A 115,343-nucleotide genomic window follows, 5' to 3' on the forward strand; every position below is an offset into this window, starting at 1 on the left:
AGGTGGAGAGCAGCAAATGGTTGCGATGGGACGAGCATTAATGGCTAGGCCGCGTCTATTACTGTTAGATGAGCCATCCATGGGTCTTGCTCCCCTGTTAGTAAAAACCATTTTCAAAATAATCGAGGAAATCAATAAAACAGGCACAACGATTCTATTAGTTGAGCAAAACGCCAATATGGCGCTCTCCATTGCCGACCGTGCCTATGTTATAGAGACAGGAAAAATTGTCGCCTCTGGTACAGCAGCCGAGCTTAACTCAAGCGACCAAATCAGAAATGCATATCTTGGCGGGCACTAGTTCGCATCGAAAGGAGTTGAGGATGCCCCTCAACTCCTTTCCTATTATATCTCGATTTTCCTCTTTTCAGGATCAAGCCGGAATTGCTGACGGCGATGCGGCTGTAATAGATGTCTAATTTTGTGCGCATAATCCTCAACCAGCTGTTCGAGTCCGACTAGTGTAAGGGAGAAAATGTTGGCATAATTCTTTTGAACCTCCCACTTTAACTCGTTCTTTCCACAAATACTATATTTATTTAACATCTCAATTTCCTCGCGAATCTTCACTAATTCTGCTCCCTGCTGCTCTTTTGGCAATGAGAGAACATAATCAATTTTATCAATATAATCAATCGATTTTTCAATCTTCCCATTAATTTCCTTATAGCCTTCTTCATTAATTAGCCCATATTTTAATTTAAATTGATTTAAGAGTTTAGCAGATTCATAGGTTGAATTTACAATATCATCACGCGTCATATCGTTTGTTTCATAGCTAAGCATATGCTTCCAAGAAGGCTGAGTGATCGCCGTGCGGTGGTCCTCAAGGGTATGGCATAACTTTTTATAACCGTGCAGCTCGGGTTGTTCAAAGGCTGGACTCGCAGGATCAAGGAACGGTGCAAGCGGTGCAACAAAATAGAAAATCCGTTTGTCTTGCTGACAGGCCAGATGGATCTGTTCGCAGAAATCAATGTTTGCTATGGCACTCTCATACGTCTGACCCGGAATTCCCACCATAAAGAATAAATCAATTTTTTTACAGCCATGCTTTAACGCAAAGTTTAGCGTATCGATTACCTTTGTGTTCGTACAACTAAATTTCCCGTTATACCGTCTGATTTTTTCATCATGGGTTTCAAGTGTAATTTCAATACTATATTTTGGAACACTATCATTGATCTGTTTAAAGAACGCTTCGTCTGCATACTTGAATAATTCAAATACCACTTCATTTTTGAGATTCAGTTCTTTCAGCCGGCTAAAAAATTCTGTTACATAGTCAAGTCCGCCCTGACGCAGGTCATGAAGGATGAAAATCGGGGCCCGGCTAAAGCGAGAGATAAATTTAATATCCTCGACGAGTTTTTCTGGCGACCGTAAAGCAAGGGAGCTGCGGTTACAGATTTGATCATATGCAAACTTTGAACCGCCGCAGATAAGGCAGTTTTGTGAGCAGCCTCGTGCTGTCAGTAAGGCGGTATTAGGATATTGAAGCCATCCGCTGTATGGAAGCGGGTCAAGGAAATTCCGATATTTGAATACGGACCGTATCGCATAGCGATATCCTGGGACATCTAAATCATCCAAATCCTTTGGAACATAGGTAAGCGGATTGCAGCCGATGTCGCCTCCCTTCTTCCACGTTAAGTTGGGGATGTCAGCATAGTGGGTATTTCCTTGTTCAATTTTATTCATTAACAATAGCATCAATTTTTCAGTGGAATCACCACGCATCACAAAATCAATCCAAGGATAATCAATCAGTTCTTTATGATAATAGGTTGATGACAGTCCGCCAAAGATGACTGGAGTATGAGGATGAAGCTTTTTAACTACTTTCGCTAACTCGATACTGCCGTGTGCATGCGGCAGCCAGTGTAAGTCAATTCCGAACGCCTTGGTTTGGATGTTCCTTAGTTTTGCTTCGACATCAAATTTTTCGCTCATCAGCATCCGATTGGCAATATTGATGATTTTAACGCGCAAACCGTACCTTTCCAGATACTCTGCGATACTGGTTATTCCAATCGGGTACATCTCAAATACTGGGGATGACGGAACTACATCACTAATGGGGCCGGCCAGCAGTAAGTTTTTGCGAAAGTCAAAGACACTTGGTGCATGCAAAAGGACTAAATCATAATTCATTGATTCCACCTCAAGTAGATTAGTTTAGATATAAAGTGTGAAATATTTCACATAAACGTTTTTTTAATAGTGATAATGGAGATATTATCTTTTTTGGTAATATCAGTAATTTATTATGGTTAAATTTAGTGTACTATAATAATGGTTTAATAGAGTGGCAAACGAGTGACAGATTTTCGGTGATTTTGTGTAATTTCCGCTCATTTAGTATGCTGATACTAGATAAAAGTCATGAAGTCAGGGAGGGAACGTAAAGTGGCACAAAGTAAAACCAATGCAATGCGAATTCTGGATGCGAAAAAGGTTCGCTATGACATGCTAACCTACGATAATAAAGATGGGAAAATCGACGGAGTTTCTGTTGCCGAGAAAATAGGCAAGGACCCTAAGGAAGTTTATAAAACACTGGTTGCACAGGGCGCGAGCAAGAATGCCTATGTCTTTGTCATTCCTGTTGCGGATGAATTGGATTTGAAAAAGGCAGCGAAAGCAGCTGGTGAAAAGAACATTGAAATGCTTCCGGTAAAAGATATTCAGAAATGGACTGGATATATCCGCGGTGGCTGTTCGCCTATTGGCATGAAAAGGGAATATAAGACGTTTATTGATGAACACGCGAAACAGCTGGAGACGATCATTGTCAGCGGCGGGAAAATTGGCGTCCAAATGGTGTTGGACCCTGTTCAGTTGACAGAGGTCACAAAAGCTGACATTGTCCCGCTCATTAAGTAAGATTTTTTTCCTAGGCACTCACCTATGGGCGACAATCGCATAAGATAGGGTGAAATTACTATTACTTTGCAATTGTCACGAAAAAGCGGAAGCGCCTGTTAGGTAAAGTCCACTAGACGCTAGCGCTGATAGATAAAGGGGAGTGTTGATGGGTGGCAGGAAAAATTAAAAACTACTTTGCTGGTGGTAATACAGCTAGAGGTTTTCATAATTTATATGATTCCAATCTTCAAGGTCTCGACCGGTTATTTATTTTAAAAGGCGGACCGGGGACAGGTAAATCCTCTCTAATGAAAAAAATCGGCAATGAGTGGCTTGAAAAGGGTTATGATATTGAATTCTTACATTGTTCCTCAGATAACAATTCGATCGATGGCGTGTTGATCCCCGCGTTAAAAGTGGGAATTGTCGATGGTACTGCCCCGCATGTGATTGAACCAAAAGCGCCAGGTGCGGTTGACGAGTATATTAACCTGGGTGAAGCCTGGAATGCCCGTGCATTGGCCATTCATAAAAATACAATTCTAAAGTTAACCAATCAAATCAGCCAGTCCTTTCATAAGGCCTATGATACGTATAAAGAAGCACTGGACATCCATGATGATTGGGAAAAGATCTATATTAACAGTATGGATTTTAAGAAAGCCGATCAATTAACGAACAAATTAGTTGATACCTTCTTTGGAAAAATGAAACTCAGTAAAAAATCTGATATCCGCCATCGCTTTTTAGGGGCAGCAACGCCTATAGGAGCAGTAGATTTTGTCCCGAATTTAACAGAAGAGATTCCGAAGCGTTACTTCATTAAAGGGCGCCCAGGCTCTGGAAAGTCAACAATGCTGAAAAAATTGGCGGCGGCCGCTGAAGCCCGAGGGGTGGATGTAGAGGTGTACCATTGTGGCTTTGACCCACACAGCCTCGATATGGTTATTTTTAGAGAGCTCGGCATTGCCATCTTTGATAGTACCGCACCACATGAGTATTTCCCAAGCAGGGATGGGGATGAAATCATTGATATGTATGAATTACTCATCGCTCCTGGGACTGATGAAATTTTTGAAGAAATCCTTACCAAAATCGCGACGAATTATAAAAATAAAATGATTGAGGCTACTTCCTATTTGGCCAAGGCAAAGGCACTCCATGATGAGTTAGAGGAAATCTATATTGCCGCGATGGACTTTTCGGTTGTCGAAGGAATCCAAAACAAAATAGCGGAAGAAATCAGGGAGCTAGCTGCAAGTAAAGTAGAATAACCAATCTTTTGAATATCATAGCTTTTTCACCAAATTAGGCGTGGCGCATACATTAGAGGGAATATAAATAGAAGGGGATAAAAGCCTTGGATAATTTCAATTACCCTCAGGGTCATGGTAGTATGCCTAATTTTCCTTATGATAACAACGTGCGGCAGTCACCCCAGTACGGAGGAGGACACCAACCGCCGCCACACGGAGGAGGATACCAACCGCCGCCGCACGGAGGAGGACACCAACCACCGCCGCACGGAGGAGGACATCAACCGCCGCCGCACGGAGGAGGACACCAACCGCCGCCGCACGGAGGAGGACATCAACCGCCGCCGCACGGAGGAGGACATCATCCACCATATGGAGGTGGCTCACATTATGATGGTCCTCCGACTGCACCGCCACCCACCTACATTCCGCATGAATCAGCTGGCTTATATGCAGTTGACCCAGGAGGAATAAGGCACTGTCTGTACCGTTATACCTATGTTTGGTTGAATAATGGAAGAAGCTTCTGGTATTATCCAACCTATGTAGGCAGGACATCGATTGCAGGGTATCGTTGGCGTGGATACCACTGGGAATATTACGGAATGGATTTAAACAGAATCCGCTCATTTAGTTGTCAATAAATAAGAAAGAACTGTCCTGATATGGGGGCAGTTCTTTCTTATGGTGAAATGGGGTCCTCAAGATTCAAAATTTAAAGTGGATTCATGCATTCCAAAATGAAATGAAAAATATAGGTAACAAAGAGGTCATTGGGGCAAGATATCACTATACTTTGAAATGAAAGGAGATAGAATAATGGTAAAAGACACAAATTCAGCAAACGAAACGGTTGAAGCGAACATTAAGATTAACGAACAACTTGAAGATGGGAAGGTCCACGCATCTACAGAGAGAAGTTCTGAAGCAGAAAGTGCAAACCTCCAAATGCAAGATCAATTTAGAGGTGAGAGTGAACAGTTGTCTGAAGGTATTTCGGGGGCATTTATTTATAACCCATCAATAAAATTAAATCAGGAAAATAAAAAGTAAAAAATCGACTTTCAATTTTAAAAGTCGATTTTTTATTATTAAGAATTTGGATTCGTTTTGCTTTTCTTCCCTCTGTTGTGTTTATTCCCTTTGCTGTTATCGCCGCTGACAAACTCGCTCGCGAATTCAGTTTGAGATTGTCCGGCTTGCGGGGAATTTTGATTCTTGCTGCCTTTGTTATATTTCTTCGTCATCATTGATCCCTCCTTGTCTGCTAATGGTTAGTTTGGCATCAACAAGGTTGTTTATTCGAAAAAAATAAAGGAGATATTGGAAGAAGGAAAAATTATTTGATAGCTAGTGGGAAGTTTTTGTGAGAGGAAGATTGGATGCCATCCACGATAGATTTGTTAACGCAACTATTTGAAGAAAATCGCAATGAAGCAAATGCCGGACCAATGAAGAAATATATGAAAGATCATTTTCCTTTTCTTGGAATCAAGAAACCAGAGCGCAGTGTGTTGGAGAAGCAGTTTTTTCAAGCAACAGGGATATTAAAGGAGCCATTTAACCAAGAATTTATTCGCGCGCTTTGGGCGAAGGATGAACGCGAATACCAGTATACGGCACTGGTTTATATGGAAAAGACTCTGAATAAACTCGAGAAAACGGATTTACCCTTCATGGAGGAGTTGATTGAAACGAAGTCATGGTGGGATACGGTGGATGCGATTGCACCTAAGCCAGTTGGAAAAATGGCTGAAAAGTTCCCGGAAGTTGTGGCAGAGACAATTGATGGCTGGGCGACGCATGATTACCTCTGGCTGCGGAGAGCGGCGCTGCTTTTTCAATTAAAATATAAAGTGAACACAAATGAAGACCTCCTTTATCAATACATACGTCTTAATGCAGACAGCAAGGAATTTTTTATCCAAAAGGCAATTGGCTGGGCATTACGGGAATATTCAAAGACGAATCCTGCTTCCGTGCAGAAGTTTCTTGAAGACACAAAGTTAGCACCGTTAAGTGTTCGGGAAGGAAGTAAGTATTTAGCTTGAGCATCTGGGAGATAATGTTTTTGATATTCTGTTAAAATGGCAATAATGAATAGGGATTGAGGGTGGGACTAACATGATTAAATGCATTGCAACAGATATGGATGGAACATTATTGAATTCAGTTCAACAAATCAGCACAGCGAATAAGGAAGCCATTTTAAAAGCGCAGGCTCAGGGAGTAGAAGTCGTTGTTGCGACAGGCAGGTCTTATCAGGAAGCAACCTATGTGTTAGATGAGGCCGGTTTAACCTGCCCGGTTATTTGTGTGAATGGTGCAGAAATTCGTTCCAAAGAGGGGGATGTCCTTTCAGCTACGCCAATCGGTAAACAACTAGCTAGAGAGGCAGCATCAAGGCTCGCTAAAGAGGAAGTATATTTCGAAGTATATACAAATCAGGGAGCCTTCACCATTGATCCCGACAAGGCCGTGTCGATTCTCGTTGATATTGTTATGAGTGCTAACCCCGAAGCGGATCAAGAGGAAATTATCGAAGCAGCAGGGGCAAGAATCCGTGATGGATTAGTCCATAAAATCGAAGATTATGAACTGCTTTTTGCCAATAAAGACTATCAAATTTATAAATTACTGGCCTTCTCGTTTGATGCAGACAGACTTGAAGCAGCCAACCAAGCATTAGCAGACTTAGAAGAACTTGCGATTGCGTCTTCCGGTCATGAAAACCTGGAGATCACGCACCACGATGCCCAAAAGGGGATTGCGCTTGAGTCATTTGTGAATGCAAACGGGATGGATTTAGCGGAGACGATGGCGATTGGCGATAATTATAATGATGTTTCGATGTTTAAAAAAGCTGGCAGAGCGGTGGCAATGGGCAATGCCGGTGATGAGATCAAGTCTCTTTGTGATGCTATTACAGACACCAACGAAGAAAGCGGCGTAGCGAAGGCAATTCTTGAAGTTATTTAAGGAAAGGTAGGAGTCAATGAAGAGGCTTTGTTCGATTTTACTAATAATGGTTGTCGTGTTGTCGGGCTGTTCGCTATTTGAAAAAAATGACAAGGGAATTCAAGGGAATGAGGTTGTTGTTCCCCAGCCAAATGTCGAAGTGGTGGCTGAACGATTGCATGTCCCTTGGTCTATTGATAAGGTGAATCAAGCATATTACATCAGTGAACGAACCGGAACCATCGTGAAGATTGAAAATGGTAAAACAGAACGTCAGCCCGTCCGTTTAGCGATGCCGCTGGCCAAGGCGGCCGAAGCGGGGCTGCTAGGCTTTGTTCTTGACCCTCAGTTTCTAGAAAATCATCAAGCGTACGCCTATTATACCTATAGTAATGACCAGAAGGGACAATTTAATCGAGTGGTTGTTCTAAGGACGAATGGTTCGGTCTGGGCCGAAGAGAAAATCCTGCTCGACCGGATTCCAAGTGCTGCCTATCATCATGGCGGCAGGCTCAAAATCGGTCCCGATGAATTGCTTTATATCACGACAGGTGATGCAACCACTCCGGAAACGGCTCAGGATGTAAAGAGCCTGAATGGGAAGATATTGCGGATGAAACTAGATGGAGCGATTCCAGCTGACAATCCGTTCCCAAACTCGTATGTCTACAGCTATGGCCATCGCAATCCACAGGGCCTAGTGTGGGTAGGGACGACCCTGTATGCAAGTGAGCACGGCCAATCGGCACATGATGAAATCAACCGGATTACGCCGGGAGCGAATTTTGGCTGGCCGGTGATTCAAGGGGCGGAGCAGAAAGCTGGGATGGTTACGCCTTTATATCAGTCAGGTGATGAAACATGGGCACCATCCGGCCTGGCAGCAGCCAATGGGAAGCTTTATGCCGCAGCATTAAGAGGCAACGCCGTTCGTAAATTTCGCTTGGATCAGAAGCAAACAAGCCCTGTCGTTACTGGACTAGGAAGAATCCGTGACCTCTACGTCGATGGCGCCTACCTCTACTTCGTCAGCAACAACACCGACGGCCGTGGAAACCCAGATGAGAATGACGATAAACTATATCGGGTGCTAATACGAGATTTGTGAACGGAAAGGGTGTCAGGCACCATGTGAAGAATTCACATGGTGCCTGACACCCTTCTTTTTGATCTCTGACAAAAAAACGGATGATTTTGCTAACGATGCAGAAGAGTGGAATAAGGAATGGGATGCAATGGGACACTATTGGAATAAGAAAAAGGAAACCTTCCTTGCTATAGGTTGGTTGAAGTTTATACGAATGGTATCAGGCAAAACGTTATTAAACTCATTTAAGCATACTTTATACTGATGTTAAGAAGTGATAATTTACAGGGGGATTATATGGAACTATCTCTATTATTAGAGTATGGCTGGGTTTTACTTATTTTGATTCTTTTAGAAGGGTTATTATCTGCTGATAATGCTTTAGTTTTAGCTATTATGGCAAAGCATTTACCAGAAGATCAGCAGAAAAAAGCGATTAATATTGGATTGCTATTAGCGTTTATCTTTAGGATTGGTGCCATCTTTATTATTTCGTATCTTTTCCACGTTTGGCAGGTTCAAGCCATTGGGGCAGCTTATTTAATTTTCATCGCATTAAAACATTTACTAAAAAAGGACCACGGAGAAAAAGAGAAAAAAGGGAAAAGCTTTCGTATGACGGTTGCGCAAATTTCATTAGCAGATATCGCATTCGCTGTTGACTCTATTTTAGCTGCCGTAGCTCTTGTCATTGCCTTGCCAGATACACCAATGGGGGATATCGGAGGTATGGATGGGGCTCAATTTATTGTTATTTTATTAGGAGCGGTTGCAGGATTAATTGTTATTCGTTTTGCAGCCGGGTACTTCGTTAAGCTATTGACAGAACGTCCTAGTCTTGAAACAGCAGCTATGTTACTTGTCGGTTGGGTAGGGGTTAAGTTATTAATGCATACTCTTGCGCATCCAGCACTGCACATTATTCCTCACGAGTTTGTTGAGGGACCCATTTGGAATACAATCTTTTGGTCAGTTATGCTTCTTATTGCTATAGGTGGATGGTTTTTATCGAAAGGGAAAACAGAAAAAACCAGTGAGGCAAAGTAAAATTTCGGTAGGAATCCGGCAAAAATGATAAAAAAACTGGATGAAAAAGTGGAAACTTGAGCCCATCTAGTCAAAAAACGAAAGAGATTGGAATGTCCAATCTCTTTTTGACGTGCTAATCCCTTAGAGGATCTCAATTTTCAATGAATTCACCTGGGAAACAAGGAGTTCTTCGTAGTCTTTTTGGGCTTGGTAGTAGATTTCTTGGTCGCCGGCTTTTGGATTTTCCTTTTTGGCTTTGTCAATTAAGTCCTTTTGAACCTTCTGGGACATGACAATCAAATGATACTGCTTCTTTTCCATTGCCCAGAACTTCTCTTCGCCATACTCGTTAATCAGTTTTTTAGAAGACTCAAATTGATAATATTGCTCGCGTGCTTTGAGGAGGGCTGTATCCACTTCGGTCTCTGCTGCTTTGTGACCCTTTTCATCAGCCAGTAAGGCCATCGCACGGAGACGAATAATTTGCGTTAATAATTGATTTTTATCCTCGAGTGTTTTCTCCTGGCTGTCTAAATAAGCCAGTTCTTCTTCTAACTGTTTGCCCGAGTATTTTTCCTCTGCGCTCTCGCGGTTGATCGCCAGTTGTAATTGGTTAATAAACTTATAAAAGCTGACATCCTCAGTAGTAACCCAGTCACCGTTCACCTTGGCAACGCCTTTTGGCTTGGTGACGTTAAGTTCTATTACCTTCTCTGCCTTTTTACCGTCTTTTTCTAACGTAAACGCTGCCTCATATTTCCCGCCCATCGGCAGATTCACTTTACCAGAATAAGTGCCATTTTTCCCTTCAACAAGCTTTACATCATTGCTGCCATGATCCATTTCTGTCATCGCTAAATGGGCGGACACATCGAGTCCCTTCACAGCCTTTTTGTTCTCGATTATGTTTATTTCAAATGGCATCGCCGTGTCCTTAACGAAATATAGGTCCTTCGTGACTGTCACCTTATAATTTGGTTCTGAACTGCACCCTGTTACGATCGCAACCAGAAGAAGGATGGCAAACATTAGCCGTATCTTCATCAGCTGATCCCTCCTAAATGATGAGTGTGTAAAAACTCTGCTACTGTATATTTTTCCATTTTTCCATCAGCTAAATAAGCTACATGGGTACATATCTGCTTAATTTCATCCAGATGGTGCGAGGAGAGTAGAATGGTTTTATCCTGAAGGGAACCGAGCACCTCTAAGATCTCTTTTCTGCCATGCGGGTCGATGCCGCTCGTCGGTTCATCCAGAATGAGCAGGCTTGAATCTTGATAAAGGGTAATCGCTAAACCAAGGCGCTGCAGCATCCCTTTGGAATACTTTTTCACTTGTTCATGGCGGTCGTCCCACAAGCCGACCGAGCGAAGCACCTGCTCAATCCGTTCCTGGTTAGCGGTCTTTGATACTGCTTCGGCAAAGAACGTCATATTTTCAAGGCCGGTCAGCATCGGATAAAGCATGAATTTTTCTGGGAGATAAGCGATTATTCTTTTCCATTCCTCATTTTTCTTGTGGACCGCAATCCCATTGATTAAAATCTCCCCGTTCTTAACCGGCAATAACCCAAGCAGACTACTAATAAACGTTGATTTCCCGGCCCCATTGCGGCCAACCAATGCACAGATTTCGTTCGGATAAATGTCGAGATTGATTGAATCTAAGACTGTCTTTTTTCCGAAAGATTGCTGTAAGTTTGTCACTTTGATCATTCGTACCCCTCCTTACGATTGAAAACAATCGCTGTGAAAAATGAAGCGATGAGCCAGAACAAGAGATTTCCGAGTAGGAAGAATACAGGCTTCGTCCACATAAACGCTTGTAAAAGTCTCGACATATGGCCAAAGGAATATACACCTGTTCCTGTTTCTAGGAACATTCGAACAGCCTGAAGCGGATTTAAAAAGTAGACGGAAGAAAATAGTTTCACATTTTCATGCGTTACATCAGGTAAGAACGACAGCAAGATAAAATCATGTAAGAAGAAGAAGTAGAACCAGACAAAAATCGTATAGCCGATAATCTGCATCCGTGAACGGCTAAAAGAGCCGATTGCCGCGCCAATTTGCAGGAATACGAGGCTCATGCAAACGATCGCCGCGACAAATATAAAATAACTTTTCATATCGAGTTGAAAATTAAATTTAAGCAATAACAAATAAATGAAAAACCATGTTAACAACGGAATCAGCACAACGGCATAGAGCCCGAGGCTTTTTTTTATGAGAAAACTTCCGAAATGGTCTGTCTTGGTTAATAGCATAATCAAGGTCTTTTGTTCTTTCTCTTGGAAAATCGAGAACGCCCCGATAAACAAGCAGAGAATCGGGATAAAATAGATGATCGTATCAAACAAATTGATTAAGAGCACATAATAGCCTTTATCAAATGAAAGGACAGAGGATCGAAATAAAATCGCGATTGAAATCAGAACAATAATGCTTAAGCTAAGCCACAGTCCTTTTCCCCTTAAATTTTCCTTCCATTCCTTCCAAATATAATGCATAGTCGTTGTCTCCCCTTTAGTAAAATCGCCACAATTAGTAGGCCGGCAATCAGAAAAATCGCTTTCGCATAGGTTCCTTTTGCAGCTGTGAGAGGGTGCGGGTCATGAAACATGACTGCTTCGGTTGTGAGTACAGAGTTCATTTTTTCGTAAATCTTCAGAGCGGGACTTTTTAAAAATAAATAGGATAATTCTTGGTCTTCGATTAATTGGTATAAAGAAGATTGATAGGTTATTGGAAAATCCCCAATGCTGTCTTGGTCTAGATCGGTGATGGGGAACGTGCCGCCCCAATCATTCCCTTTGCCATCTTTGCTCCAGGAATTATGGTCACTAGTGCCACCAAGGGTTACAGCAGGAATCGTATTTTCGGTAATTTGGTTTAACGTGAAAACTTGTTCATTGGAACTCGCCCACAATTCAATACCGATCTGATTTTGTACGATTTTGTTGTGGCGAAATTCGTTTCGCGTCGCTTGATCGATATACATACCGCGTTGATTCATGTAAAAAGTATTATTGGCAATATCATTGTCATTGGCTTGGAGCAGCAATAATCCAAAGGACTTGTTGCCGTAGTTTACGACGAATTGATTATCTTCGAGCTGCAAATGGTTCGAGTTCATAATTGCAGCGCCGCCGGTATTCATCGTGAAGGTATTTTTCTTAAAAATGTTTTCATCAGAATACATGTAATGTAATCCATATCTAGTATGGCTGATTGTATTTTCATAGCTGTGATTGTGATTGGCGTATTCAAAGAACATCCCGTCCCGGGTGCCTTCGATCGTATTCTTTTCTAGCAAATTATCATTGGCATAGTAAACATGAATCCCATTCCCCTGGGAGGCAATTTCACCTCTCCCCAGACCTTTAATATCGTTGGCACGAATGGTATTCTCGTGCGCCTGGCTTAAATAAATGCCGTGAAAGGAGTCTCGGATGCTGATGTGTTCGACAAGATTCTTGTTTGTGTAAATCTTGATGGCCGCATATTCCTCTGCTGAGTTTCGGTTCATACTGCCATGTGTGACTGTCAGGTGGCTCAGCGTCACATGCGGGGCCTTAATCGAAATGACATTCCCCGTTCCATCTCCCTTGATCACGGTATGATTTGAGCCAATAATCGTCATCGGTTTGTCGATGACAATATTGCCCTGGTACGTTTTATTTTCAAGATTCAGGACCGCCCCTGCTTTCAGGCTGTCGATCGTTGCTTGTAAATTTTCGGCGGCCAGCTTTTTCTCAGGACTCATAATTAGCAATAGAGAAAAAATGAAAGAGAAGAGCGCAAGTTTTTTCATTTATTTTCGATCCTTCCATAACGGAATGAGTAGTAGGATAAACGCTGCCATCACCAAATACGTACCGATGCCAAGAAGGCTGGTCGTTTGAAAGTTTGCAACGGTGTTATGTCCTATAATAGGTGGAACAAATGGATCCATTTTGATCGGTGCTTCAGGACTTAAATTCGTGCCAAACTTCTTCAGGGCATGATGGAGGTCATAGATTCCAAGCCCGCCGCCAATGACAAAAAGGCTGATTAATCCGTACAGGACTGATTTTTTTCGAAGCAGGGCGGTTATAAGCGTAAGGGCAGCCAATCCACTAACCAGGTAAGGTAAATACGATAATTCAGGAAAGTTCTTTTCACTGAAGTTCGCCATCCCGATATAGTGATTTAGCCCATTAACGATATCTATTTGCCCATCAAGCTTATTCGGGTACACGATGATATTTAACCCTTCAGGATATTGGGGGGCCACGAAGACCATTTTCCACCACGGAAAAAACAATGAGATGACAATTAAAATAGTTGAAGTAACTAGTAATAAGGAAGAAACTACTGATAATTTTTTCGTTTTACCCTTCATATTAACATCGCCTTTATTAAGAAGTGGAGGCGCCTTGACGAGCCCTAACAAGCATAAGGCGAGCCCTTCAAGAAGGCGTTTTTTGCCTTCTTAAGAGAGTGACTTAGACGAAGAGGGGCTAGGCGCTGCAACTAGATTTTATAGATAATAAGAGTTGTAAACACAGATGGGTATCAATCGATTTCATTGATACCCATCAGCAACGGATTATTTAGCAGGTTTTACAAGGAAGTATCCGGTCATTTCCTGGTGAAGTGCAGAACAGAAGTTTGTGCAATAAAGTGGGTAGGTTCCGGCTTTATTGGCGACAAATTCCATGGTGTTGGTTTGTCCAGGCTGAACTTCCATGTTTAAGTTATAGCTGTTGATGGCAAATCCGTGGGTGATATCCTCATCAAAATCAATATTTGTCAGATGAATCGTGACATGATCTCCTTCATTTACTTCAATCACATCAGGGCGCTTTGCTTTGGCATCAAAGATGAATTTTGAACGCATCGCGATTCCGTATACATCGACTTTGTTGCCATTGCGGACGATTTTCGTATCGCTCTGCTTATAAACGGCTTCCTTATTCTTTTCATCTTTCGGATAGACTTCAATCGTTTTGATCTTATCGGCTTTAATAATTTGTGCATAGTGCGGTTCTGGGTTGACTGGTGCGGATTGGACTACCTTCATTTTGCCGCTGATATCAATGAGCTGCATCGATTCTGGATGAGAAGGTCCGACCGACAAGTAGCTGTCTTTGGCAATCTTGTTTAAAGCAATGATCCATTTTCCATCTGGTGCCACGGTGTCACCTTCGGCGGCAACAGAGTGTCCTGGAGAATATTGAACAGGAACACGGTCTAACGTTTCCCCTGTTTTTGGATCCCATTTCACAATCTCAGAAGAAATGAACATTGTTGTATAGGCCATACCTTTGTCATCGAATTGTGTGTGTAATGGTCCTAAGGCATTTTCAGGGTTAACTTCTCTTTCCATAACGGATTTATAATTTAGGACTGGAATCCCATTCCGTTCCCCAGCGAAGTCTTTGTTTGCAACGGCTTTAAATGCTTTTTCAAACGAGAAGACAGTCATTGTTGGTGCTAATTTTCCGGAAGCAATAAAGTGCTTGCCATCTGGTGTAACGTCGACTCCATGTGGCGATTTTGCGACTGGAATTAAATAGATGCCGCCTTTTTGCTTTTCAGGGAAAATCATCTTCTGTCCGCCTACATTTTCGTACTTGCCTTCCTTGACCATTTTTTCGAGCTCTTTCCAGTTAAACAGAACAATATAGTCACGGTCTGCTTGTGAAGCGTTTATTTCAAGGTTCGTGGTAGCTTCTTCGGTATTATAAGTCGTCATAACCGCCCAATCAGCTGATTCTTTTTTACCCGCATCGGAAAGGTCATAGGACCATGGTGGAAGCGCAACTTGGTAGCCAATATTTAGCTTTTCTTTGCTTTGGTCAAACGTTACTGCAGACATCACGCCGCGGTATTTTGTGCTGTAGTCATCTAGCGATTCGTATTTGTGTTCAAGCGGTACGGCGAAACGTGTCGGCAGGAACATATACTCAGTGTTTTCAGTAACGAAGGCAGCACAGTGCGGGCCGCTTGTATTTGGAACCTTAATGATGTCTTTCACGGTGAAGGTTTTTAGATCCATGGCGGCGGCACGGCTGTTACCAACATCGGTCGCAAACATATATTTACCGTCATAGTCACCTTTAGTCTCAGAGAAGGCTGGGTGATGGAGGTCGCCCCATGTGTACCCGCCCATTAACTTCTTCGAGTGTTCATCAAAGCCATACCCTGTTGCTGAATCCTGTGAAAACACTGGAACCGTTCGAATATGACGCATCGACGGAACCCCATAAATAAACATTTGACCTGAGTGGCCGCCAGACGCAAAGAGGTAATAATCATCTTTTTGGCCGAATGGTACGTACACCTTTTCTGCATCGCTCTTTGTAGTTGAGGCTGCTTCCGTATTCGTCTTTGTTGAGAAATCGGCAAACGAGATCGTTGCGGCGACAAACCCGGCAAGCAGACCCGATGCAATCGGAATCCATTTTTTCATTTCAGTACACCACCTTTATTTTTCAGAAGCTTGTTTAAGTAGTTCTAATACTTGCTTACGTTCTTCATCTGATAATGGACTTTTGCCAATGACGCCTGACATGACGGCTGAAGTTGGCGCTTTTAAGAATTCTTCAATCGGCTTGCCGTGTTTCCCTTCAACGTTGGCATACGCCTGTGATAGGTCTGGCCCTACGGCACCGCCTTTAATATTTAGAGCTTCAACACTGTGACAGCCAAGGCAGCCTTTTTTGTTTAGGATGTTATCCTCATTGGCAGAAACCGTAGTGGTTTCTTTTGAATCTGTTGTCGCTTCCTCTTTGGCAGCTGCTGTTTCTGTTGCTTCAGTTTTTTCTGTTTGTGCCACTTGAGGCTGTTTTTCGGAATCCCCCATGATCACGCCAAACACTAAGTAGCCTAATCCAAAGCCTAGTAATGCACAGATAACAAAACTAATAATGGCTTTATTCATTTTTTTCCCTCCTTTTTTATATAAAATGAACACCTTCATCCTAAACGCTTACAATCGAGAAATTTGTGACCTGACGCACACTTTTTTAGTAGTTTTTGAACGTTTTGTGAAACACCGTTATTTCAAGCAATTTGGAAAAATGAACGTTTTGTGAATTTCGTCACTACATCAGGAGACGGTGTTTTTTACAATAGGAAGTAATCAATACGGAGATGAGAGAAATAGGTGGTGAGAAGAATGAGTCGAATTGATTGTGTAAAAGATCCACATTTAGCCATTTATCAGGAAGTTGCCCATACGGCGTTACTTCGAAAAATTGTTATTTTTAAGGAGTTATCACAAAAATCGCTGTCGATTATTGAAAAAAGGATTCAAACGCTGAAGTTGAAAAAAGGGGAACAGATTATTTCTGAGGCTGAGGCGGCCAAGGGGGTGTACTTTATTCATTCCGGCGCGGTTAAGCTGACGAAGAAGGACGAAAACGGTAATGAAATGATCGTCTGTGTGAAGCAGCAGGGGGATGTGTTTGCAGAAGCCAGTTTGTTTACAAAGAGGACTGAAACCTATCCAGCAACCGCCACTATGCTTCAGGATGGGTTGATTTTATTCTTGGATAAGCTGGAACTTGAGCGCGATTTATACAACCAACCGGAGTTATCGATGCAAATGATTAGCTATATGAGCGATGCCTTACGAGAAATGACTGCACAATTAAGAGATGTTGCCCTGCTTGATGTCTATGCGAAGACCGTTAAGACGTTAGAGCGTCTGGGAAATAAATTTAATAATGGTTTAAATAGATGGGATATTGAGATTCCCTTAACGATTCAGGAGTTTGCTACTGTCGTGGGAACCTCGAGGGAAAGTGTGAGCCGAGTTTTCTCAAAGTTGAAAAAAGACGGTATCATCGATATGAAGTCGCGGAAGATTATTATCCTTGATTGGTGTACGCTTTGTACATTGCTGCATCGGGAATATTAATAGGAAAACTGATTTTGGAAAGTTTAAGGACCCATTGATTAGTGATATTTAAAACAAAAAAACTACGAGTGGGAATCAAATGACTTATTGGTTACTGTTTGGTCTGAAAAAATGATGGATTGGTCATCATAAGGTCTCTATGGTTACCGTTAGGCTTGAAAAAATGATGGAACGGTCATCATACGGTTTCTATGGTTACCGTTAGGCTTGAAAAAATGATGGAATGGTAACCATACAATCTCTATGGTTACCGTTAGGCTTGAAAAAATGATGGAACGGTCATCATACGATCTCTATGGTTACCGTTAGGCTTGAAAAAATGATGGAATGGTCATCATAAGGTCTCTATGGTTACCGTTAGGCTTGAAAAAATGATGGAACGGTCATCATAAGGTCTCTATGGTTACCGTTAAGCTTGAAAAAATGATGGAACGGTCATCATAAGGTCTCTATGGTTACCGTAATGCCTGAAAAAATGATGGAACGGTCATCATAATTTCTCTATAGTTACCGTTACAACTGAAATCCTATGGAATAGGCATCATCCACTATGATGATAATCGCAATGAGAGGTAGCTTAATTTTTAACCCTCTAATAATTCACGAAAACATCTGCTAAAAATGAAAAAAGCCCTTCGCTGCGAGGGGCTTTTCGTTTACTTATCAAATTTATACGTCCAAAACCGTTCATTATTAATCCACTTCATCACTTGCGGGTCTTGGTTTTTTAATTTTTCTTCCACACCGCTGAACATTTGCTCCGTTTGGGAACGGTGGGCTTGGATAGCGGCCAGTTTTGTTTCAGCCACCGGACTAATATTATTGAGGATGTCTGGTTCCCCCAGTTCATCTACACAATTATTCGAGAAAGCGACACAGTGTAAGGTTGGCCGCGCGGCTGCAGGCATTTTTTCAACGGCACGAACGACCGCCGCACCAGTGGCATCATGGTCTGGATGAACGGAGTAGCCTGGATAAAAAGTAATGATAAGGGAAGGGTTGACTTCCTTGATCAAAGCTAACATCTGATTGGCTAGCTTCTCTTCATCTTCAAATTCAATCGTTTTATCGCGGAATCCGAGCATACGCAGGTCTTGAATGCCCAATACTCGAGCAGCTTCCTTCAATTCTTCTTTTCTAATTTTCGGCAGGTTTTCACGATTGGTAAATGGGGGATTTCCCATGTTGCGTCCCATTTCACCTAAAGTTAAACAGGCATAGGTGACAGGAGTGCCGTTCTGCACATGGGTCGCAATGGTCCCGGACACACCGAATGCCTCATCATCAGGGTGAGGGAAAACGACCAAAACGCGGCGTTCTTTTTCCATAAATCATTCTCCTTTCGGGCATTGCCTTATTATTCAAAAGGGGTGCTGGAAATCTCCAAGGCAACCGCTAGTTTTCCATTATGGTCGTGACCGGCTAATAATAAGTGATTCTCTTCATCTATTTCGTAATGGGTGATACCTTCTGCGTAAATCCAGCCAAGGTTGATCTTTAAACCAACCCGAAACGGGCCATTCCCTGTTATCTTTCCTAATTCATAACGGACAAGTGCATTGCGGATAAATGCTCCAGCCGAAAAGAATGATTGATCGTTATGTGATGCATAGGCACCGTTTGTCGTTTCAAGGTGAATATAAACATCTTTATTCGCAAAGCTGTTGATGGCAGCCTGTGCTCCTTTTACATCAATAGGTTCCAAAGTGCAACCTCCTTTCCCTTCATTTATAAAATGATTATGTCTATTGTCTATTGTAATTAATAATGTAACTATCATACTAAAATTAGGTAAAAAATGCGAAATCCATGCTTATAACGGTGCCTGACACCATAAAAAAAGAAGAGTCGATCCTTTTGATCGGCTCTTCTTGTCAGTCGATAGGCGCTTTAAGGGTCCTATCACCATTCTTATTCGACACAGTCCTCACAGTATTCAGTCGTAGCTTTTGCCGCACTGCGGTAGGCCCCATGCCAGGTAGGACCGACATATTCGTTAAGCCGGAAGCCTTGCTGGATGGCTGCGGTGATAAATTCTTTTGCCACATCGACCGCATCATAAACGGATTTTCCTTTAGCTAATTCAGCGGTAATCGCCGATGAATACGTACAGCCTGCCCCATGTGTATAGGTGGTTTCAAATTTTTCTGACTCGTAGAGCATAAAGTCCTTCCCGTCATAAAGGAGGTCGACTGCTTTTTCTTCGGATTGGAGCTTGCTGCCTCCTTTAATCAACACGAATTTTGCACCTTGTTCATGGATTTTTTCGGCTGCTTCCTTCATTTCAACAACCGTACGCGGTGTCTTCATGCCGGCCAGTTGTCCTGCTTCAAATAGATTTGGAGTAACCACTAATGAACGTGGCAGCAAAAACTCACGCATCGCATCGGTTGTTTCTGGGCTTAAAACCTCATCTTCCCCTTTACAAACCATAACAGGGTCAATAACGACACGCTCCAGTTTGTTTTCATCGATTATACGGGCGGCTAATTGGATAATTTCTACTGTACCAAGCATCCCTGTTTTCATCGCATCAATCCCAATGGAAAGAATGGTTTCCAACTGCGTCTCAAGCGTATCAACCGCAATCGGGAAAACACTATGGTGCCAGTGGTTTTTCGGATCCATCGTAACAATGGATGTTACTGCCGTCATTCCGTAGACACCAAGCTCCTGAAATGTTTTTAAGTCTGCTTGCAGGCCCGCCCCGCCGCTTGTATCAGAACCAGCTATGGTCATTACTTTTTTAATCGTCATATGTACTCCTCCTTTGGTTCATTAGTTCTTTCTTATTATAGAACATTTTAATTAATTTAACAGAAATTGCCGCAGAACATGTCTCGAAAATTTACCCGGGCGCAGGCTGCCCTGCTTGTGGTGAACCTGTTCGCTTAGCTACTCTTGAAGAGGATGGCAAGAAAGTCATCCATTGCACGCGCTGCCTCGCACAATGGAATGCCAAACGCCTCGAATGTGCGCACTGCGGGAATGATGACCATAAAACCATCCTGTTCCTCACGATAGACGGCGATGCGGTTTCCCAAATTCAAGTTTGCGAAGTTTGTCATGGCTATATTAAAATTATGGATACACGTCAATATATTGAAAAACCATCCGCTGCCTTACTGGATGTACACTCCATCCACTTGGATTATGTTGCACAGGACAATGGCTATCTGGCAGCGGCCGAGAAAAATGATCTACATTAAGAGGGTGCTCGAGTCATGAAGGCTGCGGCCATTATTTTATCAGGTGGAAAATCAAGCAGGATGGGCACCAATAAAGCCCTTCTAAAAATAAACGAGAAAACGAATATTGAGAGAATCACAGATACATTAAAGGTGTCGTTTAGCGATATAATTCTTGTAACCAATCATCCTCGAGAATATCAATTTTTACGACAGAAGATGGTCTCGGATCATTTTCCAGGTAAGGGGCCGTTAGCAGGAGTTCATGCCGGTTTGCTCGCTTCGCCCTTTGAGACGAACTTCGTTGTCGCATGTGACATGCCATTTGTTTCAGTTGACCTTGCGGAACTGCTTGTAAAAAAATGCGGCGAATACGATGCCGTCATCCCTGTTATCAATGGAATCCAACACCCATTATTTGCTGTCTTCCAAAAGAGGGTGACCGAGGCGGTTGCACAACGTATTGAAACGGGACAACTTCGAATGAAACACCTGCTAGATACATTGAATGTTCTGTATGTAACAGAAAAAGACCTTCAAGCATACAGCAGCATCGATGTAGAACGAGTCTTTTTTAATATGAATTACCCAAATGAATATGAAGACGCCAAAAAGTGGGCTGGAGCGAAGGATTTGTAAGAGCGAAAAAACCTCCACTTATTTAAAGTTTCACGATCTAGGGGGGAAAAGAGGAACCATGCAAATTTGCTTGACCCCGGTACAAAGGAATACAATATCTTATATGTAAACAAACTATTAGCCGGTCAAGATGTGATGCTCTATCCATTTTTAAAAAGAAAACAAGGCTGGATTCTGCCAAAAGGCAATCCCCTTGGAATTGAGTCAGCCCGAGACCTAGTTCGCGTCAATGCGAATTTCATCAACCGCCAAAAAGGAGCGGGGACCCGGATCCTTTTTGATCTCTTATTGGAGGAAGGGTGCCTGACACCAGACGATATTAACGGGTATGACCGCGAAATGTTTTCGCATTTAGCAGTGGCAGAAGTAAAAGGGGACTCTCACGGGGCTGGTCTTGGGATCTATCCGGCCGCAAAGGCGATGGACCTCGACTTTGTTCCTGTCGCAGATGAGGAATATGATTTGCTGATGACAAGAAGTTTTTATGAAAGTGAAAGCGGCCAACTGCTGCTAGCGATAATCCAATCAACCGACTTCAAAGAGCAGGTTAAAAAAATTGGCGGATACCAAGTGGTCGAAAATGCAGAGCCTAAGTGCTTGGATGTAGAGGTGTAATCAGGATGATGTATGAAATCTCAAAGGAACCGATCGATATTCAAACGGTAATTGATAAGGTTGTAAAGCGCAATGCTGGTGCGATTACAACGTTTATTGGCACGGTTCGGGAATTAACAAAGGGTAAAAAAACATTGTATTTAATCTATGAAGCGTACGAAGCGATGGCGGTCAAGAAACTGGCGCAAATCGGCCAGGAAATCGAACAGCGCTGGGAGGGTTCATGCGTAGCCATTACCCACCGAGTGGGTCGTTTAGATATCACCGATGTGGCCGTTGTGATTGCTGTTTCGACGCCGCACCGTGCGGATGCCTATGATGCCAACCGTTATGCAATTGAACGGATTAAAGAAATTGTCCCGATTTGGAAGAAAGAGCACTGGGAAGAAGGCGAAGCGTGGATAGGCAATCAGCGCGAAACAGTAGCCTATCCGAGCGGCAAACCGGAGGAGGGTGACCTAAATGAATAAAGTGTTGTTTTTTGCCCATTTACGTGACGCGGTCGGCGAAGAGTTTCTTTCTGTCGAGGCGAGTGGAAAAACGGTGGCAGAATTAAAAGCGGAATTAGCAGCTAAATACAACCTGCCCAACATGGACACCGTAATGACGGCCGTCAATGAAGAGTTTGCTGCGAACGATGAAGTGATCCAGTCTAGTGATGAAATCGCCTTTATTCCGCCAGTAAGCGGGGGCTGATTGTCCTAATTGGCGGAGGAATCCTTGTATCCGCAAGTAAAACAATGAATCCTCAAATAAAAAGAATCGATTCGCAATAAAACCAATGAGTCCGCAAATGAAATGGGAAAATTCGCAAATAGCTCGCCGTTTGGCGAGTTTTCTTTTAGAAAGGGGATAAGGTATGAACGAACGTTATTCACGGCAGGTCCTCTTTTCAGGGGTCGGCACAGATGGACAAGCAAAGATTGGCAGCAAGCATGTCCTGATTATCGGCGCGGGGGCGTTAGGGTCAGGAAGTGCAGAGGTGCTGGCCCGAGCCGGTGTCGGCAAGATTACGATTATTGACCGAGATTATGTAGAGGCCAGCAACCTGCAGCGCCAGCAGCTCTATACAGAAGAGGATGTCGCCGAGAAACTTCCAAAGGCAGCAGCGGCCGAAAAACGGTTGCGTACGATTAACTCGGCTGTGGAAGTGGTTTCGATCATTGGCGACGCCACGCCAGCATTGCTGGAGGAATTAGTTCCTGGCGTCGATGTGATGATGGATGCGACAGATAACTTCGAAACCCGGATGGCGATGAATGATGTCTCACAAAAGTACCAGGTTCCGTGGATTTATGGGGCCTGTGTCGGCAGTTTTGGGATGACGTTTTCGATCATTCCTGGGAAAACCCCATGTCTGAATTGCCTGTTGCGCTCAATCCCACTCCAAGGGATGACCTGCGATACAGGCGGGATTATTTCACCAGCCGTCCAAATGGTAATTGCCCATCAAACTGCGGAGGCACTCAAGATGTTGGTCGAGGATTGGGACGCGGTCCGTACTTCTTTTGTCAGCTTTGATCTTTGGAGAAACCAGTATACTAGTTTAAAAATGACAAAAGCAAAGTTCGCCGGCTGCTTGTCGTGCGGCGAGGAGCGCACCTATCCGTATCTCGATCAGGAAAATAGGACGAAAACGACAGTGTTGTGCGGCCGCGACACTGTGCAAATCCGCCCATCGTCTCCTGGTGAGATTTCGTTAGAACGCCTCGCAAGTCAGCTTAGCTCACTCGGATATGCGGTAAAGGGCAACCCATATCTAGTGTCTGTCGAGATGGGCGCAGAGCGGATGGTTATTTTCCAAGACGGCCGTGCTCTCATTCACGGCACCAAGGATTTAACCCATGCAAAGGCTGTTTACCAGCGTATTCTAGGATAGTTTAAGCCGGTACCGTAAATGGTGCGGTTTTTTTGCCAAGGCTATTTTCGCATAGATTGTTGTTTTTCGTTTCATTTCGTCGACCCGTATAAGTAGATGCTTCGTGGCATTTTTATAAGAATAGTTGCGAAAATTGCCTAGAAACATAGTAAATGACCCTCATTAAGATCCAATAGCAATAAAGTTTACGAAAAGAGCCTTTGCCAATAATCGACGTGTTTCACGTGAAACAATGGAAATCCTGTCGAAGTGTTTGCCACTCGAAAAAAGGGTCATACTCATGTAGAATAGAAACGAGACTGAAATTAGAGGTGCTTGACAAGTGAATATATCTGTCCAAAAACTATTAGCGAAAATAGAAGAGGAATTGAAGTTGGCAAAAAGCAGCGCAAAGGAAGAAAGTTTGCGGGAAAAGGTATACTCTATTAAAATATTGTGCGAGCTTCTGCTAGACGAAAAGCCCGCACTGAAAAACGAGGTTCCAGTCACACCCATGCCTGCCGTTCAGCCTGCTATCTCGTACCAGGCCTTTCAACAGCCTGTGATGAACCAACCGCTGATCCAACAACCAGCAGCACAACTGCAGCAACCGAAAAAACTTGACATGGAAGACGAAGCGAATGGGGATTCCTTATTTGATTTTTAATAAAAGGCTATGTTAATGCTCATAGATGATTCAACCACTATGTTGAATGGAGCGGAAATCAACAGACTAGTTTAAAGTGCACAATAAAAAAAGGGGGATATTTTTACATGAAAACTTTTATCATCGTAGGTGCCATCAATGCCTTTATGGCGGTTGCACTTGGGGCCTTTGGTGCCCATGGATTAAAAGATAAACTAGATGCACATTATTTGGATATTTGGAAAACGGGTGTTACCTATCAAATGTTCCACGCAATCGGGATTTTGGTAGTGGGTCTCCTAATTGACAAGGTTGCAGCTGCCAGCCCGCAATTCACCTGGTCCGGATGGCTTATGCTGGCGGGAATTATTTTATTCAGTGGCAGTCTGTATGTGCTTAGCTTAACTAAGATAGGCATTCTAGGAGCAATCACTCCGATTGGCGGGGTCTGTTTCTTAGCCGCATGGATCCTGATGATAGTTGGAGCGGTGAAACATCTGTAATCGAAAGGAAGGCATTGGGGGGGCGCTCCCAATGTCTTTTTTATACATCTAAAAAATAAACACCAATTGATGGTCAATTGGTGTTTTCTTTAAATCGTTTATCTTGGCGGGTAAGTAGCTGGCGGGGCACTGCCATATGGATATTCATACTCGATTTCCTCTGGAAATTGAATGTAATCGACAGCAACCATTGGGATAAGCCAACGGGTCCCGGCTTGTGGGTCGCTTAAGATCACATGGTCTCTTCCTGCCGCTTCAATAATCCCTTTAAATTCTTTCGCATTCCATTGATTATTGCCCTCAAAGGTGGCAAACACACTGGCCATTTTTCCTTTATTTAAGCGTAAAATATTTTCGATGTAGGACTGCTCAATTGGCAGCTGGCCCGGAGCCATCCCTGCAGGCGCGCCTGCTGCTGACCCGGAAAAGGCTGGTGGGGATTGTGGGAATCCTTGTGCTCCAGGTGCTGGATAAAAACTTTGCCCGGCCCCAGGCATCCCTTGGGTTCGCTGCTGTTGCCCTGCGTCTCCGGAATAAGGCTGAAATCCCTGTGGATTGTAGTATTGATTCATCTTTTTCCCTCCTCAAAAGTGAATAAAACGAGTGGCCCAACAAACTATTCATACTCCCTTCATCCCAAATATGTTCCAATGGTGGAAAATAAACTGTTTTGCTTTTGGGAGTAGTGGAGTTTTTTCTAAGACTCGCTGTTTAAATAGTATGAGCACAAGGGGCGGAATATGACTAGCTAATAAGGGAGAATTAGCAAAAAAGTCCCCAGCCGAAGCTGGAGACTTTTTGAATGTTAAAGTTGATCTACGTTCCAGGCGCTTGACTCCTGCGGGAAAAGCGCGTCAAGGAAGACCCCGCAGGTGCTAGATCCAAGGAGGCTCCCGGACCGCGGGAGCGTCTGGAACCGAAATCAACTGCCCAAGTTTAACAATTACACATGAAGGAAACTAGCCACACGTTCTTCCTCTAAGATGTTACCAACAAAGAACGAACCGAATTCTCCGTATCTAGCACTAACTTCATCAAAACGCATTTCATAAACAAGCTTTTTAAACTGAAGGACTTCGTCGGCAAACAGGGTTACGCCCCATTCATAATCGTCAAAGCCAACAGAACCAGTGATGATTTGCTTTACTTTTCCAGCATATGTACGACCAATCATTCCGTGGCTGCGCATTAAATTTTTACGTTCTTCCATCGGCAACATATACCAGTTATCGTTACCCTCTCGTTTCTTATCCATTGGATAGAAGCAGACATGCTTTGCTTTCGGCAATGTTGGATATAAACGGGCTAAAATTTGTGGATTTTGGTATGGGTCCTCACCCGCAGGTAAGTAGTTACTTAGCTCCACAACCGACACGTAAGAATGGGCAGGCACTGTGAATTCAGCTAATCTTGTTTTATTGAATTCGGTTTCAATTTGGTTCAGTTCTTCCATCGTTGGACGCAGAATCATCATCATAAAATCTGCTTTTTGACCAACAATTGTATATAAAGCATGGCTGCCTTCTTTACGTTCCTGTGTGGCATTCCACTTCTCAACTAGACTTAAAAACTCATGGATGGCGGCTTGGCGCTCATCACTAGGGAGCATTTTCCAAGTTGTCCAATCAACGGTACGGAAATCATGGAGGCAATACCAGCCATCAAGCGTTACTGCTGCTTCACTCATTATAATCACTCCTAAATAATCATTCTTCTTATTGACAATCTTTACTATAACATAGTTTGACCCAGTGGCGCGCGAATAAACCTTCCTAAACAAACCAATGGATATTTTTAATGAAAAAAGTAAATAGTAAAACCTAGAGTGCAATTTTTTGAAAACATAAACTTTTTTATGAAAACGTTTATCTGTGAGTGTTATCATTGAAATTTAAAAAAGGTTAAGTATGCTAATGAAGTAGGTTTATTAAGGGAGGATTTAGTTGTGAGTGATTTATTTGAAGGATTAAAGCAAAAAATTTCTGGTCGTGATTTGCGAATTGTTTTTCCAGAAGGATTAGACGAGCGGATTGTCAGAGCTTGTAGCCGTTTGGCAACGGAAAAATTAATGACACCGATTTTGATTGGCAATATCGAGCAAGTGCAGGCGAAAGCAGCAGAGCTTGGTGTTTCCTTAGATGATGCAGAAATTTATGATCCTGCTAGCTATGCGGGCATGGACGAGCTTGTGTCTGCCTTTGTTGACCGCCGCAAAGGGAAAGTATCCGAAGAGGATGCACGCAAAATTTTGCTTGATGGAAACTACTTTGGCACGATGCTTGTTTATTTAAATAAAGCACACGGCCTTGTCAGCGGTGCAGCTCACTCCACTGCGGATACAGTGCGCCCTGCCTTGCAGATCATTAAGACAAAAGAAGGCGTGAAGAAAACGTCGGGTGTATTCATCATGGTTCGTGAGGATGAAAAGTATGTGTTCGCCGATTGTGCGATTAATATTGCACCAGACAGCAATGATTTAGCCGAAATTGCCATTGAAAGTGCGAAAACAGCTCATATGTTTGATATGGAACCGCGCATTGCGATGCTCAGCTTTTCGACGAAGGGTTCGGCAAAGTCGCCCGAAACAGAGCGTGTGGCTGAGGCAGTGGCAGAAGCGAAGCGTCGTGAACCATCCCTTGTTTTAGATGGAGAATTCCAGTTTGATGCAGCCTTTGTTCCATCTGTGGCAAAAAGTAAGGCACCAGACTCACCGCTTCAAGGTGATGCCAACGTCTTTATTTTTCCTAGCCTTGAAGCAGGCAACATCGGCTACAAAATTGCACAGCGTTTAGGCAACTTTGAAGCCGTTGGACCGATCCTGCAAGGCTTAAATGCGCCGGTAAATGATTTATCACGCGGCTGTAATGAAGAAGACGTCTACAAGCTGGCGTTAATTACGGCAGCACAAGGAATATAAGAGTTTGGGAGGGCCGGTCCATTGTTGTGGTGGACTGGCCTATTTTGGTTTAATTTTTCAAAAACACATTATTATACTAGCGTTTTGCAAAATTATCATGATTTTCGTAAATAAAGTATTATACTTTGTATAATAACCACCGAAATCTGTATAATTTCTAGTGAAAATCCTATCAATTCAGTAAGGAGCCACCCAAATGGAAGGATTACTGCGTCAGCCGCAATGGCGAATCATTGATCAATCAGCAGCGGGCATTCATTTTCAAGCGTTGCAATCGTTTGGAACCGATGATACCCTCTGTGCCTCAGTCGGGTCGGGTCAAGCACCTGCCACAGCGAGAACATGGGTTCACCATAATACTATCGTCCTCGGCATCCAGGATACCAAATTGCCATTTTTACAAGCAGGGATTGACTTCCTGCAGGCGCAAGGCTATCAGACAATTGTCAGAAACTCCGGCGGTCTCGCTGTCGTCCTCGATGAAGGGGTCCTCAATATTTCATTAATTTTTCCTGAAGCGGAAAAAGGGATCGATATTAATCGTGGCTATGAGGCGATGTGGCAGCTCATACAGAATATGTTTGCTGATTTTCCGCACGAGATTGAGGCGCGAGAAATTGTCGGTTCTTATTGCCCGGGAAGTTACGACCTGAGCATTGCAGGGAAAAAGTTTGCCGGTATCTCCCAACGCCGCCTAAAAAGAGGAGTTGCTGTCCAGATTTATCTATGTGTGAATGGCAGTGGCGCGCAACGGGCCGAGCTAGTTAAGGAATTTTACAAACTAGCAAAACAAGATGAAGAGACCAAATTTGCTTATCCGGAAATTGTCCCCGAAGTCATGGCCTCGCTCGCGGAAATGCTCGGGACGGAGCTCACCATCTCCGACGTGATGCTTCGTCTATTAAACCAGTTAAAGGAGAGTAGCGAGCTATTATATGCCGGCCCATTAAACGAGTACGAACTGGAGCTGTTTCCAGGTTATTATCAGCGGGTGATTGATCGCAATGAAAGAATCGCCGCCATGTAAAAAGCCGCAAATCCCATTGGAGTGGATTTACGGCTTTTTTTTCAAAGAGATGTTGCGCTTATGCTCTTCTCCCATGCTTTCAATAAGTTTACTGTCTAGCTACAGCACCTAGGGGCTCGGGGTCATAGCCCAATCCGTCATGAAGGTTAAAAAAACAACCTTCATGACGGCTCGTTTTATGCCTGTCGCCCCTAAGCAAGGCGCTTCCGCTTTCTTTTACTCAGCTACTTTCTCTAAATTCCCATTTCGGTCCATTTTGAATTTAGTAGCTGGTCTTTCTTCTTCTTCAAATAAAACAAGCTTTCGGGCACGGTTCATGATCTTCATTAAGGTCTCGTAATCTTCTTGAATGGTCTCAGTGTTTTGCTCTAGACCTTCAATTTTCGCAGCCATTTCTTCATTTTGTCGTCTTAATTCTGCCATTTCTCTTTTTAATCTTTCATTCTCACTTTTTAATGCTTCATTTTGCAGATTGGAATGATGAAAGTTTTGCAAGTAAGTAATGACGGAATCAAGTGAAAGTCCTCCGGTATTTGCTGGGCGGTACGTTTGGACTGGTCTTTGAACCTGTGCCTGTGCTTGAACCTGTGCCTGTGCTTGAACGGGCGCTTGTGATTGTAACGATGCAGCAGGATTTACATATGTTTCCTCCGCTATCTCTGCCGTCATATCTGGCATGTCAAAAGTCGTTTCTAGCGGCATCTCCACTTGTAATGGATCAAACTCCGCCGGAGATGCGAGCGGTGGACTATATAGCAGCTTTTTCTTGCCGCCTTGCTCTTTTCCTAACACTCTTTGTCTTTGTTTTCGTTGCTTTTTCGCTAATTGCAATGCTTTTTCGTAGCGGTGGCGGACGACGGCATTCCATCTGAACCCACACGCCGCAGAAGTACGATTTAGTTTATCGCCTACCTCTTCAAATGCATTTAGCTGCGTGCTTCCTTCTCTTACATGCCTTAGAACAGTTTCGGCTAAAAGTAAATCATTTTCATCTGTCCATGCATCTTGACGAACTTTCATATGTTCAACTCCCTTGTCTCGTTTTTGGATGAACCCGCCATTGCTTCTTGACGAGTTTTTAAAAGTTCTAGTCTTAGGATGGACAAGTTTAAGAACCTTTATACCAAAATGGTTGCAAGGATAGTAGATTTTTTTAACGAGTTTAGTAAAGATTGCAACTTGCATTCGAAAGCAAGAAAATGTAAAATACCAGAGGAGTTAATCGGATGTTTTAAGCTATCCAAGCTGGATAAAATATAGATATAGATTGTAACCAAAGAAAGGGTTGTCTTACATGTCCAATGAATTTCGCGTTTGCGATGATTGTCAGGCCGTGAATTTAAAGACATTGATCCCTCGGTTGAAAGAACTCGATCCGGCTGCCGAAGTTAAAATTGGCTGCCAATCCTATTGCGGGCCTGGCCGGAAAAAGACCTTCGCCTTCGTTAATAACCGCCCCGTCGCGGCATTAACAGAAGAGGAATTAATGGAAAAAGTGAATAAGAAGATAAAATAGTCACCTCGGTCCCATGAACTCAGGTGATTTATTTTTCCCGTTCATGTCGAAAAATCGTGTAGAATTTTGCTGAAAATAGGGTGGTTTTTGGGATATAATAGAAATTATCAATACAACGGGCATGAAGCTCTTAAGCGCCAGGAGCAAGTTTACGAGGAAGAGGGAAGTCTATGACATATTCGACGGAAAAACTTAGTGAAGAAAAAGTGTTTAAAGACCCCGTCCATCGCTACGTCCACGTACGTGACCTGGCCATCTGGGATTTAATCGGCACAAAAGAGTTTCAGCGCTTGCGCCGCATCAAACAGCTCGGAACGACATTTTTAACCTTTCATGGTGCAGAACACAGCCGTTTCAACCATTCTCTAGGTGTCTATGAAATTGTCCGCCGTATCATTGATGATGTGTTTGCGGGGAGACCGGAGTGGAATGATGACGATCGCTTGCTAACCCTATGTGCGGCCTTGCTTCACGACCTTGGCCATGGTCCATTCTCCCATTCTTTTGAAAAAGTATTTGATTTCGATCATGAGGAGTTTACTCGGAAGATCATTTTGGGAAACACAGAGGTAAATAAGGTTCTCTTGCGGGTAGGTCCTGATTTTCCTGCAAAAGTAGCCGAAGTGATTGCAAAAACATCGGAGAAAAAGCTCGTCGTCAGTATGATTTCCAGTCAAATTGATGCCGACCGGATGGATTATTTGCAGCGCGATGCCTATTTTACCGGCGTCAGCTACGGTCAGTTTGATATGGAACGCATCCTTAGGGTAATGCGGCCGCGTGAAGATCAGGTGGTCATTAAGAAGAGCGGCATGCATGCGGTTGAAGATTATATTATGAGCCGCTACCAGATGTATTGGCAGGTTTATTTCCATCCAGTGTCGCGCAGTGCAGAGGTTATCTTGACAAAAATCCTCCACCGCGCCAAGCAGTTGTTTGAGGAAAACTATTCTTTTAAGTATGAACCGATCCACTTTACCTCCATTTTCACTGAAAAAGTAACCTTAGAAGACTATTTAAAATTAGATGAATCAGTGATTTTATATTATTTTCAAATTTGGCAGGAAGAAACAGACCCTGTTTTAAGCGATCTCTGCCGGCGGTTTGTCAATCGCAATCTATTCAAGTTTGCTGAATTTGACCCAGCGAAAGAATACAAGAAGCTCGCTGAACTAGGTTCATTATTTAAAAAGGCAGGGTTGGATCCTGAATACTATTTGGTGGTCGATTCCTCGTCAGATTTGCCGTATGATTTCTATCGTCCCGGTGAAGAGGAGGAGCGGCTCCCGATTCATTTGCTGATGAGTAATGGGGAATTGAAGGAACTTTCTCGAGAATCTGAGATTGTGGATGCGATTTCGGGGAAAAGAAGGACGGACCACAAGCTCTATTACCCCGCTGATTTTCTTCTTGATGACTCGGTTAAAAAGAATGTGAAGAGGCAAATCCGTGCTCTTTTAGAGTTATAGCACGATTGGTGCCTGACACCCAATAATGATCTGTTGAGATGGAGTAGGAGATGACGAACGTTGTTAAATGATCATGCGAAGCTGATGCAGGCGGTTATGGTTTCCGGTGAGATTATCGGACGGAAGAAGCTGCAAAAGATGATATATATTGCGAAAAAGGTGGCATTTCCCTTTCAGGAGCGGTTCCAGTTTCATTTTTATGGCCCCTACTCAGAGGAATTGACATTACGGGTTGAGGAGCTCTGCAATATGGGATTTCTCAATGAGGTGAAGGAGAAAAAGGGCGGGTATTACCAATACCGCTACACTCTAACGGAGCCAGGGAAAGAGTTTTTGAGTTTAAATGAGGTTGAGATGCCGTTTTTACAGGATTGCCTGGTTGACATGAATGAGCAGAATGCTAGATTCTTGGAGTTGGTTTCGACGGTTTTATATTTTGATAATCTTTCAAAAGAAGAAGTGACCAACAAGGTCTTTACGTTAAAGGCAAGCCAGCGCTATACGGAGTCGGAAATTGACGAGGCCTATCAATATATCGAATCGTTAAAGGCGAAAATACAATAATGGATTTGAAAACACCGTTTGGACCGCTGCGTGCGCAGGGCTGGGCGGTGTTTTTTGTTGTGTTCTTCAGAGGTTGTCGGGTTCCGAAAGACACTTTTCCAGTTAGTATGAGGAGTTTGTCCATCGGAGGAGGTTCGAAAGACATTTTTCCGGTAAGCATGAGGATTTTTATCCATCGGTGGGGATCCGAAAGACATATCAACTGGTTCCAAGTGAAAGTTTGTCATTGAAGTTACTAAATTTTCAGATAAATTAATACTCTTTTGGTTAGTGATTTGTTATGATTTGGGTAATGAGGTAAAAATGATCATACTCGAGGAGGGCGCTCGCAATGACAGGAACGATTGCAGTCATAATGGTATTTGGAATTCCGATTACCGCCATCATCACCGGCCATTTTCAAAAGCAGTCAAAAATCAAGGCCAAGATGCTGAAGGATGAGCTGGAGCTCGAAAAACTCAAACACATCAATTACTTAGCAGAAACCGAAAAAATGAAACTCGAACTCGAAAAACTAAAACTCGGCAACTCCAAAGACGAGATCAAATTTTTGTCATAAAAAAGGTGTCAGGCACCATGTGAATTTTTCACATGGTGCCTGACACCACTATCACTATCACTTCTACTACCACTACCTTTATTGATCGCTTTTTCGTACCCCTGCGATTCCAAGGTGGTTTTTGCTCATTTCTTCGATCATGACGTGGATGGCTTCTTTTGGAGCCCCTGTTGTTTCGCTGACTGCTTCGGTTACTTTTGTGACAAGGTCACGCTTTTGTTCGTCTGTTCTGCCTTCAAGCATTTTTACGGTAACGTAGGGCATGTTTTTTTCCTCCTATATATCACTTCGGCTTTTCTCTGATAGTGTTCCATAATTTGACGAAAAGTGCAATAACCGATGACACTTTTGATTTTCTTTTTTGAAACGATTTCATGTATACTAAAAGGAATATAGATAGATGACAACGGAGTCTGTGTGCAGCCAAAGTGTGCCATCCGTTGGAGATGGAAGGAGATATGGTGTTGGAAAATTTCAGTTTTCTTGCCTATCCGTTAAGTATGATTCCTTATCTGGCGATTACCCTGATGATTGCCTTTACGTTTCATGAGTTTGCCCACGCCTTTGTTGCCTATAAATTCGGTGACATGACCGCGAAAAACCAAGGTCGGTTGACGTTAAATCCGATTAAACACCTAGATCCGATTGGAACGATTTTAATTTTTATCGCCGGCTTCGGCTGGGCCCGTCCGGTACCGGTTAATCGCTTTTTCTTTAAAAAGCCCCGTCTCGCAGGCATTCTCGTTTCTGTTGCCGGGCCGCTTAGCAACCTAATCTTAGCTTCACTCGGCTTTATTGTTGCGTTTGGGCTAAACCGTTTCGGTGCCGCAGCGCCCGAAAGTTTTTACACTTTTCTTGAAATCTTTATCCGGCTTAATATTGTACTGTTTATCTTTAATCTGCTGCCATTCCCACCGCTTGATGGATACCGGATTATTGAGGATTTAGCGCCGACGCATATTCGTGCGAAAATGACCCAATATGAACAGTATGGTGGATTAATCTTTTTAATTTTAGTTTTTACCCCGCTCGATAACTATACGATTGAACCGATTTTTGCGGTGGTCATTCCGTGGGTATGGGATGGGTTAAGTCAATTCTTCAGTATGTTGGTTTATTAGGAGGTTTCGTTTCAATGGAGGAAAATAAGAAGAAACTTGGTTTTAATATCATCAAAAGTGATCCAACTGATGGTCATAAAGGTTATGGAAAAGGAGCCTTAAGTCTTGATAATGTTTCGCCTGTCATCATTGATGTCGATGCCGGGGAAGCAGAGATTGATGTCGGCGCCATGCATGCTCGCAGCGCCGTTGAAAAAGGGATTAAATTTTTGAAAAATCAAGAAGAGGTTCCGAATGGGAAACCGTATTGGCTTGTGTGGGTTACGATTGACCGCAAGCAAGAAGGACCGTACTATGCGGGCGTTACGGCCTGCTTCATGACCGTCGACCGGGAAATCCGGCGCGGCTTCAAATCCTTGCCTGAGCACGTTAACCGCATGGATAAGTCGCTGAAGCGTCATATCATTGTCGACGATATGGATGAGAATTCGAAAAAGGTCTTAGCAGAATTCTTACGCAATCATAATGAAGTTTTGTGGAACAACTCAACGGATGAACTCAAACGAGGTTTACTTGCTCAGTAAAATAAATGCTTGTAATTTTTTTGAAAATTATAGTATCATATTCTTTGTTAAAACAATGTAAAACTAGGACAAGAAAAGCTCCGGAGATTTTTCCGGAGCTTTTCTATTTCAATAAAACACTTATATCTGTCTAGCTCCAGCGCCTAGGGGCTCGAAGGTCTACAGCCCCTTGGTCAAGGCGCTTCCGCTTTTCTGTCTAACTCCATGGCATTATTTTCTTATACCAAGGAAGTTTTTTGTCGCCCTTATGTTTTTCAGGTACAGATTCATGATTTTTTAGGTGTTCAGTGCAATATTCGGTTGGTTCGGTGCCAGTCACGAAATAGGTGAAGCGGCGCACCGGGCAATCCTTTGTCGCCAGTTTGCCATTTGTTGGATCAACATAGACCCCAGTAACCCCTTCCTTCGGCGCCTTAAACGCCTTGACGGGCTTGCCTTTTAAGGCCTCTTCCATGAAATTTGCCCAGATATTCTTCGCGTACGTTTTTTCCGCAACGAGTTCAATAGGTTTTCCCATATCATATCCTGCCCAGACGGCGGTCACCAGCTGCGGGGAGTAGCCAATCATCCAGCTGTCGGTTTCAGTCGAGCCAGATTTCCCTGCATATGGCCGGGTAATATCGTTGATGACCGTGCTGCCTGTTACCTTCGCATAGCCGTTTAGCTTTGGATCGAAAATCCCCGTCATCATTTGCGTCATCACATACGCCTTAGCTGGGTCTAACACCTTCTCGTTTTCCTCTTGTTTTTCATAGATCACGTTGCCGTTGTAATCTTCTACTCTCGTAATTAAGGTGGGACTAACTTTTTTCCCGCCATTAGCCAACAGACTGTAGGCATTCGCCATTTCAATGACGCGGACACCGGAAGTCCCCAATGCCAGGGACGGGACATGCGCCATTTTGGATGAAAGCCCGAATTTCTTCGCCGTTTCAATTAATGTATCTTCTCCTAAAAATAAATGCGTTTTGACGGCATAAATATTATCTGAAACAGCGAGCGCCTGGGCGAGAGTGATTTCACCGTCCGCATACTTATTGTTAAAGTTATGCGGTGTATAGTCAGGCTGGCCATCATCAAAATGGAAGGTCGTAAATTCACTGCGCATCGTTGAGGATGGCGTAAAGCCTTGCTCGAGTGCCGCGTAGTAAAGGAGCGGCTTGATGGTCGAACCAGGCTGCCTAATCGCCTGTACAGCACGGTTAAACGGACTTTTTTCATAGTCGCGGCCGCCGACCATCGCTTTAACATAGCCGTTTTTCGGGTCCATAGCGACAAGGCCGACTTGAATTTCCGATAAATTCGCTACATATTTATGAACCTGGCTTTCCGCCGCCTCCTGCTGTTTGCGGTTAAGAGTGGTATAGACTTTTAAACCGCCAAGGGCAATCGTGCGGTCATCTAAATGTAATTGATTTTTTAAGGCATTTCTGACCGCATCCTGAAAATAGGGAGCAACCTTCACCTTTTGCTTATTGTGACTGCCCACAATGGTCACAGGCCGCATGGCGGCATCGATGGCTTCCTTTTTCGTGATGTAATGATTGGTCACCATGCTTTTTAGAATAATCGCTTGGCGGCTTTTGGCATGCTCCATTGAGGCAAGCGGGGAGTATATGCCCGGTCCTTTTGGAATTCCTGCCAGCATACTTGCTTCGGCAAGAGTTAAATCCGCTGCTTTTTTTCCAAAATAATATTGGCTGGCTGCCTCCACACCATAGGCACCGTTGCCATAATAAATAGTATTTAAATAGCCTTCAAGAATTTCTTTCTTGGAATAATTCATCTCGATGCGGATCGTATAAAAAGCCTCGTGCAGTTTCCGCGTCCAGGTTTTGTCATGTTCGAGAAATAGATTTCGCGCATACTGCTGCGTGATGGTGCTCGCGCCCTGGACCTTCGCAAAGGCTTGAACATCCGCCAACACAGCCCCGGCAATCCGCTTAAAATCAAAGCCATGGTGCTCGTAAAAGTTTTTATCTTCAATCGAGATGGTCGCATCGACCAGCTCTGGAGAAATATCTTTTAAACGGCTCCAATACCGTTTTTGGCCACTATTACTCTCGCCAATCAATGTCCCGTCATCTGCGAATAATAGGGTCGATTGCGGAACAGCGAGCGGTGGTGCCCCCAAAATTTTTGCATAGGCAAGAATTCCAAGGAAGAGAATAAGCATACAAACCATGCCTATCAAACTGATGATAATAACTGCGCGCAAATATTTAATCGTCTTCCTAAACCCTTGATCAGTCATGATTTCCATGATGTTCACCACCCCTTTTGAAAAGCGGAGGCGCCTTCGGACCAAGCACAGCTTGTTCCTGCGATGACCATTCTAAGGAGCTTTCCTTAGTGGTCAGCCCCGGGAAGCGCTGGAGAGCCTGGCGGTGAAGTCGTTCTTTGACTTCATCGAAAGGATCGAAGCGACCTCGAGGGGCTAGGCGCTGCAGCTAGCCTCGTTTTTCCAGTTTTTAAAAAAATAGATAGTAATAGTATTGAAAAAATAGAGCCATTTTAAACATTTATTGGTTTATTTATTTAAATTTTGCTAGACTTTTTCTTGTGTTTGTAATTCAATGGTTTGGGTACTATAAAAAGAAAAGCGGAAGTTCCTGTGCGTTGGGCACTGGGGCGGGACAGTTTTTTTGAAAATGAGAGTTGAAAGGAAGATGTAAGCATGTCAATTTGGTTTACCGAAAAGCAAACCGAAAATTTTGGAATCACGATGAAAGTAAATAAAACCTTACATACAGAGCAAACAGAGTTCCAAAAGTTAGATATGATTGAAACAGAAGAGTGGGGCAACATGCTTCTTTTAGACGACATGGTCATGACATCTGTCCGCGATGAGTTTGTTTACCACGAAATGGTGGCGCACGTTCCGTTATTTACGCACCCAAATCCTGAGAATGTCCTAGTTGTTGGCGGCGGCGATGGCGGCGTAATTCGCGAGGTTTTAAAGCATCCAAGCGTGAAAAAAGCAACGCTTGTTGATATTGATGGCAAAGTAATCGAGTATTCAAAGAAATTTCTTCCAGAGATTGCAGGCATGCTGGATGACCCGCGTGTCGATGTCCAAGTGGACGACGGCTTTATGCATATCGCAAACAGCGACAATGAGTATGACGTGATTATGGTTGATTCCACTGAGCCAGTCGGACCTGCTGTAAACCTCTTTACCAAAGGGTTCTACGCAGGGATTTCAAAAGCGTTGAAGGAAGATGGCATTTTTGTGGCGCAGTCCGATAATCCATGGTTCAAAGCGGATTTAATTCGTAACGTCCAACGCGATGTTCGCGAAATCTTCCCAATTACTCGTTTGTATGTTGCGAATATCCCGACCTATCCAAGCGGCTTGTGGGCATTCACGATCGGTTCCAAGAAGTACGATCCACTAACTGTAAGCGAAGACCGCTTCCATGAGATCGAAACAAAATACTACACAAAAGAGATTCACAAAGCAGCATTCGTCTTACCAAAATTTGTTGGGGATTTAGTGAAGTAAGAATATTTGTAAATAAAGTAGGTCTATGTGACCGAACTTGGGAAAAAAGAGCGGGCTCGGTAACATAGAGCGTTTCTAAGTGACTGAAGTCGAGAAAAAAGAGAGGGTTCGGTAACATAGAGAGGTTTTATGTGACCGAACTAGAGGAAAAAGAGAGGGTTCGGTAACGTAGGGAGGTTCTAAGTGACCGAAGTCGAGGAAAAAGAGAGGGTTCGGTAACATAAAGCGGTTTTATGTGACCGAACTTGGGAAAAAAGAGCTGGTTCAGTAACGTAGGGAGTTCTAAGTGACCGAGGTCGAGGAAAAAGAGAGGGTTCGGTAACATAGAGAGGTTTTATGTGACCGAAGTCGAGGAAAAAGAGAGGGTTCGGTAACATAGAGAGATTTTATGTGACCGAACATGGGAAAAAAGAGCTGGTTCGGTAACGTAGGGAGGTTCTAAGTGACCGAACTTGGGAAAAAAGAGCTGGTTCGGTAACGTAGGGAGTTCTATGTGACCGAAGTCGAGGAAAAAGAGCTGGTTCGGTAACATAGAGAGGTTCTAAGTGACCGAACTCGGGAAAAAAGAGAGGGTTCGGTAACATAGAGAGGTTCTAAGTGACCGAGGTCGAGGAAAAAGAGAGGGTTCGGTAACATAGAGAGGTTCTAAGTGACCGAAGTCGAGGAAAAAGAACGAATTCGGTAGCATAGAGCGATTTTATGTGACTGAAGTCGAGGAAAAAGAGAGGGTTCGGTAACATAGAGAGGTTCTAAGTGACCGAAGTCGAGGAAAAAAGAGAGGGCCCGGTAACATAGAGAGGTTCTAAATAACCGAACACTAGGAAAAGGGGCTTGGCGGTCGCCAATAGCTCCCTTTATAAGCGTTATTACATAGAGAGTGAGGGATACATAGATGCGTTTTGATGAGGCGTATTCAGGGAATGTGTTTATTAAGAGTCATCCGAATTTTGAGGAGAGTCAGGTTGTTTTGTACGGGATGCCGATGGATTGGACGGTTAGTTACCGCCCGGGTTCGCGATTTGGTCCGGCCCGCATCCGCGAGGTGTCGATCGGTTTAGAAGAATACAGCGCCTACCTTGACCGCGAGCTGGAAGAGGTTAAATACTTCGATGCCGGTGATATTCCGCTTCCATTCGGAAACCCGCAAAAGAGTATTGACATAATTGAAGACTTTGTCGATCAAGTCCTTGCAGCTGGCAAGTTCCCGCTTGGGATGGGCGGCGAGCATCTTGTTTCGTGGCCAGTGATGAAGGCTGTTTATAAAAAGTACCCGGATTTAGCAATTATCCATTTTGATGCGCACACTGATTTACGTGAGCAATATGAAGGCGAACCGTTATCGCACTCGACCCCGATCCGCAAGATTGCGGAACATATCGGGCCAAGTAACGTCTATTCGTTTGGGATACGTTCTGGAATGAAGGAAGAGTTCGAATGGGCGAAACAAAACGGGATGCATATTTCGAAGTTTGAAGTCCTCGAGCCGTTAAAAGAAATCCTGCCGACACTTGCTGGCCGTCCGGTCTATGTCACAATCGACATTGATGTTCTTGATCCAGCACATGCACCGGGCACAGGTACGGTGGATTGCGGCGGTATCACTTCTAAAGAATTACTTGCTTCCATTCATGAGATTGCCCGCTCCGAAGTGAAGGTAGTCGGCGGAGACCTTGTAGAGGTGGCGCCAATTTATGACCCATCAGAGCAAACGGCCAATACTGCAAGTAAGTTAATTCGTGAAATGCTGCTTGGCTGGGTGAAATAGATAGAAAAGCGGAAGCGCCTTGCCCAGGGGCGACAGGCATAAGACGAGGCGGCCAGAAGGTTGCTCTTTAATCTTCTTGACGGATTGGGTTATGACCCGAGCCCCTAGGCGTTGAAGCTAGACAATTCTCAAATAGTTGCCTGACCCATTAGGGCAGGCATTTTTTGATTTGTGGCCGAGCAATGTTTATAATAGAAAAAGTATGCATTAGAACAGAAACGTCAATTACTAGGACTAGAACCATTCCAAAGAGTGAAACTGAGTTCCTTTTTAAAAAAGAAAAAAGGGAAGTGCCATTAGGTTTGTCTACGACTGAAATTCCGATGAAAATTAATGTGAAAACGACAATTCATCAGCATGGGGGCAAGGAAGTCTATGAGTTGTCCCTGTTTGGCCGCTATCTTGAAAAAGATGGTGCTGTGTTTCTTAAGTATGAAGAGGTGCAGGATGAGGGCAATGTCCGGACAATTGTGAAGGTGGCTGGAGATGAGGCGCTGATTTTGCGCGGTGGTGCGGTGAAGATGCGCTTGCCGTTTCGCTTGCATAAAAAGCTGCGCGGCAGTTATGAAATGCCGTTTGGGTCTTTTGAGACGGTGACGCTGGCCAAGCGGATCGAGCATTCAGATGGCCTGATTGACATTCTTTATGATTTTTCGATGCAGGGGACGCCTGCCGGTACATACCATTTGGAAATTACCTTTCAGGAGGATAACAATGAACATAGTTGAACAAGTGCAAAGTAAGTTAAAAGAAGAGATTCGTGCGGCGGTGCTGAAAGCGGAACTGGCGTCGGAGGAGCAGATTCCGGATGTGATTTTAGAAACACCAAAGGAGAAGGCGCACGGCGATTATTCGACGAATATGGCGATGCAGCTGGCACGGGTCGCGAAGAAGGCACCGCGTGTGATTGCGGAGGCGTTAGTTGCAAATATCGACCGCTCGAAGGCATCGATTGAAAAAATTGAAATTGCAGGGCCAGGATTTATCAATTTTTATATGAATAATAGTTATTTAACCGAACTGATCCCAACGGTCCTAAATGCCGGGGAGAAGTACGGTGAGACGACGGTGGGCGGCCGTCAAAAGATTCAGGTCGAGTTTGTGTCGGCCAATCCAACAGGTGACTTGCACCTTGGGCATGCCCGCGGTGCGGCGGTTGGTGACTCGCTTTGTAATATTTTAGCGAAGGCCGGCTATGATGTTTCGCGTGAGTACTATATTAATGATGCTGGTAATCAGATTAATAATCTCGCATTGTCGGTGGAGGCGCGTTATTTCCAAGCACTTGGTTTGGATAAAGACATGCCGGAGGGTGGCTACCATGGCGCTGATATTATTGGTATTGGGAAAACCTTGGCTGAGGAATTTGGCGACAAGTATGTGCATGTTTCCGAGGAAGAGCGTCAGGAATTTTTCCGTGAGTACGGTTTAAAGTATGAAATGGCGAAGCTGAAGCAGGATCTTGAGGATTTCCGCGTTGGTTTTGATGTGTGGTACTCAGAGACGTCTCTTTATAAAAATGGAAAAATTGATGAGGCACTTGAGGCGCTTCGTGCGAGCGGTTATGTGTACGAGGAAGATGGTGCGACATGGCTTCGTTCAATGGATTTCGGCGATGATAAAAACCGCGTGTTGATTAAGCAGGATGGCTCTTACACGTATTTGACGCCGGATATTGCGTATCACAAGGACAAGCTGGATCGCGGTTTTGAAAAGTTGATTAACATTTGGGGTGCGGATCACCACGGCTATATTCCACGGATGAAGGCAGCGCTTCAGGCGTTAGGTTATGACCGTGATACCCTTGAGGTGGAAATCATTCAACTCGTTCATCTTTATAAGAACGGGGAAAAGATGAAGATGAGTAAGCGGACTGGTAAAGCGGTGACGATGCGTGATTTGGTTGATGAGGTCGGTCTCGATGCGACGCGTTATTTCTTTGCGATGCGCAGTTCGGATACGCATATGGATTTTGATTTGGATTTAGCGGTGTCGGAGTCGAATGAAAATCCGGTTTATTATGCTCATTATGCTCATGCACGGATTTCTAGTATCCTGCGTTCTGGAGAGGAGCAGGGTGTTCAGGTGACGGCTGATGCTGATTTTTCATTGGTGTCGTCGGAAAAGGAAATGGATTTATTGAAGAAGATTGGGGAGTTCCCGGCAGCTGTAGGGGAGGCCGCAGTAAAGCGCGTCCCTCACCGGATAACAAACTATATCTTTGATTTAGCGTCGACGTTCCACAGTTTTTATAATGCGGAAAAGGTGCTTGATCCTGATAATGTAGAGCGCACTAAGGCGCGCCTCGCGTTGGTGCGGGCGGTGCAAATTACCCTTCGCAATGCGCTTGCGTTGATTGGGGTTTCAGCTCCAGAAAAAATGTAGTGATGTTTGGGCTCTCTTACTTAGGTAAGGGGGCCTTTTTGGAGGTCGTTGTTGTGTGAATAGTATAAATTGTATAGGTTGGACAGTAAATTTTTTAAAGTTGACAATACATGGTCCAAGTGGACAGCAAGCTCATCAAAGCTGACGGTAAACCTCACAATTGGACAGTAAACCAAAAAAAGTCGACAGTAAATCTCAAATCTCGACAGTAACCAATTCCCCTCGCAAAATTTTCTCCTTTCCCTGCCTGTAAAAGTGCTCTATTTAGCTAACCTTGTCCATATAGATGAATATTAACAATGAAATGGCAAATACTAGTAGGGACTTTAACCAAGGGAGTGGATGAAACGAAATGAATGTGGGACGAGCCAAGGAAATTGTGGAATCTGCCGAGATGATTTATGTTACCTACGAGGGGACGCCAGTAATCATTCAACATGTCGATGAAGCGACACAGGTGGCGAGAATTTACTCAAGGAATGACCCGGATAATGAGCGTGACGTTCCGGTTTTACAGTTAATAGAGGAATAAAGAAGAGTCTTCGAGCTGATTCGAAGACTTTTTTCTATATCGTCAGGCGATATGCTTAAGAGTTTTCGAGCTGATTCGAAGACTCTTTTCCATATCGTCAGGCGATATGCTTAAGAGTTTTCGAGCTGATTCGAAGACTCTTTTCTATATCGTCAGGCGATATGCTTGTTTATTTCACCTCAACCGCCCCGCCGCTGATCCGTTTAAAGCCGCGGAGCCGACTTAGGTCCTCGATTAATTTCAGTGCTGCTTGATCCTTTGCTTTCGCCTCAATCATGAAATCAACATCCGCCCCGATTTCGCGCAGCATTTTTAAAAAAGGCGTGATAAATTCTGGGTCGACAAAGTCAGCATGGGAGCGGAATTCCTTCTCATTTTTAGGAGAGGAAATATGGACCTTCGGGATGTGGTGAGCATGGTCCCAAGTCCGGAAAATCCGTGGCAGCAGCTCCTCGAGAGAAGTCTCGGACAGATTGGCCATATGGTGATGGTAGTCGAACACAAACGGGATCGATTCCGTTTCACAGGCTGCTAACGTTTCTTCGGCATTGTACGTCTTATCGTCATTCTCTAAAGTCATTACCTGTTTAATCGGTGCAGGCAGTGCTGTTAAGTTTTGATGGAATCGCGGTAAGGTTTGCTGTTTATCACCATAGGCCCCGCCAATATGAATATTAATCAGTCCAACTTGCTCAAGGCCCATCGCTTCAAACATGCGATAATGGTAACGCATGTCGACCACGGCGTTTTCGGTAATCTTCGTTTGCGGCGAGGTAAACAGTGTGAACTGATTGGGATGGAAGCTGACGCGCAGGTTCTTCCGTTTTACGAGTTTGCCAATCTCCAGCCATTCTGAGCGAAAAGGGGTCACAAAGTCCCAGTTCACCTCTGGATGTGTCGCAAGCGGCACAATCGAACTCGATAAACGGTACAATTCGAGTTCATGAGCAATGTTGTAGTAGAGCATCCGCAGTGTATGATTTAAATTTTGCTTCGTCACTTTCAGCAATTTTTCCTCGCGCTCGGCGGGGCTTAGCCCCTGATAACGTGTAAACGTCAGTGTCTTGGCTGGAGAGGCGTCCCATAAGCTTATCGCGTGAGATACATAACCAAACCGAATCTTCATAAAAATAACTCCTTTTATAAAAGGCTTTGTTAAGACTCATTGTTGATTGGAGCGGGAAGACGCGAGACTCCGGCGGGAAAAGTGGGTCAAAGGAGACCACACAGCCACAGGAGTGCCGAGGAGGCTCTCGGACCGCCCGCGGAAAGCGACAAGCCAGATGAACAGAGCCTTATAAAAAATAGGAAACAAGCCCAGCGATGCCTTCTTTAAATGAGCGAATCAGGTTCGGTCTGTTAAGGACCGCTAATGTCAGTGGAGCAGAGTCCCTAATGTCTTTCTCGAGAATCTCCTTCAGGCGGTGAATAAAGGCCTTGTCATAAATATAGCAGTTGATTTCTTTGTTTAAATACATGCTTCTTTTATCAAAATTGGCGGTGCCGATATCACAGATTTTGTCATCAATCATGAGTGTTTTGGCGTGATAGAACCCTTTTTTATATTGATAAACGTTTGCACCCGCCTGAATCAACTTACGTAAGTAGCGGAACGACCCTTCTTGGACAAGCAAATGGTCAGCAGCATAGGGGACGATTACCGAGATATGCACGCCGCGCTTTAAGGCAGCCAGTAACGCCGCTAATATTTTTTGACAAGGGATAAAATAGGGCGTGCCAATGATCATCGATTCGTCTGCTTGTTGAATCAGCTTCAAATAATTATCCTCTAACTGCTGGGCTTCTGTCGGAACAAAACGGTGTCGGATCTGACCGTCAGCCAAGACCGGAAAATAGGACGGATCTTCGAAAAGGTCCTCGCCGCCATACTCGTGCCAGTCTGTCAAAAACTCCGTTTGCAAATAGTTAACGCTACGGCCGGTGATTTTCAGATGGTAATCGCGCCAAATCCCTAAAGAAGGCTCTTCATCGATATATTCCTTTCCGACGTTAAATCCGCCGAGATAGCCAATTTCCCCGTCAATAATCGAAATCTTGCGATGATTTCGAATCTGTGCAGAGTAAAATAGGTAGGGAAGCCTAATGGTATTACTAAAAGCAAAGCGAACGCCCGCCTCGCGCAACGTCTGGATGGCCTCTTTCTTCACCTTTAAACTTCCAAGCCGGTCCACGAGAAGGCGAACTTCCAACCCGGTACGGGCCTTTTCTTTTAATATAGTGAAAAATTCCTGACTAATCGCATCATCTTTGACAATATAAAAGAGCACATGAATATGCTTTTTCGCGTTTCTGAGTTCCTGAAAATAGTCGGCGAACAACTTTTTTCCGTGTGTGAAGATATCCAAATCACCATGAATAATGGCTGTTTCCCTTCTACTGACAATGGAAAGATGCTTCTTTCTACCTAAATTAAAATCTAAAACAAGCCATATAATGATGAGAAAAAATAGTCCGCTCAAAATGAGTGCCAAATTCATCAGAAATCTTTCCTCCAATCAGTATTATTAGTTTTTCCGAAAGCACCCTTAAATATTAGTTAACCTAACTTTTCAAAAAATCATTTGACTGAACGCTCACTCATAATATAATAGAGTTAAGTATAGATTCAGAAAATTAATTATTTTCTAGTAGTTGTTAAGGGGAAAACAAAGAAAGGGGCAATACAATGAATGGGTTATTATGGGTTAACTTGATTGCGTTTCTTGCTGTAACCGCTTACGCGATTAGTTTATTCGTGTATGTGGTCAAGACCCGGATACAATTTATCAAACTCGGGAAAAAAGTTGAATTTGATGACAAAGTCAAAGAGCGGCTCCAAAAAATTTGGGTCAATGTATTTGGCCAAAAGAAATTGTTGAAGGATAAAAAAAGCGGGATCATGCACGTCATGTTCTTCTACGGCTTTATCCTCGTCCAATTTGGCGCGATTGATTTTATTATCAAAGGGATTAAACCGGGAGCCCATCTTCCGCTTGGTCCGCTATATGCAGGGTTCACTTTCTTTCAAGAATTAGTCACGTTGATGATCTTAGTGGCGGTGATTTGGGCTTTTTATCGCCGTTATGTTGAAAAATTAGTCCGCTTGAAGCGGAACTTTAAATCAGGTCTTGTTCTTATTTTTATCGGGGGCTTGATGCTTTCTGTTCTGCTTGGCAATGGGATGGGGATCATCTGGCACGGCGAAGAGGCTTCCTGGACGGAACCAGTTGCTTCGGCGATTTCGGTTATTTTTTCAGGGATAAATGAAACTGCTTCCATTGTGATTTTCTACATTGCCTGGTGGGTTCACTTATTGTTCTTGTTAACCTTCTTAGTGTACGTTCCTCAGTCCAAACATGCCCACTTAATTGCGGGACCTGCGAATGTGTATTTTAACCGCTTGGATAAGCCGGGGAAACTAACAAAAGTTGATTTTGAAGATGAATCCCAAGAATCATTTGGGGTTGGAAAAATAGAAGATTTCACGCAGCATCAAATGATTGACTTTTATGCCTGCGTCGAATGCGGCCGCTGTACGAATATGTGTCCGGCAACTGGGACAGGGAAAATGCTGTCACCGATGGACTTAATCGTGAAACTGCGTGATCATTTAACCAATCATGGGGCTGTCGTTACCTCGAAGCAGCCGTGGGTGCCAACATTTGCGTTTGGCAATACAACGGGGAATCAACTGGCGCTTGCATCAGCCGGTCAAGGAGCTCAGGAGTCGGCTGCAGCTGGTGTGTACAGTCCAAGCTTGATTGGCGATGTCATTACGGAAGAAGAAATTTGGGCGTGTACGACATGCCGAAACTGTGAAGATCAATGTCCCGTTATGAATGAGCACGTCGATAAAATTATCGACCTGCGCCGTTATCTAGTGTTAACCGAAGGGAAAATGGATGCCGATGCGCAGCGCGCGATGACCAATATCGAACGCCAAGGCAATCCGTGGGGCTTGAACAGAAAAGAACGGGAGAATTGGCGTGAAGCCCGCGAAGATGTTCATGTACCAACCGTGAAGGAAATGAATAAGGCCGGCGAAGAATTTGAATACCTCTTCTGGGTTGGCGCGATGGGTTCTTACGATAACCGCAGTCAAAAGATTGCTTTATCGTTTGCGAAATTGCTCAATGAAGCTGGCGTGAAATTTGCCATCCTCGGCAACAAAGAGAAAAACTCTGGTGATACACCGCGCCGTCTCGGCAATGAGTTCTTGTTCCAGGACTTGGCGACAAAAAATATTGAGGAATTTGAAAAGGCTGAGGTCAAGAAGATCGTCACGATTGACCCGCATGCCTATAACATTTTCAAAAATGAATACCCTGATTTCGGCTTAACAGATATCGAAGTGCTCCATCATACCGAGCTTCTTTACGAGTTGGTCCGTGATGGCAGACTGGTGCCGAAACATCTTGTTGATGAAACGATTACCTTCCACGATTCCTGTTATTTAGGGCGTTACAATGATGTCTATGATGCGCCTCGTGAGATACTTAAAGCAATTCCGGGCGTGAAGCTCCTAGAAATGGAGCGGAACCGAGAGAAAGCGATGTGCTGTGGTGCCGGCGGCGGGATGATGTGGATGGAAGAAGAAACCGGACACCGCATCAACGTGGCTAGAACCGAGCAGGCTCTTGCGGTTAACCCATCGGTGATCAGTTCTGGCTGTCCATACTGTTTAACGATGCTGTCCGATGGGACGAAGGCAAAAGAAGTCGAAGAAAAGGTCTCGACTTACGATGTAGCCGAACTGCTTGAAAAAGCGGTTTGCGGGGAAGTGGCGTAGATTTTTAATGAAGTGCGGAAGTTGATTTGTTGACATATTCATAAAATTTTAAAAATTTTGTGTAAAACATTTCAACTTCTGCACTTTTTTATGTAGAATATAATGTATAGAAAAACGCTTACATTTCCATTTTTTCAAAGCTCTTTTCGTAAACTTTGGTGATTTTGGAGCTTAATAAGGGTCATTTACTAAGGTCACAAGGGCATTTTTGCCAAGGTTCTTAACGAAAAGATGCCACGATGCTTCTAGGATTATGGGTTGATTAACTTATTCGAAATACAACAATCTATGTGAAAACAGACTTTTTAAAAAGCAGCTGGCTGCGTTTCTTTTTTGGATTGAGTCTGAGCGAGCGTTCAGTCGCCTGCGGCTATTTTTTACGAAGGTTTATCTGAATATTATGAACAGGGGAGTGTGTGTAAGATGGGGAGAACAGTCATTTTAAGCGGAGTTAGAACACCTTTTGGAAAATTAGGGGGCGCCTTAAGCAGCTTTACCGCATCACAACTAGGTGGAATTGCTGTAAAAGAGGCATTAGTTCGTGCGGGCGTGAAGCCGGAAGATGTTGAGGAAGTCATTCTTGGGTCGGTCCTACAAGGGGGCCAGGGGCAGATTCCATCACGTCAGGCGGCTCAGCACGCGGGACTGCCATGGGAAGTAAAAACCGAAACGATTAATAAGGTTTGTGCGTCTGGTATGCGCAGTGTCACGCTGGCCGATCAAATTATCCGCGCCGGTGATGAGGAAGTGATTGTTGCAGGCGGGATGGAATCAATGAGCAACGCGCCATATGTTCTTCCAAAAGCACGCTGGGGTTTCCGGATGGGTGACGCGCAGGTTAAGGATCTAATGATTCATGACGGCTTAACATGCAGTTTCACAGGTGTTCACATGGGCACCTACGGCAATGAGGCCGCTCGTGATATGGAAATTAGCCGCGAGGCACAGGATGAGTGGGCACTCAGAAGCCATGTCCGCGCGATTGCGGCGATTGAGAGCGGAAAATTTGGGGAAGAAATCGTTGCCGTTGAGGTTCCGCAGCGCAAAGGAGCGCCGGTTGTGGTTGCGACGGACGAATCTCCGCGAAAGGATACGTCGCTAGCGCGCTTGTCTAAATTAGCACCGGTTTTTAATGCAACGGGAACAATTACGGCAGGAAATGCGCCAGGGGTCAATGACGGTGCGGCAGCCCTCGTGTTAATGAGTGAAGAGCGCGCACTTCGTGAAGGCAAGCAGGTGGAAGCTGTGATTATCGGTCATGCGGCGGTCGCGGTGGAAGCAAAGGACTTCCCAAAAACGCCAGGCCTGGTAATTAATGAGCTTTTACGAAAAACAGGCAAAACAGTGGATGAAGTCGATTTATTTGAAATCAACGAAGCCTTTGCGGCAGTGGCTTTAGTGAGCGAGAAAATTGCTGGTTTAGATCCAGAAAAGGTCAATGTCAATGGCGGTGCGGTCGCCTTAGGCCATCCGATTGGGGCCAGCGGTGCGCGCATTATTCTTACACTAATGCATGAATTAAAGCGACGTGGCGGCGGTATTGGGATTGCGGCCATTTGCAGCGGCGGCGGCCAGGGCGATGCAGTGATGATTGAGGTTCCGCGTGGTTAATTAGTTGATAGTTTTTAAGTTAAATAGATGGTGTTGATTTCCATATATTGTCTAATTGCACAAAACACTTGGATTTTCGCACAAAACCATCTGAAAATGGCACAAAATTCATGAGAAATGGCACAAGTCATATTGGAAATCGCACAAAACACCAAAAAGCTTTTTTAGAAAAAAACACTAGAAAACTTATGAAGATACCAAATAAAAAAATCTAGGTCGGAATGCTTTCCGGCCTTCTTCGGAGGGTAAAGAATGAAGATTTCAAAGTTGATGGTCATTGGTGCAGGACAAATGGGCTCCGGGATTGCGCAAGTTTGTGCCCAAGCAGGGTATCAAGTCATCTTAAATGATTTAAAGCCCGAGTTTGTGGAACGCGGCCTAGCTGGAATCAATAAAATACTTACACGGAATGTTGACAAAGGACGCCTTACGGAAGAGCAAAAACAAGCCATTCTCGGAAACATTACTGCGTCCACCGACTTAAACGATGCCCATGACGTCGACCTTGTCATCGAAGCCGCCATTGAAAACATGAACATCAAAACAAACATCTTTACCCAGCTCGATGAAATTACCCCAGCTCACGCGATACTCGCGAGCAATACCTCATCATTGCCGATCACGGAAATTGCGGCAGCCACGAAGCGTCCGGAGAAAGTGATCGGTATGCACTTCATGAACCCGGTTCCGGTTATGAAGCTCGTCGAGATCATTCGCGGCCTCGCTACAACAGATGAAGTGTACCAAGTGATTGAAGATATGACAAAAACCTTAAGCAAGGTACCGGTTGAAGTGAACGACTTCCCAGGGTTTGTCTCCAATCGCATTCTGATGCCAATGATCAACGAAGCGATTTATACCCTATATGAGGGCGTGGCTACGAAGGAAGCGATCGATGAAGTGATGAAACTAGGTATGAATCACCCGATGGGGCCGTTAACCTTGGCTGATTTTATCGGCTTGGATACATGTTTGTATATTATGGAAACGCTTCACCAAGGCTTTGGCGACGACAAATACCGTCCATGCCCGCTTCTCCGTAAATATGTAAAAGCAGGCTGGCTTGGCAAGAAGACAGGACGCGGTTTTTATACGTACGAATAACCACAGCATTTCTTCATAAAGGGGTCGTGATGATGAATACCACAATAGTACATTCCTCAAAAGGGGAGACCACCATGAATCTTTCATTCACCGAAGAGCAAAAAATGATGCGAATAATGGTGCGCGATTTTGCTAACAGCGAAATTGTGCCATTCATTGAAAATATGGAAAGGGGAGAATTTCCGCGTGAAATCCTCCGCAAAATGGGTGCGCTTGGCTTAATGGGGATTCCTGTCCCGGAAAAATACGGCGGTGCAGCAATGGATTTCACCTCCTATATTTTAGCAATCCATGAGCTTTCCAAGGTCAGTGCAACAATCGGGGTTATTCTTTCAGTCCATACCTCAGTCTGCACGAACCCGATCCTTTATTTTGGAACCGAGCAGCAGAAACAGAAATACGTGCCGAAATTGGCGTCAGGGGAGTACCTCGGTGCATTTTGCTTAACAGAGCCAAGTTCCGGTTCGGATGCGGCCAGCTTAAAGTCCCGTGCTGTCAAGAAGGGCGATCAATATGTGATCAACGGCTCAAAGGTATTCATTACGAACGGCGGCGAGGCCGATGTCTATATTGTGTTTGCAAAAACGAATCCTGAACTGGGCAGCAAGGGAATTTCTGCATTTATCGTTGAAAAAAATACCCCTGGCTTTATTGTCGGCAAGGATGAGAAGAAAATGGGCTTGCACGGTTCCAGAACCGTCCAACTCACTTTCGAAGACATGCACGTCCCTGTAGAAAACATGCTTGGCGCCGAGGGCGAAGGCTTTAAAATTGCGATGGCGAACCTTGATGTCGGCCGCATCGGGATTGCGACCCAGGCACTTGGGATTGCCGAGGCCGCACTGTCAGCTGCAACGACCTATGCCGGGGACCGTCAGCAATTTGGCAAGCCAATCGCTGCCCAACAGGGAATTGGCTTTAAGCTAGCCGACATGGCAACCAGCGTCGAAGCGGCGAAACTATTAGTCTATCGCGCTGCTTATTTACGAACGCACGGATTGAAATGTACGTTGGAGGCGTCGATGGCGAAATTGTTCGCCACCAAAACAGCGGTCGAAGTCACAACCGAAGCGATTCAAGTATTCGGCGGCTACGGCTATACGGAAGATTATCCAGTCGAGCGCTATTTCCGTGATGCAAAAATCACCGAAATTTATGAAGGCACAAGCGAAATTCAACGAATTGTAATCAGTAAGCACTTGTAAATATATCCACTAGGAGGTCTTAAAATGAACTTTAAACTATCTGAAGAACATGAAATGATTCGGAAAATGGTGCGTGATTTTGCAAGGAATGAAGTGGCGCCAACGGCAGCGGAACGCGATGAGGAAGAACGCTTTGACCGGGAAATTTTTGACAAAATGGCGGAGCTGGGTTTAACGGGAATCCCGTGGCCGGAAGAGTACGGCGGAATTGGCAGTGATTACCTGGCTTATTGTATTGCGGTAGAGGAACTGTCCCGTGTTGACGCGTCAACGGGTGTTCTGCTGTCCGCACATACATCGTTAGCGGGCTGGCCGATTTTTAAATTCGGCAGTGAAGAGCAAAAGCAAACGTATCTGCGAGCCTTAGCAGAAGGGACGAAAATTGGTGCGTATGGCTTAACAGAGCCTGGCAGCGGTTCAGATGCCGGTGGAATGAGAACCACTGCCCGCCTTGAAGGTGATCATTATGTCCTCAATGGCTCGAAAATCTTCATTACCAACGGCGGTGTAGCCGACATTTATGTGGTGTTTGCATTAACGGACCCTGAAAGCAAACAACGGGGAACGACGGCGTTTATTATCGAGAGCGACTTCCCAGGCTTCTCGGTTGGAAAAAAAGAAAAGAAACTCGGGATCCGTTCGTCACCGACAACAGAAATTATTTTTGAAGATTGCAAGGTTCCAGTTGCGAATCGACTTGGGGCTGAAGGTGAAGGCTTTAAAATTGCGATGATGACTCTTGATGGAGGCCGCAACGGCATTGCCGCTCAAGCGGTTGGGATTGCCCAAGGTGCGCTTGATGCTGCAACGGACTATGCGAAGGAACGCCACCAATTCGGAAAACCAATCGTAGCGAATCAAGGGATTGCCTTTAAACTGGCCGATATGGCAACCGGGATTGAGGCCTCACGACTATTAACATATCAAGCGGCATGGCTGGAGTCACAAGGTTTGCCGTACGGTAAAGAATCGGCGATGTCGAAGCTTCTTGCTGGCGATACAGCGATGAAGGTGACCACTGAGGCCGTGCAGGTCTTTGGCGGGTATGGCTATACAAAGGATTATCCAGTTGAGCGATTCATGCGCGATGCGAAAATTACGCAAATCTATGAAGGCACACAAGAAATTCAACGACTTGTGATCTCGCGGATGATCACGAAGTAAGGCGGTTAGAGGATGGAAAAAAAACGGGATGTACTGGCTTCTGTAAAGGATGAACGCCTTGTCCAGAAACGGCGTGACCAAATGATTAAAGGGGCAGTCAGTCTTTTTAAGGAAAAGGGCTTTCACCGGACAACGACGCGGGAAATCGCCAAAGCGGCTGGTTTCAGTATTGGGACACTTTATGAATACATCCGCTCTAAGGAAGATGTTCTTTATCTTGTGTGCGACAGCATTTATGAGCATGTGAGCGAACGCCTCGCGCAGGACCTCGAGCAGAAAAATGGCACGCTTTCTAGTCTGAAGTTAGGTGTCGGGCATTATTTCCGAGTCGTCGATGAGATGCAGGATGAAGTGCTTGTCATGTATCAAGAAGCGAAATCGCTGACGAAGGATGCCCTTCCCTATGTCCTGAAAAAAGAAATCGAAATGGCCGCGATGTTTGAAAGTCTGATCGTCCGCTGTGTTGAAAATGGCGAGCTGCAGTTATCAAAAAAACAGATTGAATTAATCTCCCATAACATTATTGTCGAGGGACAAATGTGGGCGTTCCGCCGCTGGGCATTGCAAAAATTATATACACTTGATGAGTATATTGAACTGCAAACGGAGCAATTGTTCCAAGGGATTCATTCGTCGACAAAAGCACGGTTGTAATGCTGGCCAAGTTGCGAATAGTGAATGGAGTTCATTTTTATAAAAGGTTTACAAAAGGAGGAGAACGATGGGGAATTATCAGCCAAAGCATCATATTCGCTTTGTCACGGCTTCGAGTTTGTTTGACGGGCATGATGCTTCCATCAATATTATGAGGCGGATTATGCAGGCGAGCGGGGCGGAGGTGATCCACCTTGGTCATAATCGCTCGGTTGAGGAGGTTGTGAACGCGGCGATTCAGGAGGATGTGCAGGGGATTGCGATTTCTTCGTATCAAGGCGGGCACGTGGAGTACTTCAAGTATATGTACGATTTGTTGAAGGAGAAGGGTGCGCCGAATATCCGCATTTTTGGCGGTGGCGGCGGCGTTATTATTCCGCGTGAGATTAAGGAGCTTCATGATCACGGGATTGCGTGGATTTTCTCGCCAGAGGATGGCCGTAAGCTGGGGCTGCAGGGCATGATTGACCGGATGCTGGAGGAGTGCGATTTTGCGACGGTTCCGCATGATGTGGCCGAGAAAATCGAAAAACTGCCGAGCGGGGATGTTAATGCAGTGGCGAAGTTAATTACGGTAGCTGAACTTCATGTTGATGATAAGAATGAGGCAGCGGCTACGGCTGAGCGAGTGCTCGATCAAGTGAAGTCAATGGAGAAGCAGATTCCTGTCGTTGGAATCACAGGGACGGGCGGTGCTGGAAAAAGTTCATTGACGGATGAATTAATCCGCCGTTTTATTAATGAATTGCCGGATAAAAAGGTCGCGATTCTATCAGTCGACCCGACGAAGCAAAAGACGGGTGGTGCTCTGTTAGGGGACCGAATCCGTATGAATGCAATCTTTTCACCGAATGTGTATATGCGCTCTTTGGCGACTAGACATTCGAAAAGTGAATTGTCACTAGCGATTAAGGATGCAGTTGCGGTGACGAAAGCAGCGGGCTTTGACCTCGTAATTGTTGAGACGAGCGGGATTGGCCAGGGCGATGCGGGCATCACGGAGATTTGCGATGTTTCCTTATATGTGATGACGAGTGAGTTTGGGGCGCCGTCACAGCTGGAAAAGATTGATATGATTGATTTTGCGGACCTGATTGTGATCAATAAGTTCGAGCGCAAGGGCTCAGAGGATGCAAAGCGCCAGGTCCAAAAGCAGTATCAGCGCAGTCATATGCTGTTTGAAAAAGACATTGATGATATGCCGGTTTATGGGACGATTGCGAGCCAATTTAATGACCCGGGCACGAATGGGTTGTTTGCCGCTTTGATTGAAAGAATTAACGACAAGATGGGTACGGGCTGGGTGACTTCTTTTAGCAAAAATGCTCTTGTTGAAAAACAAAATGTGATTATCCCAACCGACCGCCGTTATTATTTACGGGAAATTTCTGAAACGGTCCGCGGCTATCATCGGAAAGCGGAAGAACAGGCTGAGATTGCCCGGAAGTTGTTCCAGTTAGAAGGGGCGATTGGAGCGGTTAGCGATGCGGGCGTGATTGCTGCTTTGGAAGCGATCAAGCAAGAGACCGAGGTGAAGTTGACACCGGAATCTCGGAAGATTCTCGATTCTTGGGCAGAGACAAAGGCAGCCTATTCTAAAGATAAGTTCGTAACGAGGATTCGCGATAAAGAGATTATTACGGTGCTAAAATCGAAAAGCTTATCCGGTCTCGACATTCCGAAAGTGGCGCTGCCGAAGTATAAGGATTACGGGGAAATCCTTCGCTGGGTTTACCAGGAAAATGTACCGGGTGCGTTCCCGTATACTGCTGGTGTGTTTCCATTCAAGCGGGAAGGGGAAGACCCGAAACGTCAGTTTGCCGGGGAAGGGACACCGGAGCGTACGAACCGCCGCTTCCATTATTTATCGAAGGATGATACGGCTAAACGCTTAAGTACGGCGTTTGACTCGGTGACGTTGTACGGTGAAGATCCGGATTACCGTCCGGATATTTTCGGGAAGATTGGCGAAAGCGGCGTCAGCGTTTGTACATTAGATGATATGAAAAAGTTATATGATGGCTTTGATTTGTGCCATCCGTCGACATCGGTGTCGATGACGATCAATGGACCAGCGCCAATTATTTTAGCAATGTTTATGAATACGGCAATTGACCAGCAGGTGCAGCGGAAAGAAACGGAACTTGGCCGTGTGTTAACGGTGGAGGAATTCGCGGAAGTGCGTGCGTATACACTGCGAACGGTGCGCGGTACGGTCCAGGCCGATATTTTAAAAGAAGATCAAGGCCAAAATACATGTATATTCTCGACTGAATTCGCGCTGAGGATGATGGGTGATATTCAACAATACTTTATCGACCAACAGGTGCGCAACTATTATTCGGTCTCCATTTCGGGCTATCATATTGCCGAAGCGGGCGCGAATCCGATATCGCAACTGGCGTTTACGCTCTCGAATGGGTTCACGTATGTGGAGTATTATTTGAGCCGCGGCATGAAGATCGATGACTTTGCACCGAATTTATCGTTCTTCTTCTCGAATGGCCTGGATCCTGAATATACGGTGATCGGCCGGGTTGCCCGCCGAATTTGGGCTACGGTGATGCGCGATAAATATGGCGCAAACGAGCGGAGTCAAAAATTGAAATACCACGTTCAGACGTCGGGTCGTTCGCTCCATGCGCAGGAGATTGACTTTAATGATATCCGGACGACGCTACAGGCGTTAATGGCCCTGCAGGATAACTGTAATTCCCTTCATACCAACGCGTATGATGAGGCAATTACGACGCCAACGGAGGAATCGGTGCGACGCGCGATGGCGATTCAGATGATTATTACCAAAGAGCATGGCTTGTCGAAAAATGAAAATCCGCTCCAAGGTTCGTTTATTGCGGAGGAGCTAACGGATCTTGTCGAGGAAGCGGTTTTACAAGAGTTTGAGCGCTTGAATGACCGCGGCGGTGTGCTTGGGGCGATGGAAACCCAGTACCAGCGCGGTAAAATTCAGGATGAATCGATGTACTATGAAATGAAAAAGCATACTGGTGAATTACCGATTATCGGCGTGAATACGTATTTGAACCCAAATCCTCCGTCTGAGGAAGAGGTCAATAATATGGAATTAGCCCGCGCTTCGTATGAAGAGAAGGAATTACAAATCCATAATTTACGGGCCTTCCAAGAACATCATGCGGCGGAAACGGGGAAAGCCCTGCAGCGCTTAAAAGAGGCCGCCGTTACCAACGGCAACATCTTTGCCGCGCTCATGGAAACCGTCCAAGTCGCCAGCCTCGGCCAAATCACACGAGCCCTCTACGAAGTCGGCGGACAGTATCGCCGGAATATGTAGGGCAGGGTGTTAATTTAGGAGTAGTGTAAAATATAGGGTGTCAGGCACCATGTGAATTTTTCACATGGTGCCTGACACCAATTTTTATTGGCTGTGAGCCAGTTTTTGTAAAAAAATTTTTTTTATGAGATATTATTATCTGCGGTTATCTTATATAATCGATGTAGCGTACATACTTCGAGGGATTTGGGCAGGTGGAGCAAATGAAGATGGGTTATATTTTGATGGTTTTAATTGTGTTTGCCTGGCCATTAAATTATCTCTATCAACGCCAGTTAGGCGCAATCTCATTCTTGCTGCTAGCAATCTTCTTTCTAGTGATATCGATTAAAGAAATGAAAAAGCATAAGCACGCAAAGAAAAATGATAGTGAAAAAGCTCGTCCGCAAAAATTCAAGTGAAACAACGGCAAGTACTAGCATAAACCGGAAGAATTTGTTTATAATGAAGAATATGCGATTTTAAAGCCGAAGCGACCGTTTTGCGACGTACATTTGTCGCGGGGTGCTAAAGCTGGATTGGACAGTTCTCGAAATAAACGAATATATCAATTTTTTTCGATAGTCCGTTATTCACTCATTTTAGAGTGTTAAATAGAGAAAGGAAGTGCCTATATTGAGTTTAGCGCAGTACTCAAAAGAGGAATTAAAAGAGTTTTCCCTTATGGAAATGGCTTATGAATACTTGAAAAATAGCAAGCAGCCAATTTCCTTTCATGAATTAGTGGAAGTAATCAAACAAGCAGCAGGGATTTCTGATGACGAAGTTCGTACCCGACTTGCTCAATTTTACACCGACATCAATGTGGATGGCCGTTTCCTTTCATTAGGAAGCAACCGCTGGGGACTTCGTGTCTGGTATCCAGTCGATACAGCTGAAGAAGAAGTGGTTGCCGTCGTCAAACCTAAGAAGAAGAAAGCGAAGAAGGTTGTCGATGAAGACGATCTTGAAGATTTCGATGAAATTGATGATGTCGAAGATGAATTTGATGACTTTGACGATGAAGATGATCTTTTGGATGATGAAGAAGATCTTGATCTTGACGAAGTTGATGAGTTCGATGAGGACGATGATGAAGTCATCGAGGATGATCTTGACATTGAATTGGATGAAGATGACGAGCTTGAAGATGATCTTGAGGAAGAAGAAGAATTTGAAGATGAGGAAGAAGTCGAAGAAGATTAATCAACTTGACTTTTTTCCCTTGCCCTTGTATTATCTTTTTTGGGCTCCTTAAAAAGGACGATACATTATTTACTTATAATACGCTCCCTACCATAAAGTAGGCGGGCGTTTTTTATTGTTCAAAAAACTCTTGTATCGCGGAGTTTTTTCATTTTTTCGGGCGTAAGGAAAATATTTTTTTACAAAAACCCTTAAACAAACTGAATAATGTACAAACTGTATAAGAGGGGGAAATATTTATGACAAAATATATTTTTGTAACTGGTGGTGTAGTGTCATCACTAGGAAAAGGAATTACCGCAGCATCTTTAGGACGCTTATTGAAAAATCGAGGCGTAAATGTGACGATCCAAAAATTCGATCCGTACATTAACGTCGACCCGGGAACAATGAGCCCGTACCAGCACGGTGAAGTATTCGTAACAGGTGATGGCGCGGAAACGGATTTAGACTTAGGTCACTACGAGCGTTTTATCGACATCAACTTAAACAAGTACAGCAACGTAACAACAGGAAAAATTTATTCAACTGTTTTACGTAAAGAGCGTCGCGGTGATTATTTGGGTGCAACCGTACAGGTTATTCCGCATATCACCAATGAAATTAAAGAGCGCTGCTTCCGTGCCGGAAAAGAAACGAATGCAGATGTCGTAATTACAGAGATTGGCGGAACGGTAGGGGACATTGAATCCCTTCCATTCCTTGAGGCGATTCGCCAAATTAAGAGTGATATCGGTTCGGATAATGTAATGTACATTCACTGTACTTTGATTCCTTATATCAAAGCGGCAGGTGAAATGAAAACAAAGCCAACCCAGCACAGCGTAAAAGAATTGCGCAGTCTTGGGATTCAGCCAAACATTATTGTCGTGCGTACCGAAATGCCTGTTTCACAGGACATGAAGGATAAAATTGCCTTGTTCTGTGACATTGACTCGAAGGCGGTTATTGAATGTATGGACGCAGATACGCTGTATTCCATTCCACTTGCCCTTCAAGAGCAAAACATGGACCAAATCGTTTGTGACCATTTGAAATTGTCGGTAAAAGAAGCGGATATGACCGAGTGGAAGGCATTAGTAGACCGCGTAATCAACCTTTCCAATAAGACACGAATTGGTCTTGTCGGAAAATATGTGGAACTTCAAGATGCCTATATTTCTGTAGTTGAGGCAATGAAGCATGCTGGTTATGCGTTTGATGCGGATGTCGAAATCAAATGGATTAATTCCGAAGATGTTACACGTGAGAATGTCGCTGAGCTTCTTGGTGATGTTGATGGTGTCCTTGTTCCAGGCGGCTTTGGTGACCGCGGGATTGAAGGGAAGATTGAAGCGACTCGTTATGCTCGTGAGCAGAAGAAGCCGTTCCTTGGTATTTGTCTAGGTATGCAGCTGGCAACGATTGAATATGCCCGAAATGTACTTGGCTTTAAAGGAGCGCATTCCGCAGAGTTTGTGCCTGATACAGCTTATCCAATTATTGATTTGCTACCTGAGCAGAAAGATGTAGAGGATTTGGGCGGCACATTGCGTTTGGGTCTGTATCCAGCGCGTCTTGTTGAGGGTACGAAGGCGTTCGAAGCATATGAGGAAGAGGTTGTTTATGAACGCCATCGTCATCGCTATGAGTTTAACAATCAGTATCGTCAAGAGATGGAAGCGGCAGGCTTTATTTTCTCTGGGACTAGCCCAGACGGCCGCTTAGTGGAGATCGTCGAGTTGAAAGATCACCCGTGGTTCGTGGCGTCCCAGTTCCATCCGGAGTTTGTCTCAAGACCAACACGTCCACAGCCATTGTTCCGTGACTTTATTAAGGCATCTTTACAGAAATAAGGTAGTAGACAGGGCCAGTTTTCTGGTCCTGTTTTTTTATGGTGGTCAGACACCCGGGGAGTTTCGTTTCCATATATTGTCTAATTGTACAAAACTACTCCAAATTGGCACAAAACCTGTTGGGAATGGCACAAAAGTATCATAAATTCGCACAAAACCCTTGGAAATCCGCACAAAACCACTCTGAAATGGCATCCTAAACTAGAAATAGACATAAACAAGAACCCATTAAACACAAATACCCCCCGGGAAATAACGCAGAGCAATAAAAAAACGGGTCGATATACGATACCCGCTTTACTCTTCCTCTTCATATTCTGCCATAATTTCCTCAATGGTAAATTTCAAGCCGTAATAAACGAACAATGCTGCCATTGGAGCTGGATACCCATAGCGATTTCCTTCATCGTCAGGAAGCAATCCTTTCGTCAGCCGCAAATCCATCACGAGATCTGCTAAATCGTGTAATTCCTCACCTTCAGGAACGACCGTGGCCACCGCTACAAACGGAATCCCTTTTTTATGAAGCTGTCTTGCAATCTCCAGAACGGTTTCATCACTGGAATAACGCGAGAAGATCAGGGCACGATCTGATTCCGTTACTTCATCAATGGCCTTAAATATCTTCACGCCTTTAAATGGCTCTGCCCCGTGCAATGCTTCGAACTCGACCGCCTTCATTTCGTTTGCAGCAAAAATATATATAGACCCATCGCCAACCGATGCCTGGGCAAGCAAGCGTGCTCCGTCTTCAAACGAATATTCTTCTTTTTCCTCGATCCGTTTAAACAAACCAGTTAATTGGGTTGTAAACATTTTTAACATAAAAACCCTCCTTTTCACCCTCTTATTATAAGCGTTTTTTTGATATAGCAAAAATATTAACAAAATCTTAAAATAATAGCAGGAGATTATTTTCTAAATAGAGAAATATAACAAGTAATAACTAATGGGATAATAAAACGAATGAAGTAAACAAGGAAGAGGTGGAGTTATGAAAGAGAAAATTTTAATCGTTGATGATCAATTTGGCATTAGAATTTTACTAAATGAAGTGTTTCAAAAAGAGGGGTATCAAACATATCAGGCAGCCAATGGCATACAGGCCCTTGAAATTGTGACAAAACATGACCCTGACCTTGTCCTATTGGATATGAAAATCCCTGGAATGGATGGAATCGAAATTTTAAAACGGATGAAGGTAATTGATCCAGATATCCGTGTGATTATTATGACGGCATATGGCGAACTGGATATGATTCAAGAAGCAAAGGACCTTGGTGCAATCACGCATTTTGCCAAGCCATTTGACATTGATGATATACGAGCGGCTGTTCGTAAACACATCCCTCAAAAAATGAATTAATGGCGATTTTTTTATAAAAAACATAAGAAATATGAAGATAGGAAAATGGACGCGCTTTCATTATGACAGTTTAGAAAACTACGTCATTTTAATGGCATTTCACCCCCTGGTTTGATATGATACATATGAACTTTTTACTGGTTTCTTATCTTTTTAAAGTTATACATAATCCGGAAAATTGAGGGAAAACCTTAATATGGAAGGCCGTTTTGAAAAGATAGCAACCTAATTTAAGGAGGAATAGAAATGCCATTAGTTTCCATGAAAGAAATGCTCATTAAAGCAAAAGCTGAAGGCTATGCGGTTGGGCAATTTAACTTAAATAACTTAGAATTTACACAAGCGATTCTTCAAGCTGCACAAGCGGAGAACTCACCTGTAATTCTTGGTGTTTCTGAAGGGGCAGCTCGTTACATGTCCGGCTTCAAAACTGTTGTAAAAATGGTTGAAGGCTTAATGGAAGATTTGAATATTACTGTTCCTGTAGCAATTCACCTTGACCACGGTTCAAGCTTTGAAAAGTGTAAAGAAGCAATTGATGCAGGTTTCACATCTGTTATGATCGATGCTTCACACCACCCGTTTGAAGAAAACATAGAAATTACTTCTAAAGTAGTAGACTATGCACATTCAAAAGGTGTATCTGTTGAAGCTGAATTAGGAACTGTTGGCGGCCAGGAAGACGATGTTGTGGCAGATGGCGTTATTTACGCAGATCCTAAAGAATGTGAAGAGTTAGTAAAACGCACTGGCATCGATTGCCTTGCACCTGCATTAGGTTCTGTTCATGGACCATACAAAGGCGAACCAAACCTTGGCTTTGTTGAAATGGAGGAAATCGGCAATATTACTGGTCTTCCATTAGTCCTTCACGGTGGAACTGGTATCCCATTAAAAGATATCCAAAGATCTGTTTCCCTAGGAACAGCGAAAATTAACGTTAACACAGAAAACCAAATCGCATCTGCAAAAGCAGTTCGTGAAACATTAGCTGCAAAACCTGAAGAATACGATCCACGTAAATATTTAGGACCAGCTCGTGACGCGATCAAAGCAACTGTTATTGGCAAAATTCGCGAATTCGGTTCTAATGGTAAAGCTTAATAGAACAATATCGAATGTCTAACCACATTTCATATTTGTTCCAAATATGATAAAATGGAAACCGTCCTCATACTTTAGGGCGGTTTCAGTCTGTTAAAAGAAATTTGAAAATTTAGTCGAAGCTTAGATTGTTTCAAACAGCTTCAACGTGTATGGCATGGAAGGCTTCCTAAAAGGTTGGAATTTCCATGTAGATAGATAATTATTCCCATTTCGTGTAAATTTTTTTAATTGCCATACATGAAAATAAAATTTTGGTGTAAACTAAAGGATAGACAAGTTGTCGGATTTTGACTTTTTATACTGGAAAAATATACCTAGAGCCTCATTTCGTAATAAGCGGATTGCACCGATTGACTTACAGGGCTTAGAAGGGAGTCGAATATGGAAAAACTTAAAATTGCAGGTGGATATCCGTTAAAGGGAACTGTTCGGATCAGCGGGGCCAAAAATAGTGCTGTTGCGTTAATTCCTGCAACCATTTTAGCGGAATCACCGGTGACAATTGAGGGATTGCCGAATATTTCTGACGTTGAAATCTTGAAGGACCTCCTTGAAGAAATCGGCGGAAACGTTCAGCTTTCCGATAATGATATGACGGTTGACCCATCGACCATGATTTCCATGCCCCTGCCAAACGGGAAAGTAAAAAAGCTCCGTGCTTCTTATTACTTAATGGGTGCTATGCTTGGCCGTTTCAAAAAGGCGGTCATTGGCTTACCTGGCGGCTGCTATTTAGGACCAAGACCGATTGATCAACACATTAAAGGCTTCGAAGCACTTGGGGCCCAAATTACCAATGAACAAGGTGCGATTTATTTACGAGCGGACGAGCTTCGCGGCGCCCGTATCTACCTTGACGTTGTCAGTGTGGGAGCGACGATTAATATCATGCTCGCTGCGGTTCGCGCCAAAGGCCGGACGGTCATTGAAAATGCCGCGAAAGAGCCGGAAATTATTGATGTTGCAACACTGTTAACCAGCATGGGAGCGAAAATTAAAGGAGCGGGAACGGACGTGATTCGTATCGATGGTGTGGAAGCGCTTCACGGCTGCCGCCACACGATTATCCCGGACCGAATTGAAGCAGGCACGTATATGATTTTAGGCGCTGCTGTCGGCGAAGGCGTGTTAATCGACAACGTCATCCCGCAGCATTTAGAATCCTTGATTGCCAAATTGCGAGAAATGGGCGTTCGCGTTGAGTCAGGCGATGATCAAGTGTTTGTCGATGGGTCTACAAAGTTGAAGGCTGTTGACATCAAGACGCTCGTATATCCCGGCTTCCCGACTGACCTCCAGCAGCCATTTACGACCCTGTTGACAAAATCGTCCGGCTCAAGCGTCGTAACAGATACGATATACGGAGCCCGTTTTAAACATATTGATGAACTGCGCCGCATGAACGCCAACATTAAAGTCGAAGGGCGCTCGGCCATCATCAATGGTCCGGTTCAGCTGCAAGGTGCCAAAGTGAAAGCAAGTGACCTCAGGGCAGGCGCCGCGCTTTTCATTGCCGGCCTGATGGCAGAAGGTATTACCGAAGTAACCGGCCTCGAGCATATTGACCGTGGCTACAGCGACCTCGTCGAAAAACTAAACGGCCTCGGTGCCACAGTTTGGCGGGAAGCCCTGACACAAGAAGAAGTCGAACAAATGAAGAATACCTAGAAAAGCGGAAGCGCCCCGTTTAGCGGCGTATGGCCTGGAGCGCTTTGACTGAGATAAAGGAAACACGGAGAGCGGAGCGATCCGATGTTGACTTATCGTAGGGAAAAGAGCGAAGGACACTAGCCGCTGGGGCGCTGTAGCTAGACAAATAGAAAAGCGTAAGCGCCTGGTCAGCGGCGTATCCTAGATCTAGACACATAGAAAAACGATAGCGCTTTGGTTACAACGTACATTAACCCGTAGGCGCAGCAGCTAGCCAAATAGACATAGACAAAGAACATAAGGGAGATGGAGACGATGGAAAGAAGTTTATCGATGGAGCTTGTCCGTGTCACAGAAGCAGCAGCACTTGCTTCAGCCCGTTGGATGGGCCGTGGGAAAAAAGATGAGGCCGACGGTGCAGCTACCTCGGCGATGCGTGATGTGTTTGACACAGTCCCAATGAAGGGAACAGTGGTGATCGGTGAAGGGGAAATGGATGAAGCGCCAATGCTCTATATCGGCGAAAAACTCGGGACAGGCTATGGTCCGCGCGTTGACGTTGCCGTTGATCCACTCGAAGGCACCAATATTTTAGCATCAGGCGGCTGGAATGCCTTAGCGGTGCTTGCTGTTGCCGACCATGGAAATCTTCTCCATGCTCCTGATATGTATATGGAAAAAATTGCGGTTGGCCCAGAAGCAGTCGGCCATATTGACATCAATGCGTCTGTGCTAGATAACCTAAAGGCTGTTGCCAAAGCGAAAAATAAAGATATCGAGGATGTCGTTGCGACGGTCTTAAATCGTCCGCGCCATGAAGAAATCATTGCCCAGCTGCGTGAGGCTGGCGCACGGATCAAATTAATAAATGATGGGGACGTGGCAGGTGCCATCAATACTGCGTTTGACAATACCGGTGTCGATATTCTCTTTGGTTCTGGCGGTGCCCCTGAAGGCGTCCTGTCCGCTGTTGCCCTCAAATGCCTTGGCGGCGAAATCATCGGAAGACTCCTGCCGCAAAGTGATGCGGAACTAGAACGCTGCATTAAAATGGGACTTGATGTAAATCGTGTTCTTCGGATGGAAGACCTGGTCAAAGGCGATGACGCCATTTTTGCTGCGACCGGAGTTACAGACGGAGAATTGCTGCGCGGGGTCCAATTCAAAGGATCTTACGGCTCAACACACTCAATCGTTATGCGTGCCAAATCAGGCACCGTTCGCTTTGTCGAAGGCCGTCATAGTTTAAAGAAAAAACCTAACCTAGTAATTAAATAGAAGGTGCTACCAGTAGGGTGCCTGACACCAATGCGTGTCAGGCACCCTTCATGGCATCTTTCGCTAAAAATAAAAAACTCCTATTACACTCCATTAGGAATTTGGATAAACTCCTACAAGAAGAAATTCCCAATGAATGAAAAGAGAAAAATAAGTTGATTAATTTTTTGCATAGAGGGTAAAATAGTAATTGTTTTATTATGCATTATTTCTGCAATTCTATTCATTTCATTTCTACTTCTATCACTTATTCCTCAACTCTCTTAATAAATAATATCTGATTGAAAAAAATAAAAGTGTGGTGCACAAATGGAATTAACAATTTCAAGTTTAGAAAATATGAAGCTGAAGGAACTTTATGAGCTGGCACGCGAATATAAAGTAACCTATTACAGCAAACTAACCAAAAAAGAATTAATTTTTGCCATCCTGAAATCTCGTGCGGAACAGCAAGGGTATTTTTTCATGGAAGGCGTCTTAGAAATAATCCAATCAGAAGGTTTTGGATTCTTAAGACCAATTAACTACTCGCCAAGCTCAGAAGATATTTACATTTCTGCTTCGCAAATCCGCCGCTTCGACCTTCGTAATGGGGATAAAGTTTCCGGTAAGGTACGACCTCCAAAAGAAAATGAGCGTTATTATGGACTATTGCACGTAGAAGCTGTCAACGGGGAAGACCCGGAATCAGCGAAAGAACGAGTATACTTCCCAGGCCTCACGCCGCTCTATCCTAACCGCCAGATGAATTTGGAAACGACTCAAAAACATCTTTCCACAAGGATTATGGATGTCATCGCACCAGTTGGTTTTGGCCAGCGTGGATTAATCGTCGCGCCGCCAAAGGCTGGTAAAACGATGCTGTTAAAAGAAATTGCCAACAGCATTACAACCAACCATCCAGAAGTAGAATTAATCATGCTGTTGATCGACGAACGTCCTGAAGAAGTAACTGATATTGAGCGTTCGGTTGCCGGTGATGTTGTGAGTTCAACATTTGATGAAGTGCCTGAAAACCATATTAAGGTTGCGGAACTTGTGCTCGACCGCGCGATGCGTTTAGTAGAACATAAGCGTGATGTGGTTATCTTGATGGATAGTATTACACGTCTTGCGCGTGCATATAACTTGGTGATTCCGCCAAGCGGCCGGACACTTTCCGGGGGGATTGACCCGGCAGCTTTCCACCGTCCGAAGCGTTTCTTCGGGGCTGCTCGTAATATTGAAGAGGGCGGAAGCTTGACAATCCTTGCGACGGCGCTGGTTGATACCGGCTCCCGGATGGATGACGTCATTTATGAGGAATTTAAAGGAACAGGTAATATGGAATTGCATCTCGACCGTTCGCTTGCAGAGCGCCGGATTTTCCCTGCGCTTGATATTCGTCGTTCGGGAACTCGTAAGGAAGAATTGTTGATTCCGAAGGATCATTTGGATAAATTATGGGCGATTCGCAAATCAATGTCCGATTCACCAGATTTTGCGGAGCGTTTCTTGAAAAAATTACGCCAGACTAAGTCAAATGAAGAGTTCTTTGCCCAATTAGGGGAAGAACTGAAAACACGCCGGTCGTAGCTGACTCGGTCAGGGACAAGCCTGGTTCAGGGGCTTGAATAGGTTCCTTTTTCAAAAAGATGCTGATTGGAGCAGAAGGCGCGAGACTCCTGTGGGAAAAGCTGTCACGGGAGATCCCGCAGTCGCTTAAGCAACGAGGAGGCTCTCCGAACTGCACGCGCCTGAAGCGGAAATCAACAGGCGCTTTTAAAAAGAAAACCAACAAATCCCAACTTGCAAAAATAGGTTGCCCTTGTTATAATGGGTGCAGTGTGTTTGAAGTATTTTGGTGCTTGTTTTTGACAGGTACTTTATATAACTCTGTTTCGAAAGATTCAGGGCGGAAGGAGATGAAAAGAATGAAAGCAGGAATTCATCCAAATTATAAAACAGTAACGGTGTCATGTGCATGTGGTAATACATTTGAAACTGGTTCTGTTAAAAAAGAAATTCGTGTTGAGACTTGTTCAGAATGTCATCCATTCTACACTGGTCGTCAAAAATTCGCTGAAGCTGGCGGACGTGTTGACCGTTTCAACAAGAAATATGGCATTAAAACTCAACAGCAACAATAATTGTAAAAAAGTACAGGCAAGAAGCAACTTACTTGCCTGTTTTTTATTTAAATAAATTGATTTTTTGAAATAGATTTTAAGGATTTGCTAGGAAGGAGACGCCGTTTTATGTATTTAATGAAGCAGAGCGGATGGGTTGAGGTTATCTGTGGCAGTATGTTTTCTGGAAAATCGGAGGAATTGATTCGCCGTGTCAGACGAGCTCAATTCGCTAAACAAAAGATTGCAGTGTTTAAGCCGAAAATTGATAATCGCTATCACGATCAACAGGTCGTGTCCCATAATGGATCTTCTTTTCATGCGAAGCCAATTGCTCATTCGGTTGAGATTCTTCACCATATTGAGGCGGATATCGATATTATTGCGATTGATGAGGTTCAGTTTTTTGATGAAGGAATTGTTCGGATTGTACAGCAGTTGGCTGACAGCGGTCATCGTGTGGTCTGTGCGGGTCTGGATATGGATTTCCGCGGCGAACCGTTTGGCCAGATGCCTGCGTTGATGGCGATTGCGGAGTCGGTGACGAAGCTGCAGGCGGTATGTTCGGTATGTGGTTCACCATCAAGCCGGACGCAGCGCTTGATCGATGGTCATCCAGCATCCTACCATGACCCAGTGATCTTAGTAGGTGCCTCTGAAGCGTACGAGCCTCGCTGCCGCCACCACCACGAAGTCCCAAAAACGGCGTCATACCGTTCAAGCATCGAGCAAGAAGCAACAAATTAATACAAAGTGGGTCAGGGTGGATGTAGTTTAGTTTACATAATGAGTGCCTGACACCATAAATAAGCTTTACACTGTAAAAACTGTCTGAGAAGGAAATTCTCGGGCAGTTTTTTTGTTTGATTAAGTTTAGTGGTGGGGAATTTTTGTGGGTTGGCGGAATCATTGGGGAATTTGGCGGAATCATTTTAGAGTTCGGCGGAATCCTGGATGGGTTTGGCGGAATAATGATAAGTTTCGGCGGAATCGGGCTGATGATTGGCGGGAAAACTAAGTTTGGTGGGTCCGGCCGAGGATTGGCGGAATCCACCTGAGTTTCGGCGGAATCCACCTGAGATTCGGCGGAATCCACCTGAGTTTCGGCGGAATCCCAAGCTGACCCCTGAAAATTAAATCTTGGAAAGATTTCACTCGTCCAGTTCTAGCTGCCTTCGGGCATGATAGTAATGGGAGGTGTAAGATGCAAAAATTTTGGCTGTTTCTCTCATTAACACTGTTGTTTTTAGTTAGCGGCTGTCAGAATAATCGCGGAGCCAATCAAGAGGCTTACGACTTGCGAAAAGATCAGACGGCACCGAATTATATGTCTAACCGCGGTAATGACCGCAACGCGCCAGCGAATATGTCCAATCGGGGCGAAAATAAGCAGCGGCTCGTCGAGGATGATATTACCAACCAAAATCCTAATTTTCTCAACCTGAGTCGGACGGGGAGCGGTTCTGAAACGGGCGGCGGTAAAGATACGGGTGAAGACATCAATAAGGCCAAGCAAGTTATTGCTGATTCAAATGAATTTACTTTAGATTCCGTTTGGATCAATGGTGACCGGATGTGGGTTTCAGTTTATAAAAAAGGAATGCTGTCTGAACAGGGAAAGATTAAAGCAGAAGCACGACTTCACAAACAACTGGTTCAGGCTTTACCACGCTATAAAATGGAAGTGCGCGTGAAAGAAGATCGCCGCTAGCATGCTCTGATTATCAGGGCATGTTTTTTTGTGTTGAACCTACTAATGACACTATGTCATTTTTCTATTGACTTGTGACACGATGTCATATATAATCATTTTATGACATGATGTCACATGCGAATAGGAGAGTAATTATGCCGAAACAAACGTTTTTTCACTTACCGAAAGAAAAACAGGACACATTAATTCAAGCTGCTAAAAAGGAATTTTCCAGGGTGCCATTACATGAAGCATCCATTGCAAATATTATCAAAAGTGCGGGAATTCCAAGGGGGAGCTTTTATCAATATTTTGAGGATAAAGAGGATGTATATTATTACTTGGTAAATCAACTTGCCCAAAAAAATCAGGAACGATTCATTTCAACCCTGAAAGAAAAGAATGGGAATTTATTTGAGACGTTTATTGAGTCTTATCAATTTCTGATACAGATCCAAAAAAATCAAGAAGACCAAAATCTTTTTAAAAATGCCTTTTTAAATATGAATTATAAATTGGAGAACACCTTCGCTAATCATGTTTACGAGGAAAATCAAAAAAATCAGTTTGTCACTACGATCAACCTAATCAATAGAGAACAGTTAAACATTAAAAATGACCAAGAACTACACTCGATTTTAAAAATTATGGCGGCTGTCACTTTTCAGAACTTGATTCAAATGATCGTAAAAGAATGGACGGAAGAAGAAGCTTTAGAAAATTATATTGCACAAATTGAGCTGCTAAAAAAAGGGTTTTATAAAGAAGAGAAATAAAATAAGAATAAGGGGATAGAAAACTATGGAATCATCATTACAACAAAGAAAACCACCCTATTTGATGATTGCGATCTTATTTGTGGGAGCAATGGTTTCATTTTTAAATAACTCACTATTAAATGTGGCATTGCCATCGATTATGGTGGATTTAAATATTAAAGATTATTCAACGGTTCAGTGGTTATCGACAGGCTATATGCTGGTCAGTGGGATACTCATTCCAGCTTCAGCATTTTTACTAACACGCTTTTCGAATCGCAGTCTATTTATTACCTCCATGGTGATTTTTACATTAGGGACTGCGTTTGCAGCCTTTGCACCAAACTTCGGGGTACTACTTACGGGGCGGATGATTCAAGCAGCCGGTTCTTCAGTAATGGGTCCTTTATTAATGAACATCATGTTAGTAAGTTTCCCGCGTGAAAAACGTGGTACTGCAATGGGGATTTTTGGATTAGTTATGATTACAGCTCCAGCAATTGGACCGACATTATCGGGTTACATTGTCGAGTATTATGACTGGCGCGTTCTTTTCGAAATGATTTTACCATTAGCAGTTCTTAGTTTATTGTTAGCTATTTGGAAGCTTGAAAATGTAATGGAACAGAACAAAAGTGTAAAACTTGATTACTTCTCGGTTGTATTATCTAGTATTGGATTTGGTGGGTTACTATATGGTTTCAGCTCAGCGAGTTCGGATGGTTGGACCGATTCCATTGTCTTAACATCGTTAATTATTGGTAGTATCGCATTAGTGGCATTCATTGTTCGTCAATTAAAACTAGCAGAACCATTATTGGATTTACGAGTTTACAAGTATCCAATGTTTGCCCTTGGATCGGTCATTTCGATAGTAAACGCTGTGGCCATGTTCTCGGGGATGATTTTAACACCAGCGTATGTGCAAAGCGTACGTGGTATTTCACCACTTGATTCAGGTTTAATGATGTTACCTGGTGCGATTGTTATGGGGCTTATGATGCCTGTTACAGGCAAATTATTTGATAAAATGGGTCCGCGTATTCTCGCAGTAGCCGGACTTGTGGTCACAGCAGTATCCACTTACATGCTAGCAAACTTACAAATCGATTCTACTCACACTTATATTATTCTTGTTTACACGTTGAGAATGTTTGGTATGTCAATGGTGATGATGCCAATCATGACCAACGGATTAAATCAGTTGCCAACACGTTTAAATCCACACGGTACAGCTGTTAACAATACAGCTCAGCAAGTGTCTGGTTCGATTGGTACCGCTATTCTTGTTACGATCATGAATTCGGTGACAAAAACAGAAGCGACAAGCTTAATGGCTGGTGTTGATCCAACAACACTGACAGAAGCTTCAACTGCATTATTAACAAAGCAAGCGTTGTTGGCTGGTATTCAGTATTCATTCTATGTAGCCCTTGCCATCAATGTTGTTGCTCTCGTATTAGCGTTATTCGTTAAACGAGTGGATACTAGTGAAGAAGTGGTTAGTAAGTTAGAGCAGCAGGGGAACACACAGATGAAGCCTGCATCAATTCAATAAATAAAAGGTGGGATCATCGATAAGGTGATCCCGCTAATGGAAAAAGCTTTTTAAAGAGGCGATTTTATCCAAAAATCTCCTGCAAAAAAATTTCCCCCAGGAATTTGGTTTTGACGGTTGTTTTCACCTATACTATAATTAGAATGTTATGGACAAAAAATTGAGGTGAATAGACTGTGTTTGATCGTCTTCAATCGGTGGAAGATCGCTATGAGAAGTTGAATGAACTTTTGAGCGACCCAGAAATTATTAATGATTCAAAAAAATTACGTGAATATTCAAAAGAACAATCTGATATACAAGAAACAGTACAAACGTATCGTGAATATAAAGAAGCACGCGCGCAGCTTCAGGATGCGAAAGTGATGTTGGATGAGAAACTGGATGCTGAAATGCGTGAAATGGTGAAGGAAGAAGTTAACGAACTGGAAGCGCAGATCGTTGACTTGGAAGCGAAGATGAAGATTCTCTTAATTCCGAAGGATCCGAATGATGACAAAAACGTTATCTTTGAAATCCGCGGTGCAGCAGGCGGGGACGAGGCGGCATTGTTTGCGGGGAATTTATACCGCATGTACAGCCGTTATGCAGAAGCGCAAGGCTGGAAGATTGATCTTCTTGATGCGAGCCCAACTGGTCTTGGCGGTTACAAGGAAATCAGCTTTATGATTAATGGCCAGGGTGCTTATTCGAAATTGAAGTATGAGAATGGCGCGCACCGTGTGCAGCGTGTTCCAGAAACAGAATCAAGCGGCCGGATTCATACGTCAACAGCGACGGTTGTTTGTTTGCCGGAAGCGGAAGAATTAGAAGTGGAAATCAATGATAAAGATATTCGTTTTGATGCGTTTGCTTCTAGTGGCGCCGGCGGTCAGTCCGTTAACACGACGATGTCAGCGGTGCGGTTAACGCATATTCCAACGGGGATAGTGGTTTCGATTCAAGATGAGAAATCGCAGCATAAGAACAAAGATAAAGCGATGAAGGTATTACGGGCCCGTATTTATGATAAGTATCAGCAGGAAGCGCAGGCGGAGTATGATTCTGTGCGTAAATCGGCGGTAGGGACGGGTGACCGTTCGGAGCGGATTCGTACCTACAACTTCCCGCAAAACCGGGTGACAGACCACCGTATTGGCTTGACGATTCAAAAACTCGATCAAATTTTGGAAGGCAAGCTCGATGATATCATCGATGCGCTGATTATGGATGATCAAGCGCGCAGGCTGGATAGTGCCTCTAATGAGTAAAAAAGTATTTGAAGCTCTTCAATGGGCTTCTTCTTTTTTAGGTCCAGCGAATCGGGATGCGAATGCAGGCGAACTTTTGCTGCGCCATTTCACCGGGATGTCGCGCGCGCAATTATTTGCGAATATGCGTGATGAGTTAGCTCTAGGTGTGTGGGAGGACTTTGAAAAAGCGGTTTTTGACCATGTAGAGGGTGTCCCGGTCCAGTATATTATTGGGGAGGAAGAGTTTTACGGGCGGCCGTTTCTCGTCAATGAAGAAGTGCTGATTCCAAGACCCGAAACAGAAGAACTCGTCTACGGCGCCCTCCAACGGATCAAACGGCTGTTTAGCACGGAGAAACCAGTCATCAAGCTGGCCGACATCGGAACCGGCAGCGGCGCCATCGCCATTACAATGAAGTTAGAAGAGACGGAACTTATGGTGTCAGGCACCGATGGCACTATGAAGGCAGTGGAAATGGTGTCAGGCACCAATAGTCCTATGAGGCCAGTGCTAATGGTGTCAGGCACTGATATTGCGGAGGCGTCGTTGGCTGTGGCGCGGGAGAATGCGGCACGGCTTGGGGCGGAGGTGGAGTTCCTGCAGGGGGATTTGCTGGGGCCGTTTATGGAGAGCGGGTCCCGGTTTGATGTGATTCTTTCCAATCCGCCTTATATTCCGCTTGAGGATATCTCGACGATGTCGGAGGTTGTGACGGAGCATGAGCCGCACCGGGCATTGTTTGCGGGCGCGGACGGTTTGGATTTTTACCGCCGTTTTATGGTTGAGCTGCCACGTGTACTAGAAAAGCGCGCGCTGGTTGGGTTCGAGATTGGGGCCGGTCAGGGCGAAGCGGTAGCGGAGCTTTTCCGAAAGGCGTTTGCAAATGCCAAGGTGGAGATTGTTAATGATATTAATGGCAGGGACCGGATGGTGTTTGCGGAGATTGGTTTCGGGGCTTAAATTCTAGTTTTAAGCTCTGGTTATAAGCTTTGGCTTATGCCCGAGTTGCCGCTCGTATAAAAAACGCGGAAGTGTTAAAGAATATCAATAGAAACGCTCAGAGGCGGATTAGCTCTGAGCGTTTTTTTATGCTTCAATTAGATAAGAAGACAGCTCTTTTATTTTGGCGTTATTACGTGAACTGGCGAAGGTGTATACGTTACAGAACGCATATTTCTGCTTATTTTCCATTAGTAAGGTGCCGTTAACAGACCCATGATAGCCATGGGTGATGATGGTGCTGATCTCAAGTTCGGTTACTTGATTATTCTGGTTTTGCTTCAGGACTGCAAGGACCTTGTCTTTGCCTTGAATCTGATGTTGACCGATGATATTCCAGTCGAAATCGTCAGTGATGTTGTCAGCTAGATAATTGAGATCGTTCTGGACAAAGGCGATGTTAAATTCTTTAAGATGGGCTTTTTTGGGGGCGTTTCCGCAATCGTCAACACAAATGACGTTTAAATCTACGTTTTTGGAATTGGGCTGATTCATTTTTTGGCGCTCCATTTTCATGAGATTGATTATAAAAAACAAAGACTGTTCTCTTATTTTACATATAATTAGATTGTTCCCTTTTATATGGAAGGGCATTCACCGCAAATCTTTGAAAAATATCAAATTTTAATAGTTTAAGATTCTGGCATTTTGTCCAAAATGAAGATATCGAAGGGACGGTGCTCGAATTGAAAAGTAAACTTGTGGTTTGGGGATATCTAATCGTTTTATCGTTAGGAACGATGTTGAGTTTATATATGCCGAAGACGGAAGCAGCTGCGAAGGAATCGATTGTGATTCCAGGGGAAGCGATTCGGCTCCGGATTCTTGCGAATAGTGATTTTGAAAAGGATCAAGCGATTAAGCGGAAAGTGCGCGATGCGGTTAATGCACAGATTACAGTTTGGGTACAGGATTTAACGTCAATGGAAAAAGCAAGAACTGTTATCAATTCAAAGCTTCCTGAAATTCAAGCGATTTCGGAAAGAGTTGTCCGTGAGCAAGGGTCGACTCAATCGGTGAAGGTCGAATTTGGCAAGGTTCAGTTTCCAACGAAATTATATGGTCAATATTTATATCCGGCCGGAGAGTATCAAGCCATCTTGATTACATTAGGTTCAGGCGAAGGTGCGAACTGGTGGTGTGTGCTTTATCCACCATTATGCTTTCTTGATTTTTCAAATGGTGTTGCCGTGAGTGATGGATTTGAAGAGAAGAAGGCGAAGGCGAAAACGGTGAGTACGGAAAAGCAGAAAGACAAGGTTGAAAAGGTGAAAAAGGAAACGGGTCTGGCGGATGATGGAGTAAAAGAGGTAAAGGTTGAGGATAAGTCTGAGGATAAAGCGGCTGCGGCAACCGCACAAGAAGAAGTCGCAGTGAAGCATGAAACTGTGAAAGCGAAGAAAGAAGTAGAGAAGAAGGAAGTAGAGAAGAAGACGGAAAGGCTGATTGAAAAAGAAGGCCCTGTTTTCAATGAGTTAGAAATAGAAGAGGAAGTGCCGGTGACTGTGGCTCAAAACGAGGCGCCTGTGTATACTGCCGAAGATGAAAAGCCGGTAGAAGTGAAGTTTTTCGTGGTAGAAATGTGGGAAAAGATGTTTAACTAGACCAGATCCAAGCGTGGAGCTGGTTTTTTCGTTTTAGGAATAAAATTTACTAGATTTCCGATTCTAGCGGTTCTATTTTTTCTAGCTCATCCATATTCATAGAGTAGAATCTTAAAAAGAGGTGGATGGGATGCAGGCATTGATTCGCAGGGCTAAAAAAGAAGATTTGGGCAATTTACGAGAGTTTTTAACGCGAGCGAAACTGGGAACGGATGGATTAACGGATGAGACGGTTGACTATTTTTTATTGCTAGAGAATGAGGATGGGACTTTAAAGGGTACGCTTGGGATGGAGGCGTTCACGGAGTTCGGGCTATTGCGCTCCCTTGTGGTCACACCTGGACAAGCTGAGAAGGAAATCTTCGTTCTTTTTGATCAAATGGTGCAATTAGCGAAAGAAAAAGGGATGAAAGGTTTGTTTTTGGCAACAAATAAGAGCGTAGCCTTACCGTTTTTTGAATTAATGGGCTTTCAGAGAGTCGAGCGGGAGGAATTACCTAGCGAATTTTATCACTCAGAACATATTCGACACGTTTTAAATGTGGATAACTCGTTATTTTTGAAATTTTCACTATAATTGTGGATATATCCACAAAGTTATCCACTTTTTTAAGGAAGTTGTGCACAATTTGTGGATAACACTTGTATTTATGCCCACCTTCTTTTATACTTTCAAACGTATTAAGTGAAAAATATGAGTCTAGGTGACTAAATTCGCCAAATTTCGCTAATAGACTCGTTTGAGATAAAGGTGGATAACTATGAACACGAAAGTCTGGAAAGTGGATAAGTATGTGGATAAACTTGAAAATAATCCACAAGTTGTGGATGCAGCGAATTTTTTGCGGGATAACGAAGTGGTCGCATTGCCAACGGAGACGGTGTATGGCCTTGGCGGGAATGCGAAAAGCGATGCGGCAGTGAAGAAGATTTTTGCGGCGAAGGGCCGGCCGAGTGATAATCCACTGATTATCCACATTGCAGAAAAAAGTCAGCTGGCCATGTTTGTGGAAGAAATTCCTGAGAAGGCGGAACAGTTAATCGAAGCTTTTTGGCCGGGACCGCTGACGATTATTTTTAAAAAGAAGGAAGGCGTTCTTTCTGAAACTGCGACGGCAGGCTTGGCGACGGTTGCGGTGAGGATGCCGGATCACCCTGTTGCACTGGCGCTGTTGAAAAGCTGTGGATTGCCAATCGCTGCCCCGAGTGCGAACAGCTCGGGCAAACCGAGTCCAACAAATGCCGACCATGTTTTGGACGACTTAAATGGGAAAATTGCTGGTGTGATTGACGGTGGGCAGACAGGAATTGGGGTCGAATCAACGGTGATCGATTGCACGGAGGCAATTCCGGTTATCTTACGGCCAGGTGGGGTAACGAAAGAGCAGCTTGTGTCGGTTGTGGGCGAAGTTCAGGTCGATGCGGCGTTAACCGATGAGGCAGCACGGCCGAAAGCACCGGGCATGAAATACCGCCATTACGCTCCCAATGCACCGCTTTATATGGTGTCAGGCACCACAAAATTCCTCCAGGGCTTGGTTGATGAAAAGAGGCAGGAGGGATTGAGGGTCGGGGTACTGACGACGGAAGAGAATGCTGAACTGTTCAAGGCGGATGTAGTGCTCACGTGCGGGAAACGGGCGGAGCTGGAGACGGTAGCTGCTGCGCTTTATGATACATTACGAAAATTTAATCTCGAACAAGTTGATGTGATTTATAGTGAAATCTTTCCGAACGCGGGTGTTGGAAATGCCATCATGAACCGCCTTCAAAAGGCGGCGGGAAATAAACTGATTACAGAATAACCACCAGACTCCCCCTTTTTAAAAGGGGACTGGTGGTTTTTTTAGTGTCAGGCACCAGGTGCAGCTCCCCCAAATTGTAACAACCTTTGGAATTAGGTGGGTGGATTCCAGTTCTTCAACATGACTTCTAAAATAGTTTGGACGTGCATATGCTAGGGTAGTTAGTCCAAGGAGGCGGAGTCCGAATGTCTGAAATGATTAGCGAATTAGTAACTTTGATGTTAATGGCGTTTGCACTAGGGATGGATGCATTTTCAGTCGGACTTGGCATGGGAATGTACAAACTTCGGCTTAAGAAAATATTTAATATCGGGATCACGATCGGCTTATTCCATGTGTGGATGCCGCTTTTGGGTTTAATTACGGGGAAATTTCTATCAGAGAAGTTTGGAACGTTTGCGACATTTATCGGTGGTTTTCTGCTGATTATGCTAGGTGTGCAAATGATTTGGTCAACCCTTAAAAAAGGGGACGAGAAGGTCATTTCCCCAGTTGGCTTTGGCCTGGTGCTTTTTGCTTTGAGCGTAAGTCTAGATAGTTTTTCGGTCGGACTGACCTTAGGTATTTACGGGGCGAAAACGATTATGGTGATCATCTGTTTTGGCATCATGGCAACCGTGCTAACATGGTTTGGACTATTGCTGGGCCGAAAGATGCAGGGCTGGATGGGGTCTTATAGTGAAGCGCTAGGCGGCGCGATTCTCCTTGCCTTCGGATTAAAGCTCCTCGCCCCATTCTTGTAAGGGAGAAATCCGTGGCATACCTATGGTAAAATAAAGTCAGTTAGTTTTTACATAAGAACTTGCAAGGAGGAGGCACACACATTGCAGCGCATTTTGTTTGTATGCACAGGAAATACATGCAGGAGTCCGATGGCCGAAGCGATTTTGAAAAATAAACAGCTGGATAGGGTCGAAGTGAGGTCGGCAGGCATCTATGCAGCGACCGGCAGTGAGGCATCCGCACATGCAAAAAAGGTTCTCGATGACAATGGGATCGCACATAATCACCGATCTAGCTTGTTAACCCGTGACGAAGTCGCATGGGCGGACCTCATCCTCACGATGACGTCCTCGCACAAGATGGCGATTCTTCAACAATACCCGGATATGGGTGAAAAGGTGTTTACCCTAAAGGAATATAGTGGGGAAGGCTTCCATTCCGATGTGGTCGATCCTTACGGCGGATCCTTGGCCATGTATGAACAAACCTTCCGGGAACTAAATGCATTAATTGACAAAGCAATTGGAAAACTAAAGTAATAGTTAGTGGAATGCTCTCTTTCTTCTGAAAGGGAGCTTATATTTTGGGTTTCATTCTTTATATTTTGGTAACGGTATGTCAAAATGAATCAGGAGAGCGGATGCACCCGATCGTCGATGAGTGGGTGCTGGGGCCAAACCGTATAAAAAAATGAATAACAGGAGGGTTTTTCATGAAAGTAGCATTAGCATCAGACCATGGCGGGATTAATCTTCGCAAAGAAATTGCCAGCCTACTTGAAGAGCTTGGGATTGAATATCAAGATTTTGGCTGTGAGTGCGAAACATCTGTCGATTATCCGGATTATGCACTGCCTGTCGCTGAAAAAGTAGCGAAGGGCGAGTTTGACCGCGGCATCCTGATTTGTGGGACTGGCATCGGCATGAGCATTGCGGCCAACAAAGTAAAAGGGATCCGCTGTGCCTTGGTTCATGATACATTTAGCGCCAAAGCAACGCGCGCCCATAATGATTCCAATATGTTAGCGATGGGTGAACGAGTCATTGGCCCTGGTCTTGCCCGTGATATTGCCCAAATCTGGCTGACAGGTGAATTTGAAGGCGGCCGCCATGCGGGCCGAGTTGGAAAGATCGGTGAATACGAGGATAAGCACCTTTAATTCTACAATGGTGGAACGGGAAATCTGTTAGGGGAGGGTAAGGCTTATGATTCAAGAGTGTGAAAAAGAGCTGGAAGCAATTTTAACAGAATTTAAAGAACAGGCAGCGTTGAAACAGGGGCAGTTGCTCGTGATCGGCTGCAGCACCAGTGAAGTGATTGGGGAGCGAATCGGGACCTCCGGGACAGTCGAAGTCGCCGAAATGATTTTTCGCGGCTTGAAAAAACTTCAAGCAGACACGGGTATTGATTTGGCGTTCCAGTGCTGCGAGCATTTAAATCGGGCCTTGGTCGTCGAACGCGAGGTAGCTGATGCGAAGCGCTTCGATGAGGTTTCGGTTGTCCCGGTCCGTAAAGCTGGCGGGGCAATGGCAACCTATGCCTTTCAAGCGTTAGAAGATGCAGTCGTGGTGGAGTTCGTCAAGGCAGATGCTGGAATCGACATTGGCAATACCCTGATTGGTATGCATCTAAAACATGTCGCCGTACCCGTCCGCGTGACGCAAAAAAGCATCGGACAAGCCCACGTCACCCTCGCCAAGGTCCGCCCCAAACTGATCGGCGGAGCAAGAGCCGTATACGAGCGGAATCAAGAAAACTCGAGCTGCTCTTAAAAGACATGGGTGTCAGGCACCATCATTAAAGTTTTTATATAATTTGGTAAATTATGATGGATTAAATGAAGTCTCGTTAAAAACACGAACGTTATTGTGATTAAAAAGATTTTCGTTCGGAAAATAAAGTTTAAATATATGGAAACACTCAATTTGAGTAAAAAAAATAATTAAAATACGAAAAATGTTTCCCTTTTAATTTGAGGGTGTTTCATGCTAAAATAAAAAAGAATTTTCGAAAATGATGAATAGTAGTCACTTACATATAAGGGGGATTTTTTGTCATGAAGCATTTGCCGCAAGCGGATGAACAAGTTTTTCAAGCGATTCAAAAAGAATTAGGTCGTCAGCGTTCTAAGATTGAATTAATTGCCTCAGAAAACTTTGTTAGCGAAGCAGTCATGGAAGCACAAGGCTCTGTGTTAACGAACAAATATGCAGAAGGCTATCCTGGCCGACGCTATTATGGCGGCTGTGAATATGTCGATGTGGTCGAAGACTTAGCCCGCAACCGCGCGAAGGAAATTTTCGGTGCGGAATATGTGAACGTGCAGCCTCACTCAGGTGCACAGGCCAATATGGCAGTGTACTTCACAGTTCTTGAGCAAGGCGATACTGTACTAGGGATGAACTTATCCCACGGCGGCCACTTAACACACGGCAGCCCGGTTAACTTCAGTGGAGTCCAATATAACTTTGTGGAATATGGCGTGGACGAAACCACTCACCGCATCAATTATGATGATGTCCGTGCCAAAGCGCTTGAACATAAGCCAAAGATGATTGTTGCTGGGGCTAGTGCCTATCCGCGCGCGATCGATTTTGCGAAGTTCCGTGAGATTGCCGATGAAGTCGGTGCGTACTTAATGGTGGATATGGCGCACATCGCCGGCCTTGTTGCCGCAGGATTGCACCAAAACCCTGTTCCATACGCAGATTTCGTAACCACAACAACACATAAAACATTGCGCGGCCCACGTGGCGGGATGATCCTTTGCAAAGAGGAATTTGGCAAGAAAATCGATAAATCGATCTTCCCTGGAATTCAAGGCGGTCCACTGATGCATGTCATCGCTGCTAAAGCCGTTGCTTTTGGCGAAGCCCTGCAGGACAGCTTTAAAGAATATGCCGGTCAAATTATTGCCAATGCCAAGCGTTTAGCTGACAGTCTCCAACAAGAAGGCTTGAAGTTGGTTTCAGGCGGTACCGACAACCACTTGTTATTACTGGATGTGCAGTCCCTTGGCCTGACAGGCAAGGTTGCAGAAAAAGTCCTTGATGAAATTGGCATCACAGTGAACAAAAATACGATTCCATTTGATCCGCAAAGTCCATTCGTGACAAGCGGAATCCGCATCGGTACAGCGGCCGTTACAAGCCGCGGCTTTGGTGAAGCGGATATGGACGAGATTGCATCCATTATTGCGTTTACCTTGAAAAACCATGAAGATGCAGCGAAGCTTGAGGAAGCGCAAAAACGCGTCGATGCTTTAACAAGCAAATTTACCCTTTATCCAGAATATTAAACAGCGAAAAAATCGGCCTAACTAGTGATAGTGGGCCGGTTTTTTTTGAAAAATCTAACTAGTTGAAAAGGCTGTTTTCTATTTGCTCATTGAATTATTTTTCTGTAAAATGAGACGGAGTGTTTGTAATAATAAAAAAAGGGGCGATGATTGTGGCCAAGGTATTCGTGTTCGACCACCCATTAATTCAACATAAACTAACGTACATACGTGATAAAAACACAGGAACAAAGGAATTCCGTGAGCTTGTCGATGAAGTTGCCACACTAATGGCCTTTGAAATCACTAGAGATCTGTCGCTTGAGGATATTGATATCGAAACACCTGTCTGCCCAGCGAAATCAAAGGTATTATCCGGTAAGAAAATCGGTGTCGTGCCAATTTTACGGGCAGGAATCGGAATGGTTGACGGTATTTTAAAATTAATCCCAGCGGCGAAAGTGGGCCATATCGGTCTATACCGCGATCCTGAAACCTTAATGCCGGTCGAATATTATATTAAGCTGCCAAGTGATGTGGAAGAGCGCGATTTCATCGTGGTTGACCCAATGCTGGCAACGGGCGGTTCAGCGGTTGAAGCGATTCGTTCCCTGAAGAAGCGCGGCGCGAAACATATCAAATTTATGTGTCTAATCGCAGCACCAGAAGGCGTGGAAGCTGTTAAGGAAGCCCACCCAGATGTGGATATCTACATCGCGGCATTAGATGAGAAATTAAATGACCACGGCTACATCGTTCCAGGACTAGGGGATGCTGGGGACCGGTTGTTTGGTACGAAATAAGATCCTTTTTGAAAAAAGTCGAGCATGTCTCGGCTTTTTTTGTTGGTTTGATGGGTTTAATAAAAAGGGTAATTTGGTTTTTAAACATTCTTAGTTTTTTGGAAAATTGGATGTGGACCGCGGTTTATTTTTCTAAAAAACTGCTTGGTTTTTGGAAAAAAATGTTTAATTGCACAAAACCATTTAAAAATGGCACAAAACCCTTTAGATTTCGTACAAAACTAATAAAATCCGCACAAAACCTGCCCAAATTTGCACAAAGCAACCAAGAATTCGCACAAAACTTTAACAGGAACAAAATTACACTAAATAAAGAACAAAGAAATATCATGCAAACCCAAAATTTGAACACAAAATGTTAAAATTCAAAATTTGTCCTTAATTTTTAAGCAGGAAATCACCTTTTTTAATAGAAATTACCACTGAAACTATAATATGAGGTGAAATGATGGTCGTTTTAGAATTACAATTACCCATTCAAGCATATCAATGTATGGCGCTGCTGCGCAGATTGCCGAAAAATCATCCAATCAGGCCGACAATCGAGCGTGATTTAAGATCGTGGTTGAAGGGATACTACGGCGAGAAGGAATGTAGCTACTATCTTTCGCTTTTGCCCGAAGAGCAATATTACATTTTTCATGGCCTGAGGTTAACTGACAAGAAACCATTCCAAATCGATTTAGTGATTCTTTCATTACGGTTTCTCTTCATGTCAGAAGTCAAAAATCTATCGAAAAAATTGACGTTTCACAAGGAATCCAATCATGTAACGAAAGAATTCAATCATGAAGAAGAAGGCATATCAAACCCCATCCTTCAGGTAAAACGGCAGAAAATGCAATTGGTTAATTGGTTGAGAAACAAGCAGATGCTAGGATTACCAATTGAAAAAATGGCCGTCATTAGTAAATCCACGACGAAAGTGGAAACAACGCCTGACAACTTACAAATTTTTAATGATTTAATCTATGCGGAATCTCTCTTGGATAAAATTGAAGAGATGGAAGGTAAGCATCAAAAACCTGCCATTAGTAAAAGGAAACTTGCTCAATTAGTCAACCTCCTTTTAGACCACCATCAAACTCCTATTCCTGATATTCTCCAAACGTACAAATTATCCAAAGATGATATTATCACAGGGGCGATCTGCCCTAAGTGCCAGATTGGTACGATGTCATATTACTCAGCAAAGTGGCACTGCCCCAATTGTGGGCTATCTTCCAAAACTGCCTTTTTTCAATCGGTCGATGATTATTTCCTCCTATTGGGACCGACGATTGCTAGGAAGCAGTTTGCTGAATTTTTACAGATTAACTCCACTTTTGTTGCGGGGAATCAACTGCGGTCGCTCAACCTCTCGTCGTCAGGATCCAGACGAGGGACAATCTACACCCTTCCGAAAAACCAGCTTCTGTGCCCACTCAATGAAAAGGAAATTAACGCATACACAGTTCCCACGAGATAATTGGTGGATAAACCAAAAAATAAAATCATTGCATCCACGGTTCTCACGAGATAATAAGAATCAACGCATCCCAAGCCTCACACCAAATTTATAGTGAAAAACAAACAAATGGTGCAAATAGAAGAGATATACCTACAAGACACCATGCATACTTTCTCCCCTCAATGAAAACGATATGAAAAAAGGGGAAATCCGCTGATGAAACTTCTACTTGCCTTACTGCTAACTTTCCAAACTCCCAAAATACTCATTCATCCTTCCATCACCACACACACCCATGAAATAACGGCGATTATCATCCTAGACAAACCGCACACTGATCGAGAAATCCAGGAGCTCATTAAACCATATAAAGATGTGAAACTGCGCCGTGTTTTCCATGACGCACTTGATGGTTTTTCCGTTAAGGGCAGTGCCGAAACACTTGCCAAACTCGGAAGCAGCCAGAAACAAATCATCAACGTCTCGCCGGTCATCACCTATCAGGCCGATACCGAGGAGAGTGTTGAAATTATTGGCGGGGAGGAAGTCCGCAGTCTCTTTGATCGAAAAAATCAACGGCTGACGGGGAAAGGGATCACTGTCGGGGTCATTGATACAGGCGTTGACTATACCCATCCTGACCTGGAGCGCAACTATGCAGGCGGTCGCGATCTTGTTGACAACGACCGCGATCCGATGGAAACGCGCGCCCTCGGTAAGGCGACCATCCACGGGACTCATGTCGCCGGCATTATTGCGGCCAATGGAAAAATAAAAGGCGTTGCCCCGGAGGCAAAGATTGTTGCCTACCGGGCACTTGGGCCGGGCGGAGGCGGGACAACCGAGCAGGTCCTTGCGGCGATTGACCAGGCTATCAAGGATAAGGTTGACATCGTCAACCTCTCCCTTGGAAATGATATTAACGGACCTGACATGCCAATCAGCCTTGCTCTTAACCGTGCTGTCGACCGCGGGATCGTCGCGGTGGCAGCCTCCGGTAATTCGGGACCAGGTGTTTGGAGCGTCGGTTCACCAGGGACAGCCTCTAAAGCGATTTCAGTCGGGGCCTCCACACCAACCCTTGAGACACCCTATCTATTAATAGAAGGAAGTCGGGAACAATTCCAAATTGAGCCGATGGAAGGTTCGGCCTCGTGGGAGCTTGACCGCTCAGGGGACATGGCCGATGGCGGCATTGGCAGACCAGACGAATTGAAACATGTCGATGGGAAGATTGCCCTTATCAAACGAGGCATCCTAACCTTTTCAGAGAAAGCGGAGAATGCTCAAAAGGCGGGGGCAAAGGCGGTGCTGATTTACAATAATGTAAGCGGTGGCCGCTTCATGGGAAACCTGGACACTCAGCTGACCATCCCTGTCGGAGCACTCGCGAAGGGTGACGGAGTTATTTTACAAAGAGAAATAAACAAACAAAGTGCATCGGCAAGAGTCTTGGTCACCGAAGAGCGGGACCAGCTTGCCGACTTCAGCTCGCGCGGCCCTGTGACTGGAACGTGGGAGATTAAGCCGGATATTGTCGCACCTGGTGTAGCGATAAATTCGACGATTCCGGGCGGCTATTTGTCACTGCAGGGGACGAGCATGGCCGCACCGCATGTCGCCGGGGCCTGTGCGTTAATCATGCAGGCCCATCCGGATTGGACGCCGGAGCAAATCAAGGCGGCCTTAATGAATACGGCAAAACCGCTCGCCAAGTCAACAAAGGCAGGCCATACCGCATCCATACACGGCCAGACTGAGCGCCCTCCCGTCTACTACCGCACTTTTGAGCAAGGAGCCGGCCGCATCCAAGTGGATGAAGCGATCAAGGCGACCACACTCGTTTCGCCGAGCAGTATCCGGTTTGGGAAATTTACCGAGCAGCGCGACGTTCAAAAAGCCTATCTTCATGTTGAAAATACGAGTACACGTACCCAGCGTTATACGTTCGATACCCCGCCGCAAGTAGATGGACTAAAATGGCGGCTGCCGCTCTGGTTTACGCTCAAACCGAAGCAGACGAAAGACATTACTGTTGAGCTAATGGTTGACCCGCAGGTGTTTAAAGGGAAAATTCATGACGGCTACCTAAAACTTGAGGCCGGCGCGGCAACGATACGGATTCCCTATCTGTATGTGTTGGAGGAGCCAAACTATCCGCGCGTGATGGGCTTTGATTTTACGAATGGAGACAAATTAGGGCAGTACCGCTATGAGGTCTATTTGCCGGGCGGGGCCGAGGAGTTTGGAATTGCCCTATTTAGCCCGGAGGATTACCGATTTGTTGGCTTTTTAGATACGATCACCAATGTGAAAAAAGGACTGATTCGCCGAGATATCCCAGAAGAACAGCTTCCGCGGGACGGCACCTATTTAATAAAGGTTTTTGCGAAAAAAGCAAATCAGGAGGATTTTATCGAACGGATGATCACGATAGAAAAAACACAAGAATAACACAATCCCACAAAAATATGACCTTTCATTATACACCATAATGAAGGGTCATAAAATTATACTTATAGTCCAAAATAAAATGTTCACAAAATAGACACAAATTGACCAAAATTCATTCACAATTTCCACTACAATAAGAGTGTTAAGTAAGAAACTGAATTGGGAAAAAATTGAGGTAATACTTTGTGGTATAATTCACGTAAACACATTGACATTGACAGGACGCTATTGTATGCTTACAAAGGGTATAAATGATAGGGTTTTCATGCAAATGAATCTATCTAAAGATAGTATTTTGGCTATGAATTTTTAAGTTTGCCCGCTAGGCATTCTCTTTAGAGTGAGGATGTGTTTAAATGCGTCAAAACAACCGCAACCCATTACAAGCTATGGCTTTAATGTCCGCAATTGTCTCCCAATTAGTAGGTTCCATTCTAATAGGTATTTTCTCAGGCAGATGGCTGGATCGTCATTTGGGTACCGAACCAATTTTCTTAATTATCGGACTGCTCATCGGTCTTGCTGCGGGCACCTATTCCATGCTTCTTTCAATCCGCCATTTCTATTCAGGAGATAAATAACTATGCCAGATTTCAGAGTAATGTACAACAGGCAGCGCAAATGGATTTTTTACTTGTTGTCCATTTATGTTCTCGGCTGGGGGTTCACATCTTTTCAAACCGTGTTTTTAGGACTAATTCTTGGGACATGCTTCAGTTATCTGAACCTGTGGCTCTTGGTACGAAAGACGGAAAGTTTTGATAAAAAGGTAACAGAGGGCAAGAAACCTAAATCCTTAGGGTCGCTATCACGGATGGCGATGGCTGGAATTGCTGCGTTAATCGCCTTAAAGTATCCAGAGCAATTCAACATGATTTCCTTAGTGATAGGATTAATGACATCCTATATTGTCATTATGATAGATTATTTTTACCATGCTTTGCATGTACATAAATGAAGCGGAAGCGAGGTGAGTTTACATGCATCATGAAGTTCCAGAGTTTGAATTTATGGGTCTTTGGTTTAACGGCGCAAATATGCTGATGATTACGGTTGCTAGTTTAATCGTCTTCTTAATAGCTGTCCTATCTACACGGAAGTTAGCAATGAAACCTACAGGGATGCAAAACTTCTTTGAATGGGTGATGGACTTTGTTAAAGGGATCATCAACAGCACAATGGATTGGAAAGAAGGCGGAAGATTCCACATCCTTGGAATTACATTAATTATGTACGTTTTTGTATCCAATATGTTAGGTCTTCCATTTGCAATCGTGATTGATGAAAAGCTTTGGTGGAAATCACCAACGGCGGATCCAATCATCACATTAACACTAGCAGTCATGGTTTTAGGGCTATCCCATTATTATGGCGTCAAGCTAAAAGGTGTAAAAGGATATGGAGAAAGTTTCTTCGCTCCAATGAAATTCTTATTCCCTTTGAAAATCATTGAGGAATTTGCCAATACGCTGACTCTTGGTCTGCGTCTATATGGTAACATTTACGCAGGTGAGTTGCTATTATCACTATTAGCAACAGGCTTAGCGCATCAAGGCATTGCCGGCACCATCGCAGCGATTCCGCTGACATTGGTATGGCAAGGGTTCTCTGTTTTCGTTGGTACCATCCAAGCTTATATTTTCACAATGTTAACAATGGTTTACTTGGCTCATAAAGTGAGTCACGACCATTAATAATATACCGTTCATTATTATGGACAAAATAAAAAAATAATTTATGTTTCATACATTTAAGGAGGAAAAAAGTAATGACAGGATCAATTGGTGTTTTAGCAGCAGCAATCGCAATCGGTTTAGCAGCAGTAGGTGCAGGTATTGGTAACGGTCTTATCGTAGGACGCACAGTAGAAGGTATCGCTCGTCAACCAGAACATCGTGGTTTACTACAAACAACAATGTTTATCGGGGTTGCGTTAGTTGAAGCATTACCGATTATCGGGGTAGTTATCGCGTTCATGGTATTAAACCGATAATATTAGGGAAATTCCAGTGGCGATGATCAACAAATCCTCGCCATTCATTTATGTGTTTTTTCTATCGTTAAGCAACTCTTGAAAGGAGTGAACCGAGGGTGTTAACAAACAGTTTTGTATTAGCGACTGCTGCAGAAGGCGGCGGCCACATTAATACTGGAGATATCTTCTTCCAGCTCATCGTATTCATTGTTTTGTTAGCCTTGCTAAAGAAGTTTGCATGGGGTCCATTAATGGGCATCATGAAACAACGTGAAGAGCATATTGGTAACGAAATTGGCGCGGCAGAAAACAGCCGTTTAGAAGCAGAAAAGATTTTACAAGAACAAAGAAATCTTTTAAAAGAAGCACGAAATGATGCACAAAGCTTAATTGAAAGTGCGAAAAAGCAAGGCGATATTCAACGTGAAGAAATTATCGCAGCGGCACGCACTGAAGCTGACCGCTTGAAAGAAGCAGCGAAGCTTGAAATTGAGCAGCAAAAAGAAAAAGCAGTTGCCGCGATTCGTGAACAAGTTGCGTCTCTGTCTGTATTGATTGCTTCTAAAGTAATTGAAAAAGAAATCACTGCAGCAGATCAAGACCAACTCATTAACGAATATATTAAAGAGGCAGGAGAAGAGCGATGAGCAACTCTATGGTAGCAAAGCGCTACGCGTTGGCTCTTCTAAAAATTGCGAAAGAGACTGACTCGCTCGGAGTTATTGAAGAAGAACTTCGTGTAGTAAAGGAAGTTGTACAATACAATCCTGAACTAAAAGCCATCTTAAATTCTTCTAAGCTTTCACTTGCAAAGAAAAAAGAGATTATTAAGACTGCTTTCTCATCAGTTAATGTAAATGTACTGAATACACTGTTGATCTTAATCGACCGCCACCGTGAAGACCAAATCATTAATTTGGCAGATGAATTTTTAGAGTTAGCAAACGAAGAGATGGGCATTGCTGAGGCTGAAGTTTACAGCACACGTGCTTTAACTGATGCAGAACGCGAAGCAATCTCGTCTGTTTTTGCTGCTAAAATTGGCAAAAAGTCACTAAAAATCGAAAATATCGTAGATTCCAACTTGCTTGGCGGCATCCGCCTCCGCATTGGAAATCGTATATATGACGGGTCATTAAGAGGTAAACTTGATCGTTTAGAACGTAAATTGTTAAGCTAGATTCGAAAGATTAGGGGTGAAACTCATGAGCATCAAAGCTGAAGAAATTAGTGCCCTGATAAAAAAGCAAATTGAAAACTATCAGGCGGAAATTCAAGTAACTGATGTCGGTACAGTTATCTCAATCGGTGACGGTATCGCACGTGTTCATGGCCTCGACAATGTCATGGCTGGAGAACTTGTTGAATTTTCAAACGGCGTTATGGGTATGGCACAAAACCTAGAAGCAAATAACGTTGGTATTATCATTCTTGGACCTTTCACTGAAATCAAGGAAGGTGACGAGGTTCGCCGTACAGGACGCATCATGGAGGTTCCTGTTGGTGAGGAACTAATCGGACGCGTTGTTAACTCTCTTGGACAACCAGTTGATGGTATGGGTCCAATCAATACTACAAAAACACGCCCAGTGGAAGCAGTTGCTCCAGGCGTTATGGCTCGTAAATCCGTTCATGAGCCATTACAAACAGGTATTAAAGCGATTGACGCCCTAGTGCCAATCGGACGTGGTCAACGTGAGTTAGTCATCGGTGACCGTCAAACAGGTAAAACATCTGTTGCGATCGATACCATCTTGAACCAAAAAGGTCAAAACATGATCTGTATCTATGTTGCGATCGGTCAAAAAGAATCTACAGTTCGTAACGCCGTTGAAACACTACGTAAATACGGCGCGTTAGAATATTCAATCGTTGTTACTGCATCTGCATCACAACCGGCTCCATTGCTTTACTTAGCACCATACACAGGTGTATCAATGGCTGAAGAGTTTATGTATGCAGGCAAACACGTATTGATTGTTTATGATGATCTTTCTAAACAAGCAGCTGCATACCGTGAGCTTTCCTTGCTGCTTCGTCGTCCTCCAGGTCGTGAAGCATATCCAGGGGATGTATTCTACTTACACAGCCGCTTACTAGAGCGTGCAGCGAAAATTAACGATACACTTGGTGCTGGTTCCATCACTGCGCTTCCGTTCATTGAAACGCAAGCGGGCGACGTTTCAGCGTATATCCCAACAAACGTTATTTCAATTACTGATGGACAAATTTTCTTACAATCTGACTTATTCTTCTCCGGTGTACGTCCGGCGATCAACGCTGGTCTTTCCGTATCACGTGTAGGTGGATCTGCACAAATCAAGGCAATGAAGAAGGTATCTGGTACCTTACGTCTTGACCTTGCTTCTTACCGTGAATTAGAAGCATTTGCTCAGTTTGGATCAGACTTAGATAAAGCAACACAAGCGAAACTTAATCGTGGTGCTCGTACAGTTGAAGTACTTAAACAAGACCTTCACAAGCCACTTTCAGTTGAAAAGCAAGTTGCAATCCTTTACGCATTAACACGCGGCTTCCTTGATGATATTCCATTAGAGGATGTACGTCGTTTTGAATCAGAATACCTTAATTGGTTAGACCACAACCGCAAAGAGTTGTTAGACCATATTACAAAAACGAAGGATCTTCCTTCTGATGACGATATGGCTTCTGCAATCAACGCCTTCAAAAAGACGTTTGCAGTTTCCGAATAATAGGGTCTGACATTTAGAACGGTGTCGGTGTCAGGCACTGTGTGAAAAATTCACATGGTGCCGTGCGCCACAACCAGACATTCTTTGAAAAAGGGTGGTGAGAACCTATGGCTTCATTACGTGAGATAAAAACTCGTATTAATTCAACGAAAAAGACGAGTCAAATAACGAAAGCAATGGAAATGACCTCTGCTGCGAAGTGGAATCGTGCCGTCGTGAATGCAAAAGCATTTGTTCCTTATATGGAGAAAATCCAGGAAGTGACAGCATCGATTGCAATTGGCTCAGGCGGAGTAAATCATTCTATGCTGACATCTCGACCTGTTAAGAAAACCGGTTATATTGTAATGACTTCTGACAGCGGACTTGCTGGTGCATTTAACAGCAACGTGCTCCGTCGTGTAAGTCAAACAATCAAAGACCGTCATAAATCAAATGATGAATTCGCGATCATCGCTATCGGACGTGTAGCACGTGACTTTTTTGTCAAGCGCGGCATGAATGTAGTCCTTGAATCAATTGGGATTCCAGCACAGCCGAACTTTGCTGACATTCAAGGCATTACTCGTGCAACCGTTGGAATGTTCGCAGATGGCACATTCGATGAACTATATATCTATTACAGCCATTACGTGAGTGCCATTTCACAGGAAGTTGAAGAGAAGAAGCTCCTTCCACTAACGGATTTAACGACTTCTCACAAGACGATTTCCTATACATTTGAGCCGTCTGCAGAAGAAATATTAGAAGTTCTCCTGCCTCAATATGCTGAGAGCTTGATTTTCGGCGCTCTACTAGACAGCAAAGCGAGCGAGCACGCTGCTCGGATGACTGCAATGAGAAATGCAACCGATAATGCGAAAGAACTAATTAATCACTATACATTAGTCTTCAACCGTGCCCGTCAAGCGTCGATTACTCAAGAAATCACTGAAATCGTCGGCGGTGCGGCAGCGCTTGAATAAAACTATTTTTTAAAAATGAACCCTGTTCAGGGTCCTTGATAAGTTTTGGTTGAGGGAATGATTTTGTCGTTCCCGACTCCATTTTAAATCGGATACTTATATGGTGAGTTTTATAGGTTCTTTTTTCAAAAAGAGGCTTTTAGCTAATCAAAAGATCCGAAAGAGTAAGTTAGGAGGGAAAACGATGAGCAAAGGACGCGTTCTTCAGATTATGGGTCCGGTAGTTGACGTTAAGTTCGAAAGCGGTCATCTGCCTGCGATTTATAATGCGTTGAAAATTTCAAGTAAAGCGAGTAATGCTTCCGAAGTTGATATCAACATTACCCTTGAAGTAGCTCTTCATTTAGGTGATGATACGGTTCGTACGATTGCGATGTCAACGACTGATGGTTTAACTCGTGGAATAGAAGTTGAAGATACTGGTGCACCAATTTCTGTACCAGTTGGTGATGTTACTCTTGGTCGTGTATTTAACGTATTGGGAGAAACGATTGACCTTGATGCTGCAATTCCAGCAACTGAGCGCCGTGATTCGATTCACCGTGAAGCACCAACATTTGAAAATCTTTCTACACAAGTAGAAATTCTTGAAACTGGTATTAAAGTAGTAGACTTACTTGCTCCGTATATTAAGGGTGGTAAGATCGGTCTATTCGGTGGTGCCGGTGTAGGTAAAACGGTATTAATCCAAGAATTGATCAACAACATCGCACAAGAGCACGGTGGTATTTCCGTATTCGCCGGTGTTGGTGAGCGTACACGTGAAGGTAATGACCTTTATCATGAAATGACAGATTCAGGCGTTATCAAGAAAACAGCGATGGTATTTGGACAAATGAACGAGCCGCCTGGCGCACGTATGCGTGTTGCTTTAACTGGTTTGACTATGTCTGAGTATTTCCGTGATGAGCAAGGACAAGACGTGTTGTTCTTCATGGATAACATTTTCCGTTTCACGCAAGCAGGTTCTGAGGTTTCCGCGCTACTTGGCCGTATGCCATCTGCGGTAGGTTACCAGCCAACTCTTGCAACTGAGATGGGTAAATTACAAGAGCGTATTACATCTACAAACCTAGGATCAGTTACATCGATCCAAGCGATTTATGTACCAGCCGATGACTATACGGATCCGGCTCCGGCTACAACATTCGCTCACTTAGATGCAACAACAAACCTTGAGCGTAAGCTTTCTGAGATGGGTATTTACCCAGCGGTGGATCCTCTTGCTTCAACATCTCGTGCATTGTCACCTGATATTGTTGGTGAGGAGCACTATAATGTAGCCCGCCAAGTACAATCAACTTTACAACGTTATAAAGAGTTACAAGATATTATCGCGATCCTTGGTATGGATGAATTAAGTGATGATGATAAGTTAACGGTACAACGTGCGCGTCGTATCCAAGTGTTCTTATCTCAAAACTTCCACGTTGCTGAGCAGTTTACTGGCCAGCCAGGTTCTTATGTACCTGTTAAGGAAACGGTTCGTGGTTTCAAAGACATTCTTGAAGGTAAGTACGATCACCTTCCAGAAGATGCTTTCCGTCTTGTTGGACGGATTGAAGACGTGCTTGAGAATGCAAAACGCATGGGCGTTGAGGTCTAAACTGAGCCTGGAGGGTAAAAAATGAAGACGATTAAAGTCAGTATTGTTACTCCCGATGGCCCGGTGTATGAATCAGATGTAGAAATGGTAAGTACCAAGGCAACAAGTGGTGACCTAGGGATTTCTCCAGGTCACATGCCGTTGGTTGCCCCGCTGGAGATTACTTCTGTTCGTCTTAAAAAGGGCGGTAAAACGGATTATGTTGCGGTCAGTGGTGGATTTTTAGAGGTCCGTCCTGATCAAGTGACGATTTTAGCTCAATCAGCGGAACTTGCTTCTGAAATTGATGTGGAACGTGCCGTAAAAGCGAAGGAACGTGCAGAACAGCGTATGAGAGATCATCAGGCTGAGCATACCGATTTCAGACGTGCGGAGCTTGCTTTACAGCGTGCCATCAATCGCCTCGCCGTATCGGAAAGAAGATAGTATTTATATTAAAACCCCTTTGGTGGCAAGTAATTGCTGTTGGAGGGGTTTTTTTGTTGGTGGGATGGTGGTTGGGGGAGTTTTTAGTGTATTCACGATGGTTAAGGTATGTTAGCCAAGGACTCTTTTATGAGGAAATTGTGGATTGCTTTGATGTGGCCGATATATTAGTGGAAGTGGCAGATAAAGATGTGAAAGTGGCCGATATATTATTAAAGTGGCAGATAAAAAGGAAAAGCGGCAGATAAATTTGTCAAAGCGGCCGATATATCATTAGTTGAGCCCTTTTTGATGGTTTAAGGGACTTGGTTTTTATTAAAATAGGTAATTTTAATAGGGGGAGGGTGCGAAAAATAGCGCTGGAAGATACCTGGCCAGTCTTTCGACTGGCTTTTTGTGTGGGTTTTGAGGGTGTAATGGGGGGAGTGGCCTGTATTATGAGGATAGTGGATGGTAAGTTAGTTAGCTAATGAGAAGGGACATTGAAAAAGGTGCTACTTTAATACATATATAGAAAAACAAGTACCTTGCCAGTCTTTCGACTGGCTTATTGTTGGGTTTGAGGGTGTATTGGAGGAGTGGACAGTAAACTTTGAGAATCGGATAGTAAGTTTTAATTTAAGAGGATAAGTGGCCCGATATAATTGGAGTGAGGGAATTAATGTTGGCTATTAGGTAATAATGTGGAAGGTTTTTTTATTTAAATAGGTAATTTTTGAGGTTTTGGACTTACTTGAGTGCTTTTCTGGGTGGTTTGCGTTTGGTTGCAGGTCTTCTGCCTTTATTTTGAATTTTTAGGTTGTTGGTAGGACTTGTTTCTGGAATTTAGCATGATTTTTTGGTGATTGAATATGATTGTAGAGGGACATGTTGACTTAATGCATGTTTGTTTATTGGGTGGTTTGGTAATTTACTTTTTTAGAAGAATATAGTTAGGGGAAGAATTAGGTGAAGGTTTTATGACAAATCTCACTGACATTGTTCACAATTTGATGTTAAATAGGGGTTGTTGTCGAATTTATTAGGTGTTGAATGGTTCTTGCGAACCTTGACTAGGCACGTCATCTTCCGCTTACGCTCCAGATCACGTGAGCTAAAATTCTCTCACTGAATTAAGTTTGTCAGGTTCGCTTTTGCGTCATCTCTGATGTTATTCAGGATGCTTTTCTGCGAGATCACGCAAACGCTCAAGGGGGGACCCGTGTCGACTACCGAGTGCTGTGTAAATTGGAATTCTATCGCCATGTGCTAACGCACATTGCGCTTCCGCTCCGCTGCAGCTTGCAAAAATTACCCATTTTTAGTCTCTTCTGAGAGCGAGCTCTCAAGAGCCTAAAAATGGGGAATTTTTGCGGCGATAGAATTCCAATTTTTATGAATTTGGTTTGTCGACACGGGTTTGTAACAATGCTATAATGAATTCGGTTACAATATTCATTAGTATGAAAATTTACAACATTGGAGGGGATGGACATGGAACTTCTAAATGTATATCAGAATAATTATCTGATTGTTTTTGCGTTTCTATGTCTTGGAGTGCTGCTGCCTGTGGTGGCGTTATATTTAGGTAAGCTTCTCCGTCCGGATAAACCGAGTGCTGCGAAGTATACCACATATGAGAGCGGTATTGAGCCATTTCACGATTCCCGTGTGCAGTTCAATGTCCGCTATTATATTTTTGCCCTAATGTTTGTTATTTTTGATGTAGAAACCGTGTTTTTATATCCGTGGGCGGTGGCCTATGATAAGTTAGGGATTTTTGCACTGATCGAGATGTTGATTTTCGTTATTATGTTATTAATTGGTCTTGTGTATGCTTGGAAAAAGAAGGTGCTACGATGGAATTAAAACTTGATGGCATTTCACAACAAGAAATGGCCGAGTTACAGCGAAATGTATTTATGACTACGCTAGAGCAAATTAAAGCTTGGGCCCGAAGCAGTTCGATCTACCCAGTGACATTTGGTCTGGCTTGTTGTGCGATTGAAATGATGGGTGTCGGCGGAGCGAACTATGATTTGGACCGTTCGGGTTCCTTTTTCAGGACGTCACCGCGCCAGTCGGATTGTATGATTGTGTCTGGAACTGTGACAAAGAAGATGGCACCAATTTTACGAAGATTATATGACCAAATGCCTGAGCCGAAATGGGTCATTGCGATGGGTTCTTGTGCGACAGCAGGTGGGCCGTATGTGAAGTCTTATTCAGTCGTTAAGGGAGTCGACCAAATCGTTCCTGTCGATGTGTACATACCTGGATGTCCCCCAAACCCAGCGGCTTTAATTTATGGAATCAATAAATTAAAGGAAAAGATTCGCTATGAAGCGAAGACTGGGAAGAAGGTGATCTAACCAATGAGTGGGGAAAAAGATCTTGAGCAGTTAAAGAAGGAAGCGGTAGCGAAGGCGAAGGCGGCGGCGGCTGCGAAACGAGCGGCAAAGGCCGCAGGGGAAGTTGCACCGGCACCGAAGCAAGAAGAAACACCAGCGGAGCCTGTTAAAGCTGAAACGCCAGCCCCAGCACCTGCAAATGACGCAGATGATCTTGCGAAGAGAAAGGCCGAGGCGGTAGCAAAGGCGAAGGCCGCGGCAGCAGCGAAACGGAAAGCGATGGAAGAAGCTGGCGGTACAGCCCCAGCAGAAGAAACCGCACCAGTTGAAGCGAACACACCAGCAGCAGACGATAGTGACGATCTCGCTAAGAAAAAGGCCGCGGCGGTAGCGAAGGCGAAGGCGGCAGCCGCAGCGAAACGGAAAGCGATGGAACTTGCAGGCGGTACGGCCCCAGCAGAAGAAACCGCACCAGTTGAAGCGAACGCACCAGCAGCAGATGACAGTGACGATCTTGCCAAGAAAAAAGCAGCAGCGGTGGCGAAAGCGAAAGCGGCGGCGGCGAAGCGTAAGGCGATGGAACTCGAAGGCGGAGCCCCAGTAGACGACGCAGGCGAAGGCGGTACCGCTCCAGCTGGAGATGATGCTAAGGCGAAAGCGGCAGCAGCGGCCAAGGCAAAAGCAGCGGCGGCAGCGAAAGCGAAGGCAGCCGCAGCGGCGAAAGCCAAAGCAGGCGGAGCCGGAACAGACACGGATGCCGCAGGTGGCGATGACGAAAAAGCGAAAGCGATCGCAGCAGCGAAAGCCAAGGCAAAAGCAGCGGCAGCAGCCAAGGCAAAAGCCGCAGCAGCAGGAAAAGCGGATGACACCGCAGCTCCAGCAGCCGCAGAAAAGCCATCACCAAACCAGCCATACCTGGATAAGTATGTGAAGGTCATCACCGAACATTTAGGTGCGGATGTTTTAGAAGATTCTTATATTAATAAACTTTCTAAGGATGTTCCAACCCTTGTGGTGAAGCATGATACGTATTTCAAAGTGGCTCAATTTTTAAAATACAATGAGCTTTTAGGGTTTGATTATTTATCCGAGCTTCATGGGACAGACTTTGTCACACATATGGAAGTATATGTTCACTTGTACTCATACAAAAACCGTCAATCCGTCGCGTTTAAAGTGAAGATTGACCGCAGCGAACCAACAATCGAGTCCTTGCAGCCGCTTTGGGCAGGCGCTGAATGGCCTGAATGCGAAGCCTATGATTTATTAGGAATTAAGTTTACAGGACATCCGGACTTACGGCGCATCCTGCTTGGTGAAGATTGGGTTGGCTATCCACTGCGCAAAGATTATGAGCCGTACGACGTGGAGGTGTAACCAATGATCAGAACAGAAGAAATGATATTAAACGTCGGTCCTCAGCATCCAAGTACGCACGGAGTGTTCCGTCTTGTCGTTAAAATTGATGGGGAAATTATTACCGAAGCAACGCCTGTCATCGGTTACTTACACCGTGGGACAGAAAAATTAGCCGAAAACTTGCAATATACGCAGATCATTCCTTATACAGACCGGATGGACTACTTGTCCTCGATGACCAATAACTATGTGATCTGTCATGCCGTTGAAACGATGATGGGGATTGAAGTTCCAGAGCGAGCGGATTTCTTACGCGTGATTGCAATGGAATTGAACCGGATTGCCAGCCACCTGGTCGCCTGGGGTACGTATATCCTTGACCTTGGTGCAACGAGTCCGTTTATCTATGCTTTCCGCGATCGTGAAATGATTATCAATATGCTCAATGAATTGTCAGGGGCACGCTTGACCTTCAACTATATGCGCGTTGGCGGTGTGAAGTGGGATGCGCCTGAAGGCTGGATTGAAAAAGTAGGCGGATTTGTTCCGTACATGCGCGAACAGCTGAAAGGCTATCACGAGTTGGTGTCTGGAAATGAAATCTTCCTTGACCGGGTAAAAGGCATCGGCAAGTATACGAAAGAAGAGGCGCTTCAGTATTCTCTGAGCGGACCGAATCTACGCAGTACTGGTGTGAAATGGGATCTACGTAAAGATGAACCCTATTCCGTTTATAACCGTTTTGACTTTGATGTTCCGACCTCGGAGGAAGGCGATTGCTTGGCCCGTTACCATTTGCGCCTTGATGAGATTGGAGAATCCTTGAAAATCCTTGAACAAGCCGTGGAACAATTCCCTGGTGAAGGACCAATTCTAGCCAAGGTGCCGAAAATTATTAAGGCACCTAAGGGAGAGGCTTTCGTCCGAATTGAATCACCGCGCGGAGAGATTGGCTGCTATATTTACAGCGACGGCAAAAAAGAACCGTACCGCTTAAAGTTTAGAAGACCATCCTTCTATAACCTGCAAATTCTCCCGAAACTTTTAAAGGGTGAAAATATTGCAAACATGATTGCTATTTTAGGGGCAGTTGATATTGTCCTTGGGGAGGTTGACGGCTAATGATAGAAGAATTGCTCCAGTCAAGTCCGAGTTGGGCTAACTTTGGAATTTTCTTTTTACTCGGCGCTGTCTTGCTTTTAATCGTATTAGGTTTCGTTACCTACGGAATTTTAGCAGAGCGGAAAGTTTTAGGTTACATGCAGCTGCGCCATGGTCCAAACCAGGTCGGCGGTAAATGGGGCCTATTGCAAACCGTCGCTGACGTTCTCAAGCTGTTACTGAAAGAGGACATCATTCCGAAGGCAGCAGACAAACCATTATTTATCATTGCGCCAGTCATCGCCTTTGCCCCATCCTTTATGGTGCTGGCTACGATGCCGTTTACAGATGCATTTCAGTTCGCTGATATCGGTGTTGGCTTGCTTTACTATATCGCGGTGAGCGGATTAACTACCTTCGGCATGCTGCTTGGCGGCTGGGCCTCGAATAACAAGTACGCCCTCCTTGGAGGCATGCGTGCATCAGCCCAGATGATTTCATACGAAATCCCGCTGGTTATGTCCGTATTGGGTGTTATTCTTTTAACAGGAAGCTTAAATCTAAATGATATGGTCGAAGCACAAAAGCATGGCTGGTTCATTCTGTTACAGCCAATCGGCTTTATCATCTTTTTCATTGCATCGATTGCCGAATTAAACCGGACACCATTTGACCTTCCAGAGTCGGAAAACGAACTAGTCGCTGGATACCATGTTGAATATACCGGATTCCGCTGGGCCTTCTTTATGCTCGCAGAATATGTGTATTTATTCGCAATGTCAGCTCTCATTACTGTCGTCTTCCTTGGCGGCTGGCTGGCACCATTCAGCTTCCTGAACTTTATCCCAGGTGCGGTCTGGTTCGCGGTTAAATTTAGTGTCGTTGTCTTTGTTTATATCTGGCTGCGGGCAACCTTACCGCGTTTCCGCGCCGACAAACTCATGGAATTTGGCTGGAAAGTCCTCCTGCCAATCGCCTTAGCCAACATATTCTTAACGGCATTGATTAAGTCACTATTCTTTTAATAAGCGACCTCATATGTGGATGTGTTGTGTTACAGACTTCACATGGTGCCTGACACCAAAAACAATGTGTAGACATTAGAATTGGTGCCTGACACCAAAAAACAATCTTTAAAATGTAAAAGGGGTGAAAAACGTGCTTGGATTAGCAAAAGGCTTGAAATATACCCTAAAGAACTTGACGAAAGAAAAGGTCACGTATGATTACCCGAACAAGCCAATTCCACTGCCAGACCGGTTCCGCGGTATTCAAAAGTTTTATCCGGAAAAGTGTATTGTTTGCAATCAGTGCATGAACATCTGCCCGACCGATTGTATTGATTTGACGGGTAAAAAGCATCCGGACCCAACGAAAAAAGGGAAAATCATTGATACCTACGATATCAACTTCGAGATCTGCATCCTGTGTGACCTATGTACAGAGGTATGCCCGACAGAAGCGATTATCATGACCAATAACTTTGAGCTCGCTGAATACAGCCGTGATATGTTATTTAAAAACCTAGAATGGTTAGATGAAAACGACGAAAACATACGGCAGGTGAATAAACCATGACCTTTTCGGGGGAATTCCTCGCATTTATGGGGCTCGCACTTGTAGCTATTATCGGCGGGGTGCTGCTTTTAAATCTTACCAAGGTTGTTCATATGGTCGTTTCACTGATTTTTACCTTTGTAGCAATCGCTGGTATCTACGTGGTGCTGTCAGCTGAATTTGTGGCAGCTGTGCAAATCTTAATTTATTCCGGTGCGATTACAATCATTATGCTATTTGGGATTATGTTAACGAAGCATAACGATGAACATGAACCGAAAACAGGCAAATGGAGAAAAATCCTCGTCTTTTTAGGGGTTATCGGCTTTGCCTTTGCCGTTTATCTTGGTATTTACGATTTCAATATCGAACAGGTTCCGACCACTCTGCATGAAAACAACACGATGCAAATTGGTAAAGCACTTTACTCAAAATACATCATACCGTTTGAGTTAACGTCTGTTTTACTATTAGTCGCCCTAGTCGGTTCGATTATCCTAGCGAAAAACGAGAAGAAGGAGGCCGATGACAAATGAGTTCCGTTCCTGCTTCAGCCTTCCTGGCACTTGCACTGATCTTGTTTTGCATCGGTTTATACGGTGCACTGACAAAAAGAAATACCGTTATCGTCCTGATCTCGATTGAATTAATGTTGAACGCCGTGAATATTAATCTTGTCACCTTCAGCAAATACGGAATGGCACCGTCCATTACAGGCCAAATCTTCGCCCTGTTCGCAATCAGCGTTGCAGCAGCCGAAGCAGCCGTCGGTCTAGCCATCCTTATCTCGCTCTACCGCGCAAGAAAAACCGTCAACATCGACGAAATGGACACGATGAAAAACTAAAATTGGGTGTCAGGCACCACAAAAAGACACTTTGGCCTTTTTGTCCAGAGTAGACGGACGCTGTAACTTTGTGAAGAGTTGTCCTCCACACGCGGATATTTAGGAGGATTTGTCCACGAAGGGTGTCAGGCACCAGACATGACAAAATTGACTTTCAACAAAATTCGAATGGTGATTTGTATCATTCGAAAGGGGATAGTGATAATGATGGAGAATGCATGGCTCATACCGCTTTTCCCGCTATTATCGTTTTTGATTCTTCTTCTTTTCGGGAAGCGACTGAAGGAAGCAAGTGCTTATGTGGGGATTCTCCTCACGCTGGCATCGCTTGTTTACTCGATTCTGGTCTTATTCGAGCGCTTCTCAGAGCCGACCTATGTCACGAAATTTGACTGGCTCACGATAGGAGATATGCATCTAACAGCGGGCTTTGAAGTGAATCAATTAAATGCATTAATGCTGTTTATCGTATCGCTCGTAAGTTTCTTAGTACATACCTACTCCAAAGGTTATATGCAAGGGGACGAGCGGTTTCCAGTATTCTATGCCTATTTAGGACTATTTACGTTTGCGATGCTCGGGCTGGTCATTTCGCCTAACCTGCTGCAAACCTATATTTTCTGGGAACTTGTCGGCGTCGGTTCCTTCCTATTAATCGGATTTTATTTTTACAAAGACGAAGCAAAAGCTGCAGCCAAAAAAGCGTTTATCATGACCCGAATCGGGGACGTGGGCTTATTTATCGGTATGATTTTGCTATTCTGGGAAACCAAAAGCTTTGAATATAGTGAAATTTTCGCGGCCGTCGATGCCGGTGCGGTGTCAGGCACCATGATCACCTTGACAGCCATCCTGATTTTCATTGGGGCGGTTGGTAAATCGGGTCAGTTCCCGCTGCACACCTGGCTTCCGGATGCGATGGAAGGTCCGACACCTGTTTCGGCGTTAATCCACGCTGCGACGATGGTAGCGGCCGGTGTTTACTTGGTAGCGGCATTGTTTCCATTGTTTGAAGCGAGCCACACAGCGCTCCTCACGATTGCAGTGGTTGGCGCGTTTACCGCGATTTTCGCCGCAAGCATTGGTCTTGTGCAAACCGATATCAAACGCGTACTCGCGTATTCGACTGTTTCACAGCTAGGCTACATGATGCTCGCCTTAGGGTCTGCTGGCTATGTTGCCGGGGTATTTCACCTAATGACACATGCCTTCTTCAAGGCGCTTCTATTCCTAGCAGCGGGCTCCGTCATTCACGCGGTACATACACAGAACATCGAAGAAATGGGAGGACTTTGGAAAAAGCTTAAAGTTACCGGGCCGTTGTTCTTAATCGGAACACTAGCCATCAGCGGGGTCCCAGGGCTTTCCGGATTCTTCTCAAAAGATGAGATTTTAGTCGCAGCTTGGGAAGGCGGACATCCAATCCTGTTCTTCCTAGCACTTGCAGCTGCCTTTATGACGGCATTTTATATGTTCCGCTTGTTCTTCCTTGTCTTTACTGGTGAAGCGCGCGGCAATCAAAAGCATGTCCATGAATCGCCATCCAATATGACATTACCAATGATCGTCCTTGGCGTCCTCGCCGTCATCGCTGGTTATATCAATACACCATGGTTTGGAACATTCCTTGGCGATTGGCTCACCGATGGCAACGAAGCGTTGGCACACCAAGGCCACGTTGAAGGTCCAGCATGGATTATGATCGCGGCAACGGTTGTTTCCTTAGCGGGAATCTTCCTTGCTTACTTGATGTACAACAAGCGTTCACTGTCCCGTAACTGGTTAAGCGGCACAGGCGATACGTTACACACGATTTTATTGAACAAATATTACGTCGACGAGTTCTATCAACTGACGGTTGTTGCCTTCACAAAAGGGGTCAGCTACTTCTTACGTTTCATTGATGTGTTCCTTGTTGAAGGAATCGTCAAAGGCGTGGTCGGAATTGTCCAAGGACTGGGTGCAGCCGGTTCAAAAATGCAATCTGGACAGGTTCAAACGTACGGTGCGGTGGCCTTTATCGGACTAGCGGTACTAGTCGTCATCTTTGCATTAACAGGGGGGTACTTACGATGAATTTAACATCTGTTCTTTCACTCCTAGTATTCTCCCCTTTACTAGGTATTGCGGTTTTAGCGTTTATGCCTAAAACAGCAGAACAATCAATTAAAGTGGTTGGCTTTCTAGCAACCTTGCCGGCTTTACTGCTGGCGCTGGCTGCCTATCTCCATTTCCAATGGGGCAAGGATTTAGCCGATTTTACGGTATCAGCGAAGTGGATTCAATTTCATGGGATTAACGCCCCTGAACCATATTTTTCTGTTTACTATGAACTGGGCCTAAGCGGCTTTCAACTTCTGCTAGTCGTTCTAACAGCGGTAGTGGCAACTTTATCGGCGATTGCCGGGGCAAAGTTTGTGAAAAAGGAATGGAAAGGCTATTTCATGCTGTTCCTGCTCTTGGAAACCGGAATGCTTGGCGTGTTTACAGCGGAAAACCTAATTCTATTCTTCATCTTCTTTGAAATCACACTCATTCCGACCTTCTTCTTAATCGGAAAATGGGGTTATTTTGAAAAAGAAAAAGCAGCCTACAGTTTCTTAATTTACAACGGACTTGGCTCTGCGATTCTATTAATTGTTATTATGATTCTTTTTGCCAAAACAGGCTCAACCAATATTGACTATCTAACGCAATTGATGGCAAAACCAGAGGCACCGCTCTCAAGTGACTTGAAAATGGGCTTATTCATTGGTCTCTTGCTAGCGTTTGGTGTGAAACTGCCGATCTTCCCATTACACAGCTGGATGCTAAAGGTCCACGTTCAAGCACCGCCATCGGTTGTTATGATCCACTCAGGGATCCTCCTGAAGATTGGTGCGTACGGATTAATTCGTTTTGGAATGGGCATTTTTCCCGAGCAGTTTGGGACTCTTGCGACGCTGATTGCTGTCCTTGGAGTAATTAACCTCCTCTACGGGGCGTATCTAGCGTTCATTCAAACAGACTTTAAAATGGTTTTGGCTTATTCATCCATTTCTCATATGGGGATTGTGTTAATCGGACTTGCTGCGATGAATGAGGCTGGGATTCAAGGGGCGATTTTCCAAGTGATTTCGCACGGTTTGATTTCTGCGCTGTTATTCTTCTTGGTGGGCGTCCTATACGAACGCACCGATACGTCGCTCCTCGAAAATCTCGGCGGAATGGCGAAGGGCATGCCGATTGCAGCTGGATTCTTATTGGCTGGCGGGATGGCGTCGCTTGGCTTGCCAGGCATGTCTGGATTTGTCAGTGAGTTTATGGCGTTCCTCGGTCTTTTCAAAGAAATGCCGGTGATCGCTGCAGTTGGTACGCTCGGGATTATTATGACTGCTGCTTACTTGCTGCGTGCGGTGTTAGGAATCACGTACGGAAAGGCACATCGTGAATTTGCAGGCATCCTTGATCTGAAGGGCGTCGAATTTGTGCCAGTGCTGGTACTTATGTTGTTGATTGTGTTAATTGGTGTTTACCCAAGTGTCCTAAGCACTCCGCTACAAACTACACTTGAAACCATCATGCTAGGGATAGGAGGGTGATGAAGGATGAGTCTTGAGACTTTGCAACAATTTAATTGGAGTGCCATGACACCAGAGTTCATCATCCTTGGTGTATCCGCACTTCTGACACTTTTAGATTTATTTATGCCGAAAAATCAAGATCGAAAAATTCTCGGCTGGATTGGGATTGTCGCCATCATCGCTGCCATCGTCTCCGTGCTTAGTTTTGTCGGCGGACCTGTGACATCGATTTTGGATGATTCGTTCCGCTTGGATAGTTTCGCGATGGGCTTTAAATTATTGCTGCTTGTCGGGGCAGGACTGGTCATGTTCTTGGCCGTCAGCTACGAGGCAAAGGATGGTTTAGAGGAGTATCGCGGCGAGTTTTATTACTTGTTCTTATCAGCCTTGCTCGGTGGAATGATTATGACATCAAGCGGCGATTTAATTACGCTATTCATCGGCTTGGAATTGTTAACTGTTTCTTCTTATATTTTAGCGGGCATCCGCAAGTATCATTTAGAATCGAACGAATCGGCGATGAAATACGTCATTAATGGCGGAATTTCCACAGCAATCACGTTGTTTGGGATGAGCTATGTCTATGGTTTAACAGGCTCAACCAATTTAATGAAAATTGCCACCAGCCTGTCCACCTTGGCAGATGGCCAGCAATCCTACCTGTTAACATTAGCATTTTTGATGGTGTTCGTGGGGTTAGCGTTTAAATTGGCTGCAGCGCCGTTCCATATGTGGGCACCTGACGTTTACCAAGGGGCACCAACGCCGGTTACGGCTTTCCTAAGTGTCGTTTCGAAGACAGCAGGTTTTGTGATTGTACTTCGAATTTTGTTAACGGTCTTTTTATCGGCTGCTTCGGTTGGGAATCCAGAAAAACCAATTTTGCTCGAAATGCAGGATTACATTGCTTTCATCGCGGGAGCAACAATGATTATCGGTAACGTGGTTGCGTTGAAGCAGTCGAACATTAAACGGATGTTTGCTTATTCCAGCATCGCGCATGCGGGCTATATTCTCGTTGCCTTAACAACGCTGAACTCGAATATCTTTTATTCGATTTGGTTCTACCTGCTAGCGTACATGCTCATGAATATGGGCGCGTTCGCCATCATTCAGGTCGTTACCGAAAAATCAGGCTCTGCGAAGATTGCTGATTTCGCCGGATTGTATCGCCGTTCGCCTGTACTGGCAGTCTTAATGGGCATCTTGCTTGTGTCATTGGCAGGTTTCCCGGGCACAGCTGGCTTCATCGGCAAATTAAACATTTTTGTCGGTGCATTTGCAGGCGCAACACCGCATTATGTACTTGCTTCGATAATGATTGCGACAACAGTTGTTTCGTACTTCTATTATTTTGGAGTGATGACACAAATGTTCTTCCGCCCAGCAAGTGACGACAGCAAGTTCAAGATTCCAGTGGGAATCACGGTCGTTTTGCTTGTGGCAGTAGTTGGTTCGGTGCTGTTAGGTGTAATGCCAAATTTCGCACTTGATTTCATGCAAAATAACTTAAATAACTTAGCGGACTTTTTCAGCTAAGTAGGGAGAAATGGGTCTAGCTGTTTTGGGGAAAGCAGCAAGGTCAAACTAAAGGGGTCTTCATACAGAAAGAAGAGGCTGGGGGAGCCTCTTCTTTTTTTATTTTTTTTGCTTTTACATATATTTTTTTAAAATTTGTTATTTAAAGCGGGATTGCGCTCTCTTATGGTATTGAAGCGGTCTTCCTCCTTTTCAGGTGTCGGCTCCACGTCAGAAGGAATATCTTCTTGGGTGGAATGGTCTCGTTTGTTAACCAGGACGAGGATCTTTCCTTCTTCCACTGATTCCCCGTAATACTTGGCGTCGTCATCTGGAATGCCCAGTCCGACCAGGGCTCCGGTTAATCCGCCTAAACCTGCACCGGTAATCGCCCCCAGGATGCTGGCAGCAACGGGACCGGCGGCGACGATTGGGCCGATACCTGGTATCGCAAGGGCGCCAAGGCCTGCTAATAGTCCGGTTGCCCCGCCAAGTGCTCCACCGGTAATCGCACCTGTCGCAGCAGTTTCTTCAGCTACTGTCCCCGTTTCGTCTGCGACGTAATCCACATGGTGAGGATCTTTACCAATGACACTGATTTCGGACTTATCGTATCCCCATTTTTGTAAATCCTCAATCGCTGCTATTGCCTCTTGTTCCGATTGATACACACCTACAATGTTTTTTCCATGCTTGTCCATTATTCTTCCTCCTCTAATTGAATAGTTTCGTTGGTTAATAATGACTATTTTGATAGTTTATCTTTCACTTCTCCAACGCGTTCCTTCACTTTTCCTTTTGCCTTATCAAGTTTTCCGTCTACTACCTTTGAATCATCGTCAGTTAATCGCCCCCATTGCTCTTTAGCTTCACCTTTTACCTGCTCGACTGTCCCTGATAATTTATCTTTATTCATTTTGTTCATCCTCCTTATTATTTCTGATCTGCTTCATCTTTCTTTTCGCCATCGTTAATTCCATTATCTTGGTCTTTTCCATCACCAATGCCATTCTCTTCTAATTTTTCCTCGACATTATTCACCGCCTCGTCTAGGTTCTTTTCTGCATCTTTTAAAGTTGCTTTGGCTTCCTGCTTGTTATCATTATCGATTGCATCTTTTTGCTGTCCATCACTAATGCCATTATCTTGATCGACACCATCAGCACATCCAGCTAAACCGCTGAATGTCAGTGATACCGCCAATCCACCACATAATAATTGTTTCTTCCAACCCATATTCATTGCGAACTCCTCCTCCTAATTGAATGGTTACACATCGTTTAGAAGTGCAAGTCTGCCTTGCATATTGGTTGTATTCCCGCTGAAGGGGACTTGAAACCTCATTTTTTTCCGAAAGGGTCAGCTACAGCCCAAAAACAGGGAGGCAATTCGAATTCCTTCATTAAATGCCCTTTTTTGAAAAAATTTTTAAAAATAGTTTCCTCGGCATTCTTTTTAAAAAAAAGTTTCAACTCACCAATAAGGGTTATATATCTACTAGAAAACTTACTTACGTAAATAAGTTAGAAACTAAAAAAGGAGAGTGATAGGATGGAGATGGATCAATTGATGACGGGATGGTATTCGTATTTTAACCAGATTCCCAACCTGCTGCTGGCTATTCTCGTATTAGTCGTTGGCTGGCTGGTTGCGAAAAGTATCGGCAAAAGTGTGGAGGTCCTTTTAAGGAAAACCGACTTTGATAATCGCTTGTTTGCCAACCTGGGAAAGAGGAAATACTCATCTGAAGTGATTATTGGAAAAATCGTTTATTATCTATTACTAGTTTTTGTGTGGATTATCTTTTTTAACATCCTTCACTTAAGCTTGATCGCCACACCGCTCGTAGCGATGTTATCGACGATTACAGCAGCGATTCCAAACGTCTTAAAAGCGGCGTTGATTTTACTGCTAGCATGGGCTGTTGCATCCCTGCTTAGAATCCTCCTTAAAAAGGGAACTGCAATGGTTCATTTAGAACGCCAGTTAGTTAAATGGAAGCTGGCCAATAATGAAGCCGAGGCAATCCTCAAGCTGAATAGTTTCGCGAAAGCGCTATTCTACTTTGTTTTCTTATTATTTTTACCTGGGGTGTTGGACGCCTTACAAATGGAAGGCGTGTCCGAACCATTTGCCCAAACGCTATCAACGTTACTGGCCTTTATCCCTAAATTATTTGCAGCGGCACTAATTGTGTTGATCGGCTGGTTGATTGCAAAAGTCGTCAGGGATATTTTAACCAACTTCTTACGGAGTATTGGGACGGAGCGAATTGGCCAACGTTTCGGGGTAAATCAGACAGGAGAGGGAACCACTCTTTCAAGTCTAGTCGGAAATATTGCGTTTATTCTTATCTTAATTCCGACGATCATTACTGCTCTAGAAAAACTGGAGCTTAAAGGAATATCTGAGCCTGCAATTGCGATGCTTGATCGTGTGCTCTCCTTGATTCCCAACATAGCGGTCGCCGTTATCCTCATCTTAGTTGGTATTTGGCTTGGAAAATGGGTCGAAAAAATGGTGACACAATTGCTTTGGCGTTTAAGAGTGAACCATCTCTTTCAGCAGATTGGGATTGGCTCACTCAATCCAGAGACATCCAAGTACAATCTCTCACAAATCGTGGGGATGCTCGTAAAAATCGTGATTGTTTTATTATTCACCGTGGAAGCCCTACAAATTGTCCACTTAGCGTTCTTAGTAACGCTGGCAACCGGCGTGATTGCTTATTTACCAATGTTATTTGCGGCACTCGTAATCTTAGGAATGGGATTATATGTTGGTCAACTGGTCGAGCGTATATTACAAAACATAATCAAGAACGGTTACGCGCGAACCCTAGCAGCGGTTGGGAAATATGCCATCTTTGCGATCACTGTCTTTATGGCCTTGGATCAGCTGGGTGTGGCCCATTCCATCGTCAATGCCGCCTTTATTCTCGTCTTAGGCGGTGCAGCCTTAGCCTTTGGCCTGGCCTTTGGTCTTGGCGGAAAGGAATTTGCTGCAAAATATTTAGGGAAGTTAGATCGTAAAATGGATAAGAAGATCATTGAATAATGAAGCAGACGGGGGCAAGTCATCCCCGATCCCCAGTATAACAACCCGAACTCGGTGATGTCGGGTTGTTATTTTTTTTAATATGCCCGGTTTCAGACATAGGTATAAAGACCAAGGGCAAAAAGAAGGATTTACTTTCCGAGTGCATCTCTTAAAATACATAGAAGGAGGTAGAGTAATATGATCAAACGAGCGGTCATCCTTTTGGTGCTCTCATCAATCTTAGTCACATTAGTTTGGGTTCGACATCAGTCAACTGCGCCTGTTAACAATACAAGTACGGAACGCCATGTTTCATCTAAATACACGACAGTAGAATACAAGATTAGCAAGATTAAAGGGAAGAAATACTACGGAAAAGGTGAAGACGGGGAAGAAATCGTTTTTTCAGCTGAAAACATTGTTTCGGGTGAGAACATCCAAGTCGATGATGTAGTCATTTGCTATTTTGAAAAGCATAATTTAGGTAAAGGTTTAGTAAAAGTCGAGGAGAAATAGGATCTCAAGGGAAAGGAAAATCAGGATGAAGGAATTTACTGTTTGCTATACGTTTGATAATGAGATCATTACCGAAAAAATGATCAAAGATCGAGATGTGAAAAAAGAAGAAGTGGAACAAGAAATCATTGACATGATGGATCGTAATAAATACTTTATTGTGAAAAATAACCAAGGCAATTATGTGATCAATTCCTATTTAGTCCGTTATGTTCGGATCATGAATGAGAAGATACTAGTTTAGTAATACTTCACCAGACTGCCCCGAAGTTTCAATCCACTTCACACCCATCAAAAAATAAAGCTGGGGCAGAAATCCACCCCAACCGCTTATCATTGCATTTTCTCATTAAAAAATTGAACAGAGTACATGGCCCCTTCACTTACCATTTCATTATCTTCTAAATCATGCGGGTGAGGGTTTCCTCCCTTTTCAATCGGGAGAATCTCACTTTTATCGAAGGGTGAAGGTTTAATCTTCCGTTTCCAGTCTCTCAGCACACTTCCCGCTTTTAATCGGTTTGGTTTAGACGATAACCACATTGCAGCCGATGCTCCCATCCCCGCAACCACAATCATCGAAGTAACAGGTACCTTTCGTTTCATTTTAAAACCTCCTATAGATACTTTTAAAATAGGACTTTCATATACAACAAAGCTCTATTTCTCATAGGTATACCCGTTTTCGGACCGTTCAAACAGTATGTTCGAGGTTTCATTTCATTCAGAAGAGGGGATATAGATAAAAAAACTTTCTGAAAGGAGATCCTATGGAAAAATGTATCGGTGAAAACAGGTGGAAATGGTACCAGTTTAAGGAGAATGAGGATGATAGTAATAAACCAATGTTCGAACAGGATCATTCCAGATGTAACCTTTGGCTGGAACGAGTGCTGCAAAAGAAAACCAATTCCTTAAGGATCAAAATCCTTGATTCTGGCGTTAAAGTGGTGACGGGCTCTCTCATTTATAAGCAAAATTTTGAAGAGGCAAAGGACTATCAAATCTTTCATTTTTATGTAACGGAGGATCAACTGATTACGGTCGATCTACATTTTCCGAACTTTAAACATATCCATCCCGAACAGCTGTATAAGCAAATGAACAAGACTGAGAACGCAGTCGAGGGCTTCTTTATTTTGCTGGGGGAACTGATGAATGAAATGTTAGTTGAAATTGATCGATTTGAAGAGGCGTTAAAAACACTCATTTGGAGTATCCGCAAAAAGAATGGAACGAATATCCTCGAAAAAATTTATATGCGCAGGCATGAACTATTAATTTGGAAAAGCCTGTTGATACCCATCAATGAGCTAAAAATAGGGATCGAGGAGGTCGACCTGCAAGAAGTGAGCAGGGTCGAGATGTTTACTCTCTTAGTCAAACGGATTGAACGAATGACCGCGTTGCTCAACGAATACGAACATGAACTGGATTCAATTATTAATTTAGAAGAGGTCATCTCCTCCCATCGTGGCAACGAAATTATGAAAACCTTAACGGTAATCACGATTATTTTTACCCCGATCATGGCATTTGGGGCCCTATGGGGAATGAACTTCAAGCATATGCCGGAACTCGAGTGGCGCTACGGCTATCTTCTTTCGATTATTCTGATCATCATCGCGACACTCCTGCTGTATGGCTTTTTAAGATTCAAAGGCTGGACGGGCGATCTATTGACAGGGAAACAGAAGGATTCTTATTTTAAATAATGAAGCGGCTTGCCCAGAATGGTGCAAGCCTTTTTGCATAAAAATAACGACCCTGTGAAAGGGCCGCTGCGAGGATCTTCTTTTATTGCTGTGGATCGGGGGTTTGCTTTTCCTTCTTGAGCTGGGTACCGGTTTTGGCCTCCTCCATTTCCTTACCGAGCTTCTTGATTTCCTCTAAATTTTGGGCCATCGAGCCATTGTTTGCTCTCTTAACCTTCTCGTGTAACTCATGTTTTTTCGTATCCATTTGAACCTCTCCTTTATGATCGTCGTAATCTTGTAATACCCCATTTTTTAAGAATGAAACCTATTAGGTTTGCTTAGGTAGATTGGTGGATTCGTCCGATAATTTGAATATTTTGGTATACTATTGAGAATAGGTGAATTATTTTTAAAGGCTTTGGTATAGGTGAATGTTGATTGGAGTGAAAGGAGCTGCAATCAACATTTAGACAAAATAAATAAAACTTTTTTTAAAATAAAGGTTTGGGTTTTGAAAATAAGGGTATGTACATGGTAAATCTTTCAGGGGTGATGAGGATATGAATATAACGATAGATAAACAGCAGCGTGATGAGGTAGTCGTGGTGCTTGTGGCAGGGGAAATCGATGCCTATACGGCGCCGCAGCTTCGAGAAGAATTATTGTCACTTGCGGAAGCGGGAAATAAGGTGATCACCGTTAATCTCCAGGATGTGACCTATTTAGATAGTACCGGTCTTGGTGTGTTTGTAGGTTTATTTAAACAGCTAAAGGAAAATGACGGCGAATTAAAGTTAATTAACTTATCGGAACGACTCCAACGACTATTTCAAATTACGGGATTATGTAATGTTATGAATATCTCTTCAACGCCAGAGGAGGGGAGACAATGAACCAAGTGATGGATTATATTGAAATGAAAATTCCTGCCAAACCCGAGTATGTGGGGGTGATTCGCTTGACGCTATCGGGCATTGCCAGCCGCATGGGGTTTACATATGAGGAAATCGAGGATATTAAAATCGCGATAAGTGAAGCTTGTACAAACGCCGTTCACCATGCTTACCCTAAGGATGAAGGCGGCGAAGTAATTGTCGGATTTGGAATTTATCCGGACAAGTTAGAAATGATGGTAGCGGACAGTGGAAAGAGCTTTAATTTTACCCAGACAAAGAACGAATTAGGTCCCTATACTGAAGCAAGTACAGTGGAGCAGCTGTCAGAAGGAGGGTTAGGTCTGTATTTAATTGAAACGCTGATGGATGAAGTGAGTGTCTCGAATCACTCCGGAGTAACGGTCTTCATGGTGAAGTATCTAGGCGGGGAGCGTGAAAATCATGACACAAGCATCACAACCCGTGAAACGAACTAAGGAAGAAATCGATGCCCTCATTTTAGAGGTTCAGCAGAACGAGTCCGGAATGGCGCAAACGATATTAGTCGAACATTACACAGCCCTGGTCGGGAGTCTGGCGCGAAAATATTCAAAGGGAAAATATTTTCATGAGGACATCATGCAAGTTGCTATGATTGGCTTATTGGCCTCGATCCGAAGATTTGATCCAGGCTTGGGAAATCCGTTCGAGTCGTATTTAATTCCAACCGTTATTGGGGAAATCAAGCGGTTCCTCAGGGATAAAACGTGGAGCGTTCATGTCCCGAGACGAATCAAAGATTTATGGCCGAAGATTAAAACCGTGGTGGACGAGCTGACCACCCAATATCAGCGATCGCCGAAAATCCAGGAAATCGCCGATTATATGGACATCTCCGAAGAGGAAGTATTGGAAGCGATGGAAATGGGGAAAAGTTATCAAGCGGCATCTGTGGATCAAACGATTGAAACGGGTTCGGATGGCAGCACGTCGACGACCTTAGACATTGTCGGATCCGAGGATGAGGGCTTTGAAAAAGTGGATCAAAAGCTTTTGCTCGAGAGTGCGATGCATGTTCTATCAGAACGAGAGAAGGAAATTATTCATTTTACGTTTGTGGCGAATCAAAGTCAGAGGGAAACCGGTGAGCTTTTAGGGATTTCACAGATGCATGTTTCTCGTCTTCAAAGAAATGCGATTGAAAAGTTACGGAAAGCACTTGCATGTGATGCCTATCAAGGGATAAACGATGCTTGAATAAATAAACTGTGCCTGACCCGGACGCGTCCATACTAGGGTCAGGCATATTTTTAAAAGAATGTTTCGACCGAGAAAATGAAAGTAATCCGTCGGCTAAAACAGACGCTTTTAAAGGGGGAGATGGCCATGGCCATGAGAATTGCGGTTGTTGACGATAATCAAACAAACCTGATGATCATCGAGAAAATCCTGCGGATGGCTGGCTATAATCGGTTGGATTTGATGTCATCTGCCAAGGAATTATATCAATATTTGCATCTTGAGGAGCCGAACCAGGAGGAAGTCCCAGTAGATTTAATCCTCATGGACTTGATGATGCCGGAAATTGATGGAATGGAAGCGTGCCGGACGATTCTTAAAGATGAGCGGTATGCCGACCTGCCTATCATCTTCGTTACCGCGATGGGAGATTCCAATAAGATGGCCGAGGCGATGGATGCGGGGGCCCTCGATTATGTCCTGAAGCCCATTAATAAGGTAGAATTGCTGGCTCGAATTCGTTCTGTCCTTCGCTTAAAACGTGAGAAGGACTTACGGAAGGAAAGAGATAAGCGGCTTCAATATGAGTTAGATTTGGCTAAGCAAGTCCAAGTAAGTATCCTTAGTGACCCGATTAAGGAAGAGGATGTAACGATTTCGGCAATCTACAAGCCTTCATTTGAGCTTGCAGGTGACTTGTATGCCTGGTACCCAATCAGCAAACATCGTTATGGCGTGATTTTACTCGATATGATGGGGCACGGAATTTCGTCCTCACTCGTCTGTATGTACATATATTCGGCGTTAAAAGATACGATTACGGGCATGTCTGATCCAGAGCTGGTCATGAAAGAACTCAATCGGCGCATGTATCAGCTGCAAATGCCCGATCATCTAATCAACTATTATTTTACGGCCATTTACCTGGTGCTCGACACAGAAAAGCAAACGATCGAGTACGTCAATGCCGGGCATCCGGCGGGGATCGCTATGGTGGATGAAGAAGTGAGGCTCCTGACGGAAGGGTGCTGCGCCCTTGGTTTTTTTGAAACAATCGAAGTGACGAAAGGCGTCCTTCCTTACAAGCAAGGCGCGCGGATGCTCCTCTTTACAGATGGTCTCTCGGAAGGACTCGAGGAGGAGTATGAGGATGCGATCTCTAAGCTCACCAGTACCTTACAGAATAAAGACATGGACAATCCCGCTTCACTAATGCAACAGCTGCAGCCAAGTCTGGAGCTCGATAATGCCCCAAAGGACGACATGTGCTTGGTGATGATTTCGACAACGGCTTAAAAATACTAGGGTGCCAGCTCTAAAAGCTGACACCCTGTTTCAATAAATTTATTCTGCCAGATAAGCTTCGAGCATCCATTTGTGCTTTTCAAGGGAAGTGCGAATCGCGATGAACAGATCGGCAGTCGGTTGATCATCATGGTCCTCGGCCAGGCTGATTCCGTCTGTTAGTTCGGTGCAGACGATGCTAAAATCAGCAGCCAGTGTTTTGATCATCCCCGCGGCGTTTTCGTCGCCCGCCGCTTCCTTAATTGAAGACATTTGTAATTGCTGCTTAAGTGTGGCCGTTGGCAGCGCCCCTAATGACAGCATTCGTTCAGCAATCGTATCGAGATGCAGTGCCGCTTCTTTATACAATTCTTCAAATTTAGGATGCAGGGTGAAGAAATTTTCGCCTTTAACATACCAGTGGTAGTGATGCAGTTTCATATAAAGCACTGAGAAATTGGCAACCTGGGTGTTCAGATTCTCGGTTACAGGAACGTTTTTTTCTTTTACTTTTGGCATAATCATTACCTCCGTTAATTGGAATAGTGTTGATATCTATTCCATACCCGGGCCTTCATCAGTTGAAACATTTTTTAAAGAGAAGTTTTAAAAAAGATCAAAACGGATATCAAGGATAAGTGCTCTAATCATGATTTTCCAATTCAAATGGATGATACACGCAGGGGGGTATGGTAGAATAAGGATATTTTAATAGACCAACGATACCAGGAGGCGGTTACCATAAAAGGCTTGAATTATAACATTCGCGCTAAAATCATTACAGGCTATTTCACCATCTTGATTTGTTTGGTGCTATCGTTGCTTATCGTGATTAATAGAATGTCAGATTTGCAGACAGAGATCGATTACATCGCCGCACATGATATTGAGGTACACGATCTGACCAACCAAATCCAGAAAAATTTCCTATACATGGAAACCGGGATGAGAGGGTACGCGATCACGGGGAATGAGGATTATCTTGAACCGTATAATCTAGCGAGTCGAAGTTGGCTGGATAACTACAATAAACTTCATGCCTTGCTCGCGGATAACAGCAGGCAACAGCGAAGTTTGGAGGAGATTAAACCGCTGATAATGAGCTGGATGACCAATTCCGGCGAGTATGTCATCAATGCTAAAAAAGCGAATAACCAAGCTGCTTTAGACGAGCATTTTAAGAAAAATACAGGAAAGAAAGTGTCCGATCAGCTCCGCACGCTGTTTGATTCATTTCTGGCCAGTGAAAAGAAATTAATGGATGGACGGGTCAATCAACTCAAGGAGAAGAATGACAATTTAAAAATGACGTTGTACGGATTGATCGGATTGGTGACCGTGATCACGAGCATGGCCGCCCTGCTTCAGTCGAATTCGATCGTTCGAACGATTAATCAGGTTGTCAGAATGATTAAAGGAATAACCGATTCCGATTCAAATGTAGACCTCGCCACACGCTTGAAAGTCAATACGCGTGATGAAACCCAAGAACTGGCGGAGGCGATGAACAATCTGCTCAGCAGTCTCGAGAAACACAGTTGGGTCCAGAAAAGCATAGCCGATA

The 115,343-nt window shown here is 44.1% G+C and carries 122 protein-coding genes and 1 pseudogene (1 of these 123 only partly in view); 96 read left to right on the forward strand and 27 right to left on the reverse strand.

Annotated features, from left to right (window positions below; genetic code table 11):
* A protein-coding gene (locus tag KW850_RS07545; protein ID WP_218346952.1) for an ABC transporter ATP-binding protein crosses the window boundary here: on the forward strand, nt 1-301 show its end. 407 nt of this gene lie to the left of the window's left edge; 301 of the gene's 708 nt are visible here — the last part of the coding sequence; its start codon lies off the left edge, out of view; the stop codon is at nt 299-301.
* 44 nt (nt 302-345) lie between these two features.
* Here KW850_RS07545 and KW850_RS07550 read toward each other — a convergent pair whose 3' ends face one another.
* On the reverse strand, nt 346-2,154 hold the full coding sequence (locus KW850_RS07550; protein WP_218346953.1) for a TIGR04190 family B12-binding domain/radical SAM domain protein: 1,809 nt from the start codon (nt 2,152-2,154) through the stop codon (nt 346-348).
* Nucleotides 2,155-2,409: 255 nt separating this feature from the next.
* Between KW850_RS07550 and ybaK the strand changes: the two genes are divergently transcribed.
* The 4 genes from ybaK to KW850_RS07570 all read left to right on the forward strand — a co-directional run bounded on the left by ybaK (nt 2,410) and on the right by KW850_RS07570 (nt 5,177).
* Nucleotides 2,410-2,886: a Cys-tRNA(Pro) deacylase gene (gene ybaK, locus KW850_RS07555; RefSeq protein WP_218346954.1), complete on the forward strand. Its 477-nt coding sequence runs from the start codon at nt 2,410-2,412 to the stop codon at nt 2,884-2,886.
* Nucleotides 2,887-3,038: 152 nt separating this feature from the next.
* Complete coding sequence (locus KW850_RS07560; protein WP_218346955.1) at nt 3,039-4,142, forward strand: PRK06851 family protein; 1,104 nt, start codon at nt 3,039-3,041, stop codon at nt 4,140-4,142.
* A gap of 86 nt (nt 4,143-4,228) precedes the next feature.
* Nucleotides 4,229-4,768, forward strand: coding sequence for a hypothetical protein (locus tag KW850_RS07565; protein WP_218346956.1), 540 nt, complete (start codon nt 4,229-4,231; stop codon nt 4,766-4,768).
* Nucleotides 4,769-4,943: 175 nt separating this feature from the next.
* Complete coding sequence (locus KW850_RS07570) at nt 4,944-5,177, forward strand: hypothetical protein (protein WP_218346957.1); 234 nt, start codon at nt 4,944-4,946, stop codon at nt 5,175-5,177.
* A gap of 38 nt (nt 5,178-5,215) precedes the next feature.
* Here the strand turns inward: KW850_RS07570 and KW850_RS07575 are convergent, their stop codons facing one another.
* Complete coding sequence (locus tag KW850_RS07575; RefSeq protein ID WP_218346958.1) at nt 5,216-5,371, reverse strand: hypothetical protein; 156 nt, start codon at nt 5,369-5,371, stop codon at nt 5,216-5,218.
* A gap of 135 nt (nt 5,372-5,506) precedes the next feature.
* Between KW850_RS07575 and KW850_RS07580 the strand changes: the two genes are divergently transcribed.
* The 4 genes from KW850_RS07580 (at nt 5,507) to KW850_RS07595 (ending at nt 9,216) form a co-directional block, all read left to right on the forward strand.
* On the forward strand, nt 5,507-6,175 hold the full coding sequence (locus tag KW850_RS07580) for a DNA alkylation repair protein (RefSeq protein WP_218346959.1): 669 nt from the start codon (nt 5,507-5,509) through the stop codon (nt 6,173-6,175).
* 73 nt (nt 6,176-6,248) lie between these two features.
* Nucleotides 6,249-7,103: a Cof-type HAD-IIB family hydrolase gene (locus KW850_RS07585; RefSeq protein WP_218346960.1), complete on the forward strand. Its 855-nt coding sequence runs from the start codon at nt 6,249-6,251 to the stop codon at nt 7,101-7,103.
* A 16-nt stretch (nt 7,104-7,119) separates the two neighbouring features.
* Complete coding sequence (locus KW850_RS07590; protein ID WP_218346961.1) at nt 7,120-8,190, forward strand: PQQ-dependent sugar dehydrogenase; 1,071 nt, start codon at nt 7,120-7,122, stop codon at nt 8,188-8,190.
* 276 nt (nt 8,191-8,466) lie between these two features.
* Nucleotides 8,467-9,216 carry a TerC family protein gene (locus tag KW850_RS07595; protein WP_218346962.1) on the forward strand — a complete coding sequence of 250 codons (750 nt, stop codon included), beginning with the start codon at nt 8,467-8,469 and terminating at the stop codon, nt 9,214-9,216.
* A 123-nt stretch (nt 9,217-9,339) separates the two neighbouring features.
* On the opposite strand, the gene KW850_RS07600 is transcribed toward KW850_RS07595, so the two are convergent.
* From KW850_RS07600 to KW850_RS07630, 7 genes are all read right to left on the reverse strand, one after another.
* A complete protein-coding gene (locus KW850_RS07600; RefSeq protein ID WP_218346963.1) occupies nt 9,340-10,242 on the reverse strand; it encodes a FixH family protein in 903 nt (300 codons plus the stop codon).
* Nucleotides 10,242-10,916: an ABC transporter ATP-binding protein gene (locus KW850_RS07605; RefSeq protein ID WP_218346964.1), complete on the reverse strand. Its 675-nt coding sequence runs from the start codon at nt 10,914-10,916 to the stop codon at nt 10,242-10,244. Before KW850_RS07605 ends, KW850_RS07600 begins: the two co-directional genes overlap by 1 nt.
* On the reverse strand, nt 10,913-11,710 hold the full coding sequence (locus KW850_RS07610; protein ID WP_218346965.1) for an ABC transporter permease: 798 nt from the start codon (nt 11,708-11,710) through the stop codon (nt 10,913-10,915). The genes KW850_RS07605 and KW850_RS07610 overlap by 4 nt, the downstream gene beginning before the upstream one ends.
* Entirely contained in the window at nt 11,674-13,014 is a 1,341-nt protein-coding gene (gene nosD / locus KW850_RS07615) for a nitrous oxide reductase family maturation protein NosD (RefSeq protein ID WP_218346966.1), read from the reverse strand. The genes KW850_RS07610 and nosD overlap by 37 nt, the downstream gene beginning before the upstream one ends.
* Nucleotides 13,015-13,584, reverse strand: a complete 570-nt coding sequence (locus KW850_RS07620) for a hypothetical protein (protein ID WP_218346967.1) — start codon at nt 13,582-13,584, stop codon at nt 13,015-13,017. It lies immediately after the preceding gene.
* 207 nt (nt 13,585-13,791) lie between these two features.
* Nucleotides 13,792-15,657, reverse strand: coding sequence for a Sec-dependent nitrous-oxide reductase (gene nosZ, locus KW850_RS07625; protein WP_218346968.1), 1,866 nt, complete (start codon nt 15,655-15,657; stop codon nt 13,792-13,794).
* A 15-nt stretch (nt 15,658-15,672) separates the two neighbouring features.
* Nucleotides 15,673-16,128, reverse strand: coding sequence for a cytochrome c (locus KW850_RS07630; RefSeq protein WP_218346969.1), 456 nt, complete (start codon nt 16,126-16,128; stop codon nt 15,673-15,675).
* Between the two features lie 237 nt (nt 16,129-16,365).
* On the opposite strand from KW850_RS07630, the gene KW850_RS07635 reads away from it, so the two are divergent.
* Nucleotides 16,366-17,109, forward strand: coding sequence for a Crp/Fnr family transcriptional regulator (locus tag KW850_RS07635; RefSeq protein ID WP_218346970.1), 744 nt, complete (start codon nt 16,366-16,368; stop codon nt 17,107-17,109).
* A gap of 656 nt (nt 17,110-17,765) precedes the next feature.
* Here KW850_RS07635 and bshB2 read toward each other — a convergent pair.
* From bshB2 to pdxK, 3 genes are all read right to left on the reverse strand, one after another.
* Nucleotides 17,766-18,437: a bacillithiol biosynthesis deacetylase BshB2 gene (gene bshB2 / locus KW850_RS07640; RefSeq protein WP_218346971.1), complete on the reverse strand. Its 672-nt coding sequence runs from the start codon at nt 18,435-18,437 to the stop codon at nt 17,766-17,768.
* A gap of 29 nt (nt 18,438-18,466) precedes the next feature.
* Complete coding sequence (locus tag KW850_RS07645; protein ID WP_218346972.1) at nt 18,467-18,814, reverse strand: YojF family protein; 348 nt, start codon at nt 18,812-18,814, stop codon at nt 18,467-18,469.
* 206 nt (nt 18,815-19,020) lie between these two features.
* Nucleotides 19,021-19,866, reverse strand: coding sequence for a pyridoxine/pyridoxal/pyridoxamine kinase (gene pdxK, locus KW850_RS07650; protein ID WP_218346973.1), 846 nt, complete (start codon nt 19,864-19,866; stop codon nt 19,021-19,023).
* A 167-nt stretch (nt 19,867-20,033) separates the two neighbouring features.
* Between pdxK and KW850_RS07655 the strand changes: the two genes are divergently transcribed.
* The 8 genes from KW850_RS07655 (at nt 20,034) to KW850_RS07690 (ending at nt 24,558) form a co-directional block, all read left to right on the forward strand.
* Nucleotides 20,034-20,318, forward strand: a complete 285-nt coding sequence (locus KW850_RS07655; RefSeq protein ID WP_483862180.1) for a hypothetical protein — start codon at nt 20,034-20,036, stop codon at nt 20,316-20,318.
* Nucleotides 20,319-20,333: 15 nt separating this feature from the next.
* A complete protein-coding gene (gene mobA / locus KW850_RS07660; RefSeq protein ID WP_218346974.1) occupies nt 20,334-20,936 on the forward strand; it encodes a molybdenum cofactor guanylyltransferase in 603 nt (200 codons plus the stop codon).
* 66 nt (nt 20,937-21,002) lie between these two features.
* Nucleotides 21,003-21,551, forward strand: a complete 549-nt coding sequence (locus tag KW850_RS07665; protein WP_218346975.1) for a substrate-binding domain-containing protein — start codon at nt 21,003-21,005, stop codon at nt 21,549-21,551.
* A gap of 5 nt (nt 21,552-21,556) precedes the next feature.
* Complete coding sequence (locus KW850_RS07670) at nt 21,557-22,021, forward strand: molybdenum cofactor biosynthesis protein MoaE (protein ID WP_218346976.1); 465 nt, start codon at nt 21,557-21,559, stop codon at nt 22,019-22,021.
* Complete coding sequence (gene moaD, locus KW850_RS07675; protein ID WP_218346977.1) at nt 22,014-22,247, forward strand: molybdopterin converting factor subunit 1; 234 nt, start codon at nt 22,014-22,016, stop codon at nt 22,245-22,247. Before KW850_RS07670 ends, moaD begins: the two co-directional genes overlap by 8 nt.
* 163 nt (nt 22,248-22,410) lie before the next feature.
* Entirely contained in the window at nt 22,411-23,430 is a 1,020-nt protein-coding gene (locus tag KW850_RS07680) for a MoeB/ThiF family adenylyltransferase (RefSeq protein ID WP_218346978.1), read from the forward strand.
* 322 nt (nt 23,431-23,752) lie between these two features.
* A complete protein-coding gene (locus tag KW850_RS07685; RefSeq protein WP_218346979.1) occupies nt 23,753-24,076 on the forward strand; it encodes a YwdI family protein in 324 nt (107 codons plus the stop codon).
* Nucleotides 24,077-24,183: 107 nt separating this feature from the next.
* Nucleotides 24,184-24,558, forward strand: a complete 375-nt coding sequence (locus KW850_RS07690; protein ID WP_218346980.1) for a DUF423 domain-containing protein — start codon at nt 24,184-24,186, stop codon at nt 24,556-24,558.
* 98 nt (nt 24,559-24,656) lie between these two features.
* Here the strand turns inward: KW850_RS07690 and gerQ are convergent, their stop codons facing one another.
* Together gerQ and hemQ are read right to left on the reverse strand one after the other, a co-directional pair.
* Nucleotides 24,657-25,130 carry a spore coat protein GerQ gene (gene gerQ / locus KW850_RS07695; RefSeq protein WP_218346981.1) on the reverse strand — a complete coding sequence of 158 codons (474 nt, stop codon included), beginning with the start codon at nt 25,128-25,130 and terminating at the stop codon, nt 24,657-24,659.
* 371 nt (nt 25,131-25,501) lie between these two features.
* Nucleotides 25,502-26,245 (reverse strand): hydrogen peroxide-dependent heme synthase, encoded by a 744-nt coding sequence (gene hemQ / locus KW850_RS07700; protein ID WP_218346982.1) that lies wholly within the window; start codon nt 26,243-26,245, stop codon nt 25,502-25,504.
* Nucleotides 26,246-26,503: 258 nt separating this feature from the next.
* On the opposite strand from hemQ, the gene pta reads away from it, so the two are divergent.
* Together pta and lipL are read left to right on the forward strand one after the other, a co-directional pair.
* Nucleotides 26,504-27,475 (forward strand): phosphate acetyltransferase, encoded by a 972-nt coding sequence (pta, locus tag KW850_RS07705; RefSeq protein WP_218346983.1) that lies wholly within the window; start codon nt 26,504-26,506, stop codon nt 27,473-27,475.
* A gap of 196 nt (nt 27,476-27,671) precedes the next feature.
* The gene (gene lipL / locus KW850_RS07710; protein WP_218346984.1) at nt 27,672-28,502 is read left to right on the forward strand and encodes an octanoyl-[GcvH]:protein N-octanoyltransferase; all 831 of its coding nucleotides are present in this window, start codon (nt 27,672-27,674) and stop codon (nt 28,500-28,502) included.
* Nucleotides 28,503-28,718: 216 nt separating this feature from the next.
* Here lipL and KW850_RS07715 read toward each other — a convergent pair whose 3' ends face one another.
* Nucleotides 28,719-29,522, reverse strand: a complete 804-nt coding sequence (locus KW850_RS07715; RefSeq protein ID WP_218346985.1) for an RsfA family transcriptional regulator — start codon at nt 29,520-29,522, stop codon at nt 28,719-28,721.
* A gap of 274 nt (nt 29,523-29,796) precedes the next feature.
* On the opposite strand from KW850_RS07715, the gene KW850_RS07720 reads away from it, so the two are divergent.
* From KW850_RS07720 to KW850_RS07735, 4 genes are all read left to right on the forward strand, one after another.
* A complete protein-coding gene (locus KW850_RS07720; protein WP_218346986.1) occupies nt 29,797-30,018 on the forward strand; it encodes a YuzB family protein in 222 nt (73 codons plus the stop codon).
* 170 nt (nt 30,019-30,188) lie between these two features.
* A complete protein-coding gene (locus tag KW850_RS07725) occupies nt 30,189-31,487 on the forward strand; it encodes an HD domain-containing protein (RefSeq protein WP_218346987.1) in 1,299 nt (432 codons plus the stop codon).
* Nucleotides 31,488-31,547: 60 nt separating this feature from the next.
* Nucleotides 31,548-32,051, forward strand: a complete 504-nt coding sequence (locus tag KW850_RS07730) for a YwgA family protein (protein WP_218346988.1) — start codon at nt 31,548-31,550, stop codon at nt 32,049-32,051.
* 331 nt (nt 32,052-32,382) lie between these two features.
* Entirely contained in the window at nt 32,383-32,610 is a 228-nt protein-coding gene (locus KW850_RS07735) for a hypothetical protein (RefSeq protein ID WP_218346989.1), read from the forward strand.
* Between the two features lie 78 nt (nt 32,611-32,688).
* On the opposite strand, the gene KW850_RS07740 is transcribed toward KW850_RS07735, so the two are convergent.
* Nucleotides 32,689-32,874, reverse strand: a complete 186-nt coding sequence (locus tag KW850_RS07740; RefSeq protein ID WP_218346990.1) for a 2-hydroxymuconate tautomerase — start codon at nt 32,872-32,874, stop codon at nt 32,689-32,691.
* Between the two features lie 236 nt (nt 32,875-33,110).
* On the opposite strand from KW850_RS07740, the gene KW850_RS07745 reads away from it, so the two are divergent.
* Complete coding sequence (locus KW850_RS07745) at nt 33,111-33,731, forward strand: site-2 protease family protein (protein WP_256358144.1); 621 nt, start codon at nt 33,111-33,113, stop codon at nt 33,729-33,731.
* A gap of 14 nt (nt 33,732-33,745) precedes the next feature.
* Complete coding sequence (locus KW850_RS07750; protein WP_218347101.1) at nt 33,746-34,255, forward strand: YwhD family protein; 510 nt, start codon at nt 33,746-33,748, stop codon at nt 34,253-34,255.
* A 196-nt stretch (nt 34,256-34,451) separates the two neighbouring features.
* Here KW850_RS07750 and KW850_RS07755 read toward each other — a convergent pair whose 3' ends face one another.
* On the reverse strand, nt 34,452-36,518 hold the full coding sequence (locus KW850_RS07755) for a transglycosylase domain-containing protein (RefSeq protein ID WP_218346992.1): 2,067 nt from the start codon (nt 36,516-36,518) through the stop codon (nt 34,452-34,454).
* Between the two features lie 414 nt (nt 36,519-36,932).
* Between KW850_RS07755 and speE the strand changes: the two genes are divergently transcribed.
* The 5 genes from speE to KW850_RS07780 all read left to right on the forward strand — a co-directional run bounded on the left by speE (nt 36,933) and on the right by KW850_RS07780 (nt 42,442).
* Complete coding sequence (gene speE, locus KW850_RS07760; RefSeq protein WP_218346993.1) at nt 36,933-37,760, forward strand: spermidine synthase; 828 nt, start codon at nt 36,933-36,935, stop codon at nt 37,758-37,760.
* An 892-nt stretch (nt 37,761-38,652) separates the two neighbouring features.
* The gene (gene speB / locus KW850_RS07765) at nt 38,653-39,525 is read left to right on the forward strand and encodes an agmatinase (RefSeq protein WP_218346994.1); all 873 of its coding nucleotides are present in this window, start codon (nt 38,653-38,655) and stop codon (nt 39,523-39,525) included.
* A 164-nt stretch (nt 39,526-39,689) separates the two neighbouring features.
* The gene (locus KW850_RS07770; RefSeq protein WP_256358134.1) at nt 39,690-40,253 is read left to right on the forward strand and encodes a YwiB family protein; all 564 of its coding nucleotides are present in this window, start codon (nt 39,690-39,692) and stop codon (nt 40,251-40,253) included.
* Nucleotides 40,240-41,910, forward strand: a complete 1,671-nt coding sequence (gene argS, locus KW850_RS07775; protein WP_218346995.1) for an arginine--tRNA ligase — start codon at nt 40,240-40,242, stop codon at nt 41,908-41,910. Before KW850_RS07770 ends, argS begins: the two co-directional genes overlap by 14 nt.
* Before the next feature lie 352 nt (nt 41,911-42,262).
* Nucleotides 42,263-42,442: an H-type small acid-soluble spore protein gene (locus tag KW850_RS07780; RefSeq protein WP_218346996.1), complete on the forward strand. Its 180-nt coding sequence runs from the start codon at nt 42,263-42,265 to the stop codon at nt 42,440-42,442.
* 169 nt (nt 42,443-42,611) lie between these two features.
* Here the strand turns inward: KW850_RS07780 and uvsE are convergent, their stop codons facing one another.
* A complete protein-coding gene (uvsE, locus tag KW850_RS07785) occupies nt 42,612-43,568 on the reverse strand; it encodes a UV DNA damage repair endonuclease UvsE (RefSeq protein WP_218346997.1) in 957 nt (318 codons plus the stop codon).
* Between the two features lie 169 nt (nt 43,569-43,737).
* Nucleotides 43,738-44,940 carry a cardiolipin synthase gene (gene cls, locus KW850_RS07790; protein ID WP_218346998.1) on the reverse strand — a complete coding sequence of 401 codons (1,203 nt, stop codon included), beginning with the start codon at nt 44,938-44,940 and terminating at the stop codon, nt 43,738-43,740.
* Nucleotides 44,941-45,128: 188 nt separating this feature from the next.
* Between cls and KW850_RS07795 the strand changes: the two genes are divergently transcribed.
* The 10 genes from KW850_RS07795 to KW850_RS07840 all read left to right on the forward strand — a co-directional run bounded on the left by KW850_RS07795 (nt 45,129) and on the right by KW850_RS07840 (nt 59,302).
* A complete protein-coding gene (locus KW850_RS07795; protein ID WP_218346999.1) occupies nt 45,129-47,231 on the forward strand; it encodes a (Fe-S)-binding protein in 2,103 nt (700 codons plus the stop codon).
* A gap of 423 nt (nt 47,232-47,654) precedes the next feature.
* Nucleotides 47,655-48,842, forward strand: a complete 1,188-nt coding sequence (locus KW850_RS07800) for an acetyl-CoA C-acetyltransferase (RefSeq protein WP_218347000.1) — start codon at nt 47,655-47,657, stop codon at nt 48,840-48,842.
* A 252-nt stretch (nt 48,843-49,094) separates the two neighbouring features.
* A complete protein-coding gene (locus KW850_RS07805; RefSeq protein WP_218347001.1) occupies nt 49,095-49,946 on the forward strand; it encodes a 3-hydroxybutyryl-CoA dehydrogenase in 852 nt (283 codons plus the stop codon).
* Between the two features lie 74 nt (nt 49,947-50,020).
* Nucleotides 50,021-51,151, forward strand: coding sequence for an acyl-CoA dehydrogenase (locus KW850_RS07810; protein ID WP_218347002.1), 1,131 nt, complete (start codon nt 50,021-50,023; stop codon nt 51,149-51,151).
* A 24-nt stretch (nt 51,152-51,175) separates the two neighbouring features.
* Nucleotides 51,176-52,315, forward strand: coding sequence for an acyl-CoA dehydrogenase (locus KW850_RS07815; protein ID WP_218347003.1), 1,140 nt, complete (start codon nt 51,176-51,178; stop codon nt 52,313-52,315).
* Nucleotides 52,316-52,327: 12 nt separating this feature from the next.
* Nucleotides 52,328-52,969 (forward strand): TetR/AcrR family transcriptional regulator, encoded by a 642-nt coding sequence (locus tag KW850_RS07820; protein WP_218347004.1) that lies wholly within the window; start codon nt 52,328-52,330, stop codon nt 52,967-52,969.
* 67 nt (nt 52,970-53,036) lie between these two features.
* The gene (icmF, locus tag KW850_RS07825) at nt 53,037-56,282 is read left to right on the forward strand and encodes a fused isobutyryl-CoA mutase/GTPase IcmF (RefSeq protein ID WP_218347005.1); all 3,246 of its coding nucleotides are present in this window, start codon (nt 53,037-53,039) and stop codon (nt 56,280-56,282) included.
* A 203-nt stretch (nt 56,283-56,485) separates the two neighbouring features.
* Nucleotides 56,486-56,683 (forward strand): hypothetical protein, encoded by a 198-nt coding sequence (locus KW850_RS07830; RefSeq protein WP_218347006.1) that lies wholly within the window; start codon nt 56,486-56,488, stop codon nt 56,681-56,683.
* A gap of 214 nt (nt 56,684-56,897) precedes the next feature.
* Nucleotides 56,898-57,467 (forward strand): DNA-directed RNA polymerase subunit delta, encoded by a 570-nt coding sequence (gene rpoE, locus KW850_RS07835; protein ID WP_218347007.1) that lies wholly within the window; start codon nt 56,898-56,900, stop codon nt 57,465-57,467.
* A gap of 239 nt (nt 57,468-57,706) precedes the next feature.
* Complete coding sequence (locus KW850_RS07840; RefSeq protein WP_218347008.1) at nt 57,707-59,302, forward strand: CTP synthase; 1,596 nt, start codon at nt 57,707-57,709, stop codon at nt 59,300-59,302.
* Between the two features lie 297 nt (nt 59,303-59,599).
* On the opposite strand, the gene KW850_RS07845 is transcribed toward KW850_RS07840, so the two are convergent.
* A complete protein-coding gene (locus KW850_RS07845) occupies nt 59,600-60,127 on the reverse strand; it encodes a DUF2529 domain-containing protein (RefSeq protein ID WP_218347009.1) in 528 nt (175 codons plus the stop codon).
* A gap of 169 nt (nt 60,128-60,296) precedes the next feature.
* Here KW850_RS07845 and KW850_RS07850 point away from each other — a divergent pair, with 169 nt between their 5' ends.
* From KW850_RS07850 to prmC, 13 genes are all read left to right on the forward strand, one after another.
* On the forward strand, nt 60,297-60,668 hold the full coding sequence (locus tag KW850_RS07850) for a response regulator (RefSeq protein ID WP_026568193.1): 372 nt from the start codon (nt 60,297-60,299) through the stop codon (nt 60,666-60,668).
* A 246-nt stretch (nt 60,669-60,914) separates the two neighbouring features.
* The gene (locus KW850_RS07855) at nt 60,915-61,772 is read left to right on the forward strand and encodes a class II fructose-bisphosphate aldolase (protein ID WP_218347010.1); all 858 of its coding nucleotides are present in this window, start codon (nt 60,915-60,917) and stop codon (nt 61,770-61,772) included.
* Nucleotides 61,773-62,156: 384 nt separating this feature from the next.
* Complete coding sequence (locus tag KW850_RS07860; RefSeq protein ID WP_218347011.1) at nt 62,157-63,443, forward strand: UDP-N-acetylglucosamine 1-carboxyvinyltransferase; 1,287 nt, start codon at nt 62,157-62,159, stop codon at nt 63,441-63,443.
* A gap of 297 nt (nt 63,444-63,740) precedes the next feature.
* Nucleotides 63,741-64,703: a class II fructose-bisphosphatase gene (gene glpX, locus KW850_RS07865; RefSeq protein ID WP_218347012.1), complete on the forward strand. Its 963-nt coding sequence runs from the start codon at nt 63,741-63,743 to the stop codon at nt 64,701-64,703.
* A 309-nt stretch (nt 64,704-65,012) separates the two neighbouring features.
* Nucleotides 65,013-66,278, forward strand: coding sequence for a transcription termination factor Rho (rho, locus tag KW850_RS07870; RefSeq protein WP_218347013.1), 1,266 nt, complete (start codon nt 65,013-65,015; stop codon nt 66,276-66,278).
* Nucleotides 66,279-66,616: 338 nt separating this feature from the next.
* Nucleotides 66,617-66,832 carry a 50S ribosomal protein L31 gene (rpmE, locus tag KW850_RS07875; protein ID WP_144551679.1) on the forward strand — a complete coding sequence of 72 codons (216 nt, stop codon included), beginning with the start codon at nt 66,617-66,619 and terminating at the stop codon, nt 66,830-66,832.
* Between the two features lie 108 nt (nt 66,833-66,940).
* The gene (locus tag KW850_RS07880) at nt 66,941-67,558 is read left to right on the forward strand and encodes a thymidine kinase (RefSeq protein WP_218347103.1); all 618 of its coding nucleotides are present in this window, start codon (nt 66,941-66,943) and stop codon (nt 67,556-67,558) included.
* A 116-nt stretch (nt 67,559-67,674) separates the two neighbouring features.
* Nucleotides 67,675-67,869 carry a hypothetical protein gene (locus KW850_RS07885; RefSeq protein WP_218347014.1) on the forward strand — a complete coding sequence of 65 codons (195 nt, stop codon included), beginning with the start codon at nt 67,675-67,677 and terminating at the stop codon, nt 67,867-67,869.
* A 146-nt stretch (nt 67,870-68,015) separates the two neighbouring features.
* Nucleotides 68,016-68,522, forward strand: coding sequence for a hypothetical protein (locus tag KW850_RS07890; protein WP_218347015.1), 507 nt, complete (start codon nt 68,016-68,018; stop codon nt 68,520-68,522).
* A gap of 137 nt (nt 68,523-68,659) precedes the next feature.
* Nucleotides 68,660-69,280 carry a TetR/AcrR family transcriptional regulator gene (locus KW850_RS07895; RefSeq protein ID WP_218347016.1) on the forward strand — a complete coding sequence of 207 codons (621 nt, stop codon included), beginning with the start codon at nt 68,660-68,662 and terminating at the stop codon, nt 69,278-69,280.
* Nucleotides 69,281-69,305: 25 nt separating this feature from the next.
* Nucleotides 69,306-70,820, forward strand: coding sequence for a DHA2 family efflux MFS transporter permease subunit (locus tag KW850_RS07900; protein WP_218347017.1), 1,515 nt, complete (start codon nt 69,306-69,308; stop codon nt 70,818-70,820).
* A 176-nt stretch (nt 70,821-70,996) separates the two neighbouring features.
* Nucleotides 70,997-72,070 carry a peptide chain release factor 1 gene (prfA, locus tag KW850_RS07905; protein ID WP_218347018.1) on the forward strand — a complete coding sequence of 358 codons (1,074 nt, stop codon included), beginning with the start codon at nt 70,997-70,999 and terminating at the stop codon, nt 72,068-72,070.
* Complete coding sequence (gene prmC / locus KW850_RS07910) at nt 72,063-73,013, forward strand: peptide chain release factor N(5)-glutamine methyltransferase (RefSeq protein WP_218347019.1); 951 nt, start codon at nt 72,063-72,065, stop codon at nt 73,011-73,013. Before prfA ends, prmC begins: the two co-directional genes overlap by 8 nt.
* A 126-nt stretch (nt 73,014-73,139) precedes the next feature.
* Here prmC and KW850_RS07915 read toward each other — a convergent pair whose 3' ends face one another.
* On the reverse strand, nt 73,140-73,547 hold the full coding sequence (locus tag KW850_RS07915; protein WP_218347020.1) for a hypothetical protein: 408 nt from the start codon (nt 73,545-73,547) through the stop codon (nt 73,140-73,142).
* 191 nt (nt 73,548-73,738) lie between these two features.
* On the opposite strand from KW850_RS07915, the gene spoIIR reads away from it, so the two are divergent.
* The 33 genes from spoIIR to nuoN all read left to right on the forward strand — a co-directional run bounded on the left by spoIIR (nt 73,739) and on the right by nuoN (nt 105,150).
* Nucleotides 73,739-74,656 (forward strand): stage II sporulation protein R, encoded by a 918-nt coding sequence (spoIIR, locus tag KW850_RS07920; RefSeq protein WP_218347021.1) that lies wholly within the window; start codon nt 73,739-73,741, stop codon nt 74,654-74,656.
* A 130-nt stretch (nt 74,657-74,786) separates the two neighbouring features.
* A complete protein-coding gene (locus KW850_RS07925) occupies nt 74,787-75,233 on the forward strand; it encodes a GNAT family N-acetyltransferase (protein WP_218347022.1) in 447 nt (148 codons plus the stop codon).
* Nucleotides 75,234-75,417: 184 nt separating this feature from the next.
* The gene (locus tag KW850_RS07930) at nt 75,418-76,461 is read left to right on the forward strand and encodes an L-threonylcarbamoyladenylate synthase (RefSeq protein ID WP_218347023.1); all 1,044 of its coding nucleotides are present in this window, start codon (nt 75,418-75,420) and stop codon (nt 76,459-76,461) included.
* A gap of 185 nt (nt 76,462-76,646) precedes the next feature.
* Nucleotides 76,647-77,204, forward strand: a complete 558-nt coding sequence (locus KW850_RS07935) for a manganese efflux pump MntP (protein WP_218347024.1) — start codon at nt 76,647-76,649, stop codon at nt 77,202-77,204.
* An 81-nt stretch (nt 77,205-77,285) separates the two neighbouring features.
* Nucleotides 77,286-77,723: a low molecular weight protein arginine phosphatase gene (locus tag KW850_RS07940; protein ID WP_218347025.1), complete on the forward strand. Its 438-nt coding sequence runs from the start codon at nt 77,286-77,288 to the stop codon at nt 77,721-77,723.
* Nucleotides 77,724-77,896: 173 nt separating this feature from the next.
* Nucleotides 77,897-78,343 (forward strand): ribose 5-phosphate isomerase B, encoded by a 447-nt coding sequence (gene rpiB, locus KW850_RS07945; RefSeq protein WP_218347026.1) that lies wholly within the window; start codon nt 77,897-77,899, stop codon nt 78,341-78,343.
* A gap of 46 nt (nt 78,344-78,389) precedes the next feature.
* Nucleotides 78,390-78,956 carry a TIGR01440 family protein gene (locus KW850_RS07950; protein WP_218347027.1) on the forward strand — a complete coding sequence of 189 codons (567 nt, stop codon included), beginning with the start codon at nt 78,390-78,392 and terminating at the stop codon, nt 78,954-78,956.
* Nucleotides 78,957-79,240: 284 nt separating this feature from the next.
* On the forward strand, nt 79,241-80,482 hold the full coding sequence (glyA, locus tag KW850_RS07955; RefSeq protein ID WP_218347028.1) for a serine hydroxymethyltransferase: 1,242 nt from the start codon (nt 79,241-79,243) through the stop codon (nt 80,480-80,482).
* A gap of 152 nt (nt 80,483-80,634) precedes the next feature.
* The gene (gene upp / locus KW850_RS07960) at nt 80,635-81,264 is read left to right on the forward strand and encodes a uracil phosphoribosyltransferase (protein ID WP_218347029.1); all 630 of its coding nucleotides are present in this window, start codon (nt 80,635-80,637) and stop codon (nt 81,262-81,264) included.
* A gap of 448 nt (nt 81,265-81,712) precedes the next feature.
* Nucleotides 81,713-82,732: a nuclease-related domain-containing protein gene (locus tag KW850_RS07965; protein WP_218347030.1), complete on the forward strand. Its 1,020-nt coding sequence runs from the start codon at nt 81,713-81,715 to the stop codon at nt 82,730-82,732.
* Between the two features lie 198 nt (nt 82,733-82,930).
* Nucleotides 82,931-85,168 carry a S8 family serine peptidase gene (locus KW850_RS07970; protein ID WP_218347031.1) on the forward strand — a complete coding sequence of 746 codons (2,238 nt, stop codon included), beginning with the start codon at nt 82,931-82,933 and terminating at the stop codon, nt 85,166-85,168.
* A 356-nt stretch (nt 85,169-85,524) separates the two neighbouring features.
* Nucleotides 85,525-85,749: an AtpZ/AtpI family protein gene (locus KW850_RS07975; RefSeq protein WP_218347032.1), complete on the forward strand. Its 225-nt coding sequence runs from the start codon at nt 85,525-85,527 to the stop codon at nt 85,747-85,749.
* Between the two features lie 2 nt (nt 85,750-85,751).
* The gene (locus KW850_RS07980; RefSeq protein ID WP_218347033.1) at nt 85,752-86,126 is read left to right on the forward strand and encodes an ATP synthase subunit I; all 375 of its coding nucleotides are present in this window, start codon (nt 85,752-85,754) and stop codon (nt 86,124-86,126) included.
* Between the two features lie 22 nt (nt 86,127-86,148).
* Complete coding sequence (atpB, locus tag KW850_RS07985; RefSeq protein ID WP_218347034.1) at nt 86,149-86,862, forward strand: F0F1 ATP synthase subunit A; 714 nt, start codon at nt 86,149-86,151, stop codon at nt 86,860-86,862.
* Nucleotides 86,863-86,948: 86 nt separating this feature from the next.
* A complete protein-coding gene (gene atpE / locus KW850_RS07990) occupies nt 86,949-87,161 on the forward strand; it encodes a F0F1 ATP synthase subunit C (RefSeq protein ID WP_348982654.1) in 213 nt (70 codons plus the stop codon).
* Between the two features lie 98 nt (nt 87,162-87,259).
* A complete protein-coding gene (atpF, locus tag KW850_RS07995) occupies nt 87,260-87,790 on the forward strand; it encodes a F0F1 ATP synthase subunit B (RefSeq protein ID WP_218347035.1) in 531 nt (176 codons plus the stop codon).
* A complete protein-coding gene (locus tag KW850_RS08000; protein ID WP_218347036.1) occupies nt 87,787-88,323 on the forward strand; it encodes a F0F1 ATP synthase subunit delta in 537 nt (178 codons plus the stop codon). Before atpF ends, KW850_RS08000 begins: the two co-directional genes overlap by 4 nt.
* A gap of 25 nt (nt 88,324-88,348) precedes the next feature.
* Complete coding sequence (gene atpA, locus KW850_RS08005) at nt 88,349-89,857, forward strand: F0F1 ATP synthase subunit alpha (protein WP_218347037.1); 1,509 nt, start codon at nt 88,349-88,351, stop codon at nt 89,855-89,857.
* 107 nt (nt 89,858-89,964) lie between these two features.
* Nucleotides 89,965-90,822: an ATP synthase F1 subunit gamma gene (gene atpG / locus KW850_RS08010; protein WP_218347038.1), complete on the forward strand. Its 858-nt coding sequence runs from the start codon at nt 89,965-89,967 to the stop codon at nt 90,820-90,822.
* A 184-nt stretch (nt 90,823-91,006) separates the two neighbouring features.
* Complete coding sequence (gene atpD / locus KW850_RS08015) at nt 91,007-92,428, forward strand: F0F1 ATP synthase subunit beta (protein ID WP_218347039.1); 1,422 nt, start codon at nt 91,007-91,009, stop codon at nt 92,426-92,428.
* A gap of 21 nt (nt 92,429-92,449) precedes the next feature.
* Nucleotides 92,450-92,854, forward strand: coding sequence for a F0F1 ATP synthase subunit epsilon (locus KW850_RS08020; RefSeq protein WP_026568224.1), 405 nt, complete (start codon nt 92,450-92,452; stop codon nt 92,852-92,854).
* 53 nt (nt 92,855-92,907) lie between these two features.
* Nucleotides 92,908-93,102 carry a hypothetical protein gene (locus KW850_RS08025; protein WP_218347040.1) on the forward strand — a complete coding sequence of 65 codons (195 nt, stop codon included), beginning with the start codon at nt 92,908-92,910 and terminating at the stop codon, nt 93,100-93,102.
* Nucleotides 93,103-94,327: 1,225 nt separating this feature from the next.
* Nucleotides 94,328-94,702 carry an NADH-quinone oxidoreductase subunit A gene (locus KW850_RS08030; protein ID WP_218347041.1) on the forward strand — a complete coding sequence of 125 codons (375 nt, stop codon included), beginning with the start codon at nt 94,328-94,330 and terminating at the stop codon, nt 94,700-94,702.
* Nucleotides 94,693-95,205, forward strand: a complete 513-nt coding sequence (locus KW850_RS08035) for a NuoB/complex I 20 kDa subunit family protein (RefSeq protein ID WP_088090195.1) — start codon at nt 94,693-94,695, stop codon at nt 95,203-95,205. The genes KW850_RS08030 and KW850_RS08035 overlap by 10 nt, the downstream gene beginning before the upstream one ends.
* Before the next feature lie 3 nt (nt 95,206-95,208).
* On the forward strand, nt 95,209-96,561 hold the full coding sequence (locus tag KW850_RS08040; protein ID WP_218347042.1) for an NADH-quinone oxidoreductase subunit C: 1,353 nt from the start codon (nt 95,209-95,211) through the stop codon (nt 96,559-96,561).
* Between the two features lie 3 nt (nt 96,562-96,564).
* Nucleotides 96,565-97,665 carry an NADH-quinone oxidoreductase subunit D gene (locus KW850_RS08045; protein WP_218347043.1) on the forward strand — a complete coding sequence of 367 codons (1,101 nt, stop codon included), beginning with the start codon at nt 96,565-96,567 and terminating at the stop codon, nt 97,663-97,665.
* The gene (gene nuoH, locus KW850_RS08050) at nt 97,665-98,669 is read left to right on the forward strand and encodes an NADH-quinone oxidoreductase subunit NuoH (protein ID WP_218347044.1); all 1,005 of its coding nucleotides are present in this window, start codon (nt 97,665-97,667) and stop codon (nt 98,667-98,669) included. Before KW850_RS08045 ends, nuoH begins: the two co-directional genes overlap by 1 nt.
* 133 nt (nt 98,670-98,802) lie before the next feature.
* A complete protein-coding gene (gene nuoI, locus KW850_RS08055; RefSeq protein ID WP_144551613.1) occupies nt 98,803-99,222 on the forward strand; it encodes an NADH-quinone oxidoreductase subunit NuoI in 420 nt (139 codons plus the stop codon).
* Complete coding sequence (locus KW850_RS08060; protein WP_218347045.1) at nt 99,219-99,737, forward strand: NADH-quinone oxidoreductase subunit J; 519 nt, start codon at nt 99,219-99,221, stop codon at nt 99,735-99,737. Before nuoI ends, KW850_RS08060 begins: the two co-directional genes overlap by 4 nt.
* Complete coding sequence (nuoK, locus tag KW850_RS08065; RefSeq protein WP_026568243.1) at nt 99,734-100,048, forward strand: NADH-quinone oxidoreductase subunit NuoK; 315 nt, start codon at nt 99,734-99,736, stop codon at nt 100,046-100,048. The genes KW850_RS08060 and nuoK overlap by 4 nt, the downstream gene beginning before the upstream one ends.
* Nucleotides 100,049-100,252: 204 nt before the next feature.
* Nucleotides 100,253-102,124, forward strand: coding sequence for an NADH-quinone oxidoreductase subunit L (gene nuoL / locus KW850_RS08070; protein WP_218347104.1), 1,872 nt, complete (start codon nt 100,253-100,255; stop codon nt 102,122-102,124).
* Nucleotides 102,121-103,629, forward strand: a complete 1,509-nt coding sequence (locus KW850_RS08075) for an NADH-quinone oxidoreductase subunit M (RefSeq protein ID WP_218347046.1) — start codon at nt 102,121-102,123, stop codon at nt 103,627-103,629. The genes nuoL and KW850_RS08075 overlap by 4 nt, the downstream gene beginning before the upstream one ends.
* 6 nt (nt 103,630-103,635) lie before the next feature.
* A complete protein-coding gene (gene nuoN / locus KW850_RS08080; protein ID WP_218347047.1) occupies nt 103,636-105,150 on the forward strand; it encodes an NADH-quinone oxidoreductase subunit NuoN in 1,515 nt (504 codons plus the stop codon).
* Between the two features lie 128 nt (nt 105,151-105,278).
* Here the strand turns inward: nuoN and KW850_RS08085 are convergent, their stop codons facing one another.
* The 3 genes from KW850_RS08085 to KW850_RS08095 are packed head-to-tail and all read right to left on the reverse strand — an operon-like array spanning nt 105,279 to nt 106,371.
* A complete protein-coding gene (locus tag KW850_RS08085; RefSeq protein ID WP_218347048.1) occupies nt 105,279-105,830 on the reverse strand; it encodes a general stress protein in 552 nt (183 codons plus the stop codon).
* 44 nt (nt 105,831-105,874) lie between these two features.
* Nucleotides 105,875-106,045, reverse strand: a complete 171-nt coding sequence (locus KW850_RS08090; protein ID WP_218347049.1) for a CsbD family protein — start codon at nt 106,043-106,045, stop codon at nt 105,875-105,877.
* 17 nt (nt 106,046-106,062) lie between these two features.
* On the reverse strand, nt 106,063-106,371 hold the full coding sequence (locus KW850_RS08095) for a hypothetical protein (protein ID WP_218347050.1): 309 nt from the start codon (nt 106,369-106,371) through the stop codon (nt 106,063-106,065).
* A gap of 309 nt (nt 106,372-106,680) precedes the next feature.
* Between KW850_RS08095 and KW850_RS08100 the strand changes: the two genes are divergently transcribed.
* The 3 genes from KW850_RS08100 (at nt 106,681) to KW850_RS08110 (ending at nt 108,928) form a co-directional block, all read left to right on the forward strand.
* A complete protein-coding gene (locus tag KW850_RS08100; protein WP_218347051.1) occupies nt 106,681-108,186 on the forward strand; it encodes a mechanosensitive ion channel in 1,506 nt (501 codons plus the stop codon).
* 180 nt (nt 108,187-108,366) lie between these two features.
* Complete coding sequence (locus KW850_RS08105; RefSeq protein WP_218347052.1) at nt 108,367-108,684, forward strand: hypothetical protein; 318 nt, start codon at nt 108,367-108,369, stop codon at nt 108,682-108,684.
* A 25-nt stretch (nt 108,685-108,709) separates the two neighbouring features.
* On the forward strand, nt 108,710-108,928 hold the full coding sequence (locus tag KW850_RS08110; RefSeq protein WP_218347053.1) for a hypothetical protein: 219 nt from the start codon (nt 108,710-108,712) through the stop codon (nt 108,926-108,928).
* A gap of 89 nt (nt 108,929-109,017) precedes the next feature.
* Here the strand turns inward: KW850_RS08110 and KW850_RS08115 are convergent, their stop codons facing one another.
* A complete protein-coding gene (locus KW850_RS08115) occupies nt 109,018-109,290 on the reverse strand; it encodes a hypothetical protein (protein WP_218347054.1) in 273 nt (90 codons plus the stop codon).
* A gap of 164 nt (nt 109,291-109,454) precedes the next feature.
* Between KW850_RS08115 and KW850_RS08120 the strand changes: the two genes are divergently transcribed.
* Entirely contained in the window at nt 109,455-110,399 is a 945-nt protein-coding gene (locus tag KW850_RS08120; RefSeq protein WP_218347055.1) for a magnesium transporter CorA family protein, read from the forward strand.
* A gap of 82 nt (nt 110,400-110,481) precedes the next feature.
* Here KW850_RS08120 and KW850_RS08125 read toward each other — a convergent pair whose 3' ends face one another.
* Nucleotides 110,482-110,646 carry a hypothetical protein gene (locus tag KW850_RS08125; RefSeq protein WP_218347056.1) on the reverse strand — a complete coding sequence of 55 codons (165 nt, stop codon included), beginning with the start codon at nt 110,644-110,646 and terminating at the stop codon, nt 110,482-110,484.
* A gap of 295 nt (nt 110,647-110,941) precedes the next feature.
* On the opposite strand from KW850_RS08125, the gene KW850_RS08130 reads away from it, so the two are divergent.
* From KW850_RS08130 to KW850_RS08145, 4 genes are all read left to right on the forward strand, one after another.
* Nucleotides 110,942-111,274, forward strand: a complete 333-nt coding sequence (locus KW850_RS08130; RefSeq protein ID WP_218347057.1) for an STAS domain-containing protein — start codon at nt 110,942-110,944, stop codon at nt 111,272-111,274.
* Nucleotides 111,271-111,753, forward strand: a complete 483-nt coding sequence (gene rsbW / locus KW850_RS08135) for an anti-sigma B factor RsbW (RefSeq protein WP_218347058.1) — start codon at nt 111,271-111,273, stop codon at nt 111,751-111,753. Before KW850_RS08130 ends, rsbW begins: the two co-directional genes overlap by 4 nt.
* Nucleotides 111,719-112,513: an RNA polymerase sigma factor SigB gene (gene sigB, locus KW850_RS08140; RefSeq protein ID WP_218347059.1), complete on the forward strand. Its 795-nt coding sequence runs from the start codon at nt 111,719-111,721 to the stop codon at nt 112,511-112,513. Before rsbW ends, sigB begins: the two co-directional genes overlap by 35 nt.
* 135 nt (nt 112,514-112,648) lie before the next feature.
* Nucleotides 112,649-113,791: a PP2C family protein-serine/threonine phosphatase gene (locus KW850_RS08145; RefSeq protein WP_218347105.1), complete on the forward strand. Its 1,143-nt coding sequence runs from the start codon at nt 112,649-112,651 to the stop codon at nt 113,789-113,791.
* A gap of 48 nt (nt 113,792-113,839) precedes the next feature.
* On the opposite strand, the gene KW850_RS08150 is transcribed toward KW850_RS08145, so the two are convergent.
* Entirely contained in the window at nt 113,840-114,298 is a 459-nt protein-coding gene (locus tag KW850_RS08150; protein ID WP_218347060.1) for a Dps family protein, read from the reverse strand.
* A 321-nt stretch (nt 114,299-114,619) separates the two neighbouring features.
* Here KW850_RS08150 and KW850_RS33220 point away from each other — a divergent pair.
* Nucleotides 114,620-115,039 (forward strand): annotated as a pseudogene (locus KW850_RS33220) (CHASE3 domain-containing protein); the annotation flags it as partial.
* Nucleotides 115,040-115,343: the final 304 nt, after the last annotated feature.

The organism is Bacillus sp. sid0103, from assembly GCF_019219025.1.

Bases quoted from the DNA above. Each gene is read 5' to 3' on its own strand.
- KW850_RS07550 (WP_218346953.1), bottom strand. From the start codon at position 2,154: ATGAATTATGATTTAGTCCTTTTGCATGCACCAAGTGTCTTTGACTTT.
- KW850_RS07570 (WP_218346957.1), top strand. From the start codon at position 4,944: ATGGTAAAAGACACAAATTCAGCAAACGAAACGGTTGAAGCGAACATT.
- KW850_RS07575 (WP_218346958.1), bottom strand. From the start codon at position 5,371: ATGACGAAGAAATATAACAAAGGCAGCAAGAATCAAAATTCCCCGCAA.
- KW850_RS07580 (WP_218346959.1), top strand. From the start codon at position 5,507: ATGCCATCCACGATAGATTTGTTAACGCAACTATTTGAAGAAAATCGC.
- KW850_RS07585 (WP_218346960.1), top strand. From the start codon at position 6,249: ATGATTAAATGCATTGCAACAGATATGGATGGAACATTATTGAATTCA.
- KW850_RS07590 (WP_218346961.1), top strand. From the start codon at position 7,120: ATGAAGAGGCTTTGTTCGATTTTACTAATAATGGTTGTCGTGTTGTCG.
- KW850_RS07595 (WP_218346962.1), top strand. From the start codon at position 8,467: ATGGAACTATCTCTATTATTAGAGTATGGCTGGGTTTTACTTATTTTG.
- KW850_RS07600 (WP_218346963.1), bottom strand. From the start codon at position 10,242: ATGAAGATACGGCTAATGTTTGCCATCCTTCTTCTGGTTGCGATCGTA.
- KW850_RS07605 (WP_218346964.1), bottom strand. From the start codon at position 10,916: ATGATCAAAGTGACAAACTTACAGCAATCTTTCGGAAAAAAGACAGTC.
- KW850_RS07610 (WP_218346965.1), bottom strand. From the start codon at position 11,710: ATGCATTATATTTGGAAGGAATGGAAGGAAAATTTAAGGGGAAAAGGA.
- nosD (WP_218346966.1), bottom strand. From the start codon at position 13,014: ATGAAAAAACTTGCGCTCTTCTCTTTCATTTTTTCTCTATTGCTAATT.
- KW850_RS07620 (WP_218346967.1), bottom strand. From the start codon at position 13,584: ATGAAGGGTAAAACGAAAAAATTATCAGTAGTTTCTTCCTTATTACTA.
- nosZ (WP_218346968.1), bottom strand. From the start codon at position 15,657: ATGAAAAAATGGATTCCGATTGCATCGGGTCTGCTTGCCGGGTTTGTC.
- KW850_RS07630 (WP_218346969.1), bottom strand. From the start codon at position 16,128: ATGAATAAAGCCATTATTAGTTTTGTTATCTGTGCATTACTAGGCTTT.
- KW850_RS07635 (WP_218346970.1), top strand. From the start codon at position 16,366: ATGAGTCGAATTGATTGTGTAAAAGATCCACATTTAGCCATTTATCAG.
- bshB2 (WP_218346971.1), bottom strand. From the start codon at position 18,437: ATGGAAAAAGAACGCCGCGTTTTGGTCGTTTTCCCTCACCCTGATGAT.
- pdxK (WP_218346973.1), bottom strand. From the start codon at position 19,866: ATGACGATTAAAAAAGTAATGACCATAGCTGGTTCTGATACAAGCGGC.
- mobA (WP_218346974.1), top strand. From the start codon at position 20,334: ATGAAGGCTGCGGCCATTATTTTATCAGGTGGAAAATCAAGCAGGATG.
- KW850_RS07670 (WP_218346976.1), top strand. From the start codon at position 21,557: ATGATGTATGAAATCTCAAAGGAACCGATCGATATTCAAACGGTAATT.
- moaD (WP_218346977.1), top strand. From the start codon at position 22,014: ATGAATAAAGTGTTGTTTTTTGCCCATTTACGTGACGCGGTCGGCGAA.
- KW850_RS07680 (WP_218346978.1), top strand. From the start codon at position 22,411: ATGAACGAACGTTATTCACGGCAGGTCCTCTTTTCAGGGGTCGGCACA.
- KW850_RS07690 (WP_218346980.1), top strand. From the start codon at position 24,184: ATGAAAACTTTTATCATCGTAGGTGCCATCAATGCCTTTATGGCGGTT.
- gerQ (WP_218346981.1), bottom strand. From the start codon at position 25,130: ATGAATCAATACTACAATCCACAGGGATTTCAGCCTTATTCCGGAGAC.
- hemQ (WP_218346982.1), bottom strand. From the start codon at position 26,245: ATGAGTGAAGCAGCAGTAACGCTTGATGGCTGGTATTGCCTCCATGAT.
- lipL (WP_218346984.1), top strand. From the start codon at position 27,672: ATGGAAGGATTACTGCGTCAGCCGCAATGGCGAATCATTGATCAATCA.
- KW850_RS07715 (WP_218346985.1), bottom strand. From the start codon at position 29,522: ATGAAAGTTCGTCAAGATGCATGGACAGATGAAAATGATTTACTTTTA.
- KW850_RS07720 (WP_218346986.1), top strand. From the start codon at position 29,797: ATGTCCAATGAATTTCGCGTTTGCGATGATTGTCAGGCCGTGAATTTA.
- KW850_RS07725 (WP_218346987.1), top strand. From the start codon at position 30,189: ATGACATATTCGACGGAAAAACTTAGTGAAGAAAAAGTGTTTAAAGAC.
- KW850_RS07735 (WP_218346989.1), top strand. From the start codon at position 32,383: ATGACAGGAACGATTGCAGTCATAATGGTATTTGGAATTCCGATTACC.
- KW850_RS07740 (WP_218346990.1), bottom strand. From the start codon at position 32,874: ATGCCCTACGTTACCGTAAAAATGCTTGAAGGCAGAACAGACGAACAA.
- KW850_RS07745 (WP_256358144.1), top strand. From the start codon at position 33,111: ATGATTCCTTATCTGGCGATTACCCTGATGATTGCCTTTACGTTTCAT.
- KW850_RS07750 (WP_218347101.1), top strand. From the start codon at position 33,746: ATGGAGGAAAATAAGAAGAAACTTGGTTTTAATATCATCAAAAGTGAT.
- KW850_RS07755 (WP_218346992.1), bottom strand. From the start codon at position 36,518: ATGGAAATCATGACTGATCAAGGGTTTAGGAAGACGATTAAATATTTG.
- speE (WP_218346993.1), top strand. From the start codon at position 36,933: ATGTCAATTTGGTTTACCGAAAAGCAAACCGAAAATTTTGGAATCACG.
- speB (WP_218346994.1), top strand. From the start codon at position 38,653: ATGCGTTTTGATGAGGCGTATTCAGGGAATGTGTTTATTAAGAGTCAT.
- argS (WP_218346995.1), top strand. From the start codon at position 40,240: ATGAACATAGTTGAACAAGTGCAAAGTAAGTTAAAAGAAGAGATTCGT.
- KW850_RS07780 (WP_218346996.1), top strand. From the start codon at position 42,263: ATGAATGTGGGACGAGCCAAGGAAATTGTGGAATCTGCCGAGATGATT.
- uvsE (WP_218346997.1), bottom strand. From the start codon at position 43,568: ATGAAGATTCGGTTTGGTTATGTATCTCACGCGATAAGCTTATGGGAC.
- cls (WP_218346998.1), bottom strand. From the start codon at position 44,940: ATGAATTTGGCACTCATTTTGAGCGGACTATTTTTTCTCATCATTATA.
- KW850_RS07795 (WP_218346999.1), top strand. From the start codon at position 45,129: ATGAATGGGTTATTATGGGTTAACTTGATTGCGTTTCTTGCTGTAACC.
- KW850_RS07800 (WP_218347000.1), top strand. From the start codon at position 47,655: ATGGGGAGAACAGTCATTTTAAGCGGAGTTAGAACACCTTTTGGAAAA.
- KW850_RS07805 (WP_218347001.1), top strand. From the start codon at position 49,095: ATGAAGATTTCAAAGTTGATGGTCATTGGTGCAGGACAAATGGGCTCC.
- KW850_RS07810 (WP_218347002.1), top strand. From the start codon at position 50,021: ATGAATCTTTCATTCACCGAAGAGCAAAAAATGATGCGAATAATGGTG.
- KW850_RS07815 (WP_218347003.1), top strand. From the start codon at position 51,176: ATGAACTTTAAACTATCTGAAGAACATGAAATGATTCGGAAAATGGTG.
- KW850_RS07820 (WP_218347004.1), top strand. From the start codon at position 52,328: ATGGAAAAAAAACGGGATGTACTGGCTTCTGTAAAGGATGAACGCCTT.
- icmF (WP_218347005.1), top strand. From the start codon at position 53,037: ATGGGGAATTATCAGCCAAAGCATCATATTCGCTTTGTCACGGCTTCG.
- KW850_RS07830 (WP_218347006.1), top strand. From the start codon at position 56,486: ATGAAGATGGGTTATATTTTGATGGTTTTAATTGTGTTTGCCTGGCCA.
- KW850_RS07840 (WP_218347008.1), top strand. From the start codon at position 57,707: ATGACAAAATATATTTTTGTAACTGGTGGTGTAGTGTCATCACTAGGA.
- KW850_RS07845 (WP_218347009.1), bottom strand. From the start codon at position 60,127: ATGTTAAAAATGTTTACAACCCAATTAACTGGTTTGTTTAAACGGATC.
- KW850_RS07850 (WP_026568193.1), top strand. From the start codon at position 60,297: ATGAAAGAGAAAATTTTAATCGTTGATGATCAATTTGGCATTAGAATT.
- KW850_RS07855 (WP_218347010.1), top strand. From the start codon at position 60,915: ATGCCATTAGTTTCCATGAAAGAAATGCTCATTAAAGCAAAAGCTGAA.
- KW850_RS07860 (WP_218347011.1), top strand. From the start codon at position 62,157: ATGGAAAAACTTAAAATTGCAGGTGGATATCCGTTAAAGGGAACTGTT.
- glpX (WP_218347012.1), top strand. From the start codon at position 63,741: ATGGAAAGAAGTTTATCGATGGAGCTTGTCCGTGTCACAGAAGCAGCA.
- rho (WP_218347013.1), top strand. From the start codon at position 65,013: ATGGAATTAACAATTTCAAGTTTAGAAAATATGAAGCTGAAGGAACTT.
- rpmE (WP_144551679.1), top strand. From the start codon at position 66,617: ATGAAAGCAGGAATTCATCCAAATTATAAAACAGTAACGGTGTCATGT.
- KW850_RS07880 (WP_218347103.1), top strand. From the start codon at position 66,941: ATGTATTTAATGAAGCAGAGCGGATGGGTTGAGGTTATCTGTGGCAGT.
- KW850_RS07890 (WP_218347015.1), top strand. From the start codon at position 68,016: ATGCAAAAATTTTGGCTGTTTCTCTCATTAACACTGTTGTTTTTAGTT.
- KW850_RS07895 (WP_218347016.1), top strand. From the start codon at position 68,660: ATGCCGAAACAAACGTTTTTTCACTTACCGAAAGAAAAACAGGACACA.
- KW850_RS07900 (WP_218347017.1), top strand. From the start codon at position 69,306: ATGGAATCATCATTACAACAAAGAAAACCACCCTATTTGATGATTGCG.
- prmC (WP_218347019.1), top strand. From the start codon at position 72,063: ATGAGTAAAAAAGTATTTGAAGCTCTTCAATGGGCTTCTTCTTTTTTA.
- KW850_RS07915 (WP_218347020.1), bottom strand. From the start codon at position 73,547: ATGAATCAGCCCAATTCCAAAAACGTAGATTTAAACGTCATTTGTGTT.
- KW850_RS07925 (WP_218347022.1), top strand. From the start codon at position 74,787: ATGCAGGCATTGATTCGCAGGGCTAAAAAAGAAGATTTGGGCAATTTA.
- KW850_RS07930 (WP_218347023.1), top strand. From the start codon at position 75,418: ATGAACACGAAAGTCTGGAAAGTGGATAAGTATGTGGATAAACTTGAA.
- KW850_RS07935 (WP_218347024.1), top strand. From the start codon at position 76,647: ATGTCTGAAATGATTAGCGAATTAGTAACTTTGATGTTAATGGCGTTT.
- rpiB (WP_218347026.1), top strand. From the start codon at position 77,897: ATGAAAGTAGCATTAGCATCAGACCATGGCGGGATTAATCTTCGCAAA.
- KW850_RS07950 (WP_218347027.1), top strand. From the start codon at position 78,390: ATGATTCAAGAGTGTGAAAAAGAGCTGGAAGCAATTTTAACAGAATTT.
- glyA (WP_218347028.1), top strand. From the start codon at position 79,241: ATGAAGCATTTGCCGCAAGCGGATGAACAAGTTTTTCAAGCGATTCAA.
- KW850_RS07965 (WP_218347030.1), top strand. From the start codon at position 81,713: ATGGTCGTTTTAGAATTACAATTACCCATTCAAGCATATCAATGTATG.
- KW850_RS07970 (WP_218347031.1), top strand. From the start codon at position 82,931: ATGAAACTTCTACTTGCCTTACTGCTAACTTTCCAAACTCCCAAAATA.
- KW850_RS07975 (WP_218347032.1), top strand. From the start codon at position 85,525: ATGCGTCAAAACAACCGCAACCCATTACAAGCTATGGCTTTAATGTCC.
- KW850_RS07980 (WP_218347033.1), top strand. From the start codon at position 85,752: ATGCCAGATTTCAGAGTAATGTACAACAGGCAGCGCAAATGGATTTTT.
- atpB (WP_218347034.1), top strand. From the start codon at position 86,149: ATGCATCATGAAGTTCCAGAGTTTGAATTTATGGGTCTTTGGTTTAAC.
- KW850_RS08000 (WP_218347036.1), top strand. From the start codon at position 87,787: ATGAGCAACTCTATGGTAGCAAAGCGCTACGCGTTGGCTCTTCTAAAA.
- atpA (WP_218347037.1), top strand. From the start codon at position 88,349: ATGAGCATCAAAGCTGAAGAAATTAGTGCCCTGATAAAAAAGCAAATT.
- atpG (WP_218347038.1), top strand. From the start codon at position 89,965: ATGGCTTCATTACGTGAGATAAAAACTCGTATTAATTCAACGAAAAAG.
- atpD (WP_218347039.1), top strand. From the start codon at position 91,007: ATGAGCAAAGGACGCGTTCTTCAGATTATGGGTCCGGTAGTTGACGTT.
- KW850_RS08020 (WP_026568224.1), top strand. From the start codon at position 92,450: ATGAAGACGATTAAAGTCAGTATTGTTACTCCCGATGGCCCGGTGTAT.
- KW850_RS08030 (WP_218347041.1), top strand. From the start codon at position 94,328: ATGGAACTTCTAAATGTATATCAGAATAATTATCTGATTGTTTTTGCG.
- KW850_RS08035 (WP_088090195.1), top strand. From the start codon at position 94,693: ATGGAATTAAAACTTGATGGCATTTCACAACAAGAAATGGCCGAGTTA.
- KW850_RS08040 (WP_218347042.1), top strand. From the start codon at position 95,209: ATGAGTGGGGAAAAAGATCTTGAGCAGTTAAAGAAGGAAGCGGTAGCG.
- KW850_RS08045 (WP_218347043.1), top strand. From the start codon at position 96,565: ATGATCAGAACAGAAGAAATGATATTAAACGTCGGTCCTCAGCATCCA.
- nuoH (WP_218347044.1), top strand. From the start codon at position 97,665: ATGATAGAAGAATTGCTCCAGTCAAGTCCGAGTTGGGCTAACTTTGGA.
- KW850_RS08060 (WP_218347045.1), top strand. From the start codon at position 99,219: ATGACCTTTTCGGGGGAATTCCTCGCATTTATGGGGCTCGCACTTGTA.
- nuoK (WP_026568243.1), top strand. From the start codon at position 99,734: ATGAGTTCCGTTCCTGCTTCAGCCTTCCTGGCACTTGCACTGATCTTG.
- nuoL (WP_218347104.1), top strand. From the start codon at position 100,253: ATGATGGAGAATGCATGGCTCATACCGCTTTTCCCGCTATTATCGTTT.
- KW850_RS08075 (WP_218347046.1), top strand. From the start codon at position 102,121: ATGAATTTAACATCTGTTCTTTCACTCCTAGTATTCTCCCCTTTACTA.
- nuoN (WP_218347047.1), top strand. From the start codon at position 103,636: ATGAGTCTTGAGACTTTGCAACAATTTAATTGGAGTGCCATGACACCA.
- KW850_RS08085 (WP_218347048.1), bottom strand. From the start codon at position 105,830: ATGGACAAGCATGGAAAAAACATTGTAGGTGTGTATCAATCGGAACAA.
- KW850_RS08090 (WP_218347049.1), bottom strand. From the start codon at position 106,045: ATGAATAAAGATAAATTATCAGGGACAGTCGAGCAGGTAAAAGGTGAA.
- KW850_RS08095 (WP_218347050.1), bottom strand. From the start codon at position 106,371: ATGAATATGGGTTGGAAGAAACAATTATTATGTGGTGGATTGGCGGTA.
- KW850_RS08100 (WP_218347051.1), top strand. From the start codon at position 106,681: ATGGAGATGGATCAATTGATGACGGGATGGTATTCGTATTTTAACCAG.
- KW850_RS08105 (WP_218347052.1), top strand. From the start codon at position 108,367: ATGATCAAACGAGCGGTCATCCTTTTGGTGCTCTCATCAATCTTAGTC.
- KW850_RS08110 (WP_218347053.1), top strand. From the start codon at position 108,710: ATGAAGGAATTTACTGTTTGCTATACGTTTGATAATGAGATCATTACC.
- KW850_RS08115 (WP_218347054.1), bottom strand. From the start codon at position 109,290: ATGAAACGAAAGGTACCTGTTACTTCGATGATTGTGGTTGCGGGGATG.
- KW850_RS08120 (WP_218347055.1), top strand. From the start codon at position 109,455: ATGGAAAAATGTATCGGTGAAAACAGGTGGAAATGGTACCAGTTTAAG.
- KW850_RS08125 (WP_218347056.1), bottom strand. From the start codon at position 110,646: ATGGATACGAAAAAACATGAGTTACACGAGAAGGTTAAGAGAGCAAAC.
- KW850_RS08130 (WP_218347057.1), top strand. From the start codon at position 110,942: ATGAATATAACGATAGATAAACAGCAGCGTGATGAGGTAGTCGTGGTG.
- rsbW (WP_218347058.1), top strand. From the start codon at position 111,271: ATGAACCAAGTGATGGATTATATTGAAATGAAAATTCCTGCCAAACCC.
- sigB (WP_218347059.1), top strand. From the start codon at position 111,719: ATGACACAAGCATCACAACCCGTGAAACGAACTAAGGAAGAAATCGAT.
- KW850_RS08145 (WP_218347105.1), top strand. From the start codon at position 112,649: ATGAGAATTGCGGTTGTTGACGATAATCAAACAAACCTGATGATCATC.
- KW850_RS08150 (WP_218347060.1), bottom strand. From the start codon at position 114,298: ATGCCAAAAGTAAAAGAAAAAAACGTTCCTGTAACCGAGAATCTGAAC.